General features: G+C 28.5%; 114 protein-coding genes and 2 pseudogenes (1 of these 116 running past the window's edge). 91 read left to right on the top strand and 25 right to left on the bottom strand.

Annotated features, from left to right (window positions below; translation table 11 throughout):
- From I2A66_RS10005 to I2A66_RS09990, 4 genes are all read left to right on the top strand, one after another.
- Nucleotides 1-483, top strand: partial view of a PTS transporter subunit EIIC gene (locus tag I2A66_RS10005; RefSeq protein ID WP_147516400.1) — the 3' portion only. 954 nt of this gene lie to the left of the window's left edge; the window shows 483 of its 1,437 coding nt (coding positions 955-1,437); its start codon lies beyond the left edge, outside the window; its stop codon occupies nt 481-483.
- 1 nt (nt 484) lies between these two features.
- Entirely contained in the window at nt 485-1,810 is a 1,326-nt protein-coding gene (locus I2A66_RS10000) for a family 4 glycosyl hydrolase (protein WP_147516401.1), read from the top strand.
- A 124-nt stretch (nt 1,811-1,934) separates the two neighbouring features.
- Nucleotides 1,935-3,230, top strand: coding sequence for a glycoside hydrolase family 16 protein (locus I2A66_RS09995; RefSeq protein WP_243113330.1), 1,296 nt, complete (start codon nt 1,935-1,937; stop codon nt 3,228-3,230).
- A gap of 66 nt (nt 3,231-3,296) precedes the next feature.
- Nucleotides 3,297-3,938, top strand: a complete 642-nt coding sequence (locus tag I2A66_RS09990; RefSeq protein ID WP_195251552.1) for a hypothetical protein — start codon at nt 3,297-3,299, stop codon at nt 3,936-3,938.
- A gap of 85 nt (nt 3,939-4,023) precedes the next feature.
- On the opposite strand, the gene I2A66_RS09985 is transcribed toward I2A66_RS09990, so the two are convergent.
- Nucleotides 4,024-5,019 carry an asparaginase gene (locus I2A66_RS09985; RefSeq protein WP_122639256.1) on the bottom strand — a complete coding sequence of 332 codons (996 nt, stop codon included), beginning with the start codon at nt 5,017-5,019 and terminating at the stop codon, nt 4,024-4,026.
- Between the two features lie 785 nt (nt 5,020-5,804).
- Here I2A66_RS09985 and I2A66_RS09980 point away from each other — a divergent pair.
- The 3 genes from I2A66_RS09980 (at nt 5,805) to I2A66_RS09970 (ending at nt 8,960) form a co-directional block, all read left to right on the top strand.
- Complete coding sequence (locus tag I2A66_RS09980) at nt 5,805-6,956, top strand: cysteine desulfurase family protein (protein ID WP_147516402.1); 1,152 nt, start codon at nt 5,805-5,807, stop codon at nt 6,954-6,956.
- 89 nt (nt 6,957-7,045) lie between these two features.
- Nucleotides 7,046-8,218: a tRNA uracil 4-sulfurtransferase ThiI gene (gene thiI, locus I2A66_RS09975; RefSeq protein WP_122639254.1), complete on the top strand. Its 1,173-nt coding sequence runs from the start codon at nt 7,046-7,048 to the stop codon at nt 8,216-8,218.
- Nucleotides 8,219-8,345: 127 nt separating this feature from the next.
- Nucleotides 8,346-8,960: a DUF975 family protein gene (locus I2A66_RS09970; RefSeq protein ID WP_164488997.1), complete on the top strand. Its 615-nt coding sequence runs from the start codon at nt 8,346-8,348 to the stop codon at nt 8,958-8,960.
- Nucleotides 8,961-8,982: 22 nt separating this feature from the next.
- Here the strand turns inward: I2A66_RS09970 and pflA are convergent, their stop codons facing one another.
- Together pflA and pflB are read right to left on the bottom strand one after the other, a co-directional pair.
- Nucleotides 8,983-9,726 (bottom strand): pyruvate formate-lyase-activating protein, encoded by a 744-nt coding sequence (pflA, locus tag I2A66_RS09965; RefSeq protein ID WP_122639252.1) that lies wholly within the window; start codon nt 9,724-9,726, stop codon nt 8,983-8,985.
- A gap of 448 nt (nt 9,727-10,174) precedes the next feature.
- A complete protein-coding gene (gene pflB / locus I2A66_RS09960; protein WP_195251594.1) occupies nt 10,175-12,406 on the bottom strand; it encodes a formate C-acetyltransferase in 2,232 nt (743 codons plus the stop codon).
- A gap of 374 nt (nt 12,407-12,780) precedes the next feature.
- On the opposite strand from pflB, the gene I2A66_RS09955 reads away from it, so the two are divergent.
- From I2A66_RS09955 to spoVAE, 11 genes are all read left to right on the top strand, one after another.
- Nucleotides 12,781-13,746: a calcium/sodium antiporter gene (locus I2A66_RS09955; protein WP_122639251.1), complete on the top strand. Its 966-nt coding sequence runs from the start codon at nt 12,781-12,783 to the stop codon at nt 13,744-13,746.
- 160 nt (nt 13,747-13,906) lie between these two features.
- Nucleotides 13,907-15,535, top strand: a complete 1,629-nt coding sequence (locus tag I2A66_RS09950) for a DEAD/DEAH box helicase (protein ID WP_122639250.1) — start codon at nt 13,907-13,909, stop codon at nt 15,533-15,535.
- A 147-nt stretch (nt 15,536-15,682) separates the two neighbouring features.
- Nucleotides 15,683-17,674 carry a molybdopterin-dependent oxidoreductase gene (locus tag I2A66_RS09945; protein ID WP_195251551.1) on the top strand — a complete coding sequence of 664 codons (1,992 nt, stop codon included), beginning with the start codon at nt 15,683-15,685 and terminating at the stop codon, nt 17,672-17,674.
- A gap of 102 nt (nt 17,675-17,776) precedes the next feature.
- Nucleotides 17,777-18,112: an anti-sigma F factor antagonist gene (spoIIAA, locus tag I2A66_RS09940; protein WP_122639248.1), complete on the top strand. Its 336-nt coding sequence runs from the start codon at nt 17,777-17,779 to the stop codon at nt 18,110-18,112.
- Between the two features lie 13 nt (nt 18,113-18,125).
- Nucleotides 18,126-18,554 (top strand): anti-sigma F factor, encoded by a 429-nt coding sequence (gene spoIIAB, locus I2A66_RS09935; RefSeq protein WP_122639247.1) that lies wholly within the window; start codon nt 18,126-18,128, stop codon nt 18,552-18,554.
- 26 nt (nt 18,555-18,580) lie between these two features.
- Entirely contained in the window at nt 18,581-19,348 is a 768-nt protein-coding gene (locus tag I2A66_RS09930; RefSeq protein WP_122639246.1) for a SigF/SigG family RNA polymerase sporulation sigma factor, read from the top strand.
- 139 nt (nt 19,349-19,487) lie between these two features.
- Nucleotides 19,488-20,078, top strand: coding sequence for a stage V sporulation protein AA (locus I2A66_RS09925; protein WP_122639245.1), 591 nt, complete (start codon nt 19,488-19,490; stop codon nt 20,076-20,078).
- Between the two features lies 1 nt (nt 20,079).
- Nucleotides 20,080-20,487, top strand: coding sequence for a stage V sporulation protein AB (locus I2A66_RS09920; RefSeq protein ID WP_147516404.1), 408 nt, complete (start codon nt 20,080-20,082; stop codon nt 20,485-20,487).
- A 13-nt stretch (nt 20,488-20,500) separates the two neighbouring features.
- On the top strand, nt 20,501-20,947 hold the full coding sequence (gene spoVAC, locus I2A66_RS09915) for a stage V sporulation protein AC (RefSeq protein WP_122639243.1): 447 nt from the start codon (nt 20,501-20,503) through the stop codon (nt 20,945-20,947).
- Nucleotides 20,948-20,973: 26 nt separating this feature from the next.
- Nucleotides 20,974-21,987: a stage V sporulation protein AD gene (spoVAD, locus tag I2A66_RS09910; RefSeq protein WP_122639242.1), complete on the top strand. Its 1,014-nt coding sequence runs from the start codon at nt 20,974-20,976 to the stop codon at nt 21,985-21,987.
- Nucleotides 21,988-21,999: 12 nt separating this feature from the next.
- The gene (gene spoVAE, locus I2A66_RS09905; protein ID WP_122639241.1) at nt 22,000-22,362 is read left to right on the top strand and encodes a stage V sporulation protein AE; all 363 of its coding nucleotides are present in this window, start codon (nt 22,000-22,002) and stop codon (nt 22,360-22,362) included.
- 87 nt (nt 22,363-22,449) lie between these two features.
- On the opposite strand, the gene I2A66_RS09900 is transcribed toward spoVAE, so the two are convergent.
- On the bottom strand, nt 22,450-25,146 hold the full coding sequence (locus tag I2A66_RS09900) for a transglycosylase domain-containing protein (protein ID WP_147516406.1): 2,697 nt from the start codon (nt 25,144-25,146) through the stop codon (nt 22,450-22,452).
- A gap of 244 nt (nt 25,147-25,390) precedes the next feature.
- Here I2A66_RS09900 and yunB point away from each other — a divergent pair, with 244 nt between their 5' ends.
- Nucleotides 25,391-26,071 (top strand): sporulation protein YunB, encoded by a 681-nt coding sequence (yunB, locus tag I2A66_RS09895; RefSeq protein WP_147516407.1) that lies wholly within the window; start codon nt 25,391-25,393, stop codon nt 26,069-26,071.
- Nucleotides 26,072-26,140: 69 nt separating this feature from the next.
- Here the strand turns inward: yunB and I2A66_RS09890 are convergent, their stop codons facing one another.
- Nucleotides 26,141-27,133: a SpoIVB peptidase S55 domain-containing protein gene (locus tag I2A66_RS09890; protein WP_195251549.1), complete on the bottom strand. Its 993-nt coding sequence runs from the start codon at nt 27,131-27,133 to the stop codon at nt 26,141-26,143.
- A gap of 202 nt (nt 27,134-27,335) precedes the next feature.
- Nucleotides 27,336-27,875: a hypothetical protein gene (locus I2A66_RS09885; protein WP_122639237.1), complete on the bottom strand. Its 540-nt coding sequence runs from the start codon at nt 27,873-27,875 to the stop codon at nt 27,336-27,338.
- A gap of 157 nt (nt 27,876-28,032) precedes the next feature.
- Here I2A66_RS09885 and I2A66_RS09880 point away from each other — a divergent pair, with 157 nt between their 5' ends.
- Nucleotides 28,033-28,869 (top strand): N-acetylmuramoyl-L-alanine amidase family protein, encoded by an 837-nt coding sequence (locus I2A66_RS09880; RefSeq protein ID WP_147516409.1) that lies wholly within the window; start codon nt 28,033-28,035, stop codon nt 28,867-28,869.
- 15 nt (nt 28,870-28,884) lie between these two features.
- A complete protein-coding gene (locus tag I2A66_RS09875; protein ID WP_122639235.1) occupies nt 28,885-29,598 on the top strand; it encodes a zinc dependent phospholipase C family protein in 714 nt (237 codons plus the stop codon).
- Nucleotides 29,599-29,699: 101 nt separating this feature from the next.
- Here the strand turns inward: I2A66_RS09875 and I2A66_RS09870 are convergent, their stop codons facing one another.
- A complete protein-coding gene (locus I2A66_RS09870; protein ID WP_195251547.1) occupies nt 29,700-31,028 on the bottom strand; it encodes an FAD-dependent oxidoreductase in 1,329 nt (442 codons plus the stop codon).
- A gap of 282 nt (nt 31,029-31,310) precedes the next feature.
- On the opposite strand from I2A66_RS09870, the gene I2A66_RS09865 reads away from it, so the two are divergent.
- The gene (locus I2A66_RS09865; RefSeq protein ID WP_147516410.1) at nt 31,311-32,861 is read left to right on the top strand and encodes an ABC-F family ATP-binding cassette domain-containing protein; all 1,551 of its coding nucleotides are present in this window, start codon (nt 31,311-31,313) and stop codon (nt 32,859-32,861) included.
- 451 nt (nt 32,862-33,312) lie between these two features.
- Complete coding sequence (locus tag I2A66_RS09860; RefSeq protein WP_195251545.1) at nt 33,313-33,894, top strand: manganese efflux pump MntP; 582 nt, start codon at nt 33,313-33,315, stop codon at nt 33,892-33,894.
- Between the two features lie 199 nt (nt 33,895-34,093).
- Here I2A66_RS09860 and rpsD read toward each other — a convergent pair whose 3' ends face one another.
- Entirely contained in the window at nt 34,094-34,690 is a 597-nt protein-coding gene (gene rpsD, locus I2A66_RS09855) for a 30S ribosomal protein S4 (protein WP_122639231.1), read from the bottom strand.
- Nucleotides 34,691-35,196: 506 nt separating this feature from the next.
- On the opposite strand from rpsD, the gene I2A66_RS09850 reads away from it, so the two are divergent.
- Entirely contained in the window at nt 35,197-35,835 is a 639-nt protein-coding gene (locus I2A66_RS09850) for a TIGR01906 family membrane protein (RefSeq protein WP_122639230.1), read from the top strand.
- A gap of 109 nt (nt 35,836-35,944) precedes the next feature.
- Here the strand turns inward: I2A66_RS09850 and I2A66_RS09845 are convergent, their stop codons facing one another.
- A complete protein-coding gene (locus tag I2A66_RS09845) occupies nt 35,945-36,208 on the bottom strand; it encodes a cysteine-rich small domain-containing protein (protein ID WP_147516412.1) in 264 nt (87 codons plus the stop codon).
- Between the two features lie 162 nt (nt 36,209-36,370).
- Between I2A66_RS09845 and hflX the strand changes: the two genes are divergently transcribed.
- The 12 genes from hflX (at nt 36,371) to I2A66_RS09785 (ending at nt 46,985) form a co-directional block, all read left to right on the top strand.
- Entirely contained in the window at nt 36,371-37,654 is a 1,284-nt protein-coding gene (gene hflX / locus I2A66_RS09840) for a GTPase HflX (RefSeq protein WP_122639228.1), read from the top strand.
- 9 nt (nt 37,655-37,663) lie between these two features.
- On the top strand, nt 37,664-38,323 hold the full coding sequence (locus I2A66_RS09835; RefSeq protein WP_147516413.1) for a HEAT repeat domain-containing protein: 660 nt from the start codon (nt 37,664-37,666) through the stop codon (nt 38,321-38,323).
- A 60-nt stretch (nt 38,324-38,383) separates the two neighbouring features.
- On the top strand, nt 38,384-38,833 hold the full coding sequence (locus tag I2A66_RS09830; RefSeq protein WP_147516414.1) for an NUDIX hydrolase: 450 nt from the start codon (nt 38,384-38,386) through the stop codon (nt 38,831-38,833).
- 70 nt (nt 38,834-38,903) lie between these two features.
- Nucleotides 38,904-39,548, top strand: a complete 645-nt coding sequence (locus tag I2A66_RS09825) for a YigZ family protein (RefSeq protein ID WP_122639225.1) — start codon at nt 38,904-38,906, stop codon at nt 39,546-39,548.
- A gap of 155 nt (nt 39,549-39,703) precedes the next feature.
- Nucleotides 39,704-40,195 (top strand): LytTR family DNA-binding domain-containing protein, encoded by a 492-nt coding sequence (locus tag I2A66_RS09820; RefSeq protein WP_195251543.1) that lies wholly within the window; start codon nt 39,704-39,706, stop codon nt 40,193-40,195.
- Nucleotides 40,196-40,206: 11 nt separating this feature from the next.
- A complete protein-coding gene (locus I2A66_RS09815; protein WP_195251541.1) occupies nt 40,207-41,220 on the top strand; it encodes a DUF3021 domain-containing protein in 1,014 nt (337 codons plus the stop codon).
- Between the two features lie 214 nt (nt 41,221-41,434).
- Nucleotides 41,435-42,145 carry an N-acetylmannosamine-6-phosphate 2-epimerase gene (locus I2A66_RS09810; protein ID WP_122639222.1) on the top strand — a complete coding sequence of 237 codons (711 nt, stop codon included), beginning with the start codon at nt 41,435-41,437 and terminating at the stop codon, nt 42,143-42,145.
- 47 nt (nt 42,146-42,192) lie between these two features.
- Entirely contained in the window at nt 42,193-43,098 is a 906-nt protein-coding gene (locus I2A66_RS09805) for an N-acetylneuraminate lyase (protein WP_122639386.1), read from the top strand.
- A 99-nt stretch (nt 43,099-43,197) separates the two neighbouring features.
- Nucleotides 43,198-44,694 carry a sodium:solute symporter gene (locus tag I2A66_RS09800; protein WP_122639221.1) on the top strand — a complete coding sequence of 499 codons (1,497 nt, stop codon included), beginning with the start codon at nt 43,198-43,200 and terminating at the stop codon, nt 44,692-44,694.
- A gap of 11 nt (nt 44,695-44,705) precedes the next feature.
- Complete coding sequence (locus I2A66_RS09795) at nt 44,706-45,161, top strand: YhcH/YjgK/YiaL family protein (RefSeq protein ID WP_122639220.1); 456 nt, start codon at nt 44,706-44,708, stop codon at nt 45,159-45,161.
- Between the two features lie 76 nt (nt 45,162-45,237).
- Nucleotides 45,238-46,152: an ROK family protein gene (locus I2A66_RS09790; RefSeq protein WP_147516417.1), complete on the top strand. Its 915-nt coding sequence runs from the start codon at nt 45,238-45,240 to the stop codon at nt 46,150-46,152.
- 17 nt (nt 46,153-46,169) lie between these two features.
- Nucleotides 46,170-46,985 carry a MurR/RpiR family transcriptional regulator gene (locus tag I2A66_RS09785; protein ID WP_122639218.1) on the top strand — a complete coding sequence of 272 codons (816 nt, stop codon included), beginning with the start codon at nt 46,170-46,172 and terminating at the stop codon, nt 46,983-46,985.
- A gap of 576 nt (nt 46,986-47,561) precedes the next feature.
- Here the strand turns inward: I2A66_RS09785 and nagB are convergent.
- From nagB to I2A66_RS09770, 3 genes are read right to left on the bottom strand one after another with little or no spacing between them, the layout of a single operon-like run.
- Entirely contained in the window at nt 47,562-48,332 is a 771-nt protein-coding gene (gene nagB / locus I2A66_RS09780; RefSeq protein ID WP_147516418.1) for a glucosamine-6-phosphate deaminase, read from the bottom strand.
- 39 nt (nt 48,333-48,371) lie between these two features.
- Nucleotides 48,372-49,511: an N-acetylglucosamine-6-phosphate deacetylase gene (nagA, locus tag I2A66_RS09775; RefSeq protein ID WP_122639216.1), complete on the bottom strand. Its 1,140-nt coding sequence runs from the start codon at nt 49,509-49,511 to the stop codon at nt 48,372-48,374.
- 17 nt (nt 49,512-49,528) lie between these two features.
- On the bottom strand, nt 49,529-50,266 hold the full coding sequence (locus I2A66_RS09770; protein WP_195251539.1) for a GntR family transcriptional regulator: 738 nt from the start codon (nt 50,264-50,266) through the stop codon (nt 49,529-49,531).
- A gap of 243 nt (nt 50,267-50,509) precedes the next feature.
- On the opposite strand from I2A66_RS09770, the gene I2A66_RS09765 reads away from it, so the two are divergent.
- Nucleotides 50,510-51,571: a helix-turn-helix domain-containing protein gene (locus I2A66_RS09765; protein WP_195251537.1), complete on the top strand. Its 1,062-nt coding sequence runs from the start codon at nt 50,510-50,512 to the stop codon at nt 51,569-51,571.
- 12 nt (nt 51,572-51,583) lie between these two features.
- On the top strand, nt 51,584-53,263 hold the full coding sequence (locus tag I2A66_RS09760) for a MutS-related protein (protein WP_147516421.1): 1,680 nt from the start codon (nt 51,584-51,586) through the stop codon (nt 53,261-53,263).
- A 65-nt stretch (nt 53,264-53,328) separates the two neighbouring features.
- On the opposite strand, the gene I2A66_RS09755 is transcribed toward I2A66_RS09760, so the two are convergent.
- Together I2A66_RS09755 and I2A66_RS09750 are read right to left on the bottom strand one after the other, a co-directional pair.
- Nucleotides 53,329-53,703 carry a sulfite exporter TauE/SafE family protein gene (locus I2A66_RS09755; RefSeq protein WP_122639212.1) on the bottom strand — a complete coding sequence of 125 codons (375 nt, stop codon included), beginning with the start codon at nt 53,701-53,703 and terminating at the stop codon, nt 53,329-53,331.
- 1 nt (nt 53,704) lies between these two features.
- The gene (locus I2A66_RS09750) at nt 53,705-54,082 is read right to left on the bottom strand and encodes a sulfite exporter TauE/SafE family protein (protein ID WP_330566181.1); all 378 of its coding nucleotides are present in this window, start codon (nt 54,080-54,082) and stop codon (nt 53,705-53,707) included.
- A gap of 170 nt (nt 54,083-54,252) precedes the next feature.
- Between I2A66_RS09750 and nadE the strand changes: the two genes are divergently transcribed.
- Nucleotides 54,253-55,023, top strand: a complete 771-nt coding sequence (gene nadE / locus I2A66_RS09745) for an NAD(+) synthase (protein WP_122639210.1) — start codon at nt 54,253-54,255, stop codon at nt 55,021-55,023.
- A gap of 117 nt (nt 55,024-55,140) precedes the next feature.
- Entirely contained in the window at nt 55,141-55,863 is a 723-nt protein-coding gene (locus I2A66_RS09740; RefSeq protein ID WP_122639209.1) for a YebC/PmpR family DNA-binding transcriptional regulator, read from the top strand.
- A gap of 435 nt (nt 55,864-56,298) precedes the next feature.
- On the opposite strand, the gene I2A66_RS17875 is transcribed toward I2A66_RS09740, so the two are convergent.
- Complete coding sequence (locus tag I2A66_RS17875) at nt 56,299-56,466, bottom strand: 4Fe-4S binding protein (RefSeq protein ID WP_442970891.1); 168 nt, start codon at nt 56,464-56,466, stop codon at nt 56,299-56,301.
- 96 nt (nt 56,467-56,562) lie between these two features.
- On the opposite strand from I2A66_RS17875, the gene I2A66_RS09730 reads away from it, so the two are divergent.
- A complete protein-coding gene (locus I2A66_RS09730; RefSeq protein ID WP_147516422.1) occupies nt 56,563-56,994 on the top strand; it encodes a MarR family transcriptional regulator in 432 nt (143 codons plus the stop codon).
- On the opposite strand, the pseudogene I2A66_RS17780 reads toward I2A66_RS09730, so the two are convergent.
- A pseudogene (locus tag I2A66_RS17780) lies at nt 56,973-57,330 on the bottom strand (VOC family protein); the annotation flags it as partial. The gene I2A66_RS09730 and the pseudogene I2A66_RS17780 overlap by 22 nt on opposite strands.
- A gap of 87 nt (nt 57,331-57,417) precedes the next feature.
- On the bottom strand, nt 57,418-58,092 hold the full coding sequence (locus I2A66_RS09725; protein WP_195251535.1) for a transmembrane-type terpene cyclase: 675 nt from the start codon (nt 58,090-58,092) through the stop codon (nt 57,418-57,420).
- A gap of 125 nt (nt 58,093-58,217) precedes the next feature.
- Between I2A66_RS09725 and I2A66_RS09720 the strand changes: the two genes are divergently transcribed.
- Together I2A66_RS09720 and I2A66_RS09715 are read left to right on the top strand one after the other, a co-directional pair.
- Entirely contained in the window at nt 58,218-58,763 is a 546-nt protein-coding gene (locus I2A66_RS09720; protein ID WP_164488996.1) for a TetR/AcrR family transcriptional regulator, read from the top strand.
- 311 nt (nt 58,764-59,074) lie between these two features.
- On the top strand, nt 59,075-59,275 hold the full coding sequence (locus tag I2A66_RS09715; RefSeq protein ID WP_122639205.1) for a cold-shock protein: 201 nt from the start codon (nt 59,075-59,077) through the stop codon (nt 59,273-59,275).
- A 298-nt stretch (nt 59,276-59,573) separates the two neighbouring features.
- On the opposite strand, the gene I2A66_RS09710 is transcribed toward I2A66_RS09715, so the two are convergent.
- Entirely contained in the window at nt 59,574-60,512 is a 939-nt protein-coding gene (locus I2A66_RS09710; RefSeq protein WP_195251533.1) for a polysaccharide deacetylase family protein, read from the bottom strand.
- A gap of 190 nt (nt 60,513-60,702) precedes the next feature.
- Nucleotides 60,703-61,359 carry a YczE/YyaS/YitT family protein gene (locus I2A66_RS09705; protein WP_195251531.1) on the bottom strand — a complete coding sequence of 219 codons (657 nt, stop codon included), beginning with the start codon at nt 61,357-61,359 and terminating at the stop codon, nt 60,703-60,705.
- Between the two features lie 176 nt (nt 61,360-61,535).
- Here I2A66_RS09705 and I2A66_RS09700 point away from each other — a divergent pair, with 176 nt between their 5' ends.
- Complete coding sequence (locus I2A66_RS09700) at nt 61,536-61,988, top strand: hypothetical protein (protein ID WP_122639202.1); 453 nt, start codon at nt 61,536-61,538, stop codon at nt 61,986-61,988.
- A 69-nt stretch (nt 61,989-62,057) separates the two neighbouring features.
- Here the strand turns inward: I2A66_RS09700 and I2A66_RS09695 are convergent, their stop codons facing one another.
- Together I2A66_RS09695 and I2A66_RS09690 are read right to left on the bottom strand one after the other, a co-directional pair.
- A complete protein-coding gene (locus I2A66_RS09695) occupies nt 62,058-62,381 on the bottom strand; it encodes a DUF1540 domain-containing protein (protein ID WP_122639201.1) in 324 nt (107 codons plus the stop codon).
- Nucleotides 62,382-62,541: 160 nt separating this feature from the next.
- Nucleotides 62,542-62,865, bottom strand: a complete 324-nt coding sequence (locus I2A66_RS09690; protein WP_122639200.1) for a hypothetical protein — start codon at nt 62,863-62,865, stop codon at nt 62,542-62,544.
- Between the two features lie 160 nt (nt 62,866-63,025).
- Between I2A66_RS09690 and I2A66_RS09685 the strand changes: the two genes are divergently transcribed.
- From I2A66_RS09685 to I2A66_RS09465, 45 genes and pseudogenes are all read left to right on the top strand, one after another.
- Nucleotides 63,026-63,631, top strand: a complete 606-nt coding sequence (locus I2A66_RS09685) for a BofC C-terminal domain-containing protein (RefSeq protein WP_122639199.1) — start codon at nt 63,026-63,028, stop codon at nt 63,629-63,631.
- Nucleotides 63,632-63,754: 123 nt separating this feature from the next.
- The gene (ruvC, locus tag I2A66_RS09680; protein ID WP_122639198.1) at nt 63,755-64,264 is read left to right on the top strand and encodes a crossover junction endodeoxyribonuclease RuvC; all 510 of its coding nucleotides are present in this window, start codon (nt 63,755-63,757) and stop codon (nt 64,262-64,264) included.
- Complete coding sequence (gene ruvA / locus I2A66_RS09675; protein ID WP_122639197.1) at nt 64,257-64,859, top strand: Holliday junction branch migration protein RuvA; 603 nt, start codon at nt 64,257-64,259, stop codon at nt 64,857-64,859. The genes ruvC and ruvA overlap by 8 nt, the downstream gene beginning before the upstream one ends.
- A 386-nt stretch (nt 64,860-65,245) precedes the next feature.
- A complete protein-coding gene (gene ruvB / locus I2A66_RS09670) occupies nt 65,246-66,256 on the top strand; it encodes a Holliday junction branch migration DNA helicase RuvB (RefSeq protein ID WP_122639196.1) in 1,011 nt (336 codons plus the stop codon).
- Between the two features lie 88 nt (nt 66,257-66,344).
- Nucleotides 66,345-67,370 (top strand): tRNA preQ1(34) S-adenosylmethionine ribosyltransferase-isomerase QueA, encoded by a 1,026-nt coding sequence (gene queA / locus I2A66_RS09665; RefSeq protein ID WP_122639195.1) that lies wholly within the window; start codon nt 66,345-66,347, stop codon nt 67,368-67,370.
- A gap of 9 nt (nt 67,371-67,379) precedes the next feature.
- Complete coding sequence (locus I2A66_RS09660; RefSeq protein WP_122639194.1) at nt 67,380-67,838, top strand: phosphate-starvation-inducible PsiE family protein; 459 nt, start codon at nt 67,380-67,382, stop codon at nt 67,836-67,838.
- 42 nt (nt 67,839-67,880) lie between these two features.
- Nucleotides 67,881-69,002 carry a tRNA guanosine(34) transglycosylase Tgt gene (gene tgt, locus I2A66_RS09655; protein ID WP_147516426.1) on the top strand — a complete coding sequence of 374 codons (1,122 nt, stop codon included), beginning with the start codon at nt 67,881-67,883 and terminating at the stop codon, nt 69,000-69,002.
- Between the two features lie 56 nt (nt 69,003-69,058).
- On the top strand, nt 69,059-69,337 hold the full coding sequence (yajC, locus tag I2A66_RS09650; RefSeq protein WP_122639192.1) for a preprotein translocase subunit YajC: 279 nt from the start codon (nt 69,059-69,061) through the stop codon (nt 69,335-69,337).
- Nucleotides 69,338-69,395: 58 nt separating this feature from the next.
- A complete protein-coding gene (locus I2A66_RS09645; RefSeq protein WP_122639191.1) occupies nt 69,396-69,758 on the top strand; it encodes a TIGR04086 family membrane protein in 363 nt (120 codons plus the stop codon).
- A gap of 66 nt (nt 69,759-69,824) precedes the next feature.
- Nucleotides 69,825-69,968 carry a six-cysteine ranthipeptide SCIFF gene (gene scfA, locus I2A66_RS09640; protein WP_094368636.1) on the top strand — a complete coding sequence of 48 codons (144 nt, stop codon included), beginning with the start codon at nt 69,825-69,827 and terminating at the stop codon, nt 69,966-69,968.
- A 367-nt stretch (nt 69,969-70,335) separates the two neighbouring features.
- Nucleotides 70,336-71,709 carry a thioether cross-link-forming SCIFF peptide maturase gene (gene scfB, locus I2A66_RS09635; RefSeq protein ID WP_122639190.1) on the top strand — a complete coding sequence of 458 codons (1,374 nt, stop codon included), beginning with the start codon at nt 70,336-70,338 and terminating at the stop codon, nt 71,707-71,709.
- Between the two features lie 6 nt (nt 71,710-71,715).
- Entirely contained in the window at nt 71,716-72,216 is a 501-nt protein-coding gene (locus I2A66_RS09630) for a gamma carbonic anhydrase family protein (RefSeq protein WP_122639189.1), read from the top strand.
- Between the two features lie 342 nt (nt 72,217-72,558).
- Nucleotides 72,559-74,223, top strand: coding sequence for an ABC1 kinase family protein (locus I2A66_RS09625; RefSeq protein WP_147516427.1), 1,665 nt, complete (start codon nt 72,559-72,561; stop codon nt 74,221-74,223).
- A gap of 11 nt (nt 74,224-74,234) precedes the next feature.
- The gene (gene recJ / locus I2A66_RS09620; RefSeq protein WP_195251530.1) at nt 74,235-76,715 is read left to right on the top strand and encodes a single-stranded-DNA-specific exonuclease RecJ; all 2,481 of its coding nucleotides are present in this window, start codon (nt 74,235-74,237) and stop codon (nt 76,713-76,715) included.
- A 13-nt stretch (nt 76,716-76,728) separates the two neighbouring features.
- Nucleotides 76,729-77,241 carry an adenine phosphoribosyltransferase gene (locus I2A66_RS09615; RefSeq protein ID WP_195251529.1) on the top strand — a complete coding sequence of 171 codons (513 nt, stop codon included), beginning with the start codon at nt 76,729-76,731 and terminating at the stop codon, nt 77,239-77,241.
- Nucleotides 77,242-77,315: 74 nt separating this feature from the next.
- Nucleotides 77,316-79,529, top strand: coding sequence for a RelA/SpoT family protein (locus tag I2A66_RS09610; RefSeq protein WP_122639185.1), 2,214 nt, complete (start codon nt 77,316-77,318; stop codon nt 79,527-79,529).
- A gap of 11 nt (nt 79,530-79,540) precedes the next feature.
- Nucleotides 79,541-79,990 (top strand): D-aminoacyl-tRNA deacylase, encoded by a 450-nt coding sequence (dtd, locus tag I2A66_RS09605; protein ID WP_122639184.1) that lies wholly within the window; start codon nt 79,541-79,543, stop codon nt 79,988-79,990.
- Between the two features lie 14 nt (nt 79,991-80,004).
- On the top strand, nt 80,005-80,622 hold the full coding sequence (locus I2A66_RS09600; RefSeq protein WP_147516430.1) for an MBL fold metallo-hydrolase: 618 nt from the start codon (nt 80,005-80,007) through the stop codon (nt 80,620-80,622).
- 159 nt (nt 80,623-80,781) lie between these two features.
- A complete protein-coding gene (gene hemZ, locus I2A66_RS09595) occupies nt 80,782-82,254 on the top strand; it encodes a coproporphyrinogen dehydrogenase HemZ (RefSeq protein ID WP_195251528.1) in 1,473 nt (490 codons plus the stop codon).
- Entirely contained in the window at nt 82,244-83,506 is a 1,263-nt protein-coding gene (gene hisS / locus I2A66_RS09590) for a histidine--tRNA ligase (RefSeq protein WP_195251527.1), read from the top strand. The genes hemZ and hisS overlap by 11 nt, the downstream gene beginning before the upstream one ends.
- 348 nt (nt 83,507-83,854) lie before the next feature.
- Nucleotides 83,855-85,639, top strand: coding sequence for an aspartate--tRNA ligase (gene aspS / locus I2A66_RS09585; protein ID WP_195251526.1), 1,785 nt, complete (start codon nt 83,855-83,857; stop codon nt 85,637-85,639).
- A 296-nt stretch (nt 85,640-85,935) separates the two neighbouring features.
- Nucleotides 85,936-87,027: pseudogene (wecB, locus tag I2A66_RS09580) on the top strand (non-hydrolyzing UDP-N-acetylglucosamine 2-epimerase).
- Between the two features lie 156 nt (nt 87,028-87,183).
- Nucleotides 87,184-87,897 carry a LytR/AlgR family response regulator transcription factor gene (locus I2A66_RS09575; RefSeq protein WP_122639179.1) on the top strand — a complete coding sequence of 238 codons (714 nt, stop codon included), beginning with the start codon at nt 87,184-87,186 and terminating at the stop codon, nt 87,895-87,897.
- Between the two features lie 108 nt (nt 87,898-88,005).
- A complete protein-coding gene (locus I2A66_RS09570; RefSeq protein ID WP_147516434.1) occupies nt 88,006-88,506 on the top strand; it encodes a hypothetical protein in 501 nt (166 codons plus the stop codon).
- A gap of 279 nt (nt 88,507-88,785) precedes the next feature.
- Nucleotides 88,786-89,436, top strand: a complete 651-nt coding sequence (locus I2A66_RS09565) for a class I SAM-dependent methyltransferase (RefSeq protein ID WP_147516435.1) — start codon at nt 88,786-88,788, stop codon at nt 89,434-89,436.
- Nucleotides 89,437-89,559: 123 nt separating this feature from the next.
- Nucleotides 89,560-91,110: a nitrite/sulfite reductase gene (locus I2A66_RS09560; protein ID WP_147516436.1), complete on the top strand. Its 1,551-nt coding sequence runs from the start codon at nt 89,560-89,562 to the stop codon at nt 91,108-91,110.
- Nucleotides 91,111-91,300: 190 nt separating this feature from the next.
- Nucleotides 91,301-91,765 (top strand): hypothetical protein, encoded by a 465-nt coding sequence (locus I2A66_RS09555; RefSeq protein WP_122639175.1) that lies wholly within the window; start codon nt 91,301-91,303, stop codon nt 91,763-91,765.
- Between the two features lie 12 nt (nt 91,766-91,777).
- Nucleotides 91,778-92,431 carry an accessory gene regulator ArgB-like protein gene (locus tag I2A66_RS09550; protein ID WP_122639174.1) on the top strand — a complete coding sequence of 218 codons (654 nt, stop codon included), beginning with the start codon at nt 91,778-91,780 and terminating at the stop codon, nt 92,429-92,431.
- A 48-nt stretch (nt 92,432-92,479) separates the two neighbouring features.
- Nucleotides 92,480-92,599: a cyclic lactone autoinducer peptide gene (locus tag I2A66_RS09545; protein ID WP_122639173.1), complete on the top strand. Its 120-nt coding sequence runs from the start codon at nt 92,480-92,482 to the stop codon at nt 92,597-92,599.
- A gap of 79 nt (nt 92,600-92,678) precedes the next feature.
- Entirely contained in the window at nt 92,679-94,391 is a 1,713-nt protein-coding gene (locus tag I2A66_RS09540) for a bifunctional diguanylate cyclase/phosphohydrolase (protein ID WP_195251520.1), read from the top strand.
- A 97-nt stretch (nt 94,392-94,488) separates the two neighbouring features.
- Nucleotides 94,489-94,821: a DUF2325 domain-containing protein gene (locus tag I2A66_RS09535; RefSeq protein WP_122639171.1), complete on the top strand. Its 333-nt coding sequence runs from the start codon at nt 94,489-94,491 to the stop codon at nt 94,819-94,821.
- A gap of 131 nt (nt 94,822-94,952) precedes the next feature.
- Complete coding sequence (locus I2A66_RS09530; RefSeq protein ID WP_147516438.1) at nt 94,953-95,243, top strand: metal-sensitive transcriptional regulator; 291 nt, start codon at nt 94,953-94,955, stop codon at nt 95,241-95,243.
- 10 nt (nt 95,244-95,253) lie between these two features.
- On the top strand, nt 95,254-95,691 hold the full coding sequence (locus I2A66_RS09525; protein WP_147516439.1) for a SoxR reducing system RseC family protein: 438 nt from the start codon (nt 95,254-95,256) through the stop codon (nt 95,689-95,691).
- Nucleotides 95,692-95,989: 298 nt separating this feature from the next.
- The gene (locus I2A66_RS09520; protein WP_122639168.1) at nt 95,990-98,767 is read left to right on the top strand and encodes a sigma 54-interacting transcriptional regulator; all 2,778 of its coding nucleotides are present in this window, start codon (nt 95,990-95,992) and stop codon (nt 98,765-98,767) included.
- Nucleotides 98,768-98,855: 88 nt separating this feature from the next.
- Nucleotides 98,856-99,275, top strand: coding sequence for a PTS sugar transporter subunit IIA (locus I2A66_RS09515; RefSeq protein WP_122639167.1), 420 nt, complete (start codon nt 98,856-98,858; stop codon nt 99,273-99,275).
- A 33-nt stretch (nt 99,276-99,308) separates the two neighbouring features.
- Entirely contained in the window at nt 99,309-99,782 is a 474-nt protein-coding gene (locus tag I2A66_RS09510; protein WP_122639166.1) for a PTS sugar transporter subunit IIB, read from the top strand.
- A gap of 22 nt (nt 99,783-99,804) precedes the next feature.
- Nucleotides 99,805-100,575: a PTS mannose/fructose/sorbose/N-acetylgalactosamine transporter subunit IIC gene (locus tag I2A66_RS09505; protein ID WP_122639165.1), complete on the top strand. Its 771-nt coding sequence runs from the start codon at nt 99,805-99,807 to the stop codon at nt 100,573-100,575.
- The gene (locus tag I2A66_RS09500) at nt 100,559-101,410 is read left to right on the top strand and encodes a PTS system mannose/fructose/sorbose family transporter subunit IID (RefSeq protein ID WP_122639164.1); all 852 of its coding nucleotides are present in this window, start codon (nt 100,559-100,561) and stop codon (nt 101,408-101,410) included. Before I2A66_RS09505 ends, I2A66_RS09500 begins: the two co-directional genes overlap by 17 nt.
- A gap of 10 nt (nt 101,411-101,420) precedes the next feature.
- The gene (locus I2A66_RS09495) at nt 101,421-102,491 is read left to right on the top strand and encodes an SIS domain-containing protein (protein ID WP_147516441.1); all 1,071 of its coding nucleotides are present in this window, start codon (nt 101,421-101,423) and stop codon (nt 102,489-102,491) included.
- Nucleotides 102,492-102,518: 27 nt separating this feature from the next.
- Nucleotides 102,519-103,529 carry an SIS domain-containing protein gene (locus I2A66_RS09490; protein ID WP_147516442.1) on the top strand — a complete coding sequence of 337 codons (1,011 nt, stop codon included), beginning with the start codon at nt 102,519-102,521 and terminating at the stop codon, nt 103,527-103,529.
- A gap of 150 nt (nt 103,530-103,679) precedes the next feature.
- Nucleotides 103,680-104,102, top strand: coding sequence for a hypothetical protein (locus I2A66_RS09485; protein WP_147516443.1), 423 nt, complete (start codon nt 103,680-103,682; stop codon nt 104,100-104,102).
- 283 nt (nt 104,103-104,385) lie between these two features.
- On the top strand, nt 104,386-105,975 hold the full coding sequence (locus I2A66_RS09480) for an ATP-binding protein (RefSeq protein WP_147516444.1): 1,590 nt from the start codon (nt 104,386-104,388) through the stop codon (nt 105,973-105,975).
- Nucleotides 105,976-106,002: 27 nt separating this feature from the next.
- Nucleotides 106,003-106,689 carry a response regulator gene (locus I2A66_RS09475; RefSeq protein ID WP_147516445.1) on the top strand — a complete coding sequence of 229 codons (687 nt, stop codon included), beginning with the start codon at nt 106,003-106,005 and terminating at the stop codon, nt 106,687-106,689.
- 379 nt (nt 106,690-107,068) lie between these two features.
- A complete protein-coding gene (locus I2A66_RS09470) occupies nt 107,069-108,268 on the top strand; it encodes an NAD(P)-dependent malic enzyme (RefSeq protein WP_122639158.1) in 1,200 nt (399 codons plus the stop codon).
- A gap of 12 nt (nt 108,269-108,280) precedes the next feature.
- Nucleotides 108,281-109,588, top strand: coding sequence for a 2-hydroxycarboxylate transporter family protein (locus I2A66_RS09465; protein WP_195251519.1), 1,308 nt, complete (start codon nt 108,281-108,283; stop codon nt 109,586-109,588).
- Between the two features lie 145 nt (nt 109,589-109,733).
- Here the strand turns inward: I2A66_RS09465 and I2A66_RS09460 are convergent, their stop codons facing one another.
- Together I2A66_RS09460 and I2A66_RS09455 are read right to left on the bottom strand one after the other, a co-directional pair.
- On the bottom strand, nt 109,734-110,231 hold the full coding sequence (locus tag I2A66_RS09460; protein ID WP_122639156.1) for a threonine/serine exporter family protein: 498 nt from the start codon (nt 110,229-110,231) through the stop codon (nt 109,734-109,736).
- Nucleotides 110,231-111,019: a threonine/serine exporter family protein gene (locus tag I2A66_RS09455; protein WP_122639155.1), complete on the bottom strand. Its 789-nt coding sequence runs from the start codon at nt 111,017-111,019 to the stop codon at nt 110,231-110,233. Before I2A66_RS09455 ends, I2A66_RS09460 begins: the two co-directional genes overlap by 1 nt.
- 220 nt (nt 111,020-111,239) lie before the next feature.
- On the opposite strand from I2A66_RS09455, the gene I2A66_RS09450 reads away from it, so the two are divergent.
- Nucleotides 111,240-112,613, top strand: coding sequence for a hypothetical protein (locus I2A66_RS09450; RefSeq protein ID WP_147516447.1), 1,374 nt, complete (start codon nt 111,240-111,242; stop codon nt 112,611-112,613).
- Nucleotides 112,614-112,848: 235 nt separating this feature from the next.
- Nucleotides 112,849-113,361: an SH3 domain-containing protein gene (locus I2A66_RS09445; protein ID WP_122639153.1), complete on the top strand. Its 513-nt coding sequence runs from the start codon at nt 112,849-112,851 to the stop codon at nt 113,359-113,361.
- Between the two features lie 101 nt (nt 113,362-113,462).
- Here I2A66_RS09445 and rbr read toward each other — a convergent pair whose 3' ends face one another.
- Together rbr and pdaA are read right to left on the bottom strand one after the other, a co-directional pair.
- Nucleotides 113,463-114,002 (bottom strand): rubrerythrin, encoded by a 540-nt coding sequence (gene rbr / locus I2A66_RS09440; RefSeq protein ID WP_122639152.1) that lies wholly within the window; start codon nt 114,000-114,002, stop codon nt 113,463-113,465.
- Between the two features lie 136 nt (nt 114,003-114,138).
- Nucleotides 114,139-115,014: a delta-lactam-biosynthetic de-N-acetylase gene (gene pdaA / locus I2A66_RS09435; protein ID WP_122639151.1), complete on the bottom strand. Its 876-nt coding sequence runs from the start codon at nt 115,012-115,014 to the stop codon at nt 114,139-114,141.
- Between the last annotated feature and the right edge of the window lie 329 nt (nt 115,015-115,343).

The following is a 115,343-nucleotide window of genomic DNA, read 5'->3' as shown; positions in this document are numbered from 1 at the left end:
CTTGGTTTTGCATTTGGATTTAATATTATAGATTTAGTTTTAAACTGGAATATGGGTAATAATGTAATTTATATTATACCCGTTGGTGTAGCATTTTTCTTCTTATATTACTTTACATTTAAAACAATCATTCTTAAAAAAGATATAAAAACTCCAGGAAGAAGTGAAGCTATATCTGAAGATATTGATGAAGAATCATTAAAACTATCACACTCAAATTATGGATATATGGCAAAAAAATTATTACAAAATGTTGGTGGAGCAGAAAATATAATAAATGCAGAAAATTGCGTAACAAGAATGCGTTTAGAAATAAAAGATATAAATTTAATAAATGAAAATAATATAAAAAATACAGGAGCAAAAGGTGTAGTAAAGGTAAGTAAAAATAATATACAAATCATAATAGGTACAGAAGTAGTTCATGTTATGAAGGCATTTAATGAACTATTAAGTGAATCAGTAAGTGAGGGAGTGAGATAATATGGGAAATAAAATTGTAATAGTAGGTGGAGGATCTACACATACACCAGGTATAGTGGAGGTACTTAGAAATAGATCAAAAGATTTAAAATTAGAAGAATTAGTACTATATGATACAAATGAAGAAAGAAACAATCTTATTGGAGAATTTACAAAAATTTATTATAGAGATAATAAATCAGATGTTAAAGTTTCTTACACTACAGATATAAGAGAAGCTTTTAAAGATGCTAATTTTTTATATGTTCAAATAAGACCGGGTCTTAATAATCAAAGAGAAATTGATGAAAAGATATGTTTAAAACATAATGTTGTAGGACAAGAAACATGTGGTTTAGGAGGATTCTCTTTTGCATTAAGAGTTATACCTGAAATTTTAAAAATAGTAGAAGTAGCTCAAGAAGTTTGTCCTGATGCTTGGATATTAAATTATACGAATCCAGAAGCAATAATTTCAGAAGCAATATATAAGAAATTCCCTAAGGCTAAGTGCTTATGCATATGTGATATGCCAATAAGCATAGAAGAAACATTAGCAGATTATTTGAATATTCCTTATAAGGATTTAACTTTTAAATACTTTGGTTTAAATCATTTTGGATGGTGGACTAATATTTATGATAAGAACGGAAATGATTTATTACCAGGAATAAGAGAAAAAGTACAATCAGGAGAACTAAAGGGATTAATTCAAACAAACGAAGAAATTATAGGAGATGACTATTGGACTAAGACATTTCAAAATGTAATTAAAGCATTTAAAATGTATCCTCAGTATTTCCCTAATTGTTATTTACAATATTATTATTTTGCAGATGAAATGGTTGAATCAGATAATATCGAATTTACGAGAGGGTCTTATGTATTAAGCACTAGAGAAATTACAGTATTTGAAGAGTGTAAAAAAGTTATAGAATTAGGTACAGCTAAAGATTCAAAATTATTAGGTGGAGTTCATGGAAATTATATAGTAGATATAACTAATGCTATAATACATGATACAAAAGAAAGATTTATAGTAAATATAAAAAATAATGGGGCAATTAATAACTTTAATAGTGATGCAGTAGTAGAAGTACCTTGCTACGTTGGAGCAACAGGAGCAGAACCTGTGACTGTTGGAAATATACCGACATTCCATAAGAGTATGATGGAAATGCAAAAAGGATATGAAAAGTTAACTGTTGAAACAGCACTTACTGGATCTTATGATACTGCTATGGAAGCTATTTTACTTAATAAGACAATACCTTCTTACAGAGTAGGAAAAGCTGTTTTAGATGATTTAATGAAAGCTAACAAAGATTATTGGCCTACACTTAAATAAATAAATTATTAATACATATAAACACTCAGATTCTTGTGAATAGGGGTGTTTATATGTATATATTATAAATATTTAGCATGATTAATAATTGAGGGAAGATTACTATTAAAAAGGAGACTATATTATGTTAAAAATTTTAAAACGAAGTTTAGTAAGCTTAATGACATTATTGACGATTGTATCAACTTTATTTACTTCATTAGTCTATGCAGAAGATCAACCACCTAATCCGACAACAAAAGATGGATATACACTAGATTTTTCAGATGAATTTGATGGTCCAGAGTTGGATAAGACAAAGTGGACAGATTACTATTTACCTAACTGGGCAGAAAATCCAGAAAATGCAAAAGCAAATTATAGATTTGAAGATGGTTCCTTAATAGAGTATATAACAGAAGATCAAAAACCATGGAGTCCTGAACATGATGGAAAAGTTCGTTCATCAGCTATAATGTCATTCGATAAAAATTGGATTCATAATTTTAGTGGTACAACTGAAAATCAAGATAGAGATCCTTGGATAGGATATGCTACTACTTATGGATACTTTGAAATTCGTGCAAAGTTTGCTGACTGTGGAGGTGGGGGTCATCAAGCTTGGTGGATGGTAGGAATGCAAAATGATACTGATGATTGGTTTAATTCAAAAGAAACTGGGGAAATAGATATTATAGAATCATTTTTTAGCAAACCGGATACTTGGAGGATTGCAGCATATGGATGGAATGATCCAAACTTTCAAACAAGTTGGATGATTTCTGAAGAATCTGTACCATCAGGAGATCCAACATCAGAATATCATATATATGCATTAGATTGGTCACCAGGAAGCTTAAAATTCTACTATGATAATGAACTATATAAAGTAATAGATCAATCTCCTAATTATCCTATGGGAACAATATTAAACATATATACAGATGCAGGTTCAGGAGAACATAATGATGTTTGGCCAAAACAATGGGCAATAGATTACTTCCGTGTTTGGAAAAAAGACGGAGGATATGAAGAACCTCTATATCATATAAAAAATAGAGAAACAGGAAAATATTTATACATAGAAGAAGATAAAAATGAAGTTTTATATGGAGATATTAATGAATTTGATACAAATGGGGTATGGAAAAAAGAAGCTGCGGGTGAATATGTTCGCTTAAAAAATGAAAAAACTGAAGAATATTTACATATAGAAAATCAGACAAGTTTTTTAGAACATGGTAAAGTACTTCCGACATATTATAGTGCTCAATGGAAAATGGAAAAAGAAGGTAATTACTTAAGGTTTAATAATAGATGGAAAAATAACATGTATATTCATACTGAGGATGAAAACGGTTTAGTTCAGTATGGGAATGTACCGAACAGTTATTGGAGCAGTCAATGGGAGCTAATCCCTGCAAATTTAGATATTAAATAGATATATTTATTGCAAAAGGATCTAGAACTTTCTAGGTTCTTTTGCAAAAGAGAAAGGGAATATGCTATGAAGATTTTAAATATATTGATATTTTGTATTATTATTTCAACTTTTGCAGGTTGCTCGGAGAATGGGAATATTACTAATGCAGATAGTAGTAGTTTACATAATATAAATTTAAATGAAGAAGAAAAAAAACAATTAGAAAGAGAAAGTCAAATACTATGGACTGTACTAGATAAAGATGGAAATGACAAAGAGATGCTACAAAGTAATAATGAGGATGTAAATAAGATAATAGATATTATAGAAAAACATTGCTTAACTGTAGATAATAGAGACTTTAAGGATTTAGATGTAGAAGACGAATATGATTTATATAGTTATAATTTTATTAAGAAATTAGAAAATGAAAATTATAAAGAATTAGTAAATAATATGTATAAAGATAATAAATTAGTATTGAATCATAAAAATTTAATATGGTATCGTAATTATTTTAATGAAGACATGACTACTTGTAAAGTAACTATTGAACCAGAATTTGTAATTGATAAGGCTAATAAAGATTATCTTGATAAAAATAAAATGAATTTAGACGAAGTTTATCAAGAGAAAAGAGTATATTATGTAGAAAAGTTAGAAAATGAATGGAAAATTGTTAATATAGAAAAAGGTGCTTTGACGAAAAGAAATCAGGCAGGATAAAGCAAAGTCCACTTTTACATAAATAGAAAATATTATGTGAAAGTGGACTTTAAATTTTATTATATTAAAAAATAATTTATTAATTTTAATAGTATATACCTTTTTCAAAGTAATCTTTTATTTCTTCTAAATTATTTGTTTTTCCTAAAGCTAAAATTAATTTTAGTCTTGCTTTGTGACCTGGTAAATCACCACCAAATATACAACCTAGGTTTCTTAAGTCTCTACCTGAACCAAGGTATCCGTAACTATCAAATACTCTACCAGAATTACATCTTGACACTATAACAACTGGAATATTGTTTTCTCTAGCATATTTGACACCCTCATACATTTTTGGAGGTATGTTTCCTCTACCCATAGCTTCGATGACTATACCTTTATATCCATTATCTACAGCTAATTTTAAAAATGTTTCATCCATTCCAACTGCAGACTTGAATAAAGCAACTTTATTTTCTACCTTATCAGTGTCAATTATAGTTCTATTTGTTATTTTCTTATATAAAAGAAATTCATTACAGTCTATAACTCCTAGTGGTCCGCCAGTTACTGATTGGAAGGTATTTAAAGCTAGAGTATCAGTCTTAGTAGCTTCAGAAGCAGCTATAACCTCATTGTTTAAAACAATAAGAACTCCTTTTTTACGGGCACTATCTGATATAGCAGTACAAACTGCACCAGATAAGTTACTTGGACCATCATATCCAAGTTCAGAGCTACTTCTCATAGCCCCTGTAACTATTACAGGCTTTTCATTATCTATAGTTAAATCTAAGAAATAAGCAGTTTCTTCTAAACTATCAGTACCATGAGTTATTACTACACCACAAATATCTTCTCTTTCTAAAAGATTATTTACGTAGTGTTTTAATTCCATCATTCTTTCTGGTGTCATATGAGGTCCTGGTATTTCATCAAAATTTAAAACTTCAACATTAGCAACTTTATCAATATTTGTTACCATAGACATTATTTGTTCACCAGATAAAGTAGGTATTGCTGCACCGACTTTTTCGTCAACTGTCATAGATATAGTACCTCCAGTGAAGACTATAGCTACTTTCTTCTTATTAGTCATAATATCCCACCTCTTAATTAAAAATTTATTTTATACTAAATATAAATTATATCAAAAAGAATAAAACTAATCTATGTTATGGAATGATAAATAAAATCCTTTAATGTAAAAAAATGCAAAAAAAAAGAGCTGGGGAAGCTCTTCTTTTTTGTTTAAGATGATTTCCGTTATCATCTTAAACTAATGGATATAAAGTATATCCGTTCAAAAGGGGTATTGGGAATAGAGATTTTAATTAAGGTTATCAGGGGGATAACCATGTATTAATAATAACAATATTCGACAAGAAAATCAATAGTTTTTACAAAAAAATTGTCATAAATATGTTAAATCTATGTTAAATTTGAAAAAATCAAAGTAAGCTTATATTTATTAAAAAAATATAAAAAAATAACCTACTTCTTTTCCGATCTGAAGTAGGTGTCAAATGAATATAAAAGTATTCATTTAAAAGGGGTATTGGGAATAGAGATTTTACTAAGGTTATCAGGGGGATAACCATGTATTAATAATAACAATCTTCGACAATAAAATCAATAGTTTTACAAAAAAACTTTAAAAACTTTTCGACAAATTGAAAGCTAAGAAAAATATTAAAAAACTAGGCTTTTAATGGTATAATAAGAAGATATGAATAAATCCAATAAAAATAGATATTAGCTTAAAAACATTGGAATACTAACAATGAGAAAATTTTATTTAACCTGATAATTAATTTATGAAATTGTCAAAACTAAATAAAAGGCTAAAGGTAATATATTAATGAAAGAAAGTTGGTGTATTATATGGAAATATATTTAGATAACAGTGCTACAACTAAACCATATAAAGAAGTTGTAGATAAAATGGTTTATGCCCTTACTACTGATTATGCAAATCCGTCTTCATTACATAGAAAAGGTATAGAAGTAGAGAAAAATATAAAAGCAATAAGACAAGATATCGCTAGAACTATAGGTGCAAAGGATAAGGAAATATACTTTACATCAGGTGGTACAGAATCTAATAACGCTATAATAAGAGGAGTTGCTAATTTATATAAAAAGAGAAAGAACCATATAATATCAACAGAAATTGAACATCCATCTGTTTTAAATACTTTAAAAGATTTAGAAGAAGATGGGTTTGAAGTTACATATTTAAAGGTTGATAAAGAAGGAAAAATAAATATAGATGATTTAAAAAATGCTATAAAGTCAAGTACAATATTAATAACTATAATGCATGTAAATAATGAAATAGGAAGTATACAGCCAATAGAAGCTATAGGGAAGTACTTAAAATCATTAAGTGATAAAATTTATTTACATGTTGATGCAGTTCAATCTTATTCTAAGATAAACTTTAAGCCATCTAGATATAATATAGATTTTATGAGCGTTAGTGGTCATAAATTACATGGTCCTAAAGGAATAGGATTTATGTATATTAAAGAAAGTAATAGACTAAAACCAATACTTACAGGTGGAGGACAAGAAATAGGAATAAGATCAGGTACAGAGAATGTTCCTGGTATATATGGAATAGGTGAAGCTGTAAGAATTTTAAATAAGGACCTAAATCAAACAATAGATAAAATTAAAGAACTTAAAAATTTATTAAAAGAAGAAATTATAAAAAATATAGATGACATAAAAGTAAACTCTCCTGAAGATGGAGTTTGTCATATATTAAATATATCCTTTAAAGATGTAAGAGGAGAAGTTTTACTTCATTATTTAGAGCAAAAAGGTGTTTATGTATCAACAGGTTCAGCATGTTCATCTAAGAAAAAAGGAAGTCATGTATTAAATGCAATAGGACTTACTGCAAATGAAATAGAAGGTGCAATAAGATTTAGTTTATCAGACTTAAATACAAAAGATGAAATATTAGAAGTTGTAAATATATTAAAAGAATCGGTAAGTGATTTAAGAATGATTATAAGAAGACGATAATTATTAATAAATTTGAATTATTAATTATAAATAAAGAAAACCTATAATAATAGGTGAAGACATAAAAATTTATCTAAGAGGTGACAAATTTGTATAATATACTAATAGTTAAGTACGGAGAAATAGGTGTAAAAGGAAAAAATAGATACCTATTCGAAAATAAGCTTGTTAAAAATGTAAAGAATATGCTTAAGCCACTAGGGAAATTTGATGTATATAAGGAATACGGAAGAATATACGTTAATTTAGAAGATTATGATTATGAAGAAGTAGCAGAAGAAGTAAGAAAAGTTTTTGGAATTGTTGGAGTTTGTCCTGCTATAAGAGCTGAAAAAGATTACGATAAATTAAAAGAATTAGCACTTCAAGTTCTAGAAGAAAAGATAGAATCAGGAGCAAAGACTTTTAAAGTAGAATCAAAAAGAGGAGATAAAGATTTTAAATTTACTTCTCAAGAAATGAGTATAGATATAGCAGGATACTTAGTATCAAAAGTTCATGATAGAATAGGTGTAGATATAAGAAATCCAGAGACTAAGATAATATGTGAATATAGACAAAATCATGTAATGGTATATAGTGATACAGTGCCAGGATATGGTGGATTACCATTAGGTACTAATGGTAGAGCAATGTCACTTTTATCAGGTGGTATAGATTCTCCAGTTGCATCTTGGATGGTTGCAAAGAGAGGTATGGAAATAGAAGCAATACACTTCCATACATATCCGTTTACTAGTGAAAAATCACAAGAGAAGGTAAGAGATTTAGCAAGAATATTATCTAAATACTGTGGAAGGCTTAGACTTCACAAAGTAAATATACTAGAAATACAAAAAGCTATTGGTATGAATTGTAATGATGAAGAAATGACAATCATATCAAGAAGATTTATGATGCAAATAGCACAAAGAGTAGCAGAGAGTAGAAGATGTGATGCTTTAGTTACAGGTGAAAGTATAGGACAAGTTGCTTCTCAAACAATACAAGGTTTAACTTGTACTAATGCTTCAGTAACTATGCCAGTATTTAGACCATTAATAGCAATGGACAAAACTGAAATAATAGATATAGCTCAAAAAATAGGTACATTTGAAACATCTATATTACCAGAAGAAGATTGTTGTAGTGTATTTGCTCCTAAAAAGCCAGTTACTAAGCCTAGACTTGAAAGAATAGAGAAGTCAGAGTCGAAATTAGATGTAGAAAAATTAATACAAGATGCTATAGATAATATAGAAGTAGAAGATATAGAATTTTAATAAAAAAGGGTTTTTAGCTTTATAGCTAAAGGCTCTTTTTGCCATTTAAGGATATTGATATTTTGTAACGAAAGCAATTTAAAATACATATAATACTAATGTAAAAAAATTAAAGGGGATGTCTTATATGACAAGAAAGGAATTAAAATTTAGAGCAAAACAACAATTAAAAGGTAATTGGTGGACTGCAATAGGAGTAATATTAATCATTGCTATTATTGAAGGTTTATTAGGATTCTTAGGTACTAAATATGAGGAAAGTGTATGGTATCCAACAATAATCGGAATAGTAACATTTTTAATTGTAACACCATTAGTTTTAGGTAAAACTATATTCTTTTTAAAATTATCTAAATCTGAAGAGGGAAGATGTTCAGATGTATTTTTAGGATATAAGAATTATTTGAAGGTAATTGGAGTATCAATTTTAAGTGAAATAATTATATGTATAGGATTTATTGTATTTATAATACCAGGAATTATTTTATCTCTTATGTATTCACAAGTTTATTATATATTAGCTGAAAACCCTGATATAGGCATAGTAGAATGTCTAAAGAAAAGTAGAGTGATGATGCAAGGTCAAAAATGGAATTACTTTGTATTGATGTTAAGCTTTATATTATGGGGAATATTAACAGCTATTACAGCTGGAATAGCTGGTTTATATGTAATACCATATTACGAAGCTACATTTACTAATTTCTATTTAGATATAAATGATAAAAAGGAATTAGCATAATATATAAAAATAAAAGATCAGCTTATGCTGATCTTTTATTAAATATTTCTACATCGTATTTAGACATTATATCTATTGCTCTATCTATATCTTCTTGAGTTCCGTCCTCAATTTCTTTTAATTCATAATCTAAGCCCATGTTCTCCCATTTATGAACACCCATAGTATGATATGGAAGTATTTCAAATCTATCTACGTTATTTAAAGTGCTTACAAATTGAGCTAACTTTTCTAAGTTTTCAACATCATCAGTTACACCAGGTACTAATACGTGTCTTATCCAAACTGGTATATTCATATCGCTTAAATGTTTAGCTAATTTTAATGTTTTTTCAATTCCAACACCAGTTAAAGCTTTAGACTTTTCTTCAACCATATGCTTTATATCTAGAAGTACTAAGTCTGTATTTTCAAGAACTGGAGCTATAGTATCTATATTTACAAAACCTGAAGTGTCTAAGCATGTATGGATTTTGTTCTTTTTAGCTTTAGCAAATAATTCTGCTAAGAACTCTGGTTGTAATGTAGCTTCTCCGCCAGATACAGTTATACCTCCACCAGATGCTCTCATATATGAAGAATATTTAAGTGCTTGTGATATTATTTGATCTGTTGTATATTCAGTTCCGCTTTTAGTATCCCATGTATCTCTATTATGGCAGTATTTACATCTTAATGGGCATCCTTGCATAAATACTATAAATCTTATTCCTGGACCATCTACTGTACCAAATGTTTCTATTGAATGAACTCTTCCTTTTATCATCTTATTCACCTCATAAGTATATATTTAATCTTAATATTTTTATAATTTGTTAGGTTATAGCTTTATTTATTATTGAATACATATAAATTTAATAGTTGGTTACAATATATTGTATACAAAGTAACTATAAATAAATTATATGATATTTATTAAACAAAGTCTATAAATTATCTTAAATTTATTGTATTGTATTATATTACATTAATACCCATAAAAAGGTACCTAAAACTATTTTTATTATATTTTATAAGAATTTACAGAATATTATAAATTGGAATATAAGTAATAGAGTATATATATATAAAAAGAGTACAGGTGGATGAATCCTGTACTCTTTTAAGACGTAAGTTTTAAATATTATTGGATGATTGTAATATTTAAATTTTAGTTTTTTATTTAAAAATTAGTATAGTTTATTTAAATTAGTATAGTTATTTGATGTTATAAATTAAGCCATTTTTCCGTGGAATGTTCTGTTTATAACGTCTAATTGTTGTTCTCTAGTTAATTTTATGAAGTTAACAGCGTATCCTGAAACTCTTATTGTTAATTGTGGATACTCTTCTGGATGTTCCATAGCATCTTCTAAAGTAGCTCTATCAAATACGTTAACGTTTAAGTGATGAGCTCCATCTGCAAAGTATCCGTCCATCATTGCTGATAGGTTAGTTATTCTTTCATTCATATCTTTTCCTAAAGCACCTGGTACTATAGAGAAAGTATTAGATATACCGTCTTGAGAATGCTCGTATGGTAATTTAGCAACTGATGCTAATGAAGCTAAAGCTCCGTTAGTATCTCTTCCGTGCATTGGGTTAGCTCCTGGAGCAAATGGTTCACCAGCTCTTCTTCCGTCAGGAGTGTTACCAGTCTTCTTACCGTAAACAACGTTTGAAGTTATAGTAAGAACAGATTGAGTATGAACAGAATCTCTGTAAGTTTTGTTCTTTCTTATTTTGTTCATCATAGATTCAACTAAGTATACAGCTATTTCATCAGCTCTATCATCGTTGTTTCCGTATTTTGGATAGTCTCCTTCTATTTCGAAGTCAACAGCTATTCCTTGCTCGTTTCTTATAGTTTTAACTTTAGCATATTTTATAGCTGATAATGAGTCAGCACAAACTGAAAGTCCTGCTATACCACAAGCCATAGTTCTGAATACATCTCTATCATGTAAAGCCATTTCTAATGCTTCATAAGAGTACTTATCATGCATGTAGTGGATTACGTTTAATGTATTTACATAAAGGTTAGCTAACCAATCAGTGAATGGTTCGAATCTAGTCATAACTTCATCATAGTCTAAGTATTCAGAAGTTATTGGTTCAAATCTTGGTCCAACTTGAACTAATGATTTTTCATCAACTCCACCGTTTATTGCGTATAATAATGTCTTAGCTAAGTTAACTCTAGCTCCGAAGAACTGCATTTGCTTACCTATTCTCATTGCAGATACACAACAAGCTATACCGTAGTCATCTCCCCAGTATGGTCTCATTAAATCATCGTTTTCGTATTGAACTGAACTTGTATCTATAGATACTTTAGAACAGAAGTCTTTAAATCCTTGAGGGAATTTAGTTGACCATAATACTGTTAAGTTTGGTTCTGGAGATGGTCCAAGAGTGTAAAGAGTATTTAAAACTCTGAATGAGTTCTTAGTTACTAATGGTCTACCATCAACACCTATACCACCGATTGATTCAGTTACCCAAGTTGGATCTCCTGAGAATAAATCGTTGTAATCTGGAGTTCTTAAGAACTTAACCATTCTTAATTTCATTACGAAGTGGTCCATTAATTCTTGAACTTCTTCTTCAGTTATAGTTCCGTTAGCTAAATCTCTTTCGAAGTATATATCTAAGAAAGTAGAAGTTCTACCTATAGACATAGCAGCTCCGTTTTGATCTTTTATAGCAGCTAAGTAAGCGAAGTATAACCATTGAACAGCTTCTTTAGAGTTAGTAGCAGGTCCAGATATATCAAATCCGTAAGAATTTGCCATTCTCTTTAAAGCTTCTAAAGCTCTTATTTGTTCAGATATTTCTTCTCTTAATCTTATAGTATGCTCATCCATGCAAGAAACTTCTAAAGAATCTTTTTGAGCCATTTTATCTTCTATTAATCTATCAACACCGTAAAGTGCAACTCTTCTGTAGTCTCCTATGATTCTACCTCTTCCGTAAGCATCTGGAAGTCCTGTTATTATACCAGATCTTCTTGCAGCTCTCATTTCAGAAGTGTAAGCATCGAATACACCTTGGTTGTGAGTTTTTCTGTATTTAGTGAATATTTCGCTTATTTCTGGATCGCATTCGAATCCGTAAGCCTTACAAGAAGTTTCAACCATTCTTATACCACCATAAGGCATAACAGCTCTTTTTAAAGGTGCGTCAGTTTGGAATCCAACAACTGTTTCTAATTCTTTATCTAAGTATCCTGGAGCGTAAGCATCTATTCCAGAAACTGTTTTAGTATCAACATCTAGAGTTCCGCCATTGTCTCTTTCTTGTTTGAAAAGAACCATAGCTTTTTCCCATAATTTTTTAGTGTTTTCTGTAGCTCCAGCTAAGAAAGAATCATCTCCCTCATATGGAGTGTAGTTATCTTGGATGAACCCTCTAACATCTATTTCTTTAGTCCATCTACCAGTTTTAAAGCCTTCCCATGCATTCATTGTCATAGTGAAATCCTCCTTGTTTAAGATCAGGTATAATTTTGAACTTAAAATAAGTTTTATTATATAAATTTTATCTAGCTAGATTTATTTTTAACAATTAGATAATACCATATATTTAGTATTTTGTATACAAAATTTATAAGTAATTTTGTATTTATATTTAATTAAAAAGTATAAGGTCTATACCTGTATTTTTTATTATTAATTTCTATGTTATATAGATACCCCTATTTTTTGGTATTAAACAAAAAATATTATAATATTTAGAAAATATAAAAAAATTTTTTGAAAATACATTAACTATATAAATATTAATTTGGCATATATTGGACAAAACTGAATAACTATTAAATATGAGGGGAGGGGATTTTGTGTTAATAACAATAGTTCTATTTTTAATAGGATTTGTATTAATAACTAAAGGTGCAGATATTTTTATAAATTGTACAGTAGAAATAGGGAAGAAAACTCATATATCAGAACTTGTATTAGGAGCTACTATAGTTAGTTTTGCGACAACACTTCCAGAGCTTACAGTATCATTATGTGCTTCTATAAATAATCAAACTACTATGAGTCTAGGAAATGCAGTTGGATCTATAATATGTAACACAGGTTTAATATTAGGACTAGTTGCGCTTATAAGTCCATTTAAAGTTGAAAGAAAAATGTTTATATCAAAATCTACATTATTATTAATTTCAATTTTAGCATTAATTATATCTGGTCTAGATGGAGGTATAAGTGGAATAGATTCTATAGTACTTTTAGCAATCTTAGCTATATTTATGTATAACAACTATAAGAGTGTTGTATCTAGACCGGTAAGAAGTGATAATATCAGTAGTTCATCAGCTAACGCAAATGGATTTAAAAAAGGAGAATTAGCCAAAACAATAATATTGTTCTTACTAGGATTAGCTATGATGGTAATAGGATCAAGATTATTAGTAGATAATGGATCAGATATAGCTAAGATGATAGGCATACCAGAAGGGATTATAAGTTTAACTATAATAGCTCTTGGAACATCTTTACCAGAATTGGTATCATCACTAACAGCAATAAAAAAGAAACATCATGCTATTTCTGTTGGTAATGTACTTGGAGCTAATATACTTAATATAACATCAGTTATATCTTTATCATCAGTGGTAAATGATATACCTATATTATCTCAAAACTCATCAATAGATTATCCTTTTATGATAGCTTTAGTTTTAATGCTTATACTTCCTACAATTAAAAATAACAAAATATATAGGTTACAAGGATTGATGTTATTACTAATTTATGGATCATATATAGTTACTTTATACTTCATGTACATGGCATAATTTAAATTAATAAAAGTAAAATATTACATATTTAAATTATAAGGTTCCTCAAATTGTACATAATACATATATAAAGAGGTAAAATACTAATTGCATATTAACTGAAATAAATATATAATGGATAGGTTAATATAAATTGATTACGGAAAGGAAACAATATATGAATATAACTAAATTTGAAGATTTACCAATTAGCGACAGTATAAAAAGAGCAATAGCAGATATGGGGTTTGAGGAGCCATCACCAATACAATCACAATCAATACCTGTAATATTATCAGGGAAAGATGTTATAGGGCAAGCGCAAACTGGAACGGGAAAAACAGCTGCGTTTAGTATACCTGTATTAGAAACTGTTGATCCTGAAGATAAAAGCTTACAAGCAGTAGTGCTTTGTCCAACAAGAGAACTTGCAATTCAGGTATCGAAAGAAATAAAAAAATTATCTAAGTACATGCACGGAATAAAATCATTACCAGTTTATGGTGGACAACCAATAGATAGACAAATAAAATCATTAAAAGGTGGAGTACAAATAGTAATAGGAACTCCAGGACGTGTAATAGATCATATAAACAGAAAAACATTAAAAATGGACAATGTTAAAATGCTTATATTAGATGAAGCTGATGAAATGTTAGATATGGGATTCAGAGAAGATATAGAAATGATATTAAATAAAACTCCTGAAAATAGACAAACTACTTTCTTCTCAGCTACTATGCCAAAGGGAATATTAGATTTAACTAGAAAATATCAAAATGACCCAGAACATATAAGAATAGTAAGAAAAGAAATAACTGTACCAAATATATCTCAATACTATATAGAAACTAGAAACTCTAATAAATTAGAAGTTTTATGTAGATTAATAGATGTATATAACCCTAAATTATCAGTTGTATTTACTAATACAAAAAGAGGTGCTGATGAATTAGTAAGTGAGTTACAAGCTAGAGGATACTTTGCAGATGCTCTACATGGGGACTTAAAGCAAACTCAAAGAGATATAGTAATGGATAAGTTTAGACAAGGAACTATAGATATATTAGTTGCTACAGACGTTGCAGCTAGAGGTATAGATGTAGATGATGTTGAAGCGGTATTTAACTATGATTTACCACAAGATGAAGAATACTATGTACACAGAATAGGTAGAACTGGTCGTGCTGGTAGAACAGGAGTATCTTTCAGTTTCGTATTTGGAAAAGAAATGAGAAAAATGAGAGATATAGAAAGATATACTAAAGCTAAATTAGTTAAGCATAGTATACCATCTGTAGCAGATGTTGAAGAAAAGAAAGTAAGTGCATTCTTCCATAAAGTTAAAGGTGTAATGGATGAAGGTAACTTAACTAAGCAATTACAATGGTTAGAAGGATTCTGTAATGAGTCTGAAGTTGAAATAATAGATGTAGCAGCAGCTTTAGTTAAATTAGCTTTAGGTGATGAAGAAAAACAAGAAATAATAGAAGAACCATCAAGAGATAGAAATAGAGATAGAAGAGACCGTAAAGGTGGAGACACTGGTGCTAAAGAAGGTATGGTTAGACTATTTATAAATGTTGGTAGAAGCCAAAGAGTTCAAGCTAAAGATATATTAGGTGCTATAGCTGGTGAAGCTGGAATATCTGGTAAATTAATAGGAACTATAGATATATATGATAAATATACTTTCGTTGAAGTACCAAAGCAAAATGTTAAAAAGGTATTAGAAAGCGTTAAAGATATAAAAATAAAAGGAAATAAAGTTAATATAGAAAAAGCAAACTCTAGAAGAAAGAAGTAATTTTTTAGAGTTAGTATTTAAGAGGTGTAAATATAAATTATATTTACGCCTTTTTTATTAATAACACTGAAAATTTGTATTTAAGAAAGAATATAAAATAAAAATAATGTATACTTAAAACTAAAATGATATGACAGGAGGTTTTGCATGAAGGTTTTTAGTACAGGTTGTACATTAGATTGTTTTGATGCTTGTAGAATGAATGTTTATGTGGATGAAGGAAAAGTTGTTAAAATAGAAGGTGATAAAAATCATCCTTTTACTAAAGGGTTTATTTGTAATAAAGGGAGAGCTCATTTAGATAGATTAAATCATCCAAATAGAATTTATAATCCGCTATTAAAAGTGGATGGAAACTGGAAGGAAATTAGCTTTGAAGAAGCTATAAAAATAATGTCTGACAAGTTAAATTTTTATAAGGATAATTATGGATCAAAATCAGTTTTATATTATGAGCAGTATGGAAATGGATCACTATTAAAATCAATTGGTGATATATTTTTTAATTTTTATGGTGGAGTTACTAAGCAAAAGGGAGGACCCTGTTGGAGTGCAGGTATTAAAGCTCAAGAGTATGATTTTGGAAATGTTAAAAGCCATAGTCTTGAAGATATGAAAAATAGCAAGAATATATTTATATGGGGAAAAAATCCTGCGTATACAACTATTCATACTATGCAAATATTACAACAAGCTAAATCAAATGGGAGTAGGGTAATTGTTATAGATCCAATTAAAACGCATACAGCCAATATAGCTGATTATCATATTCAATTAAATCCAGGAACTGATGGAGCATTAGCTATGGCTATTGCTAAAATTATCATAGAAGATAATCTTGTGGATAAAGATTATATAGATTCATGTGTATTAGGTTATGAAGAGTATAAATCATATTTAAATACACTAGAATTAAATTACTTATCCACAGAATGCGGGGTAGATTTAGATATTATAAATGAGTTAGCTAAAATCTATAGTGAAAAATATAGCTCTATTTGGTTAGGATATGGACTTCAAAAATATAAAAATGGAGGAAATACAATTAGAGCAATTGATGCATTGGGAGCCATTACAGGACAAATTGGACATATAGGTGGAGGTATTAATTATGCTAACAAATTATATCCAAGTGTATTAAAAACTGATCCATACGATAGTAACAGTTATGCACAAAATAGAGAGGTATATGTGCACAATTTGAGTGAATTTATTGACAATTCATATAGAGATATGGTGGATAATGTGAATAACGCTTTCATAAAGATGGCTGTAATTGTAAAAAGTAATTTGCTAAATCAGTTGCCTAATCTAAATAAATTAGAAAAGTCATTTGAGTCTATTGATTTCAAGGTTTGTTTTGATATATTTATGACTGATACAGCTCAAAAATGCGATTTATTTATTCCTTGTTCAAGTACTCTTGAAAGTGAAGATTTACTGTTTAGCTCTATGTGTAATCCTTATATAACTTACAATGAAAAGGTGATAGAACCAAGTAATAAACTTATGGATGAGTATTATTTCTTTAGAGAATTAGCTAAATATATGAATATAAAAGAGTATCCACAAGTATCTAAAAAGGAGTATTTAAATAAAGTTATAGAACCTCTAAAATCTGTGGATAAAGAAATAAATCTTGATAGAATAAAAAATGATTATATAACTGTATATAAGGATATTCCATGGAAAGATAAGAAGTTTGATACTATATCAGGAAAATATGAATTATATTCAGAAAAGATACAAGATTTGGGGTTAACACCTATTCCAACATATATTCCGCCAGAAAATTTAGAGGGTAAGAAATTACGATTAATAACAACTCACCATAAAGATACTTTATTTAGTCAACATTATATGGATAAAAAAGGAATTTCTAAGGCATATATTAATAAAAATATGGCAATAATTAGGAATATAGCCGATGATGAGATTGTTTGCCTTCAATCCAGGAATGGTAAAATTAATGTACAAATAAAAATTAATGACAATATAGGTGATAATACTATTTTAATGTATGTAGGTTGGTGGAAAAAACATGGCAACCCTAATTTTGTTACAAATATCGGTGTATCAGATTTAGGAGGACAAGTAACATATAATGAAACTTTAGTAGACATAATAAAACAAAACTAGTTAAAATTCATTGAAGGATAAAAAATTAATCTAATAGAATTGATTATCATTGGAGTTTTGATTATTTACTTTAAGATGAATTTTAATTAGGGGGGACAAATAATGGTAAAATATTCTTTGAATAATAAAAACTTGCTAGTTAAATTTGAGATGACAGAATTAGATCATCATATAGCAGGTGCTATAAGAGAAGAAATTGATGATATTTTAATGACAAGATCAGTTAAAAATATAGTTTTTGATTTTGAAAATATTAACTTCATGGATTCTTCAGGAATAGGTGTGATAATAGGTAGATATAAAAAAATATCAAGTGAAAAAGGTACTGTATCAGTTATAAACATAAGTCCTAGAGTAAAAAAGGTTTTTGATTTATCAGGAATGAACAAAATTATAAAAGTTTGCAGTACATATGAAGAAGCATTAAGTTCTTTGTAAGGGGGAAATGTTTATGAGTAATATTATGGAAGTTAAGTTTTCTGCTAAATCTGAAAATGAAAGTTTAGCTAGAGTTATAGCAGCATCTTTTGCAGCAAAGTTAGATCCTACTTTAGACGAAATAGCGGACATAAAGACAGCTGTATCAGAAGCTGTAACAAATGCTATCATACATGGTTATGATGAAGATGAGTCCAAGTTTGTATATTTAAAATGTAAATTAGAAGGCAATAAGATAGAGATTATAGTTGAAGATAAAGGGAATGGAATAGAAGATGTAGATTTGGCTATGCAACCGTTATATACGTCAAAGCCAGAGCTTGAGAGATCAGGAATGGGATTTTCTGTTATGGAAAGCTTTATGGATGATGTAAAGGTAAGTTCTATAAAAAATGAAGGTACAAAAGTTATTATGCTAAAAAATATAAACTTACCTAAATAAAATCCAAAAAGAATAGAGGTTTTATTATGGGGATAACTGCAAATAAAGAAGAAAAAAAGAAATTACTCAGCCATGAAGAGACGTTAGATTTAATAAAAAAGGTTCAAAATGAAAATGATGAAGAAGCCAAAGAAATTTTAATAAAAAATAATTTAGGATTAGTTAGAAGTGTAATATCTAAGTTTTCTAATATAGGATATGATAGAGATGATTTATTCCAATTAGGCTCAATAGGCCTTATTAAATCTATATATAAATTTGATCCTAAATTTAATGTGAAATTTTCTACATATGCTGTTCCAATGATATTAGGAGAGATAAAAAGATATCTAAGAGATGACGGGATGGTTAAAGTTTCTAGATCATTAAAGCAAACAGCTATAAAAGCAAAATCACAAAAAGAAATTTTAACTAAAAAATTAGGAAGAGAGCCTACTGTAGATGAAATAGCTAAGGAACTAGATGTTGAAAAAGAAGATTTAGTAATGGCTATGGAAGCAAACTTTTCAGTTGAATATTTACATGGAGTAATTCATGAAGAAGAAGGATCTCCAATATGTTTAATTGATAAAATAAGCTTAAAGGGTGAGAATGAAGAAGAGAAGTTAATTGATAATTTACTTCTTAAGCAAGTTCTTAATAAGCTAGAAAAAAGAGAGAGACAAATTATTGTTCTTAGATATTTTGAAGATAAAACACAAAGTGAAATAGGAGATATATTAAATATATCTCAAGTTCAAGTTTCTAGAATAGAGAAAAAAGTACTGTCGAAATTAAAATCTTATATTAGTTAATAAAAATTAATATTAAATACAAAAATAAACCTTTTAATAGTTATTTATGATTAGTGCAATACTAATAATTAGCTATATAAAAATAAGGTTTATTTTTTTTTATATAACAAATAATAGAAATAAAGGGAGGGTGCAAACTATGGATTATATTTACTTAATACCTAAAAAGTTAAAACCTTTTCATTCAAATACAAAGAATATATATATTAAAGATATTTATGAAGTTTATCCTAAAAATAAAGATGCAACAATAAATGAGATATGTATAAGAGAGTATAAAGATAATGACTTAAAATATGATGTTATACATTTAGGTGAAATTATAGAAAGGATAAATGAAAATCTACCAATGGTAAGTATAAACTTTTTGAAATGTGATGATATAGTTATCTTTTTTGACAAATTTAAAAAAGATAGAACTAAATACATAAGAGTAGTAATAGTATCAATAATAGTATTTATGGGGTCTATTATGGGAATTATGAATTTTCATGCAGATGTAAATATGTATTCATCTCAATATAAAATGGTAGAAGTATTAACTAAAGATGCTAAAAAATATTTGCCATACTTTCAAATTCCATACTCAATAGGAATTGGTATAGGTGTGGCTATGTTTTTTAATAAATTTATTCCCAATTATTCAAAATACGAGCCTAGTCCTATGGAGTTGAAGATGGTTTCTTTGAACAAGGAAATAGAAAATCAATTAAGAGGTAAGGAAGAATAATGTGAAATTTTTTTTAGTGGTTTATGGAATATCATCGGGAATAATCGTTGGAGCTGGAGTAATATCAATACTTATTTTAATAGGTATTGTACCTAGAATGTCTCATGTTACAAATACAAAACAGTTTATAAGCGTATATGAAAATTTATTAGTAATAGGTACATTCATAGGTAGCATACTATCACTTCATAATTTAGGAATACATCAAGGTAGGGTAATAACTATAATTTCAGGATTATCTTATGGTGTATTTTTAGGTTTTTTAAGTTCTGGATTAACTGAGGTAATATATTATATTCCCGTTATATCAAGACGCTTAAAACTACCAAAGAATTATTTAAAATATGTAGTAATATCCTTGATGATAGGCAAAGTAATAGGATCTCTTTTAGGATGGGCAATAATATAAGGAGGTAGTAATTATGGGAAAAAAAGATGATTATAATAAATATGTCGATGAGATAAGTCCTAAACCTACGTATATAAAAAATTATATTCTTGCATTTATAATAGGTGGATTAATTTGTATGGTAGGACAAGGAATTAATGATTTTTTTAGTAATGTTGTAAATTTGGACAAACTAGCTGCATCTTCAGCAACATCGATAACATTAGTCTTTCTAGGATCTTTTCTTACTGGTCTAGGTGTTTATGATTTACTTGGAAAGAGGGCAGGAGCCGGGTCAATTATACCTATAACTGGATTTGCAAACTCTATAGTATCTCCAGCTATGGAATTTAAGAGAGAGGGATATGTATTAGGTGTTGGAGCAAATATGTTTAAAATTGCAGGCCCTGTATTAGTTTATGGAATAGGTTCTTCTATATTATTTGGATTTGTTTATTATTTAGTTAAAATGTTTATTTAATTTATTCAGTGGTAAGGAGTGAGACAATGAAGAATAAAAGAATTGGAAAGAGAACAGTAGAATTGCAACATAAACCAGCTATAATTAGTACCGCATCAATAGTTGGACCTAAAGAAGCTAAAGGTCCACTTAGAGATTATTTTGATAAAATTTTAGATGATGATTTAGATGGTGAAAAAACTTGGGAATTAGCAGAATGCAAGATGATGAAAGACACTATAGAATTAGCTGTAAAAAAATCAGATAAAGGTATGAAGGAAATAAATTATCTTATAGGTGGAGATTTAATTAATCAGATATGGCCATTTTCTTTTGCAGCAAGAGATTTAGACGTACCTTTTATTGGAGTTTATGGAGCATGTTCTACTATGGCTCAAAGTATGTGTCTTGGAGCTATGTTAATAGATGGAGGTTTTGCTCAAAATATATTAGCAGGAACTTGTAGTCATTACTGTACAGCTGAAAGACAATTTAGATATCCATTAGAGTTAGGAACTCAAAAACCTATGACTGCTCAATGGACAGTTACTGGAGCTGGATGTGTACTATTATCTGATCATGGTGATGCTCCTAAGATTAAATATGTAACAATAGGTAAAATTATAGATAAGGGAATAAAAGATGGAAATAATATGGGCGCAGCTATGGCTCCAGCAGCTGTAGATACAATATTAGCATATTTTAATGATACAAATGATGATCCAAATAGTTTTGATTTAATTGCAACAGGTGATTTAGGAACAGTAGGTAAGACTATAACTTTAGACTTACTAAAAGATAAAAACCTAGATATATCAAAAGTATATACAGATTGTGGATTAGAAATATTTAATTTAAAAGAACAAGATGTTCACTGTGGAGGAAGTGGATGTGGATGTTCAGCAGCAGTATTTTCTGGATATATCTATGATAAGTTAAAAAAGAAAGAATTCAATAAAGTAATGCTAGTATCAACTGGAGCTATGTTATCACCAAATAGTACATTGCAAAAGCAAACTATACCTTGTATAGCAAATGCAGTTGTAATAGTTAATGAATAGGAGGTGATTTTCTTGATAATGGATTATATTAAGGTATTCCTTGTTGGAGGAACAATTTGTTTAATAGCTCAGATAATGATGGACTATTTTAAAATGCAGACACCTTATGTAATGGTAACTTATGTAACTAGTGGAGTTATATTAACATTCTTAGGTATATATGAACCTATAGTTGATTTTGGAGGTGCTGGAGCTACAGTTCCTTTAATAGGATTTGGTTATTCATTGGCAAAAGGTGTTATAAAAGGCATAGGAGAAAATGGACTTTTAGGAGTCTTTACAGGTGGAACAATAGCTACTGCAGGTGGTATAGCTGCTGCTATCTTCTTTGGTTATAGTATGGCTGTAATTTTTAATCCAAAGGCTAAGCCATAAAATTTAAATTATATTTAAATAATCAAAAAGCGATAAACTAAATTTAGTCTATCGCTTTTATCATTATATCTAATATTTATAAGTTTTCTATTGAGCTGGAGGTATAGGTTCTGTTCCACCGTTATCAGTAGCACCATTACCAGTGCCGTTGTTTGTACCAGCGTCAGTACCGCCAGTAGTACCATTACCAGCACCATTATTTGTTCCATTATCAGTAGTACCATTACCAGTACCAGTACCGTTGTTTGCACCAGTATCTGTATTAGTATCAGATGGAGGTGTAGTTGTTCCACCTTCATTATCTGGAGGATCAGAAGTTGTGTCATCAGTATTATCTGGTTCTTCTTCTACATATTCATCTTGTGTATTTGTCTGAGTTTGGTAAGAGCTTACTCTTCTAGGAGAAGTTCCATTTATAAATGCAGCTCTTGCACCACCTGAAGATGTTCCTCCATCTATTAAGTTTATATTTGAGAAATAGATGTTAGAAGGTACTGTAAAGCTTGCTTTTGTAAGCCCAGAATGAACTTTCTTCATAACTGCAGACCATAATCTAGCAGCTGTACCACTACTTCCATCAACACCTCTACGTGCTATTGTTTCACCAGTATTAGGGTCTTTTGTACCAGCATCATCACCTATATAAGTTGATGCAACGTAATATGGAGTATATCCGACAAACCAAGCATCTAACTTACCGTTAGTAGTACCTGTTTTACCAGCAACCTCGATACCTCCACCGATAGCAGCTGAACCACCGATACCTTCAGTTATAACAGATTTTAGCATATCAGTTATAACGTAAGCCACATCCTCAGATACAACTTTGTGTTCATCTGGAGTAGCTTTTACTAATAATTGTCCATCGTAAGTTGTTATAGTTGTAAATATAGTTGGCTCTATATATACACCGCTATTAGCAAGTGTACCATATGCAGAAGCCATCTCTAGTGGAGATACACCGTATGTCATACCACCTAATGTTAAGGCAGGGAAACGTCTATCTCCTTCATTTATATCACCAGTTTTACTATCTTTTAAAGTTGTAATTCCAAAGTTCTTTAAATAATCAAGCATTATATCTACACATTCTTCGTAACTATCGCCTAGCATTTCAGCTGTTTTAATAGCGATTGTATTTGAAGAATAAGCAAGAGCTTTACGAAGTGTCATATATCCGCTTCCTGCAGTTGTAGTAGCTGGATTCCATTTGTTATTTTGGCTAAATTTATATCCACCTCTAGCATCACTTAGTGAGTCTGCTTGGGTAATTTCTAAAGTATCTATAGCTGGAGTATAAACTGATAGTGGTTTTATAGTAGAACCAGGTTGCTGAGCGGTTGTAGCTCTATTAAGAGTTTTTCTTCCTTTTATGTTTCTACCACCAACTAAAGCTTTAATTTGTCCAGTTTTATAGTCTAATATAACCATTGCAGATTGAGGTTGAGGTATACCATTTATATATTTTGTTCCAGGGAAGTTATTAGTATTTTCATATTCGCCTTCTAATATATCTTGCATACTAGAATCTATAGTAGTGTATATGTTTAAACCACCATTACGGAATAAGTTATCAGCTTCATCCCAAGTATGTCCTTGATTCATTAAAGCGCTAATAACCTCAGACTCTATAAGGTCTTGTACTGATGTAACTACAGTATCCTCTGTTTTAGGTAAACAAATTTTTATTTCTTCTGCTACAGCCTTATCATGTTCTTCTTGTGTTATGTATCCTAACTCTAACATTTTAGCTAAAACAACTTCTTGTCTTTGTTTAGCCTTAGAATTATTAACAGCTTTTCTAACTATTAACGTACCTTTCTTTAACTGAGTATGTGTATCTGTATCAATAAGTTTCCAGTCATAATAAAGCTTATCTATAATGTTAAAGTCAACATCAGTTGGATCATCCCAATTATCATCTGTAGTATTTGTATAGAATAATAATCTATTTTCTAAATCTTCTTTAGTTTCACTTCCATTTAGCTTGTCTGGAATATAAGCAGAGTACGCAGATGGATTTTTAGTAGAACCTGCAAGTAAAGCTGATTCTGCTAAACTTAATTCACTGGCATCTTTACTAAAGTAACCATGAGCACCTGCTTGTGCTCCAATAAGCCCTCTTCCAACGAAGAAGTTATTTAAATAAGCTTCTAATATTTCGTCTTTAGATAAAGTTTTACTCATTTCATATGCATAATAAATATCTTTTACCTTACGAGGTAAAGTTTGTTCTGAAGATGTTAGTAGCATTTTTGAAACCTGCATTGGTATTGTACTACCACCTTGTGTTTTTCCTAATAAAGTTTTAACAGCAGATCTGAAAAGCCCCTTTATGTCTACACCGCTATGCTCATAGAAACGTTCATCTTCTATAGCAACTATAGCATTTTTTAAGTGATCAGACATATCATCTAGTGATACTGGTTCTTTTTTATTTGTGCTTGGAGCATTTGATAAAAGTGATCCATCAGCATAATAAATTTTTGTTGTTTGATAAGTTTTCTCATCTAAAAGAGCTTTTGTAACTGGCTCTACATTTCTCAGAGAAGAGAATACTAATCCAGTTCCTGCCGCTGCACCAACTACTAACAAGGCTAAAATAAATACACCTGTTAACCTAAAAAATCTAAATTTATCTTTTTTATTATTTGATTTTCTAGACTTTGATCTGCTACTACTATCATTTTGAGTAGAGTTAGTAGTAGTCTTAGTAGGGTTATTAGAGGAACTAACCTTTTTTCTTCTTATTTTATTTTGATCTTCATTATTGCCATTGCTCATAAGTTAAACCTCCTTACTTAATGCAATATTATAACATATATAGCGATGTTTTTGTAAAATATACATAAAAATGAATATAGTGTAACTTATATTACTTTTTATATGTCTACTTACAGTATATAAGTTAATTACTTAACTTTCTACCTACATATAAATTATATTATTATTTTTTACTAATATTATAATTTTTATGTTAAGGTCAAATATTGATTAAAAAGGCATAAACTATTATGGGGGTGATTAATTGAATAAATATAAAAAGACAGGAATAATATTTTTATTACTATTTATACTTTCTTTTTTTATAGGAAGTTTTTTATACATAGATAGAACATTACGACCAACAATTACAGTACTTGCTGAAACAAAAGCACTTGAGATTGCAAATAAGTCTATAAATAAATCAGTATCAGAAGTTGTAAAAGGACAAATAAATTATACTGATTTAGTAAACGTTCAAATGGATTCTGAAGGGAAAATAACCATGCTACAAGCTAATACTGTATTAATGAATTCGTTGGCATCAGATATAGCACTAGAAATACAAGATGAATTAAAAAAGATTAAATCTACAAGTTCATATATTCCTATTGGAACAGCTTTAGGAAGCCCTATACTAGCAAAATATGGTCCACAAATAAAAGTATCAATTGAGCCAATAGGAACAGTATCTGTAGATTTTAAAACCAAATTTGAATCATCTGGAATAAATCAAACTAGACATACTATTTATATAGAAGCAAATACGAAGGTAAAAGTTGTAATTCCACTGACAACTTCAACTCAAGAAGTTAATGTACAAATACCTGTATGTGAAACTATAATAGTAGGGGATGTTCCACAAAGTTATGTAAATATACCTGAAACAGGAGTGCAAAGCGTGGTACCAAATTTAAATAATACAACAAACAATAAAAATAATTAAAAAATATAAGGGATGTTTAAATTTTAATTTTTACATCCCTTATAAATAGAAGATATATATAATGCGTATTTAATTATTCATCATCCATCCAATAAAAACACCATAACCTATAGATGGATCATTTTCAACTGCGTGAGATACAGCACCGATTATTTTATTTCCTTGTACTATAGGAGTACCACTCATTCCTTGAACAATACCTCCTGTTAATCCTAGTAAATCTTTATCAACAATACGTATTTTAAATGTTTTAGGGCTAGGAGTTCTTTGGTTTTCGATTCCAATTATTTCTATATTATATTTTTGACAAACATTAAATTGATTTTGTAAAATTATTTGAGCTTTTCCTAACTTAACTTCATCTAGAGAGGCTACTTTATATTTTTTTAATTTTGAAGTATCTAAATTATCTATACTCCCTTTTATTCCGTAGTTATCATTTTTTGTAAAATGTCCAACGGTAAAGTCACGTCTTGCATTTATACAACCAACGCTACCTTTACAAGACTTTTGAATTGTAATATCAGTTGTAGTAGATATTGAGCCATCTTTTATAGCTATCCTTTTTGAGTTACCTACATTTATAGGATGACCAACAGCTGCAAATTCTTTATTATTACAATCAATATAGGTTAAAGTAGCAAATCCGGAAATTAAATTGTTGAAGTTAATTTTTTCTAAAATTTCTTTATTACATTTAATACTTAGAGTGTTTCCTCCTCTATTTACTAAAATAGAAACATCACTATCTTTTGGTAGAGAATAAAGTATAGATGAAAATTCACCATAATTACTTATAGGTTTATCTTGTAATTTTAAGATTGCATCACCAATTTGTAATGGACAATTTTCAACTTCATTTCTTACTATAATAGTTTTTAATTCTGCATCAATTTGTAACACGTTGCCCATTGGAACTAAATACTCTGTATCTAATTTATCGGCATTTTGTGCATAAATAAAACTATTTGGCAAAGAATATAAGCAAAATAATAAACATGAAAAAATTATAATTTTTGACTTAATCTTTAAATTTTTTATATTGAAATTTTTATTAATCATAAAACACCTTCTTTCTGAGCAACTTTGATGATTAATGGTGCTTTAATATTATAGTGCACATTAATTAAGTTTTAATCCTTGGAAAAGAGATTCAATAAAACCGTACTTTTCAAAAAAAAACAAAGGATATTTATAAATAAAGCATTTTCAATTAGTGTAATAAAAAAAGAAATAAAACACTTTAAATTTTTTGAAAGTGTATTTATTTCTTTTTTATTTTTCTTCTAGTAACTTTCTTTATTCGAGTTTTATTTTTTTTTGAAGCTCGTGTAATAGCTACGTCTGGAATAGGAGGAACAAATACCTCGTCTGAACTATCAGGATTACAACTTTTAACTGAGGAGACTAAGGCAAGCTCATCTGATAACACTGCTAAAAAAGTAGATAATATATTCAAATCATTAACATTTAATTCCTCAGCTAAAGCAACTGCTAGAGTAGAGGCTAGAACTATGTAATCTAAATATCCAAAACAACAAAGCTTTGAATCACTGCTATCATCATTATTACTATTACCGTTATTATTATTAAAGCCATTAGAATTATTACTAGTATTACTAGAACTATTTGAATTAGAGTTAGAACTACCATTATTACCATCATTAGAGTTAGAATTATTTTCGTTTGTTTGATTATTACAAGTACTACTAGTTTGACTTGTAGATGTATTATTAGAGTTACTTCTTTTGATTATTTTTTTTTTATAGCATCTATTATTAGACGAAGATACATTTTTAGGCATACTTTTAATCTCACCACCTAAATTTACGATATATAAATATATATGCATTAAATAGCAAATATAAATGAAAAACTAAGTAAAAATAAAATTTAAATAATCTGGGGAGAATAAACTAGAAAATAACTTTATACAAATTTAAAAGTGAAAGGAGAATAAAATGAAAAAATATAGAGTGATAATAATGGCAATAATAGCTATGGGAATAATTCTTATAGGTACATCAGACCCATTAAATAGTCTTTACAAAGCAACAGGGTTAATAAGTAAGGGAATAGATAACGATAAAGATAAAAATAGAGAACAAAAGGTCGAGGATAAAAAACCTACATCAGAAAAAGATGATGAAAATAGTATAAAAGATAATTCAAAATATTTAATATGTATAGATCCCGGACATCAAGAAAAAGGTGATCCAAACTTAGAACCAGTAGGGCCAGGTTCAGGATATCAAAAAGCAAGAGTTTCATCTGGTACAGAAGGCGTAGCAACTAAAAAGCCAGAATATGTTCTAAATTTAGAAGCATCTACAGTTTTAAAACATATATTAGAAGGTAAAGGCTATAATATCATAATGACTAGAGAAAGCCATGATGTAAATATTAGTAATAGTGAGAGAGCAATTTTTGCAAATGATAAAAATGCAAATTTGGTAGTTAGAATTCATGCTGATAGTATAGACAATTCATCTAAAACAGGAGCATCAATATTAATTCCAGAGGAAGGTGGAAGATACACATCCTCTATATATGAAGAGAGTAATAAGTGTGCGGAATTAATTAGGAGCAGTATGAAAAATTCAGGAATACAAATAAATGGAGTTTTTCAACGTGGTGACTTAACTGGATTTAATTGGTCTAAAGTACCAGCAGTATTAGTTGAAATGGGCTTTATGAGTAATTATAATGAAGACCAAATGATGTCTAATCCTGACTATCAAAGAAAATTAATGCAAAGTATTGCAGATGGAGTAGATGAATATTTTAAGACTAAATGACGTTAGGTGATATAAATGAAGGATACTTTAGAAAGTGTATATGCAACTGCATTAACTAATACTTTTAAAGTTGTGGCTCCTATAAAAAGGACTATAATTAAAACAGATTGTGAAGTGCATATATTTATACAAAAGAATGCATTAAATATATTAAAAGTAAACGGATATGAAGAAGAATACGAATTTTTTAAAAAATATGAGGCACAAATAAATCAAGGATTAGTATGGGCAGATCAGGATTTTAAATGTTATCACCATTTTTATAATCCTAAATTACAAAAAGGAAAGTTTGGATATGATGATAATGCAATGTCAGTAACTTTAAGTTATTACAATAGAGCGTTAAAATATATAAGTTTAGGGAACTATGAAAGAGCTATGTTCTATCTTGGAGCGGCATGTCATATAGTACAAGATTTAACTATACCACAACATGCCAAGGGAAAGTTATTGGATAATCATAGACAATTTGAAGTATATGTAAAAGCGAACTACAAAAAAATGAGAAGATTTAGAACTGAGGATAAACCTATATTATTAAACTCAATAGAAGAATATGTGGATCATAATTCAAACTTAGGACTAGACCTAGATTATATGTATAGAGATATAAATGATTTAACAACAAAGTTTTATCTAATAGCAACAAAGGCGATTACAGTATCGCAAAGAAGTACAGCGGGATGCCTACTAATGTTTTATGATGATGTATTTTACTACTTAAATTAATGTAAAATAAAAAATCCTGATATATGCAACATTCTTGCAGTTGCATATCAGGATTTTTTTATTTATATACTAGCTAATAACAGATACTAGCTAACGATTTTTTATAAAGCCATAAGAGCAGCAGTATTTAATAAACTCCATGGTTTATTAAAATGAGGCTGGAAGAAGAAGTCAGTCATAGCTAGCTCTTCAACAGTCATTTCGTTTTGAATAACAACAGATAAAGTATTCATAAATTGAGTTAAATCTATCTTAGAAATAATTTGACCACCAACTACTTTTCTAGTGTCTTTATCGTATACTAATTTTAATTTAGCTTCTTCAAATGTAGGCATAAATTCAGGTCTGTAATTATCAACTGCAGTAACTGAAGCAACATTTAAAGATGTAGTGCTTTTAGCAACTTCTTCAGTAAGTCCAGTTGAAGCAATACATAAGTCATAAATTTTTATTCCAGAAGTACCCTGAGTACCCATGTATTTTAAAGTTGGTTTAACTAGATTTTTAGCAACTAAAGTACCCATTCTAACTGCATTAGTAGCTAAAGGTATATATCTATTTTCATTAGCTGGATTGTATCTAACAACACAGCAATCTCCTGCAGCAAACACATCTTCTTTGCTAGTTCTCATATATTCATCTATTATTATAGCTCCATTAGATAGTGTATCTAGTTTTCCTTTTACTAATTTAGTATTAGGTGCAAAACCTATACATAATACAACTAAATCAGCTTCAAATTCACCTTTATCTGTTACAACTTTAGAAACTTTATCAGTACCTTCAAATTTTTGAACTTTTTGTCCAAGAACTAAATTAACGCCTCTTTTAGTGAATTCTTCTTGAGCTATATCTGTAAATTCTTTATCTAGATATTTGGCCATTATTCTGTTTTCAGCATCTATAAGAGTAACATTTTTATTTCTCATTTCGAAGGCTTCAGCAAGTTCAACTCCTATATAACCAGCACCTATAACTACAACATTTTTAGCATTTTTAGATTTTTCTATTATAGTTTTAGCATGATCATAGTTTTTACAAAGAAGTATATTTTCTAAATTGCCACCCTCAAATTTAGGCACTATAGGCCAAGAACCTAAAGTTAGAACTAATTTATCATAACTATCTTCTATGATTTCATTAGTAACTAAATTTTTAACTGATAGTTTTTTATTATCAAAATCTATATCTAAAACTTCATGTTTCATATTTGTAACTATACCTTGAGAAGCTAAGTTATCTGGAGAGTTATAAAATAATTTTTCCGGTTCAGTAACAACATTTTCAACACTTAAAGCTATACCACAAGATAAGAATGATATATTATCATTTTTTTCATAAATAGTTATTTGACTATCTGGATAAAGTTCTTTCATATTTACAACAGCAGCAGTTCCTGCATGAGTACATCCTACAACTACAATTTTCATAATTACTACCTCCATATGGGTTTTAAAATTTATAAATAATTTGTTTAAAATCTAATTGACAAAATATTAACATTATATTTATACCACATTCGTTAAATTTAAAACAAAAAAATAGAAATTTAATTAATTATATTTTATATGACTAGTTTTTGTTAATTAATATCTCTTGATTCATTAAATTTTTATAAAATTACATATGGATATTTCATACACTTGATTTAAGATAAAAAAGAATATATTATAATATAGAATGAAAAATAACTATTAATGAAGAGGTGGACAATGCTAGTAGTAGAAAACGTAAGTCATGGTTTCGGAGCTAGAACTATACTAGAGAATGTTTCTTTCAGATTAAAAAAAGGTGAACATATTGCTTTAGTTGGGGCAAATGGAGAAGGGAAATCAAGCTTTTTAAATATAATAACAAAAAAATTAATGCCTGATGCAGGTAATATAAAGTGGTCTTCTAGAGCCACTGTTGGTTACTTAGATCAACATTCAGTTCTTGAAAAAGGTAACTCTATAAGAGATATACTAAGAAATGCTTTTAAGCCTATGTTTGATTTAGAACAAGAAATGATAGGTATGTATGATAAAATGGGAGAAGCTGATGAAGATCAAATGACTAAGCTTCTTGAAGATACAGCTGAAATACAAACAATACTTGAAAATAGTGGTTTCTATATGATAGACGCAAAAATCCAAGAAGTTGCAAATGGTTTAGGTCTTGGAGATATAGGATTAGATAGAGACGTAACAGATCTAAGTGGAGGTCAAAGAACAAAAGTACTTTTAACTAAGTTACTACTTGAAAATCCTACTATATTAATCCTAGACGAGCCTACTAACTATTTAGATGAAGAGCATATAGTATGGTTAACTAGATATTTACAAGAATACGAAAATAGTTTTATATTAGTATCTCATGATATACCATTTATAAATGATACATGTAATGTAATTTACCACTTAGAAAATGGGGAGTTAAATAGATACAAAGGTAACTATGATGAATTCGTAAGATTAAATGAAATAAAGAAACGTCAAGAAGAAAGTGCATACGAAAGACAAGTTGAAGAAAGAAAGAAACTTGAAGATTTCGTTGCTAGAAATAAAGCAAGAGTTGCTACTCGTGGTATGGCAAACAGTAGACAAAAGATTCTTGACAAGATGGAAATATTAGAAAGACCAAAAGAAAAAATAAAGCCTACATTCCAATTTAGAGAAGCTAGAGCGGCTAGTAGATATATATTCAAAACTAAAGACTTAGTATTAGGATATAATGAACCATTAACTAAGCCTCTTAATTTTGAACTAGAAAGAAATAAAAAAGTTGCATTAAAAGGTATGAATGGTATAGGTAAGTCTACATTATTAAAGACTTTACTTGGAATAATAAAGCCTTTTGATGGAGAAGTTGAGTTAGGAGATTACTTAGAAGTAGGATACTTTGAACAAGAAAGTTCTAAGGATAACTACAATACTCCAATGGATGATGTTTGGGCAGAATTCCCAGGTCTTACAAACTTTGAAGTTAGACAAGCACTTTCTAAGTGTGGTTTATCAAATGAACATATAACAAGTCAAGTTAGAGTTTTAAGTGGGGGAGAAGCTGCTAAAGTTAGGTTATGTAAGATAATGTTAAAAGACATAAACTTATTAGTACTAGACGAACCTACAAATCACTTAGATGTTGAAGCTAAGGATGAGTTAAAGAAAGCTATAAGAGAATTTAAAGGAACTGTAGTACTTGTATCACATGAACCTGAATTCTATATGGATATAGTTGATGATGTATGGAATATAGAGGATTTTACTACTAAGATTGTTTAGTTAAGTGGCTTCGGGGCGGTGAGTATTGCATTTATAATCTATGAAAGACAAAAGGTGTCTTGCGAATAGATTATAAATTGCAATATCTCATCGACCCTTCGCCGAGTTTTACTAAATGTACTTTGTATTAAAACTCTTTGGGTGGAAGTTAGAAATAAATAAAAACTAGATATAAATATTTATTTGTATGTTGCATTAAATTGTGGTTTAATATAATATAATATAGATAGATAAGGGAGTAGTTGGCACACTTTTATTATTTAGTGTGTAGTAAGGTCAACATACTGATGGTTTTACCATCTGGCTTTATTTTGAATAATGAGACTTATCTACAGATATGGGTTATACTATATCTGTAGATAAGTCTTTTTTTATGCTAGATAGGTTGGCATATTATATAAATGAATTTTGTATTATTACAATAGATATTATTTTTTAAGGAGAAAGATTTATGAGTTTAATTGAACTTTTTGTATTAGCGGTTGGGCTGTCGATGGATGCTTTTGCAGTTTCTGTTTGTAAGGGGCTTTCAATGAGAAGAATTACTTTAAAAAATTCGGGTATAGTAGGGCTTTATTTTGGAGGATTCCAGGCAGGAATGCCTTTAATAGGGTATTTCTTAGGATTACAATTTAAAGATTATATAATGAGCGTGGATCATTGGATTGCATTCATACTTTTAGGATACTTAGGTTTAAAAATGATACAAGAAGCTTTAAGTAAAGATGATGATGATATAGAAGCAGTTCAAAGTGAAAAAGAAATGTTAAGCTTTAAAAATATGAGTGTATTAGCAATAGCTACTAGTATAGATGCATTAGCAGTCGGTATAACACTTGCATTTTTACAAGTAGACATAGCACCAGCAGTAACATTTATAGGAATAGTAACATTTATACTATCAATGATAGGTGTAAAAATAGGAAATGTATTCGGAATAAAATATAAATCAAAAGCAGAATTAGCAGGTGGAATAATATTAATAGGTATGGGGGTGAAAATACTATTAGAACACATAGGAATAATAGGATAATCTTATATTTATTTTATTCTCAACCAAAAAAGTAGTGTGGTATTTTATAGTATACGAGTAAACCAGCGAGTATGTGGTAAATATAAATTTCATTCCATTTGCAAGACGTACTTTATCTTGCATGGAATGAAATTTATATTCCCACAATACTCGCCAGTTACACGAACATACTAAATTACCACACTTTTTTTAACTTTTTTTATAATTTTGAGTAGTATTCAACAACTAATATGTCATTGATCTCAATTGGTACTTCATTTCTTTCAGGTATTTTAACTAAAGTACCTGAGAATGAATCTACATCTTTACTTAAATAAGCATATTGGCTAAGGGCATTACTTAAGAAACTTTCCTTAAACATAACATTATTTTGAGACTTAGCTCTAAGTGATATAACTTGTCCTACAGAAACACCATAAGAAGGTATATCAACCTTTTTACCATCAACTAAAATATGTCCATGAACAACCATTTGACGAGCTTGTCTTATAGAACTAGCTAATCCTAATCTATAAACTAAGTTATCTAATCTACACTCAAGCATTTGAATAAGTGCTGTACCAGTAGATTCATTAGATTTAGTAGCTTTTTTTACATAGTTTGAAAATTGCTTTTCTAATACACCGTAATAAGCTTTTAATCTTTGTTTTTCTAATAACTGAGTTCCGTAAGGTGAAAGCTTTTTATCAGCTCTAGAAGTTCCTTTTGTAGCTCTATCCATTGCTTTTGGATGACCACATACATTTAGTCCTAATCTCCTACATTGTTTAAATCTAGGTCCCATCATTTTTGCCATAATTATCTCTCCTTAAAAATTAAAATTGCCGCGATAATTTTTAAAGCCAAGGTTATTATAACATAAATAAATATTTAATGCAAATGAAATTCATTATCAAAAAAGAGACCACGTAGTTAACATGGTCTCTTAAGAAGAAGTTAGTGTAATTTACACATAATAAATTAGTGTAAAGATTTTTATGGCTATATAAACAATTAATAACTTTAACAAAATAGAATATTAAAATTTGTGTAAGGGGATATGCTATATAAAATATAATAGAGAATATATTGGTTAAAATATATTATCGAACGTACACGTGTTAAAGATTATTTAATTGTTATTATCTCTCCAAATCCCTTGGTGATATATTGAGCCTGTAATTAATATAACATAAAAAAAGATATAATGCAAATGAAATTCATTATCAAAAATAAAAAAATTAAATTAATATAAAAAAGTAAAAATATGTATAAAAATCCATTACAATATAAATTAAGACTGATAATAAGGTAGGGTTAGTTATGAAAAAAGCAATGAATATAATATTTTGTATATTTTTTAGTTTATTGATAATAGGGTGTAGTATAAGAATAGTTGTTGCGTTTAAAGAATTATATTACTTTGATATAAACTATTTAAATATAGATGAAATGAATAATTTAACAAAAGAAGAGATAAAACTTAATTATGATTATATGATAGATTATAATTTAAATAAAATATCAGGTGATTTTGAGTTACCTACAATAAAATCTTCAAGGGAAGGAAAAATACACTTTGAAGAAGTGAAAGAAATATTTTTAAATGTAAATAAGTTATTAATACTTTCATTTATAATAACTTTAATAGGAATAGTTTATAATTTAAAAAATAAGAAAATAGACTTTTTAAATATAACATCCAAGTTAGTAATAATATTACCTATATTGGTTTCAATACCTATGTTAATAAATTTTGATAAAACATTTGTAATTTTTCATGAAATAATGTTTGATAATGATTACTGGATATTTGATCCTTTAAAAGATCCTGTTATAAACATTTTGCCACAAGAATTTTTTTATCATGCAGGATTAATGATAGTTGTATTTGTTATATTAAGTAGTATTGTATTACATCTTATATATAAGGCACTAAAGTCAAATATTAAGTATACATAATCAATAGAAACATATTACAAAAATAAAAGGAATATAAATAATTAATATAATATAATCAAAATGAAGTAGTATTATGTGTTTTGAAATTAATTTCAAAACACATAATTTACTAATCTTTCTTAGCTGCAATTTTCATTATATCCTTATATCGACTCATTATATAGTCGTAGTTTTTAGGATTATGTGGCAATAAGCACTTAGAACAATCTTTAAATCCTTTTTCGTTATACCTAAAATTACCACCACAATCCTCACCTAAAGCATATAATGGGCAATAACAGAATAGGCAGTTAAACTCTTCTGGTTTATTTGTCTTATGACAAGGGAAAAACTCACAAGTGTTATGGTTAAAAAATTTATAATTTTCGCTCATAATATACCTCCAGATTTTAAATGTCTATATTCATACATAAATCATAAAATTTAATCGCAACATAATTATACTAAAGTTTTAGAATAATATACTAAAAAATAGCAACAATGGTATAATAATAAAGAAATTTAATTCATAATCACATATTAAAGAGGTGTTTACATGCAAGAAAAAAAAGAAAGAGCTTTACTTGTAGGACTTAATATAACGTCGACTGCAAGAAGAATAGATGATATAGACATAAACGAATCAATGGAAGAGTTAAAAGAGCTTACAAAAGCAGCTGGAGCTGAGGTTGTAGGAAGTATAACTCAAAATAGGCAATCAAGAGATGCAGCATACTATATAGGAAAAGGGAAGGTTGAAGAACTAAGAGCATATTGCGAATCTTTAGGAGCTACAATGGTAATTTTTAATGATGAATTATCAGGGGCTCATATAAGAAATATAGAAGAGATAGTTGGGATAAAAGTTATAGATAGAACAACATTAATACTAGATATATTTGCACAAAGAGCTTTAAGTAAAGAAGGTAAACTTCAAGTTGAGCTTGCTCAGTTAAAATATAGATTACCTAGACTTTATGGTATGGGTGGAGAAATGAGTAGAACTGGTGCAGGAATTGGAACTAGAGGACCAGGTGAACAAAAGCTAGAAGTTGATAAAAGACATATATTAAATAAGGCAGCAGATATAAGAAGAGAACTTAGAGAAGTTAAGAAAAATAGAGAAACTCAAAGAGTTCAACGTCTTAAGTCAAATATACCAATTGTTGCACTTGTTGGATATACCAATGCAGGTAAGTCAACTCTACTAAATGAATTAATAAAAACACATAAAGACTATGACATTGAAAAAGAAGTTATGGCAAAAGATATGCTATTCGCAACACTAGATGTTACATTAAGAAAAGCATTACTACCTAATAAAAAAGAGTTTTTAGTTGTAGATACTGTTGGATTTGTTAGTAAGCTTCCTCATGACTTAGTAGAGGCATTTAAAGCTACTTTAGAAGAGGTTCAATATGCAGATTTAATTTTACATGTAATAGATGCTACAAATAGTAGTTATGAACTTCAAAAGAAAACTACTGAATCAGTACTTAAAGAACTAGGGGCTGATGATAAGCATACTATACTTGTTTATAATAAAATAGATAGATTAGATTTAGATATTTATCCTAAAAACACAGATGATGTAATATATATATCTGCTAAAAAAGGAATAAATATGGAAAAATTATTATATATGATAGAAGATGCATTAATGAAAAATACTTATCCTGTAAGTCTTCTATTACCATATGATAAAGGACATATATTTAGTAAGATAAAGGATAAATATAATGTAGAAAACTTTGAATATGGGGAAACTGGGATAACACTTGATGTAAATTTAGAAGAAGAAGATTATAATATATATAAAGACTATATATTAGAGAAGTAGGTAATAATAATGAATATAAGTTGGGATAATATAGACCAATTGGAAGATTATTTTATAACCTATCTTCTTTATAAAGAATCTAAAACAGTATCTCAAATTAGTAAAATTAGAAGTATCTCAACAACTGAAGTCAATGATCATCTAATAAAGGCAAAGCTAGAAATTAAAGCTATGCTTAAAGATGAGCTAGAATCATCTAAAGATATTTTAGATAAGTTTCTAGAGTATAACAAAGAGAAAAGGCTTAGTTTTATGGAAAGCTTAAATGCAGAAAAGATGATAGACTTTAAGAGAAGACTTTATAAGAGGATACTTATAGAAAGAAATGCTGAAGATTTGATGATTCTTATTTGGGCAACAGGTGAATTAAAGGATGATAGATTTTTAAAATTACTACATCCACTAACAAACCATAGGCATTCAGATGTAAGAAGAATAACTTATTCAGCGCTTCGAAAAATTGAATCACCTAAAAGTAGAGAAGTTCTACAAAGAGGATTATATGATACAAATGCGCAGACTAGACAATATTGTGCAAAGGCACTATCAAAAATAGGAAATGAAACAAGTTTAAAAATGCTAAGACAGTTAAAAAACAAAAAACAATTTGAAAAAGACTATGTACTTAGGGCCTATGATGAAGCAATTGATACATTAGAAAATAGATAGTAATTTAATGTATCAAATTAGAACCAAAAAATAGTTAAAATAACTAGGAGGGGTTTAAAAATGATAGTAAGACGTTGTGCAGGTGGAGTTGTATTTTACGCTAATAAAGTCCTTTTATTAAAAAACGATAGAGATGAGTGGACATTACCAAAAGGTAAAATTCATGATGAAGAGCTAGCTTGGGAAAGTGCAGTTAATAGAGTAAAAGAAGAAACAGGAGTTGAAGCTACAACACTACAAGTTGCAGGTGATACTATGTATGAATTTTTCTCAAGAAGTAGACAAAAAGAAGTAACAAATGCAGTAACTTGGTATGTAATGGAAGCCCAAAATACGTATTATAAAATTGATGGTGAATTCAAGGATGGTGGATTTTATAAAGTAAAAGAAGCCTTAAATATGTTAACTCATAGCAAAGAAAGATCTTTAGTTGATATATCATACAAAAAATATAAAGAAATAAAGAAAAACAGTTGTGACGGAACTAATGTTGCCTTAAACTATAAATAAATATAAATAAAAAAGAAAGGGTTAATGCCCTTTCTTTTTTCAATAATTTAAATACACACAGGAGGATTTAATGAGTAGCTATAAGACATTACATGACTTTGGTAGTGATGAAATTATAATAGAAAAATCAACTTTTATAGGATATGCAAAGCCTGTAAAGACGGAAGAAGAAGCTATTGAATTTATAAATGAAATAAAGAAAAAACATAAAGATGCAAGACACAATGTATGGGCATATACAGTAGGTCCTACTATGAATATACAAAGATATAGTGATGATGGAGAACCACAAGGAACAGCTGGAATACCTACACTAGAAGTTATAAAAAAAGAAGATTTAAGAGATGTTGCAGTTGTTGTAACTAGATATTTTGGCGGTATAAAACTAGGTGCAGGCGGTCTTGTTAGAGCTTATACTAAAGGAGCTAAAATAGGTCTTGATGCAGCAAAGATAATAGAAAAGGTAATGTATAAAGAAGTTAAGATAAAGATTGATTATAATCAATTAGGTAAAATTCAAAATGAATTAATGAATCTTGGTTATTTTGTAAAAGATACTCTTTATACTGATGACGTTGAAATTATAGTTTATTCTAAGTTAGAAGCTGTTGAAAACTTAACTTCTAGAATTACAGATATAACTAGTGCCACAGCTAAAATAGAGTTAGGTGAAGAATTTTATTTATCTGAACAAGATGGTCAAATAATATTATAAATTTTTATATAATTGTATGTTAAAAAATGCTTAGTATTTTAGTACTGAGCATTTTTTATTTATTGAACATAAATTAGAGTTTAAGTACAAGAAATGATTTTATAATATGATTTATGCCACTTAAAAGCTAGAATTGACCACATATATAATAATTGTTGAAGCATAACTTAAATGAAGTTATATTATGGGAGGAGGTAAATAGTAAAATGAAAGTATATGTAGAAATAGATGAAAAATATGAAGAAACAGAAGTAATTATTAAGTCAAATCAAATGACAGATGAAATTAGTAGATTATTTTATAAACTATCAGATGTGGAAGATACTGTAATTACTGGGATACAAGGTGAACGTGCAGCTCTTTTAGAACCAAAAGATATTGTTAGATTTTATAGTAGTAACCAGCGTGTTTATGCACAAACAGTAGATAGTGAATATATTGTAAAGTTTCGATTATATGAACTGGAGGAGCGTTTAGAATCAAATTCATTTGTTAGAATTTCTAATACAGATATTATTAACTTAAAGAAAGTAATAGACATAGATTTAAGTTTTAAAGGAAGTATTTGTATAAAACTCAAAGGCAATATTGAATGTTTTGTTTCTAGAAGATATCTTTCAGGCATAAAAAAAATTTTGGGATTGTAGGAGATAAGTATATGAAGAAAAGGTTATGTATTAAAGGTATTTTAGGATTTGTATTTGGAGTATTTTTATCTTATACAATGTCAATTATAATATCTATATGTTTAAGTACAGGAGAATTTTATCCAGCTGATACTGCACTTGTTTATAGAACTGGAAGTGTCTTAAAGGCAATTGTTATCCAATATTTTGGAATAGGTATAATTGGAAGTATTATGGGTATTAGCTCAATAATATTTGAAAAGGATGAATGGAGTATATTATTTCAAACTATATTGCATTTTATAATTTCTTCTATTTGTATAGCTATTTATTTATTACTTGCTCATACAAATATGGTAGGTATATCACATGTATTACTGTATATAGGTATATTATTAGTAGTATATATTGTGATATGGATATATCGTATTATTAGTTGCTATACAAAAATAAGAAAGATAAAGAAAAAATTATTAATTAAAAATGATAAAATATCAAAAGTTGATAAGAAAAATTTATTTATAATAAGAGGATTTGTTGTATTAATTTTAGGGATTTTAGTATTTATTACTTTTAACTTATGTATTGAAAAACTGAGAATGAATTCAGTAAAAACAAGTAATTTATCAAAAATTACAGTTGATGGAATTTCAATAGGAGAGGATGTATCTTTAGTAGATTTTGAAAACTATACGCAAACTAATGAGAATAATTCAGACTATAAGTATAATTTTGATGAATTAAATTTAGATGTTGATAATCAAAATAAAGTTTCTTACATATTTACTAGGTTTGATGAAAATAAAACAAATATTAAGATAAATGACATAAATAAAGTTAAGTCAATTGATGATATAACACAAATATTAGGCAGCAACTATTATGAGAAATATTATGATAAAGAACAACAATTAAAGAAACATATTTATTATGATAGGATAAATAATGTAACTGCCGAATTTATTTATATAGATTTTGGAGATGATAATTCTGATAATAATAAAAAACTATGTTGGATTGAAATATTCAAACCGTATTACAAATAAGTGATACGGTTTATTTTTATTTAAAATTAATTTTAACTGGAATAATATACTTCAAAACATGTTTTTTATTTCAAAAAAAATATATAAATTAAACTAAAATCAGTAAAAAATCAAAAAAAGTGAAAGTACTTTCTAAAAATTAAAAAATATTGAAAATGATTTCCTGAGGATATATAATGAACTCATAAGAAATAATTAATGAAGGAGAGAGAGTATGAGTGATAATCTAGAACAATTAAAAAATAATTTAATTGTATCTTGTCAAGCATTACCACATGAACCTCTACATTCTTCTTTTATAATGGGGCGAATGGCTAGAGCAGCTAAGGAAGGTGGAGCAGTTGGGATTCGTGCTAACACAAAAGAGGATATAGAAGAGATACAAAAAAATGTGGACCTTCCTATAATAGGGATAGTAAAAAGAGATTATGAAAATTGTGACGTATATATAACTCCTACAATGAAAGAGATTGATGAACTTATGGAAGTTAAACCTGAGATAATTGCACTTGATGCAACTAGCAGTTTAAGACCAAATGGAGTTACACTTGATGAATTTTATAAAGAGATAAGAAAGAAATATCCAAATCAAAAACTAATGGCAGATTGCTCTACTGTTGAAGAAGCAATACATGCTGATAAACTAGGATTTGATTTTATAGGTACAACATTAGTTGGATATACAAAACAAAGTAAAGATAGTAAAATAGAGGAAAACGATTTTGAAATACTTAGAGAAATAATATCTAAGGTTTCAAATAAGGTAATTGCAGAAGGAAATATAGATACACCAGAGAAAGCTAAAAGAGTTTTAGAACTTGGAAGCTATAGTGTAGTGGTAGGTTCTATAATTACAAGACCTCAAAATATTACTAAAAGATTTTCAGATGCAATTGGTGAATTAATAATTAGTATAGGTAATTAATTTTAAATTAATATAAAAATTAAACAAAAGGGAGAATTGATAATATGATGAATAACGCAGATATGAGAGGAATATTTAGTGCACTTTTAGTTTCTTATAATGAAGATGGAAGTATAAATGAAAAAGGACTTCGTGAAATAATAAGACACAACATAGATAATATGAAAGTTGATGGATTATATGTAGGTGGAAGTACTGGTGAAAACTTTATGCTTGGTACTGAAGAAAAGAAAAGAGTATTTGAGATAGCAAAAGATGAAGCTAAAGACCAAATAAAGTTAATAGCTCAAGTTGGTTCTATAAATGTATATGAATCAATAGAATTAGCAAAATTTGCTACAGATTTAGGATATGATGCTATATCAGCAGTTACACCTTTCTACTATAAATTCTCATTTAATGAAATAAAAGATTATTACAACACAATAATAGATAGCGTAGATAATAGATTAATAATATACTCTATACCATTCTTAACAGGAGTAGATATGAGTGTAGAACAATTTGGTGAGTTATTTGAAAATGAAAAAATAATAGGTGTTAAGTTTACAGCAGCTGACTTCTATTTATTAGAAAGATTAAGAAAGGCTTATCCAAATCATTTAATTTATGCAGGATTTGATGAAATGATGTTACCAGCTACAGTACTTGGAGTAGATGGTGCTATAGGTTCTACTTTCAATGTAAATGGTATAAGAGCTAGACAAATATTTGATTTAGCAAGAGAAGGTAAAATTTCAGAAGCTAGAGAAATACAACATGTAACTAATGATTTAATAACTGCAATACTTTCAAATGGATTGTATGCAACACTAAAAGAATTATTAAAATTAAGCGGTGTAGATGCTGGATATTGCCGTAAGCCAATGGCTTTAACTACAGAAGCACAAGTAAAAGAAGCTAAAAATATATTTGATAAATATGTAAAAGAAGTAGATATAGTTAACGCTTAATCTGATTTAAAGAGAAAAGTATTAACTTAAAACTTAATAATACTTTTCTCTTAAAATATATTAAAGAATCTAAAATAAATTTGTAGGGGGAAGTAAAATATGGGATTCACTACAATAGACTTTATTATACTAGTGGCGTATTTAGCGGCGGTATTATTTGCAGGATTACATTTTTCTAAGAAAGACATGGAAGGGAAAGAGTTCTTTAAAGGTGATGGAACTATTCCTTGGTGGGTAACAAGTGTATCGATATTTGCGACATTATTAAGTCCTATATCATTTTTATCATTAGCAGGAAACTCTTATGGTGGAACATGGATATTATGGTTTGCTCAATTAGGTATGTTAATAGCAATACCTTTAACTATAAAATTCTTCTTACCAATATACAGTAAATTAAATATAGATACAGCTTATCATTATTTAGAATTAAGATTCGGAAGTAAAGCACTTAGAGTACTTGGAGCATTAATGTTTATAGTATATCAAATAGGTAGAATGTCTATAATAATGTATTTACCATCAATGGTACTTGCTAATTTAACAGGAATAAATGTAAACTTATTAATAATAGTAATGGGTGTTATAGCAATAATATATTCATATACAGGTGGATTAAAGTCAGTTTTATGGACAGACTTTATTCAAGGAAGTGTACTTTTAGTTGGTGTTACATTTGCTCTTATTTATCTATTAGCTAATATAGATGGTGGAGCAGGAGCAGTGCTTGAAACATTAAGACAAGGTAAGTTTATAGGAGCAGAAGAGGTTATATTCGATGCTAACATATTAAAAACAAGTGTATTTTTAATAGTAGTAGGTGCAGGATTTAATACTTGTTCTTCTTATATATCAAGTCAAGATATAGTTCAACGTTTTACTACAACTACAGATACAAAACAATTAAATAAAATGATGTTAACTAATGGTGCTTTATCAATATTCATAGCAACAGTGTTCTATCTTATAGGAACTGGATTATACGTGTTCTATGGACAAAACCCAGTTTTAGCTCAAACAGCTCAACAGGATCAAATATTTGCATCATATATAGCATATCAGTTACCAGTTGGTGTAACAGGTATATTACTTGCTGCAATTTATGCTGCATCTCAATCTACTTTATCAACTGGACTTAACTCAGTAGCTACAAGTTGGACATTAGATATACAAGAACGTTTAAGTAAAAAACAAATGAGCTTTAAACAACAAACAAGAATCGCTCAATACGTTTCACTTTTAGTAGGTGTAGTTGCAATAGTTGTATCTATGGTACTTGCAAATGGGGAAATAAAATCGGCATATGAATGGTTCAATGGATTTATGGGATTAGTACTAGGAGTGCTAGCTGGAACATTCGTATTAGGGGTATTTACAAAGGTTGCAAACTCAACAGGAGCATTTGCTGCATTTATAGTATCATCAATAGCTATGATAGTTATAAAATATACTATGCCAGAAGTTTCTATATGGTCTTACTCAATAATATCAATAGGAATATCTTTAATAGTAGGAATTCCTGTAAGTTATGCATCTAGAAAAATAAAAAATGATGTTAGTGTACCTGATAAAGATACAGTAATTTATGAATCATAGGAGGGATATGTATGATATTTGGTAATATAAAAAATTTACATGAATATGATTATTTACAATCTGATATAAAAAGATGTTTTGAATATGCAAATTCTAATGATTTATTAAATTACGATAAAGGAAGTCATGAAATAGATGGAGAAAACCTTTTTGTAAACATAGTAGAATATGAAACTACAGATTTTGAAAATAGATTTTGGGAAGCTCATAAAAATTATTTAGATTTACATCTTATGTTAGACGGAGAAGAACAAATAGATGTAAACTTTATAGATAATATGGAGCAAAAAGAATTCGTTGAAAAGGATGATTTTTTACCACTAGAAGGTGAAAAGAATGGTCATGTAGTACTTAATAAAGATGATTTCTTAATTTGCTATCCAAATGATGCTCATAGAACGGCGGTAAAGGTTAAAGAGCCTAAAAAAATAAAAAAAGCTATATTCAAGATAATTATTTCTAAATAAATAAAATGAGTATAAAAAGGGAGTGCATAAAGTTTTGATGCACTCCCTAAAATCATATATGAAAAAGGAGTATTTTATGAAAAAGTATATATGCATAGATGTAGGTGGCACTTCAATAAAATATGGATTATTAAATGAAGATTTAAATTTTGTAACTACAGATGAAATGAATACAGAAGCTCAAAAGGGAGGGCAAAATATACTAAATAAAATTATAGAAATTGTAAATAAATACAATAGTTTTTATGATGATATAGATGGAGTTTGTATATCTACAGCAGGAATGGTTGATTGTGAAAAAGGAGAAATTATTTATGCTTCACCTATAATTCCTAACTATACAGGAATGAAGATTAAAGAAACTATAGAGAATAAGTTTAATATAAAATGTGAGGTAGAAAATGATGTAAACTGTGCAGCTCTTGCAGAACATTTTGCAGGAGGAGCAAAGGGAAGTAAAATAAGTGTATGCTTAACCATTGGAACTGGAATAGGTGGAGCAATTATAATTAATAATGAAGTTTATCATGGAGCATTTGGTAGTGGTGGAGAAGTAGGATATATGAATATGATGGGATCTACATTCCAAGAACTAGGTGCAAGTAGTGTTTTAGTGAAAAAAGTAGCTGAATTAAAAAATGTAAGTCATGAAACTATTAATGGCAAGTATATTTTTGAAAAAGCAAAAGAAGGAGATTTAGACTGTATAAACGCTATAGATGAGATGATTGAAGTATTAGGACAAGGAATAGCTAATATTTGTTATATAATAAATCCAGAAGTAGTAGTACTTGGTGGAGGAATAATGGGGCAAAAAGAATATTTATATGATAAAATAAGAGATAGTATAGATAGAAATTTAATTCCTTTTATAGCAAAGAAAACGAAATTAGAGTTTGCTGTAAATCAAAATAAAGCGGGGATGTTAGGTGCTTATTTTAATTTTATAAATATGCAAAAAAGAAAAGTTAAAGATGTAGTACCTTACTAAAGGAGAGGAAATCATTTATGAAGGAGTATCAAAAAAGCATAATACCTCATGTAGAATCATTATATGATAGCTTTACGCCATCTGAAAAGACTATTGCAGATTTTTTTATACGAAATACTGAAGAGGTTGATGTTTCATCAAAAAATTTATCCAAGAAGTTGTTTGTATCAGAAGCATCTATATCTAGGTTTGCAAAAAAGTGTGGATTTGATGGATATAGAGAATTTATTTTTGTATATAAGCAAAGTTTTGAGAAAAGTACTCCTAATATAACTACTAGTTACACTAAACAGGTTTTAAATACTTATGAAGAGCTTTTAAATAAAAGTTACACGTTAATAGATGAAAAACAGATGCAAAGAATTGTAGATATGATTTCTAATAAGAAAAGGATATATATTTATGGTCGAGGTAGTTCGGGTCTTGTTGCACAAGAGATGAAGTTAAGACTTATGAGATTAGGGGTAAATGTAGAAGCCATATCAGATAGTCATATAATGAAGATGAATTCTGTTTTAATGGATAATGAGTGTTTAGTAATAGGAATTAGTATTAGTGGTAATACGAAAGAGGTTATTAACTCTTTAAAAGAAGCACATAGAAGAGGTTCTAGTATAGTTTTAATAACTTCAAAGCAAGATGAAGAAATGGATAAATATTGTGATGAAATATTATATGTTGCAGTTAAGGAACATTTAGAGAATGGAAAGGCTATTTCACCTCAGTTTCCAGTTTTAGTTATAGTTGATATTTTTTATGCTCACTTCCTTCAAAGTGATAGGCTTAGAAAAGAGGAGCTTCATAGTAACACTCTTCATGCTCTTTATGAATAATTTAGTATAAATATAGATTTATAAGTATATATATTAAAATTTGAATTATAATTTTAATATATCAAATTAAAGGTGGTGAATTTTTATGGACATTGCATTAGATATATTTGTAATTATTGCAGATTTTGTTTTAACTTTATTTGCAGGTGATGATGTTCAAAAAGTTTCAAGATTTTTTAAGAGACAATGTTAATTTGATATAATAATTTAAAATTAGATTTTAATAAATAACTATATTTTAGAATTTAAAATATAATAAATTCTAAGGTATAGTTATTTTTATGCTATAAAGTTAAGTAAAGGATGTTAGAATATAATGATTTAATTTATTTAGTTAATAAGTCAAAAATAGAAAGTAAATATATAATTCATTTTGGAATATAGTGATAATATATTGGATGGTCTTAATAAGAAGTGCCTAGTTTATATTCTGTGATCATATGAAGTATAAGTATAGTTAACGTGAAACATAAATATACTTAAATAATGAATTAAAAATAACTATACCTTAGAATTAAGATAGTTTAAATTCTTAGGTACAGTTATTTCTTATATGATAAAATTATTTAATTTTTATTATTTTACTTTTTCATAATCATTAACAGACTCATAGTCATCTTCATTTAAAAGACTAGCAGCTTCTTTATCAAGTATCATTATAACATCATGATGAAGTAGTAATATAGAAGAAGGAACTTGTGGAGTTACTTGACCATGAACAGTATCATATATAGCCTTTGCTTTATTTTTTCCACTAGCTAAAAGTAATATCTTTTTACTTTTAAATATAGAACCTATTCCCATAGTAACAGCTTTTGTAGGAACTTCGTCTAAGCTATTAAAAAATCTAGCATTAGCTTCTCTTGTAGACTCATCTAAAGTTACAACATGAGTACCTTTATTAAAGTTTATAGTAGGCTCATTAAATCCTATATGAGCATTGTTTCCTATACCTAAAACTTGTATATCAATACCACCACTATTATTTATACTTTCATCATAAGAGATACATTCATTTTCAATATCACTTGCAAGTCCATCTGGTATATGAATATTTTCTCTAGGTATATTTACATGGTTAAAAAAGTTTTCATCCATAAAATAATGGTAGCTTTGATTATTATCAACCGGAAGTTTATAATATTCATCTAAGTTGAAAGTTTTTACTTTTGCAAAATCTATTAAACCTTCTTCGTACATTTTTATTAAGTTTTTATACATACCCACAGGAGTACTACCTGTAGCAAGACCTAGTATAGAATTAGGTTTTAATATAATTTGACTCCCTACTATTTGTGCTGCTTTTTTGCTTAATGATTCATAATTTTCACAAACTATTATTCTCATATTAAAATACCTCCCAATTTTGATAATTTATAAATATATTTATTGATTTAAATTATTAAAAATTATTTCCCCTTGTGAAATGCTCATATAGCAATTCATTTCTTCATCAAATAGAGCTATATCAGCATCTTTATTTATTTCTAAGCTTCCTTTTTTATCATCAATATTTATTGATTTAGCAGGATTAAGAGAAGCTAGATTAATTGCTTCATATATAGATATATCTGTATTCTTCATAAAGTTATAAACACCTTTATTCAAAGTTAAGACACTTCCTGCTAAATTACCAGAAGCAAGTCTTGCTGCATTATCTTTTACAAAAACATCTTGGCCACCTAAATCATACTTACCATCTGCCATACATCCAGCTCTCATAGAATCTGTAACTAAAACTAATTTATCTTTTCCTTTATTATCAATAACAAATTGATATAAATCAGGATTAACATGTATATTGTCACAAATCATCTCACAGTAAACATCAGTCGTAAGAGCTGCTCCAACTACACCCATCTCTCTATGATTTAAAGGAGTCATAGCATTAAATAAATGAGTTATATTAGAGGCACCATGAGATATAGAAGATTTAGCTTCATTATAAGTTGCATTAGTGTGAGCTAGAGATAAAACAATATCCGTTTTCTCTTTAACTTCTTTTGTAAAATTAAAATCTAAATCTATTTCAGGTGAATAAGAAATTACCTTAATAACATCTGTATAATTTTCTATAAAAGAGAAACTTGGAGATTGAATATATTTATTATTTTGAGCACCTTTATATTTATTATTTATAAAAGGTCCTTCAAGATGGGCACCAACTACCTGAGCACCATTATATTTTCTATTCATAAGTTTTCTTATGTTATCTAAAGCACTATAAATATCATCTTTATCCATAGTCATGGTAGTTGGTAAAAATGAAGTAACTCCTGTTTTCTTTATACTTTCTCCTATAATTTGAACAGCCCTATCATCTTTATCCATAGTATCGAAATTATTGCTACCATGAATATGAATATCTATAAGACCAGGAGAAACATAAAGACCATTTGCATCTATAATTTCTATATCTTTATCAACTTCATCACAAAAATCTACTATTTTTTCATCAAATAAAAGTATTTTGTCTTCTATAACTTTATCTTTTGTTATTATTTTTCCATTAATGATTGCTTTCATAATATTCCCCCTAATTTTTAATATTCATTAAGTATAATTTCGTATTGATGCTTACTTGTTATAAATAAAGAACTAGTATATTCTAGAACCTCATCTTTATCAGTAAAAACAACCCTGTCAATTTTTAATCCAAGAGTGGATAAGTCTACATTTAAAAGCTTTGATTCAGATTTATTTAACATAATAGGATTTATTACCTGTCTAGCTTGTTGAGTTTTATGCATGTACTTTTCTCTATATAGTTTATATAAAGAATTTTCCTCTACAAGAGACTTACTTAAGCCTGGACACATATACTTTGGAATATATATTTTTTCAAGTATAGTAGGCTCATCATCAACAAATCTGATTCTCTCTATTTGAAAAACTAAAAGGTTATCATCTTTTAGCTTTAAGTATTCATTAACTTTATTGCTAGGTTTTGATAATTCAAATTTTAAAATTTCATTTCTTACATTAAGATTATTATACTTTGCTATTTCTGTAAAACCTTGCATTCTTTCATAAGTAAGCTTTTGCTTCTTATAAGAAACAAAGGTGCCTTTGCCTTGGCGTCTTTCTAAAATTCCTTCGTTTACTAAATGCATAATTGCTTTATTAACAGTCATTCTGCTTATATCTTGAATTTTGCAAATATCCCTTTCAGACATTAAGTAATGTCCTTCTTGCAGTTCTTTATTATTAATCATTTCCTTTATTATTTCTGATAACTGAATATATAGAGGTATTTGCGAGTTTTTATCTACTAATTTCATATTTACCACCTTTATGGTATATACCAAATGGTATATACCAATTTTATAATTTAATTATATGATTAAAGTACTTAAAAATCAAGTTTATAAAAGAATATTTACATAAATTTATCTAAACTTGAATAAGAGTTAACAAAAATAAACTATTTATTAACTTAGCCTCCATTGTTAGAGGAATTTTATAAATGTATAATTTAAATACAAGCAAAGAAATATATTTAAGATATTAAAAAGGAGAAATTTATGGAATTATCTATTGGTGAGGTTATATATAAATTAAGAAAAGAAAGAGGAGTCACACAAGAAGTATTAGCAAAAGCTGTAGGTGTTTCAGTTGCGGCAGTTTCTAAATGGGAAAGTAAAAATTCCTATCCAGATATAACTATACTTCCTTCTATTGCTAGATACTTTAATACTACAATAGATAAACTTTTAAGTTATGAAATTGAAATCTCTAATGAAGAAGTTATGAATATAATGAAAGAATGTGCAAGTTTATTTGAAAAAAATAGTCCTGAGAATGCAATGAAAGTTTGTGAATCTTATATAAGACAATATCCAAACAGTATGTTTTTAAAATTTAGAGCAGGTTCTTTATATATGATGTCTATACCTAGTGCATCTAGTGAAGATGAAGCTGAAAATATGTTAAATAGAGCGATAGAATTGTTAGAAGTATCATCTCAAAGTGAAGAATTAGAAATTATCGAAACATCTAAATATATTTTAAGTTCACTATATACAATGAAAAATGAATTTGAAAAAGCTGAAGAAGTAATATTAAGTTTACCTAAAGTAAGTATGGATAGAGATGATATGTTAATTGGACTATACATTAATCAAGATAGAGTAGATGATGCAAAAGAAATTTTAAAGAATTTAACGTATAAAAGAGTAAATAGTGTATTAACTTGTTTAAATTATTACACAACTATATACTTAAAAGAAGATATATCTAAAGCAAAAGAAATTTTAGACATACAAGATAAAGTTATAAAAGTTTTTGGTTTAGATGATATATGTGGAATAGGTAATAACATGACAGCTTCTCATATACATGCTAAAGATAAGAACATGGAAAAGACATTAGAAGCTATTGAAAACATAATAGAAAGTGCAGGAGGGGATTATAATTTAGATAATCATATTTTATTTGATGGAGTAAAATTATTTGAGGGAATACATTCAAAAGAGTATATAGTTTTAAATCTAAAAAAACTTTTAGATGAAAGTATATATGATTTTATAAGAAATGAAGATAAGTACAAAGAAATACTAAGTAAGATAGACGAATTTGGTAAATAAAAGGGGAAATAAATGAAAGAAATTATAGAAGTCTTAATTGGCTTAACATGTGTGTTCTTTATTGGATTTTTAATATCACTATATAATAGCGTAAGGAAAAATAAAAAAATAAAAAAGAAAATAATTGAAAATTACGGTAAAAAAATAGATATAGATGAAGTTGATTTGAAATTTGAAAGTGTATCAAGTTATCACAAGAATAAAGTTAATGATAATATAGAAAGTAAAGATTATAACACAATTGATGATATAACATGGAATGATCTTAATATGAATGATGTATTTAAAAAAATAAATAATACACAAAGTACTGCTGGAGAAGAAGTTCTTTATGACATATTAAGAAGTTCAATTCATAATGAAGAAATTTTAAATAAGAGAGAAATATTAATATCATACTTTGTAAATAATCCAGATGATAGATTTAATATTCAATATACATTATCAAAATTAGGATACAGTAAAGAGTTATACACTTCTAATTGTTTATTCAATAATGGATATGATAACAAGAATAAATTATTAAGATATCAATTATTAGGAAAGTTACCCTTTGCTAGTTTGATTTTAATAATTATTAATCCTTATTTTATCTTCTTAACAATAGGATTTATTTGTTTAAATATTTATATTTCAATTAATGAAGGTAGAAAAAATTATAATACAGAAGGATTTACATATTTGATAAAGGTTTCTAATATTGCTATAAAAATTAAAAATCTAAATATAAAATTTGTAGATGAAAATTTAAATAATATAAACGAAGATTTAAAGAAGATTAAAAGAATAAGAAGAAAAAATATTGGAACAGATCCAAATTCTTTAGTTTCAGAATTAAATGTTTTTAGTGAATATACTAAGATGTTATTTTTATCAGAGCTTATAACTTATGAAAAAGTTAAGAAAAATATTGGTAAGAATAGAGAGTATCTTAAAAATATATTTGAATATGTAGGTACAATAGATGCATTAATTGGGGTTGCATCTTTTAGAGAAAGTTTAGATTATTTTACAATACCAAATTTGACTAAAAGAAAAAACTATATAGAATTTGAAGAAATGTATCATCCATTAATTCAAAATCCTGTAACTAATAGTGGAAGTTTTGAAAAAAGTGCATTGATAACTGGGTCAAATGCATCTGGAAAATCAACATTTATAAAATCAGTAGCCATAAATGCAATTCTTGCTCAAAGTATAAATATTTGTTGTGCAAAAGAATACAATGGGTCTTATTTTAAGATATATACATCAATGGCACTTAAGGATGATGTATTAAGTAAGGAGAGTTACTATATAGTAGAAATAAAATCATTAAAAAGAATCTTAGATTCAATAGATTATAATATACCTACCTTATGTTTTGTTGATGAGATTTTAAGAGGAACTAATACAATAGAGCGTATAGCATCTTCAAGTGAGGTTCTTAGTAGTTTAAGTGAAAATAACTGTACATGTTTTGCAGCAACTCATGATATAGAGCTTACCTATTTATTAGAGGATAAGTTTGATAATTATCATTTTGAAGAAAATATAACTGATAATGATATTAAATTTGATTATAAGTTATATAGTGGAAGAGCTCAAAGTAGGAATGCTATAAAGTTATTAGGATTTATGGGATATAGTGAGGATATAGTAAGTCGAGCTAAGGAAAGAGCAGAGATGTTTGTAGCAACAGGAATATGGTAACTATATTATTTTTATACTAAAAGGTGTATAAACTTATATTTATACACCTTTTAGTTTTGTTAAACTTATTTTTTACAACCTTTTTTAGGTTCTTTAATTCCTTTATAAACTTCATAAGCTCCTACTAAAAGCAAAAATCCACCAAATATTTTTCTTAGAATTTCAGAACTTAGATAATTAGCTAAAAAGGAACCAAATACAGCACCAATAACTCCAAAAACAGCTATAGGAGCTACTAAGCTAAATTCAACTTTTTTATTTTTTATATGTATTATAAGAGCAAAAATAGTCATAGGAATAGATGATAGTAAATTAACACTTTGTGCAATCTTGGGATTTATAGATGCAAATAAAACTAAAGCAGGTATTAAAATAGTTCCACCGCCCATACCCATACCACCTATAATTCCAGCGAAAAATCCGATTATACCAATTAACATACTAGAACACCATCCTTAAGGCTGCGATTATCATAACAATTCCAAAAGAAATTCGAAGAAATTTACCCGTAACCTTACATAATAATTTTGCACCAATAATACCACCTATAATACTTCCTATAGCTGCTTGTATAGTTAATTTTATATCGTAAGTACCTTTTGAAATATAAATTATAGAACTTGTAGTTGATAAAAATATTATTATAGCAAGAGCTGTTGCATGAGATTTATGTTCTTCAACTTTTAAGAAGTTATTTAAAATAGGAACTAAAAGAGTACCTCCTCCAGAACCAAAAACACCATTTATAAAACCAGTAAATAAACCGATTACTGTATTTTTTATATTAAAGTTAAAATATTTACTCTTTATAATTATCACCTTCCTTAAAATCTAGTTTGTACATAATTATTGAATTATATTTATATTGAAGTGGTAAAACTTAATATATAAATCTTTTTATAAAATAAATTGGAATACTAGATTATGGAAATCATTAAAAATTATGTGCTATAATTATTTCAGATGAAAAATAGGGAGGAATAATAACAATGGACGCAAGTTTAAAAACAGATATAGAGTTAAAAATAGAAAAAACTGTACAATGGCTTAGAGATAAAGTTGAAGAAGCTAATTGTAAAGGTTTAGCTGTAGGGGTTTCTGGAGGAATAGATTCTGCAGTTGTTTCTTATCTTATAAAAAAGGCTTTTCCAGATAATTCAATAGGGGTAATAATGGAGATAAAAAGTAATCCTCAAGATAAAAAAGATGCTTTAAAAGTTATAAATGGATGCGGGATAAAACATATTGAGCTTGATTTAACTGATGAGCAAGAATGTATATTAAACAAAGTAATGGGTCAACTAAAAGAAGTTGGGGTATACAATGAAAATAATCAAACAATATCAGATGCAAACTTAAGAGCTAGAGTTAGAATGAGTACTCTTTATACTGTAGCAAATAATTTAAACTATTTAGTTGTAGGAACTGATAATGCAGCTGAAGTTTATACAGGATACTTCACAAAATACGGAGATGGTGGAGTTGATTTAGTACCTATAGCAAATATAACTAAAGCAGAAGTTTATGAATGGGCAAAAGTATTAGGTGTTCATGAAGATATAATAAACAAAGCGCCATCAGCAGGACTTTGGGATGGACAAACTGATGAAAAAGAAATGGGAACTACATATAAAATGATAGATGCAGTTGTAGAAGGAAGATTAGATGAAGTTCCACAAAAAGACTTAGAGGTAATAGAAAGATTACATAGAATAAGTGCACATAAGAGAGCGGTTGCACCTGCACCACCTAAGTTCTAATTTACTAAAATAATTATTTGTGATAAAATTTATAGGTAAATTACAATTAAACTATTAAATTATACGGAATACATTAAGCTATATTTAATATATTCTATAAAATAAAGGAGTGGCATTATGGGACGTATAGGAAACATAATCAACAGAAAAGGTAAACAAGACGCTAAAAGAGCGAAGATATTCACTAAGCATGCTAGAGCAATAGCTGTTGCAGCTAAAGAAGGTGGACCAGATCCAGAATACAATGCAGCACTTAAAACTGCTATAGAAAAAGCTAAAGCTGATAACATGCCTAATGATAACTTAGAAAGAGCTATAGCAAAAGGAGCAGGCGGTGGAGCTAACGAAAACTTCGAAACTATAGTTTATGAAGGATATGGACCAGGAGGAGTTGCAGTTATAGTTGAAACTTTAACTGATAACAAAAACAGAACAGCTGGTAACGTAAGATACTACTTCGATAAGAACGGTGGTAACTTAGGAACAAGTGGATGTGTATCATTCATGTTCGATAACAAAGGACAAATATTAATAGAAGCTAACGATGATGTTACTGAAGATGAATTAATGGAAATAGCTTTAGAAGCTGGAGCGGAAGATTTCATAGCTGAAGAAGATGGATATGAAGTTGTAACTGCACCAGAAGATTTTGCAGCAGTTAGAGATGAATTAGCAGCTAAAGGATATGAATTCATATCTGCACAAGTTAAGTTAATACCTCAAACTACTACAGAATTAACTGATGAAACTCAATTAAAGAACATGAACAAGTTAGTTGATATGTTAGAAGATGATGACGATGTTCAAAATGTTTACCATAACTGGGAAATAGCTGAGTAATTTATAAAGATCAGTCATACCAATGGTTTGAAGGCGATATAATTGATGAATGATTGTGAAAATTACAATTGTTATGACAAATATTTGATATTTCGTATGAAAATATAATGAAATACATTTAGAGTGTTAAGATAAACAAAAACACCTCTAATTATGATGTATAGAGAAATCTATATTAAATAATTAGAGGTGTTTTTTGCGTATAGATAATGTTTATAAAGAATATATTTACGAAATTAAAATTAGAAATTATACGAATAGAACAATTAAGGGATATAAAAATAACCTAAATAAATTTTTTACTTATTGCTATAAAGAAGAATATTGATTAAATATTGCTAAAAAAGTTGAGTTTTTAAGGTAAAAAACTATAATAAGATATGTTATCGTGTACATAATAAGCTTCTTTATTTTTTTGTATTTATAAATCGTTTTTTAAAAAAAGAGCTTTTTGGGGCATTTAGCAACACAATGTGTGCAACGAACACAAATATTATGATCAATACTCCAATTTTTATCTTTTCTAGAAACAGTTATTGCGTTAACCGGACATGTTTTTTCGCATAAAGTACAATGAGTACATTTATTGCGGTTATATGATATTTGTCCTCTAGATTCAAATAATTTTCTTAATACCTTAAGTTGTGCTATTTTTCTTTTGAAATTTGAATATAAATAGATAAAGAAATCATATCTGAAATGGATGTTTTATTTGCAAAAGCTGAAGAAAGAAAAAATTTAGTTAACGAGAAAATTTTGAATCAAATAATTAAGAGAAATTGTGCTTTAAAGGATATTTCAATTACAGAATTTCATGTAATCTCATGTATTGGAAATGAAAAAGAAGTTAATGGAATTAAAATTTCTGAGAAAATAGGAATGACTAGAAGTGGTGTTTCTAAAGTTGTATCAAGTTTAATAAAAAAAGAACTTATTACATCCTATAAAGATGATGTAAATAAAAAGAAAATTTTCTATAAATTAACACCTTTAGGTGAAACGATTAATGAAATACACAATGATAAGCATGAAGAAAGAGATAGAGAACTTATCAATAGAGTTAATAAATATACTAAACAAGAGAAAGATATAATACTAAAGTTTATAATCGGAATTATTTCTATCCAATAATTATATGGGTTTGATATAAAGTATATTCCAATTTCTTTATTTTCATAGCATATACAATCCATATCTTTACGTAGATTATATGCCCTTCAAAAACTTCTACTCATAATGCTATATGGAATTCATTATCTCCTAAGTTATACGGTCTGTCCCAATCTCTAAGCCATATCAATTCTAATTCATGAGTGGTTTCACCATCTCCTAAATATACTAATATAAAACTTCCACCTTCGGCTACTTTTTTATTAGTTTCTTTTAATCCTAATGCTTTTTCATAAAATTCAAGACTCTTTCAAGATTTAACACATTAAAATTGTTATGACAAAATTTAAATTTCATTTGTATATCATCCAAATTTCTTCTTATTTTTAGATTATATATATCAATTAGTCAATGAAAATAAACATATTATATCTATAGGGACATTTATCCATTCTTATTCATTGCTAAAATAGGTATAAATTTATCTGATAATTTTTTAGATTTACTTAAAAGAGAAATGTAGATGATATCAAATACGGAACAAAAAATACCACAAACTAAAACAAGTGTATTATACTCTAATATTCCAAATAAAATAGTCGGAGCTAATGTTCCAATCCACTTAGCATAAGCTAGTACTAAAGATTGTCCATTCATATTTCCCCTTTTTATATACATATCTATAAACATTACTGACATAAGTAAATTTTGTAAAAAGGCAGAGTATTTTGCTCCCATTATAAATCCAAATTCTTTTATGAATACGTACTGTAAAGCAAAGCAACATATTATAACTAACATAGTCCATGCAGGGAAATACTTTTGATTTATTGATTTAGGAAACTCATTTTTACCATATTTAAAATAAGTAAATAATATAATTATATCTAGAATTACCCATGATGCATTAAAATATGCCTGAATTAAATTTAGACCCTCTAAAGGACCATGAGCAGCTAGAAATATATCCGAAAAACTATAAATAGCTTCCCATGCAAGGTTTAGCCCTAATGCGAATAAAGGCATTGCATATGTCTTTTCTTTAAAGCCTAATCTAATACATTCCTCATAAACAATAATCCAACCTATACCACTCAAAACAGTTAAAAATGTTTCCATTAAGTTCTACCTCCATAAATAACCAAAATATTGACATGTGTCTAAGTTATGCTATGATTATAAAAACAACATTTACACATGTCAATATTATTGAGATAAGTTAGACATTTAAGGAGGTTATGTCTATGTATAAAGGGAAGAATCCAACAGCATTGCAATCACAGGAAATGATTATTAAAGGGATGCTTTCTATAATGGAAACTAAATCATTTGAATCAATAACGATAAAAAGTATATGTGAATATGCGCTTGTATCACGACAAACATTTTATTCACTTTTTGATTCTAAAGAGGAGGTACTGGAACTTCATTTTGATAAAATGTTTAAATTATTTATAGAAAGATTCACTAGTAAAAATATTAATACGATAAGTGATATATGTTTTGAATTTATGACATATATCGAGGGCGATAAAGATTTTATTGAATTACTTGTCAATAATAATTTAACATATATAATGACAGTGAAATTTGAGCAATATCTTATTAAAATAGGACGGATATTAAATGATGATAATAAATATATGCATGAATATGCGATGGCATTTATGGCTGGTGCTTTAGTTGAAATTATAGCTAGATATATAAGAAATGGAGAGAATATAGAACCAGAGAATCTTGCATTTCTTATAGAAAAGATATTAAAGGGTGAATATTTTATAATTCGCTAGGATTATTTATTACTATTAACTCCTCCTTAAAATACATTTAAAATATTATAGTAAAAGTTATGATTTTTGAACAATATAAAAAGTGTCACTACTGTACCGTATAGATACTCTAGTAAGTGTTCAAAAAACGTAGGTATATTACAATACCGTCAAAACAAATTGCCAAATATAAAACTGAACAAAAATAAATAAAAATATAAAAATGTAAAAAACACTATCTATTATTTTTTAACTATGCTATAATAATATTTGTAGAGATACACAAATAATTTAAAAGAGACCTAGAAATAGGTTCACAGGAGTAATTTTTAATGAATAATGGAATAGTAAAATGGTTTAACAATGAAAAAGGATTTGGTTTCATATCAGTAGAAGGTGGAGATGATGTATTCGTACATTTTTCAGCTATACAAACTGATGGGTTTAAATCATTAGAAGAAGGTCAACAAGTAAACTTTAATATAGTTAAAGGTGCTAGAGGTCCTCAAGCAGAGAATGTAACTATATTATAATATATATATATGTTCGTGAAAAAGACACATTGCGTGTCTTTTTTTATGTTTAAATTTACAAAGGAGTTATAACTTAATTAAATATTATAACTTTTCAATTTATTTATTCTAGCTAGTCTAGGTAGGTCTATTAAAAATATAGGTTATTATGATAAAAATTTGTATGAAGAATTAAAGTGTAGAATATAAAAATAAAAAATTTAAATATGAAAAAAATAGATAATGACTTATATTTGAATGTTCATCGTTGTGCAAAAGTCATTATCTATTTCTTATTTTAAATACGATATTGTAAAAATTAAACTAATGTTTTGAATTCATATCCGTTATCTTTAAAGTATTTTATTATTTGTGGTAAAGCTTTTGCAGTTTCTTCTTTTCCGTAAGTATCATGCATTAATAAAACTACCATTTCTTTACCTTCAGAAGTTTTTATAGCTTCTTGAGTTAATTCATCAGCATTTTTTCTTCTACCTTCAGCATCTTTATTTAGAGCGTTCCAATCAATAGAAGCCATATTGTTTTCATCTAAATAAGCATCTAATGGATCCATACCTCTCCAAGACATATGTCCACCTGGGCATCTTATAACTCTTGTTGAGAAGTACTTACCAAGAGTATCTTTTAATAATTCGTCCGTTTTAGCAAAATCAGCTTTAAAAGCGTCTAAATCTAATGTTTTATTTGGATAAAGAGTTTTATAATCATGGCTGTATGAATGATTAGCTATAGCATGTCCATTAGCAAGCTCTTCTTTTAATAATTCTTTAGCTTTATCTCCACCACGTTCAATATTTTGACCAGTAACAAAGAAAGTAGCATGAACATCATTTTCTTTTAATATTCTTAAAACTTCAGGCGTAACAGTTGTAGATGTTCCATCATCAAATGTTAAAAATACAACTTTTTCTCCGTTATTAGAGTAGTCATATGAATTTAACTTTTCTTCAACCTTTTTAGCATCATATGAATACTTCTTAGCATCATTGTTACAGCCAACTATATATTTTTTCTTTTCTTCTTCTTCCTTACGTTTCTTTTCAGCTAAGGCCTTAGCTTCTTCTTCTTTACGTTTTTCCTCTAGTTTTATAGCTTGTTGTTCTTGGATGAATTTTGTAGCTGCAGAAACGACTTTAACTCCTCCAAACACAATGGTAAGTGCAACTAATAAAGTCAGAATACGATTAGGCCTTATAGATCTTTTCTTTTTTTGAGAAAAAATATTTTTATTATTCATAATAATTACCCCCTCAATATTAATTTGTCGAATATTTATACTTATATTATATATCTTGTAGATGGGATGGTCTATTGTAGAAATACTTACAATTTTGTAACTAACTTCTATATAAAGAAATACTATATTAAATGAAAATAAAAAATGAGTATCAAAAATTTAGATACCCATTTCTTTTATTTCAATTTATTTAATTATTTGCGAAGATTACATTTGATTTACTTAATTTATTAAAGTATTTTTTAGTATAAGTAAATAGAAATTGCATCATAGGTCCTATTGTAAATATGATTATGATACTTCCAACACCAACAGGTCCTCCTAAAAGTAAAGCTATAATAAGACCACTAGTTTCAGATACTATTTTTCCAGTCATTAAAGATAATTTAAATTTAGACTTAATCGCCAGCATAAAATAATCTAAAGGGGTATTAGGTAACTCAGAAACTAGGTATATAGAAATACCTAAAGATATAATCGGTAATGAAATTAAGAATAATATAAACTCCATTGAAGATGTGCTTACATTAATTCCGTTAAATACCACAAATCCTAAATCTACAAACACACCTAAAACTAAAGATGTTATTAGTGGAGTTATTTTAGGGAATTCTTTATTTAAAATACCACTAATAATTAAGTTTAGTATAGCAACTATATTCATACAAGTTCCAACTGATAAATTCAGGTGATAGCTTACCCCTATATTAACAGCATCCCAAGGTCCTGCACCAAAGTTAGATATAGCATTTAGTGCTATACCAAGTCCCATTATACAAAGACCAACTACATAAAATAAAACTCTAAATATGTTTTCTTTCTTTTTAAAGTTAAATTTATTAATCATAATATTATTCCTTTCTATTTATAATATAGATTTAATAATTTATATCCTAACATTGGATATGGATATAATCAAGTGTTTGGGTTACTAAGCATTTGCTTAGAAAATCATTTGATGTTGTTTAAGAAAATTTGTTGATATACAATTATATTGATATAAATATAAAGGGGGAAGTAGAGATGTATCTTTGCATTGATGATGATTTGCCAGGATGGTTAAAATTTGATTTAAAAAGAGAAGAAGGGATATGTAAATGTAAGAAAAATTTTAATATAATTCATGAAGAAATGTTAAAAACAAAGCTTAAAAGAGATGAGGAATATGAGAAATTAAATACATTTATATTTGAAGATGCTACTTATTATGTAAAATGTAGTGAGTGTGGGAAATTGTATAAGATACATATAAAATATGAAGGAAGTAAAAAAGATGATATAACGTCTATAGAAAGTATAAAAGAGATAACTCCAGAGTACATAAATCTTAATGTTAAAAGTAAAGAAAAAGAAGATGCAATTTATAATATGGGATATAAGGATTTGATAGTTGAAGTATTTAAAAGTATAGATAATGATGATAGAAAAGAAGTTCAATATAATGTAACTAATAATCAATTTATGATGCAAGTTTAAATAATTCTAAATACTAAAAGAGCAACCTTAAATTATTAAATTTAAAGTTGCTTTTTTATATATTTAGAATTATTTACATTTAAAGCTTGAACAATATGTTTCAGAGTATAAATTAGCTCTACCAACATTTGAAGTTACTGCTATATCATTTAAAGCACATATATTTCCTGCATTATAAGCACAAGTTTTAACATTACATCCAATTATGTTGCAAGGTCCATCGTTATTAGTGTTATTAGTTAATGTACTATATGTAGATTGATCTAAAAATGAGCTACAGCAAGTATGATTACTTGTACGAGCTTTCTTTCCATTTACAGAAATTTTATTTGCATAACATATACCACTGTCGTTATGAGAACAGTTAATTACATTACATCCAATTCTAGCCATTATATTACCTCCTAACAATTATTACTCATTAAGAAGTATTGCCAAATTAATAAAAAATATATCATTAAAAAGTAAAATAGCTATCCTATATTTTGTCTAAGTAAAAATTTGTAAACAAAATTATAGGTAGCTAATATAAAATAAGTTTAAATAGAATTAGTTAATTATCGTACTGAAATAGCTTATTGAAGATATCTTCGTCCATTAAAGCTTTTGCGACTAACTTAGATGAAGATGGATATGATTTTAGAAGTGGTAAAATTTCAAATAATTCATCTTCGTAACTTGAAAAAGTCAATATTTCATTATTTAAAACCTTTTTAGAAAAACTATCCGTAAAATCTTTTATTTTTAAGAAATCTTCAAGTGTAAGCTCACAAAAAACAGATGCTTTATGTTGAGGTTGTTTTAAAAATAATATATTTTGTTTAAACTCTAAAAACTCAATTTTATTATAAATTGTTTTTATATATGGTGAGTCCAAGAAACCACCTCCTTAAAAATTAAACTCTAGATGATACCTTATAATATGCATAATTAATTTAAATGGAAACAAAAATATTTATATAGTATTACTAATTTTTCCTTTTATGTATAAAAAAGTATCATGTGGACAAAATTCTTAATAAAAGGAGGTATGATAAATGTTCGAAGAAAAAAAATCGTTTCCTTGGAAAATACCAGCTTTAGTTTTAGTCTGCGTATTGGTATTAAGCAGTGGAATTTATATAGGTGTAAAATCAAGAAAAGCTAACACATCACCAACTAGCCAATTAACAACTAAAGAATCAAATGGTACAGAGAAAACAACTGAAGCTTTTGGATTAAATAAAAACTGTGAAATATGGGTACAGACAGTTTCTAATGATAGTGATTCAAAGTCATCACCTGTTATGATTGGAACAGTTCCAGATGAATTACTAGACAAATCTGAATCTGAAATAATATCATACTTTGAAGATAAGTATCCAAATAGAGAGGTTGAAAGTATAAGCAAATATGAAATAGTCTTAAAAGAAGGACAAGATGTATCATATGATGTAACTAAAGCCAATAAATATTCAGTTGAAAGTAATAGTGGATATGTAGGAATTTATAAGTATGATAAAGATGGTAAGAAATCTTTAGTAGAAGAAACTGAGATAGATGTAGATGCATTACCAAGAACAGTACAAGATGAATTACAACAAGGTATAGTAGTTAACTCACAAGATGAAGCATATACAAAACTAGAGGATATGAGCAGTTAAATATAAATAGATATTCTTATAGGAGGAGATTTTTGATATCCAAACTAAAGAATATCTATTTTTTTATGATATAATATAAGAACATCAGTTTTAATGAGAGAGATTAGGAGATAATATTTAATCATGATAATACTAGGAATAGATCCAGGTATAGCAATAGTAGGTTATGGAATAATAGAATATAAAAATAATAAGTTCAGAGTTATAGACTATGGTGCTGTAACAACTCCTGCTGGCATGGATATGCTAAAAAGGTTAGAACTTGTTTATAAAGGAATTGATATTCTTATAAAGAAGTACAATATAGATGAAGTTGGAATAGAAGAACTATTTTTCAATAAAAACGTAAAAACAGCAATTACAGTAGCTCAGGCAAGAGGAGTCACTATGCTTGCTTGTGCACATAATGGAAAGCCAGTATACGAATATACACCTCTTCAAGTAAAACAAGGGGTTGTAGGTTATGGTAGAGCTCAAAAGGCTCAGGTACAACAAATGGTAACATCATTTTTAAATTTAAAAGCAGTACCTAAGCCAGATGACGTAGCAGATGCATTAGCAGTTGCAATATGTCATGCTCATGCAAATAGACTAGAAAAAACGCTAAAAAACATAGGGGGCAAGTATGTATAGTTATATAAAAGGAACAATAGAAGAACTTTACTTAGATCATATAGTAATAGATAATAATAATATTGGATATAGAATAAACGTATCATCAAACACATTAAAGGATTTACAATTAGGAAATATGGCTAAAATATATACTAAGTTAATTGTAAGAGAAGATGATATGAGCTTATGTGGTTTTTCTACAAAAGAAGAGCTAGAAATGTTTGAACTATTAACATCTGTATCAAAAATAGGACCTAAAGTAGGTCTTGGAATATTATCCTTCGCATCTCCACGACAACTAGGTGCTTATATAGTAAGTGAGGACATAGCAAAAATGTCAAAAGCACCAGGTGTTGGGAAAAAAACAGCGGAAAGAATAATCTTAGAATTAAAAGATAAAATAGATAAACAAAACATAGAGTTTGAACCAACATTATTATCTCAAGCGCCAATAGCAGTATCACAAGATGAAGCAGTAGATGCTTTAGTAGCACTTGGATACTCATCTCAAGAAGCAAAAGAAGCAGTAGAAAAATGCAAAAAAAGTGGTCTAAATACGGAAGATATAATAAAGAAATCTTTATCATATCTAATGAGTCAAAGCTTAAGATAATAGATTAAAATTATTAAAGGTAAAAAAGCACCTTCGGTAAAACCATAAAATAAATAATTGAATAGTCTAAATATAATTATTTGTATATACTTTGAAAATAAAAATTTGAGGTCAAAACAGAGGCCCAACGGCCAGAATAAAAAGCAAAAACAAAGAAAAAACCCACACAAAACAAAAATTGATAATTAATCAGTAAATTAATAACTAATACAATTATTATAAATTTGTAGTAAGGGGACCTCAAAATTTATCTCGGTACTTATGGGGTAGATAGGGGAAAGAGAAAAATGTAAGTCATTTGCAAGACGCTTTTTGTCTTGCATGCCTTATATTTTACTCGTCCCCTATCTACCCCAGGTTACCCGAAAAAAAGAAAGGGGAAAACAATGTTTGAAGATGAAGATAGGATAATAACATCATCGATGCAACACGAAGATGTTGATATAGAAAATAGTTTAAGACCAAAATCATTATCAGATTATCTAGGTCAAGAAAAAGCAAAAGAACAGCTATCTATATTCATAGAAGCAGCAAAAAGTAGAAACGAACCCTTAGACCACGTATTATTATACGGACCACCAGGGCTTGGAAAAACTACTTTATCAAGCATAATTGCTAACGAAATGGGTGTTAGCTTAAGAATAACTTCAGGACCAGCCATTGAAAGAGCAGGAGACCTAGCAGCAATACTTACAAACTTAAATGAAAATGACGTACTATTTATAGATGAAATACACCGTATAAATAGAAGTGTAGAAGAAGTTTTATATCCAGCTATGGAAGATTATTGTTTGGATATAATTATAGGTAAAGGTCCTTCAGCAAGAAGTATAAGACTTGATTTACCTAAATTTACACTAATCGGTGCTACAACAAGAGCTGGTATGCTTACAAATCCACTAAGAGATAGATTTGGAGTAATATGCAAGCTTGACTACTATACTGTAGACGAATTAGCTCAAATTGTTATGAGATCAGCTGAAATATTAGGTGCTGAGATACAAATTGGTGGAGCTACAGAAATAGCAAGGCGTTCAAGAGGAACACCAAGAATTGCAAATAGATTGTTAAAAAGAGTTAGAGACTATGCTCAAGTAAGAGCAGATGGAAATATAACTGATGAGGTTGCTCACAAAGCTTTAGAACTTTTAGGAGTAGATAGTTTAGGTCTAGATTATGTGGATGAAAAGCTACTTAGAACGATAATTGAAAAGTTTAGAGGAGGACCAGTTGGTTTAGATACACTAGCTGCATCTATTGGTGAAGATAGAAATACAATAGAAGATGTTTATGAGCCGTACTTACTTCAATTAGGATTTATAAATAGAGGTCCTAGAGGAAGAATAGCTATGCCTTTAGCTTATGAGCATCTTAATATAGAAATGCCTAAGAAGTAATTTTATCAAAGAATGCAAATATCATAGAAAAAAGTTAAATTCTTTGATATTATAAATAGTATAATTTTTGAAAGGAAGTTTATTAACATTGAAGACAAGCGACTTTTATTTTGATTTACCAGACGAGTTAATTGCTCAAGTTCCAATATTAGATAGATCAAGTTCTAAGCTAATGGTACTAGATAAAGAAACTGGTAAAATAGAGCATAAGATATTTAAAAATGTAATAGACTATTTAAATCCAGGAGATTGTTTAGTATTAAATGATACTAGAGTTATACCTGCAAGATTAATAGGCGAAAAGGTTGATACTGGAGGAAAAATAGAATTTTTATTACTAAAGAGACATGAAGATGATACATGGGAATCTTTAGTTAAACCAGGAAAGAGAGCTAAAGTAGGAACTAAGTTTTCTTTTGGAAATGGAAAATTAATAGGAGAAGTTGTTGGTTTAGGTCCAGAAGGTTCTAGAATAGTAAAATTCCATTATGAAGGAATTTTCGAAGAAGTTTTAGATGAATTAGGAAATATGCCTCTTCCACCATATATAACAGAAAGATTAGAAGAAAGAGAAAGATACCAAACTGTTTATTCTAAACATAATGGATCTGCAGCTGCACCAACAGCAGGACTTCACTTTACAGAAGAGTTATTACAAAAGATAAAAGATAAGGGTGTTGATATTGCCTTTGTAACATTACATGTAGGATTAGGTACATTTAGACCAGTTAAGGTTGATGATGTATTAGAACATGAAATGCATTCGGAATATTATGTGGTAACTAAAGAAGCAGCTGACAAAATAAATAAAGCTAAAGAAAATGGTAATAACGTTATTTGTGTAGGAACTACAAGTTCAAGAACTGTAGAATCAGTTGCAACTGATGATAACAGGGTTAAAGAAGGTAGTGGATGGACTAGTATATTTATATACCCAGGTTATAAATTTAAAGTAGTTGATAAGCTTATAACTAATTTCCATTTACCTGAGTCTACACTTATAATGTTAGTCAGTGCATTAGCTGGAAAAGAAAACGTACTTAATGCATATAATGTAGCAGTACAAGAAAAGTATAGATTTTTCAGTTTTGGAGATGCAATGATAATTAAATAGGGGGACAAAATGAAAAATAGTATAGATAAAAGCAATTTATCTCTTAGAATAGCATATGTATTTGAATCTATTCTTGCCATGGTTTGTTTGCTTGCAATATTTTTAGGAACAATTGACGTATTAAGAATGATTTGGGATGCTTATATAGTTAACTTCCAAACGCCAGTTGATTACACTGAACTAAACAGTTTATTGGGGCAAATATTACTTCTAGTCATAGGAGTAGAGTTAGTAGTAATGCTATCTCTTCACTTACCAGGTGCATTATTAGAAGTTCTTTTATATGCTATAGCAAGAAAATTACTTTTATTACCAAAAACTGCAGGTATGGGAGATTTACTATTAGGTATAATTTCTATAGCAGGACTATTTGCTATTAGAAAATACTTATTAACAAATGATAATAGCACAATGAATGTGACAAGTATACATTACGATGAAGAAGAGGAACATGACGTAAAAGAATAATAAAGTACCTCTTATTCAAAGACTGAAATAAGGAGAGACAAAATGAGCGCAATAAGATACGAACTTATAAAAACTTGTAAGCAAAGTGGAGCAAGACTTGGTAGACTTCATACTCCACATGGTGTAATAGAAACACCAATATTTATGCCTGTTGGAACTCAAGCAACAGTAAAATCAATGACACCAGAAGAATTAAAAGAAATAGGATCTCAAATAATATTAAGTAATACTTATCACTTATATATGAGACCAGGACATGAGTTAATAAAAGAAGCAGGTGGACTTCATAAGTTTATGAACTGGGATAAGCCAATACTTACAGATAGTGGTGGATTCCAAGTATTTAGTTTAGGGCCACTTAGAAAAATAACTGAAGAAGGTGTTCACTTTAGATCTCATTTAGATGGTTCAAAACATTTTATAAGTCCAGAAAAAGCTATGGAAATACAAAATGCTTTAGGATCAGATATAATGATGGCATTTGATGAATGTGCACCATATCCAGCTGATAGAGATTACGTAAAGAAATCTTTAGAAAGAACTACTAGATGGCTACACAGATGTAAAGAAGCTCATAAAAATACAGAAAACCAAGCATTATTTGGTATAATCCAAGGTGGTATGTATAAAGACCTAAGAGAGCAATCAGCTAAAGAAGTATTAGCTGTTGATTTACCTGGGTATGCAATAGGAGGTCTTTCAGTTGGAGAACCTAAGCATTTAATGTATGAAGTATTAGAATATACTACACCTTTAATGCCAGTTGATAAACCAAGATACCTAATGGGTGTTGGTTCACCTGATGACTTAATTGAAGGAGTTATAAGAGGAGTAGATATGTTTGACTGCGTACTTCCAACTCGTATAGCAAGAAATGGTACTGCTATGACTAGTCAAGGTAAGGTTGTTGTTAGAAATGCAAAATATGCAAAAGACTTGACTCCACTTGATCCAGAGTGTGATTGTTACTGCTGTAAAAACTATACTAGAGCTTATATAAGACACTTAGTTAAGGCTAATGAAATACTAGCATCTAGACTTATAACTACACATAACTTACACTTCTTATTAAAATTAATGGAACAAGTAAGACAGGCAATAAGAGAAGACAGATTATTAGATTTTAGAGCGGAATTTTTCGAAAAATACGGGTATGAATTATAATCATTTTAATATATAATATTTATTATATTAGAATTTAATAAAGGAGATGAACTAATATGCAACAATGGATAACTGTGATAATAATGTACATAGCAATATTTGCTGTATTCTATTTCCTATTTATAAGACCTCAAAAGAAGAAAGAAAACAAATTAAAAGAAATGAGAAATAACTTAGCAGTAGGAGATAAAGTTACTACTATAGGTGGTATAATAGCAAATGTTGCTAAAGTTGAAGAAGATTCAGTAATACTAGAGATAGGACCAAATAGAACTAAAGTACCATTTGAAAAATGGGCTATAGGAACTGTTGAGCCAAAAAAAGAGCAAGCTTAATAATTTGTAATTTTTAAACCTTTCCTTGAATATATATTTTTCGAGGGGAGGTTTTTTTATGGAAAAAACAAATCATGTTTTAAAAGGTTTAGGATATTCTTACATATTAACTCTAATAGTACTTTTACTATATAATTTAGTTCTAACATTTACAACTGTATCAGGGAATACAATTGCAATGGTAACTGCATTTATAACAACTGCATCAGCTGCATTTGGAGGCTTTTATACTTCTCAACATATAAAGGAAAAAGGACTTATATATGGGTTAATAGTAGGTTTAATGTACATAGTGTGTCTTATAATGATAGTTTATCTAGCTCAAGAGAATTTTACTTTTGATATTGACATGCTATATAAGACAGTATTTACTACACTAGCTGGTGGAATAGGTGGCGTTTTAGGTGTTAACTTCAAATAAATTCCACAAAAGGAATAAATTGTGATATAATCTAAAAAGATTTATAACAATAGGAGGTAATTTAAGATGGAAAAGAAACATGTAAAAACTTTATCTCAAGCTACATTAAAAAACAGTGCTGCTAAAGGTGGATGTGGAGAATGTCAAACATCTTGTCAATCAGCTTGTAAAACTTCTTGTACAGTAGCTAACCAAGAGTGCGAAAGATAGTAGAGTAATTATTATTGGACGTAGGCCGCGGGGATGCCATGAACGTGAATTTACCACTCAATCAAGCCAAAGTGCGGCTTGAAAATGAGTTGTAAATTTCACATTTCATGTCACCCCGCTAGGGCGTTCGACCAATTATAAATTTTACTTTTATGAATAAGAAGAGAAGAGTGGAGTTATCAATATTTGATAACTCTTTTTCATTATTGATTAGCTTTTGTAGAAGATATATAATAGGTATTGGTGTTTAGTAACATTAGAGGGAAAATGTGTTGATATATAGATTGAAATGGTTTTGATAATTGAGTGTTGATATTTTACATATAAATTAAAAAGACTAGTATTATTTTTTAGGAGGAGTTTGTGTATGAGTATGATACATAAGTTTTCAATGAACGGATATAATATCGTTCTTGATGTAAATGGTGGAGCAGTTCATGTTTTAGATGATGTTGCTTACAGAGTGTTAGATTTTTATAAAGATAAGTCTAGAGAAGAGATAGTTGAAGCTTTAAAGGATGAATATAGTGCTGAGCAAGTTTTAGAGTCTTGCGATGAAATTGCTAACTTAGAAGAAGAAGGTCTTTTATATACTGAGGAAGTATACAGTACTCATCCTAGCTTTGTTGATAGAAAGAAAGTTGTTAAAGCTATGTGCTTACATGTTGCTCATGATTGTAACTTAAAGTGTAAATACTGCTTTGCAGCTCAAGGTGATTTCGGTGGAGCTAAGGAAATGATGAGCTTTGAGGTTGGTAAAAAGGCAATAGATTACTTAATAGCTAACTCAGGTAATAGAAGAAACTTAGAGATAGATTTCTTCGGTGGAGAGCCTTTAATGAACTTTGATGTAGTTAAGCAATTAGTTGATTACGGAAGAAGCGTTGAAAAGGAACATGGAAAAAATATAAGATTTACTATAACTACTAATGGTATTTTATTAGATGATGAAAAAATAAAATATATAAATGAAAACATGCATAATGCAGTTTTAAGTTTAGATGGTAGAAAATCTGTAAATGATAATATGAGACCTACTTTAAACGATAAAGGAAGTCATGATGTAATATTACCTAAATTTAAAAAGCTTGTAGATGAAAGACCAAAGGATAAGTACTACTATATAAGAGGTACTTTCACTAGAGAAAACTTAGATTTTTCTGAGGATGTTATGTACTTTGCAGAACAAGGATTCAAGTTAACTTCAATAGAACCTGTTGTTGGTGATGAATCTAATCCATATGCTTTAAGAGAAGAAGATTTACCAAAGGTATTTGAAGAGTATGAAAAGTTAGCTGTTGAGTACGCTGATATGCAAGTTAAAGGTGATGATTTTAAATTCTTCCACTTTATAGTTGATTTAAATCAAGGTCCTTGTGTAATAAAGAGAATAACAGGATGTGGAGCAGGTAATGAGTACTTAGCTATAACTCCAAACGGAGATATATTCCCATGTCACCAATTTGTTGGAAATGATGAGTATAAATTAGCTAATATAATGGATGAAGAAGTAGTTCTTCCACTAGATATAACTAATAAGTTTAGAAATGCTCATGTTTACAGCAAAGAAGAATGTATGAATTGCTGGAATAAGTTCTATTGTTCTGGTGGATGTCATGCAAATGCTATGAACTTCAATGGTGATGTTATGAAGCCATATGAACTTGGATGTGAAATGCAAAAGAAACGTACTGAGTGTTCTATAATGATACAAGCAAAGAAAATGTTAGAAGGGAAGTAATAACCCATGATAAAAGCATTCAATGGAATTGAACCTAATATTGATGAGTCTGTTTTTGTAGCAGGAAGTGCTGATATAATAGGAGATGTTACAATAAGTAAAAATGCGAGTATATGGTACAATGCTGTTATTAGAGGTGATGAACAACCGATAACTATTGGAGAAAATACAAATATCCAAGATGGTTCAGTTGTTCATACTGGATATAATGAACCTACACGAATTGGAAACAATGTTACAGTAGGCCACAAAGCATTAGTTCATGGATGTAAAATTGGAGATAATACTTTAATTGGTATGGGAGCTATAGTTTTAGATGGTGCTGAAGTTGGTGAATTTACTTTACTTGGTGCAGGAAGTTTAGTTCCTCCAGGTAAGAAAATTCCATCTGGTGTACTTGCTATGGGTTCTCCTGCTAAAGTTATTAGAGAACTTTCTGATGAAGAAAAAGAAAATTTAATACAATCATCAAAAAATTATGTAGAAACTGCTAAAAAGCATAAATAAAATTACATGGCTATCTAGAGTTGGGATATGTTCGTACCAAGTCGGGCTGGCGGAATATATATTTTTTAGTCATGCAGCTGGAGTGATGCTGCGAATGACTAAAAAATATACATTTCCATCTTGCCCTGGGTATGAACATATTAACTCATAGATAGCTTTTTTAATTTTATTTTAATTTTTTTATCATTTTTATTGTGGGTAAAATGAGGTAAAAATATATAAAATGTGGGAATAATAGAAATTATTGATTAAAATAAATTGTGTATTTATTAATAGTAGTATATAAATAATGTATAGAGGTTAGAGATTTGTATAGAACGGGTAATCTTAGGAGTGATGGTCATGAAGGTGAGTTATAAGAATATAAAACGATATAAGGAAATTTTACATATACTTATAAAATATGGGTTTAGTTTTGCTGTTGAGAAGCTTAATATGGAGCAGGTTGCTTATAGAATTCCTATGACTAAGCCAAGTGAAGAAATAATTAATATGACTACTGGGGAGCGAATACGAAAGGCTTTTGAAGAATTAGGTCCTACTTATGTTAAGCTTGGGCAAATTTTAAGTACTAGAAGTGATATATTTGACCAAGATGTTATAGATGAGTTGAGCAAACTTAGAGATAATGTTGAGATGTTTAGTACTGATATAGCTAAGGAGATTTTTATATCAGATACAGGTCTTAAGATAGAGGATGTATTTAAGGAGTTTAATTATACTCCTATAGCAGCGGCATCTATTGGACAGGCTTATGAAGGAAAATTATACTCTGGTGAAGAGGTAATTGTAAAAATACAAAGGCCTAATATAGAACAAACTATAAAATCTGATTTGGAAATACTTCAAAGTGGAGCGAGTATATTAAATGATATAGTAAAAGATAATGAAACAAACTTTGAAAAAATATTAGAAGAATTTAAAATTCAATTACTTAGAGAGCTAGATTATAATTTTGAAGCTATAAATGCTATAAAGTTTTATGATATATTCAAAGATAGCGATGAGGTTTATATACCTAAGATATATAGTGAGTACACAACTAAAAGAGTTTTAGTTATGGAAAAAATTATAGGTATAAAATTAAGTGATATAAGTACAATAAAAAGTTTTGGATGGGATACTAAGAAAATAAGCGATATAGGCGTTAGATCATTGTTTAAGCAAGTTTTTGAATATGGATTTTTCCATGCAGACCCTCATCCAGGTAATATATTTGTATTAGGTAATAACTGCATATCTTATATTGATTTTGGTATGATTGGTCTTATTGATAAAAAAACATTAAACTCTTTAAACTCAATAGTTTTAGCTGTTGTGAATAGAAATGTTGATAAGATTTTATTTTTATTTGAAGAAATGGGGATTATAAAGTCCGCGGTAGATAAGGATTCAATTAGATTAGACTTACTTTATTTACTTCATTATTATTATGATATACCTTTAGAGAAGATAAGTTTATCTGAAATACTTAATGAAGTATTTAGATTCTTTAGAAAATATAATATAAGTATGCCCTCAGAGTTTTCTATATTGGCAAAAACAGTTATAACTTTAGAAGGTACAGCAAGAGAGCTTAATCCTAATTTTACAGTTGAGGTAATTGGAAAAGAATTTATAAGTTATTATTATAAACATATATTAAATCCTAAAGAAATTTTAAGTAGCTCAAAAAATATTATGGAAGAAGCTTATATGGATTTAAAGCATATTCCAAAACAATTAAGAGTTATACTTAAAAACATAGAAAGAAATAATACTAAAATTCACATAGATGATATAAAAGCTCCAAAGTTAGAAGAACAGTTAAATGATTTGACTACTAATATTTCGTTAAGTTTAGTATTAGCATCATTAGTAGTTGGGTCATCTCTTATAATAGCATCTCCTAATATAGAGCAAAATATATGGGTTAGATATCTTGCAATAGCAGGTTTTATTGTTTCATTTATAGTAGGGTTAACTTTAGTAATAACTTTATTTAAGACAAAGTATAAGCGAAAGTAGAGGTGAGAAATTTGATATTTAATAAAAAATGGACATTAAAGCATAAAGGGAAAATAGAAAAAGATGAATTAAGTGAAAAAATAAAAATTTCTCCGGAAATTAGTCAAATATTAAAGAATAGAGGTATAGAAGACGAAAAAGATTCAGAAATATTTATGAATCCTTCTTTAGATTACTTAAGAGATCCTTTTTTAATGAAAGATATGAAAAAATCTGTAGAAAGAATTCAAAAAGCTATAGAAAATAAAGAAAATATATTTATTTATGGAGATTATGATGTAGATGGAGTTTCATCAACTTCTATTCTTTATTTATATTTTGATTCTATAAATTATCCAGTAAGCTATTATATACCAAATAGATTAGAAGAAGGATATGGGATAAATGAGGAAGCTATAAGAAAAATTCATGAACAAGGTTGTAACTTAATAATAAGTGTAGACTGTGGTATAACATCAGTTAAAGAAGTTGATATTGCAAATGAACTTGGTATTGATGTTATAATAACTGATCACCATGAATGCCAAAGTGAAATTCCTAAAGCTTATGCAGTTATAAATCCAAAGCAAGAAGATTGTCATTATCCATTTGACATGCTTTGTGGTTGTGGGGTTGCATTTAAATTAATACAAGCTTTAACACCTCCAGACGTATTTAAAGAAAGTATGTATGATTATCTAGAGATAACAACTTTAGCAACTATTTGTGATATAGTTCCTTTAGTAGATGAAAATAGAATAATAGTAAAAAATGGTTTAAAACTAATGAAAGAGGGGAAAAATCTAGGATTAAGAGAACTTATAAAAATATGTGGAGTTGATACTGAAAAAATAGGATCATCACATATAGGATTCTCTATAGGTCCAAGAATAAATGCCTCTGGAAGATTAGGATACTCATATTTAGGAGTTCAATTATTTACAACAAAAAGTGAATATGAAGCTAATGAAATAGCTAGAACATTAGAAGAAAAGAATAATGAAAGACAAATGATAGAAGCTAAAATGTATCATGAAGCTGAAGAAATAATAAAATCTAATGAAAGATATGAAAATGATAAGGTTTTAGTAATTGCAAATGAACACTGGCAGCATGGAATCATAGGAATAGTAGCATCTAAGCTTACGGAAAAATATTATAAGCCAACTATACTTTTAACTATTGAAGATGGTAGGGCTTCAGGATCAGCAAGATCTATAAAAGGATTTAGCATATTTGATGCACTTATGAGCTGTAAAGATTTATTAGAAAAGTTTGGTGGTCATGAACAAGCAGCAGGTCTTTCTTTAGATGCTAGTAATGTAGATACATTAAGAGATGAAGTTAATAAAATTGCAGATTATAACTTAACTTTTGAAGATATGATTGAAAATATAAAAGTTGAATTTGAATTAGAAGAAGATAAAGTGAGTTTAGATTTAGTAGACGAATTACATAAATTAGAACCATTTGGTTTAAGTAATCCAAGCCCTAGATTTATAATGAGGAATTTAGTTTTAGATGATATATTTACTTTAGGTAAGAACAAGCAACATTTAAAATTAAATGTATATAATGAAAATACATATGAGTGTATAGGATTTAATATGGCTCATTTAAAAGCGAACTTTAACCCTGGAGACAAAGTAGATTTACTATTCCAATTAGATGAAAATAACTATATGGGTAATAGAACTGTTCAGCTTTTACTTAAAGATATGAGGCTTAGTCACCCTAAAAATGCTATGAAAGATAAACTTTCTTTAAAATTATTTTCAAAAATAGTTCCAAATAGTCAAAATAACTTGTATACTATTAATTCTGGTGATGAAAACTTAATAAGCACAAATATAAATGGGCAACATATAATGGATGGTAGCGAAGATATAAATATATTTGATTACTTAGTAGAAGATACATTAGTTATAGCAAATACTGTAAATGGTTTTTACAGGGCTATATCAGATATGTCTCTTTTAGAAGAAGAATTTGACATCAATTATCGTGAAAATACTATAAATACAGCCAAATTACAACTTATATTTTCACCAAATATTGATAAAATAGATGTAAAAAGATATAATAATATTGTTCTTTATGATTATTTATATGACAGTAAGGAATATTCGTATCTAAATGAAAATAAAAATGAATGTTGTCATGTAATTAAATATTACAATGAAACAGACCAATTATATTTAAAAAATATTATAAATAATATCATTCCAGAAAGAGAAGAGTTTATAGTAGTATATAAGTTAGCTCTAGTAAATAAGTCTTTCGAATTAGACATGTTAGACATTAGAAAAACATTTAATATAATGCCAATTAAGTTATTTACAATTTTAAATGTTTTTAAAGAATTATCATTATTAGATTTTAGTTTAGACTATGACAGCAATATAATGTCTATAAACTTATTAGAAAAGCCAAACAAAAAATTAAATCTAGATGAAAGTATTATACTTAAAAATCTTAAAGATTTAAGAGCAGAATATTTAAAGAGCTATTAGGAGGTATTCCAAAATGGATTTAAAAAAAGTAGTAAGAGAAATTGAAGATTTTCCAATCCCAGGTATAAGTTTCAAAGATATAACAACGTTATTACAAGATGGAAGGGCGTTTAAGTATTCAATAGACGCTATAATAGAAGATTTAAAAGATAAAAATGTAGATGTAATAGTTGGACCGGAAGCAAGAGGATTTTTAATGGGAACACCAGTTGCATACGGATTAGGAATAGGGTTTGTTCCAGTTAGAAAACCAGGAAAGTTACCAGCTGAAGTTGAAAGCTATGATTATGGTTTAGAATACGGAAAAGATATTTTAGAAATACATAAAGATGCTATAAAGCCAGGTCAAAGAGTAGCAATAGTTGATGATTTATTAGCTACAGGAGGTACTATGGAAGCTGCAGCTAAACTTATAGAACGTTTAGGTGGAGAAGTAGTATCAATGCAATTTTTAATCGAATTAGAAGATTTAAATGGTAAAGAATTACTATCTAAATACCATATAAATTCTTTAATAAAATACTAAGACTTTTACAATAGTTGGTACATCACCAACTATTTTAATATATATTAAATTTCGTACTTAAAATAGGTGGTATTATGCATGACAAAGAACTACAAGAATTAGTGGAACAAATAAAAAGTTATGCTCCAAGTGCAAATGTGGAGCTAGTAGAAAAAGCGTATTACTTTGGGAAAAAAGCTCACGAAGGGCAATTTAGAAAATCTGGGGAACCTTACTTTATACATCCAATAGCAGTAGCAAATATTTTGGCTTCAATGGAATTAGATATAGAAACAATAGCAGCGGGACTTTTACATGATGTAGTAGAAGATACTGAATATACTTATGAAGATATTGAAAGAGAATTTAGTAAAGAAGTTGCAGATTTAGTTGATGGAGTAACAAAATTAGGACAAATAAAATATCAATCTAAAGAAGAAACACAAGCAGAAAACTTAAGAAAAATGTTTCTAGCTATGGCAAAAGATATAAGAGTAATTCTTATAAAACTTGCTGATAGATTACATAACATGAGAACACTAAAATTTATGTCTCCAGAAAAAGCAAAATCTAAGGCTAAGGAAACATTAGAAATTTACGGTGGAATAGCTCATAGATTAGGGATATCTAAAATAAAGTGGGAGTTAGAAGACTTAGCTTTAAGATATATAGATCCAGATGGATACTATGATTTAGTTGAAAAAGTAGCAACAAAAAGAAGTCAAAGAGAAGCTTATATAGAGCAAATAGTTGAATTATTAGACAAAAAGTTTGCAGAAGTACATATACATTGTGATGTGTATGGAAGACCAAAACATTTCTATAGTATTTATAGAAAGATGAGCAATAAACATAAGAGCTTTGAAGAAATATTTGATTTAACAGCAGTTAGAATAATAGTTGATACTGTAAAGGATTGTTATGCTGTTCTTGGAATGGTGCATACATTATGGAAGCCAATGCCAGGGCGTTTTAAAGATTATATAGCAATGCCTAAGCCTAATATGTATCAATCTCTTCATACAACTGTTATAGGACCTAATGGAGAACCTGTAGAAATACAAATAAGAACTATGGAAATGCATAGAATAGCAGAGTATGGTATTGCAGCTCACTGGAAATATAAAGAGGGTAAAACTAACTTAAAAGAAAGTAACGTAGAAGAAAAACTTCAATGGTTAAGACAAATGATGGAGTGGGAAAAAGATTTAAAAGACCCACACGAATTTTTGGATGCATTAAAAGAAGATGTATTTAATAGCCAAGTTTATGTATTTACTCCAAAAGGAGATGTAGTAGAAATGCCTGCAGGAGCTACTCCAATTGACTTTGCATACAGGGTTCACACAAATGTAGGTAATAAGTGTGTAGGGGCTAAAATAGATGGAAGAATAGTACCGATAGACTATCAACTTCAAAATGGTAATATAGTAGAAATATTAACTTCTTCAAATTCAAATGGACCAAGTAGAGACTGGTTAAGCATTGTCAAAACTCCAAATGCGAAAAGTAGAATTAGACAATGGTTTAAGAAAGAAAGAAGAGAAGAGAATATTGAAAGAGGTTCTGAACTTTTAGAGAAGGAATTTAAAAAGTACAGTTTACCATTAAAAGATCCAGCACTTGAGAAATATATGATTCAAATAGCAAAAAAATTAAATCAACCAAGCGTAGAAGATTTAATAGCTACTATTGGATATGGTGGAATAATGGTATCTCAAGTTGTTCCTAAAATAAGAGATTATTATATAAAAGAAATTAAGAAACAACAAAAAGATGCTAGTAAGCTAAAAGAAGAAGAATTCGAAAAACATAATTTAAGTGATGCAGAATATAAAAAGAAAAGAAAGAAAAATAATTGCCAAGGCGTAATAGTTGAAGGCTTAGATAATATATTAATTAGATTTGCTAAGTGTTGTAATCCACTTCCAGGAGATGAAATCATAGGATATATAACTAAAGGAAGAGGTGTTGCAATTCACAGAAAAGACTGTTTAAATGCTCAACAAGAAAGCGAATTATTTAAAAATAGATTAATAAATGTATCATGGGCTAATGCTGAAAGTGGAAAATTTGAAGGTGAAGTTCAAATTAAAGCAGCTGACAGAAGAGGTATTATAAATGATATAACTCATACTGTAGCAGTAGAAAAAATAGGGCTAAATGGTATAAATGCTAGAAAAAGTAAAGATGAAGTTGTTAATATAAACTTATTAATAGAAGTTAATAATATAAAAGACTTAGATGCATTAATGAAGAAGATAAAAGCAATTCCAGGTGTTGAGGAAGTATATAGAGTGCATAATTAGGAGGAAGTTAAATGAGAGCAGTAGTACAAAAAGTAACTTCGTCTAAAGTAACTGTAGATGGAGAAATAACTGGTGAAATAGGTCAAGGATTATTAGTATTATTAGGTGTAACTCATGAAGATACATCTAAAGATGTAGACTATATGATAGACAAAACTTTAAACTTAAGAATTTTTGAAGATGAAGAAGGTAAAATGAACTTATCTTTAAAAGATATAGGTGGAGAATTACTAGTAGTTTCTCAATTTACTTTATATGGCGATTGTAGAAAAGGAAGAAGACCAAGTTTCTCAACAGCTGCGAAACCAGAAGCTGCTAATGAGCTATATGAAGAATATGTAGCTAAAGCAAGAGCTGAAGGTATAAAAGTGGGAACTGGAAAGTTCAGATCACATATGATGGTTGACCTAACTAATGATGGACCAGTAACTATGTTATTAGATTCAACTAAAACTTTCTAGGGGGCGATTTGAATATGATAATAGAAACAATTGAAGATAGATTTATGGGTGAAAACACATACTTATTAGGTGATGAAAAAACTAAAAAATGTGTAATAATAGACCCAGGAGCAAGTCTTGTAGATATATTAGCAGCAGTAAAGTTAAGAAATCTTACTGTTGAATATATAGTATTAACTCATGGACATGCAGACCATATAGGAAATGTTAAAAAGTTAAAAGCAGAAACAAATGCAAAAATAGTAGCTCATGAAAATGAAAGAGAGCTTTTAATAGACAGAAAGAACAATCTAAGCGTTAGATTCCCATGTGGACCACAAGAATTTGATGCGGATATATATGTTAAGGACAAGGAAAGATTAGAAGTAGGTGAACTTAGACTTACATTTATTCATACACCAGGACATACACCAGGTGGGATGTGTATAAAAGTAGGAAATCATATGTTTACAGGAGACACACTATTCGCAGGAAGCATCGGAAGAACTGATTTTTATGGTGGAGACTTTAAACAAATGACTAAGTCACTAAATAAACTAGCTAATCAAGACGGAAATATTACTATATATCCAGGTCATGGGCCTACATCAACTATTGAAAGAGAAAAACTTACTAATCCTTACATGAATTAGTTTATCTAACCGGTGGGGGCTAGGGGAATATAAGTTTTGACCCATACAAGACAAAAACCGTCTTGCTAATGGGTGCAAAACTTACATTTCCCCTGCCCCTCACCTAGATATAAGGATGAATAGTTTTGGGGAAGAGGCGTAGATAAGGAGACGGTATTTATGTTAAATGTGATTTTAAAAGGTCATGATTTTAAATATGAAGTTGCTGAATTAATAAAGTTATTTACTACTCAGTTTAATTTTGTTGATAATAAGCAAGTAGGTATGACTTTAGAAAATAGTGTTGTTTATTATAATGATAAAGTATTTTCTAAAACTGTATATCTTGAAAATTATCAAGTTATTTATGACTCTTTAGACCATAGAAGTATAGAAGGTTTATCAGAACAAGAAGTTAAAAAAGTGACTAAAGAAACTATAAAAAGAAGCATGTATAATGTTTTAATGAAGAAGTTTAAGTCTTATGTTCCTTGGGGAATACTTACAGGTATAAGACCTGTTAAGATAGTTCACACTCTTCTTGATAAAAACTTAAGTGATGAAGAAATAAGAGAAAATTTAAAAACTAATTATTTAATTAGTGATGAAAAAATAGATTTAGCCTTAAGTATTGCTAAAAGAGAAAGAAAGTTTATTTACCCTATAGATAAAAATAAGATTTCTTTATACGTAAGTATTCCATTTTGTCCAACAAGATGTTACTACTGTTCATTCCCTGCAAATCCTTTAAAGCAATTTGGACATTTAAAGAAAAATTACCTTGAAAAGTTAATAATAGAGATAAAGGGACTTGCTAAACTTTTAGAAGAAACAAATAAGGAAATAGAAACTTTATATATAGGTGGAGGTACTCCTACAACTCTAGATGCCGAGGAAATGGATATCTTAATTAAGGCTTTATATAAAGAATTAGATTTAAGTAAAATAAAAGAATTTACAGTAGAAGCTGGTAGACCAGATACTATAAATAGAGAAATTTTAGAATGCTTAAAGAAAAACAATGTTACTAGAATCAGTATAAACCCTCAAACTATGAATCAAGAAACTTTAGATAAAATAGGTCGTGGTCATAGTGTTGAAGAAATAAAAGAAGCATTTAATTTAGCTAGAAAAATAGGATTTGATAACATAAATATGGATTTAATCCTAGGTCTTGAAGGCGAAAATGTTGAGATGGTAAGAAATACTTTAGAAGAAATCAAAAAACTATCTCCAGAAAGTTTAACTGTTCATACTTTAGCAATAAAAAGAGCCTCTAAGTTAAAAGAAAAAATGGACGAGTATGTACTTACTCAATATGAAGAAATGGTTAAGATGATTGATTTATCAATGGAATATGCAAAAGAAATGAATCTTAATCCATACTATATGTACCGTCAAAAGCAAATGCTTGGTAACTTAGAAAACATAGGATATGCTAAAGAAGGATATGAATGCATATACAATATGCAAATAATGGAAGAAAAACAAAGTAACTATGCATTAGGCGCTGGTTCTATTTCAAAGTTTGTATATGTTGATGAAGATAGAATTGAAAGAGTAGAAAACGTGAAAAACGTTGAACAATACATAGATAGAGTAGAAGAAATGATATATAGAAAGAAAGAGGAGGTCTACAAGAATGCTAACTAAAGCACCTAGAGGGACTAAGGACATAACTCCAAAAGAATCATACAAGTGGAATTATGTAGAAAATAAATTTAGAGAAATATGTGGATTATACGGATATGAAGAAATGAGAACTCCTATATTCGAGCATACAGAATTATTCAAAAGAAGTGTTGGAGACACTACTGACATAGTTCAAAAAGAGATGTACTCATTTACAGATAAAGGTGAAAGAGACATAACTTTAAAGCCAGAAGGAACAGCAGGTGTTATAAGAGCATTTATAGAAAATAAATTATACTCAGATGCTCAACCAACAAAGTTATTCTATATAACACCATGTTTTAGATATGAAAGACCACAAGCTGGTAGACAAAGACAATTCCACCAATTCGGAGTTGAAGCAATAGGAAGTGACAATCCATCTTTAGATGCAGAAGTAATAGCACTTGCTATACAGTTCTTCAATGAAGTTGGACTTAAGGACTTAGCAGTAAGTATAAATTCTGTTGGATGTCCAACATGTAGAGCAAAATACAATGAATTATTAAAATCATACTTAGATGCAAAATCAGATGTATTATGTGCTACTTGTTTAGAAAGAAAAGACAAAAACCCAATGAGAGTTATAGATTGTAAGAACCCAACTTGTAAAGAAAACTTACAAGATGTACCTTTCATGGTTGATCATTTATGTGAAGATTGTAAAGATCACTTTGGAAAATTACAAACTTACTTAACAGAAATGGATGTAAACTTTGTAGTTGATAAAACTATAGTTAGAGGACTTGATTACTACAAGAAAACTGCATTTGAAATAATATCTAACGATATCGGATCTCAAAGTACAGTTTGCGGTGGAGGAAGATACGACGGACTAGTAGAGCAAATAGGTGGACCAAAAGGAACAAGTGGAATAGGATTTGGATTAGGGGTTGAAAGACTACTACTTACTATGGAAAACAACAACATAGAAATAGAAAACCCACAATCTACAGACATATACATAGTAACAATAGGAAACGAAGCAAAAACTAAAAGTTTCAGGTTACTAAAAGAATTAAGATACAACTACATAAGTGCAGATAGTGACCACTTAGACAGAAGTGTAAAAGCACAATTTAAATACTCAGACAAAATAAACTCAAGATTCACAATAGTAATAGGTGACGATGAACTAGCAAACGATAGTGCAACACTTAAAAACATGCAAACATCAGAACAAACAACAGTAAAACTAAGTGAATTAGTAGAAGAATTAAAAAATAGATTATAATTGAATAAATTGAAAATAAACCGTATACTAAATAAAGTAAACAAATAACAACCATAACAACAAAAACAAAACATAACATAACAAAAAAAGTATAAAAACGAAAGTAGTACAACAAAGACTAGCTAAACCCTAGCTACCCCCAAAATACTACCGACGCAAAATACGAAAATATAACTTAGGGTTTTGTAATCTAGTTCAGTACCTGGCGAAGGGGGTGTGAAGTCGTAAACGTAGTACCCATTCGCAAGGCGCTTTTCCCTTGCATGGGTCAAGTTACGACTCACGCCCCCAAGCCTTCGGCTGAATAAGATTAAAAAACCATTTATATCAAGAATTAAAGGAGGCCTCATGGAGACTTTAAACGGATTAAAGAGAACTCACTATTGTGGAGATTTAAGAGCCACAAACATAGGTGAAGAAGTTGTACTTATGGGATGGGTACAAAAGAAAAGAAACTTAGGTGGACTAGTATTCGTAGACCTAAGAGACAGAAGTGGATTATGCCAAATAATATTCGATACAGATGTTAACGCTGAGGCATTTTCAAAAGCAGAAAAACTAGGATCAGAATATGTAATAGCAGTAACAGGAAAAGTAAGTGAAAGATCTTCAAAGAACCCTAACTTACCAACTGGAGATATAGAAATAGTTGCAACAAGCTTAAAAGTACTTAACAAATCAGAAACTCCTCCAATCTACATAAAAGATGACGACAATGTTTCTGAAGAATTAAGATTAAAATATAGATACTTAGACTTAAGAAAGCCATCTATGCAACAAAAGTTAATGACTAGAAGTAAAATAGCTAACATAGTTAGAAATTACTTAAGTTCAAATAACTTCTTTGAAATAGAAACTCCTTTCTTAATAAAGCCAACTCCAGAAGGAGCTAGAGACTACTTAGTACCAAGTAGAGTTAACCCAGGTAAATTCTACGCATTACCACAATCACCACAATTATTCAAACAATTATTAATGGTAAGTGGTATGGATAGATACTTCCAAATAGTTAAGTGTTTCAGAGATGAAGACTTAAGAGCTGATAGACAACCTGAATTCACTCAAATAGACTGTGAAATGAGTTTTGTTGATCAAGAAGATGTTATGGCTATAATGGAAAAAATGGTACAAGTATTATTCAAAGAAATAGTAAATGTAGATGTACAGTTACCACTTCCAGTAATGACTTATGCAGAAGCTATGGAAAGATACGGATCTGACAAGCCAGATACTAGATTTGGATATGAATTAACTAATATATCTGACTTAGTTGAAAACTGTGGATTTGGGGTATTTGCTAACGCTACAAAGCCAGGATTCAGTGTTAGAGGTATAAATGTTGAAGGTAAGGCAGAAGAGTTCTCTAAGAAGCAAATAGGTAAATTAGAAGACCATGCTAAGACTTACAAAGCAAAAGGACTTGCTTGGATGAAAGTTGGAGCTAACAGAGAAGTTACTTCTCCAATAGCTAAATTCTTCTCAGAAGAAGAATTAACTTCAATACTTGATAGAATGAATGCTAAAGAAGGCGACTTATTATTATTCGTTGCTGATAAAAATAGCGTAGTATTCGATGCTTTAGGTCAAGTTAGACTAGAAGTAGCTAGAAGATTAGATTTATTAAATAATGATGAATACAAAATGTTATGGGTAACTGAATTCCCATTATTCGAACAAGATGAAGAAACTGGAAGATTCATAGCAATGCATCACCCATTTACATCACCAATGGACGAAGATTTAGATAAATTAGACTCTGATGATAAAGCATCTTTAAGAGCTAAAGCTTACGATATAGTAATCAATGGTTACGAAGTAGGTGGAGGAAGTGTAAGAATATTCAACCCAGATGTTCAAAGAAAGATGTTTGCTGCACTTGGAATGGATGAAGAAGAATCTGGGGAGAAGTTTGGATTCTTATTAGATGCATTCAAGTATGGAACTCCTCCTCATGCAGGTATAGCATTTGGTCTTGATAGACTTACAATGATACTTACTGGAACTACTAACATAAAAGATGTTATAGCATTCCCTAAGAATCAAAGTGCTGTTTGTCCTATGACTAATGCTCCATCTCCAGCAGAAAAAGAGCAATTACATGAACTTAACATAGAAGTTAACATAGAAGAGTAAAAAAAGAGCCTACCAAAAGCGTAGCTTTGAAGTTTGCCGGCAGGTGAGTAGCTAATGTATAATTTTATATCCATGCAACAAAAAGACGTTGCAAATGGATAATAAAATTATACATTACGCACATACTTGTCTGAACTCAAAAGTGCCGCTTTTAGGGCTCTTTTTTTATTGGGAAGAAAAATAAAAAATATAAATTAATGTAAATTAATAGAGTTTATTATTGTTTTGCATATATATTAAATAGGAGGAAATTCATATAATAATTCTTCTTAGGAGAGGATTTTTTGATTAGGGTTATGACTGTTTTTGGAACTCGACCTGAGGCTATTAAGATGGCTCCTATTGTTAAGGAGTTGGAAAGTAGAAGCGAGATAGAGAGTATAGTTTGTGTGACTGCTCAGCATAGAGAGATGCTAGATCAAGTTTTGACAACTTTTAATATAAAACCAGATTATGATTTGGATATAATGAGAAATAAGCAAAGCTTGGTAGAGATTAGTATAAGAGCTTTGGAAGGATTATATAAAATAATTAATATAGTTAAGCCCAATATAGTTTTAGTACATGGTGATACTACAACTACTTTGGTTGGAAGTCTTGCTGCTTTTTATAATAAAGTTTCTTTAGGACATGTTGAAGCGGGCCTTAGAACTTATGATAAGTATTCACCATACCCAGAAGAAATAAATAGACAAGTTACGTCTGTAATAGCAGATATGCACTTTGCACCAACTAATACAGCAAGAGATAATTTATTAAGAGAAAATAAAGATTTAAAAAATATATTTGTCACTGGAAATACTGCTATAGACGCTTTAAAAACAACAATTGATAAAAATTATACTCATCCATTACTAGACAGTATGAAAAATGATAGGATAATTTTACTTACAGCTCATAGAAGAGAGAATTTAGGTGAACCGATGAAACATATTTTTAGAGCGATAAATAAAATAACTAAAAAAATTGATGATGTTCAAGTTATTTATCCTATTCATCTAAATCCTTATGTTCAAGATATTGCAAAAGAAATTTTAGGTGATAATAAAAAGGTGCATTTGATAAAACCACTAGACGTAATAGATTTTCATAATTTTTTAAATAAATCATATATGATTATGACTGATAGTGGTTGAATTCAAGAGGAAGCACCTTCATTAGGAAAACCAGTTTTAGTACTTAGAGATACTACAGAAAGACCAGAAGGTGTTAACGTAGGAACTCTTAGATTAACAGGAACCAAGGAAGAAGATATATATTATTTAGCAAATATGTTACTTAGTGATAAAAATGAATATGAAAAGATGTCAAAAGCTAGTAACCCATATGGAGATGGATTTGCTAGTAAGTATATAGTTGATGTTATAATTAATAGATTTTTAAATTAAAGATAGGGTATACCTTAAAATATATAATATTTTTAGGTGTACTTTATTTTTTTTTGTTATAAACATAAAAAAACATTGAATATTTGACACTAAGTAATGTAAATTATAATATGACTATATAAAATAAATTGGATAAACATAAAAAAGAGGGAATTTATGATGGTAAAGATAGGTGTTTGTGACGATATTTCATTGCAAAGAAATTTCACTGTAGAGATGATAAAAAGATATTTGAATAGTAGAAACATTGAATTTAGCATATATGAATTTTCGTCAGGTGAAGATCTAATAGAAAACTATCCAGATGGATTAGATATATTATTTTTGGATATTTTAATGGATGATATTACTGGTATGGATGCATCTAAAAAAATAAGAGAATTTGACGATAATGTAGAGATACTATTTGTAACATCAACTGTAGATTATGTTCATGAAGGATATGAAGTTAGGGCTTATAGATATATTATGAAGCCTATAAGTTATGAAACTATAGAAAAGCATTTAAAAGAATGTGTTGATAATATAATTAAAAGGAAAAATAATCATATAATTATAACTACTAAAAATAATTTAGTTAAAGTTGATTTAGATTCTATATTATATATAGAAACCTGTAAGCGAGAATTGATTATTCATGAAAAAGATAAATCGCATAGAGTGAAAATGTCTATGAAAAATATGGAGAAAATATTAAATGGAAAAAATTTTTTTAGATGTCATACTAGTTTTATTGTAAATTTGATGAAAGTTGATTCATTAAATAAAAATACTATATATATACAAGATAAAGAAGTTCCTATAAGTAAATATGCTATAAAAGAATTTAAAGTTAGTTTAGCTAATTGTTTAGGAGCAATTGTATGTTAAATGTATAAATGTGTCTAAGTTTGCACAGTTAACGACCAGTTATGCTAAAAATCTTGAATGTAAATAAATAAAATGTTATTTTAAAACAAAGATTTTTAGGAGGCTAGTATGTTAAGTGTAAGATATAAAGATACTATTGTAAGTGTAATTGCTATTGTGAGTATGGGTATATTTATTAATAAGATAGATCAATCGATAGTATTTTTAACTTGCTATCTTCCACTAAATATTTTAGTTGGCTTAAAGAATAAAGAATGTATAGAAATACACTTTGTAAAATCTATATTTATTTTTTTGGTCACTATTTTATCTTCTGAAATTATAGATATAGAATTTTATAAAGAGTTAATAATATTTTACTCTTTAATTAGTATGGTTGGAATAAATATACTTGCCCCTATTTATAAAAGATATAATAGCCCTAATAATTTAAGAACCATAAAAAACAAACTTATGATAGTTATGTCTTTTATATATTTGCTACTTGTATTATTTAGCTTAAATTCAAATAAATTAATACAATATATATTTTCTATAAGCAATCCTATATTAATTGTATATATAGCTTTAATAATAGAAATTATAAAGGAAAATATAATAATAGACTAAAAAGACAGCTTTTGCTGTCTTTAATTTTTATCATATAAAAAATTTTACCAAAATTTATACAAAAAATTATAAAATATAAGGTATTAAATTGTAGATATATAAAGATGTATATAAAAGTATTGATATAAGTAAATTTAATGATAGAAATAGGTAAATTGACAAAAATAATAGGCGATGGTACTCTTTTATTGAAAGTAACATTTAACATAAAACCATGAAGGTGAAGCATATGTATATATGCCTAAATTCATGGTTTTTAGTATATAAAAAGGGGGATTTATGCGAGATTATACCGACTATAGGGGAAGTGTATTTGATAATGAAAAAAAGTTATGGAATAAGGGAACAACATCAAAATTAGAGTTTAATTATGATGAGCTTGAAGACTATAAAAGAGAGATTTTAAAGAATCTTATATTAAAAAATGTTAATAAAAAGAATAAAATTAAAATATTAGATATTGAGACTGGAAATGGATTTTTTGCAACTATTATGGCAGAAGAAGGTCATGATGTAACTGCTATTGATTCTAGTTCAAAAACAATAAGTTCAATTAATAGCAATAATTTAAGTAAGAATAAAGTTAAAATTAACTTTAAAACAATGCATAAAAGCTCACTTGATTTTAAGGATAAAAGCTTTGATCTTATAATTTCTAGTAATATAGTATGGAAACTACAAAGTCCTGAAATTTCATTTAGAGAATGGAGAAGAGTTTTAAAAGATGATGGAGTTTTAGTTTATTTTGATTCAAATTGGTCAACAGAAGAAAATATTGAAGGTAGACCGTTATTGGATAAGGAAATTTTAAGAAAAAGTGGATTTTCAGATGTAAGTATTGAGCAAAATTTATATAAATTATTATGGCATGAAGATGGAGTTCTGCCTTATAAACCTAAATCAATATTTATGGTAGTAGCAAAAAAATAATTGAAAAAATTAATAGTATGCATAAGAATTTTCAATGTACCATTCTGTTCTAATTTAGATAATATTGGAAGAATATATGATATAATTTTTAAATAAATACAGAAGAATGCAAGGGAGAAATTTATGGAAACTTTAAAAAGCATGCTATTAAAAGAAATACCTAGTTTTAGAAAATTAGGTCACAAATTTGAGAACAAAGAGATATCAGCACTAGAATTTAAAGCAACATCAGGTGGGATGGGAGTTTATGCTCATCGTGGAGGAGAAGAGTTCATGATAAGACTTAGAATCCCATCAGGAATAATGAATATAGATCAATTAAAATTAGTTTATGAATTAGCTAAAAAATATAATTTAGAAAGTGTACACACTACTACTCGTCAAGCAATACAATTACATGGTTTAAGTATAGATGGTGTATGTGACATAATGGAAGAAGCTTTAGAAAATGATATGTACACAAGAGGTGGAGGCGGAAACTTCCCAAGAAACGTTTCAATATCACCATTATCAGGTGTAGATAAAGAAGAAGCTTTTGATGTTACTCAATATGCACAAGCTGTAAATAATCATTTTATGAGTAAAATAACTACTTATAAACTTCCAAGAAAGTTAAAAGTATCTTTTTCAAGCAGTAATAGAGATAATGGAAATGCTAAAATTGCAGATTTAGGATTTATAGCAGTTAAAAAAGATGATAAAGAATTCTTTAAAGTATATTTAACAGGTGGACTTGGAAAAAATGCTGCTAAAGCAATTGAGTTCGATGAATTAATAGAAACAAAGGATATATTATATTATGTAGAAGCTATAACTAATTTATTTATGGCTGAAGGTGATTATGGAAATAAAAATAAAGCTCGTACTAGATACATAACAGCTAGAATGGGTGAAGGAGCAGCTTTAGAGTGTTACAAAAAACATTTAGCTGATGTTAAAGAAAATGAAAATTTAGATGTAGTTATTGAGCAGAAGTCATATAACAAGTCTGGAGTAAAAATAGAATTAAATCATAATAGATTAATAGAGCAAAAGCAAGAAGGATTATATACTGTGTACTTCCACCCAATTGGAGGAATCTTAAAATTAGATACATTTAAAATTATATTAGATAATATACAAGGTGTAGAAGATGTAGAAATAAGGTTATCAATGACTGAGGGAATGTACATAAGAAACTTAAATGGAGAAGAAGCAAAATCTTTATTAGAGTTAACTCAAAACCTTGGAGGAGAAACTAAGTTAGAACAAAGTGCTGCTTGTATAGGGGTTCCTACTTGTCAAATAGGTATAGCAGAAAGTCAAAACTTATTAAATGAAATATTAGACTACTTCAATGAAAAAGAATTCAATAAAGATATACTACCTTCACTTCGTATATCAGGATGTAATAACTCTTGTGGTACTCATCAGATAGGTGCACTTGGATTTGCTGGAAAGAAAAAAAGAGTTAATGATGTTGTTACAGAAGCATTTGAACTTCATATGGACGGTGGATTAGATAGAGATAATGCTGAGTTTGGTAAAGTTCGTGGAGATATTTGTAGAGAAGATATTCCTAAATTCTTATATGAATTAGCAGTAGAAATAGATAATTCTGGTGTTAGTTATGAAGAGTTTGTTAACAATAAATCAGATGTTGTGGACTTAATAGTTGGAAAATACTTAGTATAAAATAATAAATTAAATAGAATAAACGATATAGTATATAAATTTACTATATCGTTTATTTTTTTATAAATAGTAAGTATAATTCATATTATACGAACGAATTAAAAAATATTACATAAAATGATAATATTTTCGTTACATATTATGGTAATGATGGTATAATTATCATAGAAAAAATAAAGGAAGTGAAGCAATGTTAGAGTCATCTTTGGCATATGTAGTAATAAGAAGTATTCCAGAAAGTATAATAATAATGCTATCTAGTTTTATATTATTAGATTTAAAATTAGATGTAAAAAAAATATTAAAACTTGGTTGCTTTTTAGGTGTTGTAGTATCACTTATAAGAAAATTACCAATATCTTTTGGAGTACATACGTTACTATCTATGATAATATTAGGATTAATATTGTTTAAAATAACTAAAAGAAAATTTGTGGAAGTAATTATAGTACCTTGTGATATATGGATATCTTTAGCTCTAAGCGAAGGGATATATTATTTAATTGCTACTGGCATATTAAAAATAGATGCTAGCATACTTACAGATTACAAAACTGTTCAAGGTGCAATATCAACTTTACCATCAATAGGAGTATTATTAATAATAGTATTAATGATAAAGTCTATGAAGAAAAAAATGATGAAAAGTTTTTAAAAGGAGAGTTTAATGGGGGCAATTGAAAATGTTTCCTTAAAACTTGCAAAAGGGTTGGGAAATAAGCTAAATAAGAGTGATGAAGAGGTAGAAGTTTTAAATTATGGTTTATTTTTTATAATACATACATTTAGTGCAATTTTAATAACATTTATATTCGGAATTATATTTAACGTATTAATAGAGATAATGTCAATATCTATTACAGCATCATTATTAAAACGATATTGTGGAGGAACTCATTCAAGTACTCCTAATAGATGTATATTATCTGGACTTATATTATCTTTATTAATATCATTTATATCTAAATATATGGCTATTAATATTAGTGATATAAATTTAATAATACTTGAATTAGTATCACTGGTATTTTCAATATATTTTATTTATTTAAAATGCCCAGTTGGGTCAAAAAATAAACCATTAAAAAAAGAAAGTACTAGAAATAAGTTAAGAAAAAAGGCATTTAAGTTAATGTGCATATATGTATCATCTATTATATGTATGTTACTAATATATAAAATAAATCAGGTATACATAGTTAAATTAATTATAATATCTATGACAATGGGAATTATGCTTCAAATATTTGCGATGTCAAAAATAGGAGATTTTACTATTAACTTACTTGAAAAACTTTTTAATTTAATTAATATTAAGTAATAAATATTTTTAATATTTATATAAAATATTACACAAGGGGGGACATATATGAATTCATTATTTGATTCAATAGCTGGATTTATATCAAATTTAGCATCAAGTGCATCAACATATTGTATGTTTGTATTCTTTGAACCAGAAGTGCCAAAATCTCTAAGAGAAGAATAATAAAATAAAAACCATAAGGTGTTTATTTCCTTATGGTTTTTATTAAGTAAAATGATATAATATATTCAGGTGAAAATACATGGAAAAAGACAAAAGAATATCAGAACAAAATAAACGGCACGAATATGATAATAAAAGATACGAGAATGTTTTTAAATTAGTTATAATTTTGAAAATAATTTATATAACACTATCTTTAATAGCACTTTTAACTAAGTTAGCCGCAATGAAGTTTGATGTAAGTAATAATATACTTTTAGTAACTGTAGGCGGCGGAATAATATCAATTATGCTAAATTATTATTTATCTTGGTCTGCAAATTATACTAAGGATAGAGTTTATGATAAACCTACTATAAAAGACTATATCGAAAGTATAGCACTTATAGTCATATTTGCACTAGTAGTTGGAAATACTGGTGGAGGAAGTAGTGACTATAAGATATTAAGTATTTTAGCTGTAATAATAGGAGCAATACAATTTGGTCAAAAATATAGTATAGGAATATCTTTAGTATATTCGCTTATCTTATTTATAATAGATATATTTATAAATATATTATCAGAAACCTCGATAGAGTTCTATTTTGAAAGAGATTTAGTTTTAGCTGCAGTTTTATTTATAATTGCAATAGTTCTTGGAATGTATGTAGATATTGAAAGACAGTATTTTAAAGAGCTAAAAATTGTTGCAAATATGGATGAACTAACTGGAATGTATAATCATAGATATTTCCAAGATTCGTTAAGTTTAGCAATTGAAAAAAGTGATGAAATGAGGACTGAAGTATCTTTATTATTTATGGATATAGATTATTTTAAACATTATAATGATACACATGGGCATCAAGCCGGAGATTCCCTGCTTATGCAAGTTGGGGATTTGTTAAAAAGGTGTACAAGGCATGGTGATATTGTAGCTAGATATGGTGGAGAAGAATTTGCAGTAATTCTTCCAAATACAGATCAAAAACAAGCTATTAAAGTAGCTGAAAGAATAAGAGAAACTATTGAAATAAAGTATTTTAAGGGTCAAGATGAACAACCAAATAAAAATTTAACTATGTCTATAGGTGTATCAACATATCCAACTATAGCAAATAGCAAATATGACCTTATAAATACAGCTGACCATGCTTTATATAGAGCAAAAGCATTTAATAGAAACAGAGTTGAATATTATCATTTCGTATTAGAGGATTTATACAATTCTAATATAGATAAAGAAATATTAGACAATATAAATAAATTTATACGAATGATTAATCAAAAAGATAAATATACTTATGGTCATGTAGAAAGAGTTGTTAGAAGGTGTAGAGAATTTGGAGTATATTTAAAACTAAGCCCAAAAGAACAACTTGATTTACAAATAGGAGCATACTTACATGATATAGGTAAGTTTAATATATCCAAATATATATTAAATAAAAGAGATAATCTAAATATAGAAGAATTAGAATTATTTAAAGAACATTGTATAAATGGAGAACAACTTATAAATGATGTGGAGTGCTTAAAACCATATTCATATATGGTAAAATATCATCATGAAAGATATGATGGTAAAGGGTATCCATATGGATTAAAGGAAGAAGAAATACCTTACTTAGCTCGTATAATTGCTGTTGTTGATGGTTTTGATTCAATTATATCAAAACATCAATATATAAATAAAAAGGTAATAGAAGAAGCGAAGTCAAAAATAAAATCCAATTCAGGAAAAGCTTACGATCCAAATTTAGTAACTTCATTTATGGAAATGTTAGAAAAAGGTACGCATAGTATATAAAAACCTTTGAGTAAAATATTGCTTTAAGGTTTTTTTTATACTATAATTAATAATGAGAATTATTATTAATTAAATGAGATACGAAGGGGGAATTAAAGTGAATTTAGTTGTTGTAGGTGGAAATGAAAAAATGAAGAAAGATTACATATCACTGGCTAAGCAAAAGGGGTATAAAGCTAAGGTATTTTTAAATATGTCACCAAAGGTAAAGAAATGTGTAGGAGAGCCTGACGCAATAGTTATATTTACATCAGCAGTATCCCATAAAATGGTAATATCAGTAGAAGAACAAGCTAGAAAGAAAAACATACCTATAATAAGGCATAGAAATAATAGTAAAGTAGCATTTACAGAATGTTTAAATTTAGTTGATGAATGTACAGGTAATTGTAAGAATTGTAAAATAAAAAGCTCGAAAAGAGGAAATTAAAATATGACTATTAAAACAAATAGGAAGTAAATCTAATTGAGGATTACTTCCTATTTATTTTTTTATAAAAATAAATAACAATTATATAATATGATATAATAAAATATATCACTTAATAAGGAGTGGGCAAAATGGAAAAGAAATTAGCTCAAGGTAATGACAAAGAAGCTCTTATAAAAAGGTTAAAAAGAATAGAAGGACAAGTAAAGGGAGTTCAAAAAATGGTAGAAGATGAAAGATACTGTGTAGATATATTAGTACAAGTATCAGCAATAAGATCTGCCATAAATAAAGTAGGATCAATAATATTAGAAAATCACATAAAAGGCTGTGTAACAAACAGTTTAAAGAATGACGATACAGAATTAACAGAGGAAACAATACAAGAGCTTATGGACACAATAAGCAAGTTTACAAAATAGGGGGAAAATTATGAACCAACAGGGGTATGTAATTGAGATTGTAGACAAAAAAACTGCAAAGATGAAAATGCAAAGACATTCAGCATGTGCAGCATGTGGAAAATGTCAGACTTTATCTTCAGAATCAAAAGAAATACTAGTAGAAGTAGATAATGCTATAGGTGCAAAAAAAGGAGACCATGTAGAAGTAAACATGGAAAATGTAAATGTACTAAAAGCAACAGCACTAGCATATATAGTGCCACTAATTTTTCTAATGATAGGAACAATGGGGAGTTACTTCATATTAGAAAAATTAAACGCACTGCAAGGAATGACATTAGAGGTAGTAAGTGGAATAATAGGAATAGCTTTAATGTTAATTTCTTATGTAATCTTAAAAAGAAATGACAATAAATTCAGAGAAAGCAAAAAATTCATACCGACAATAGTAAGGATATTAGATTAAAGCTAATGTATTGGTATAATTAAATTTTATTAAAAATAAATCTTAGAAATAATATACTTATATAACAAAAGGATTGGTGTTTGGAAATTTTAATCAAATATCAATCCTTTTATTATAACTGAATGTACTTTTATAGGCTTAAAATAAATATTAGTTTCAACTTAAAAATTATCAGTTAAACTATTTAACTGATATTCATGATATAAAAAGTATGATAAGATTATATATGAAATTTGGTAACAAAAGTAAGTTAAGGGTAAAGAATTTTAATATAGACTTGTTACTAGGGGGGACAATTATGCTAAAGGATAATATATTAAAATACTTAGGTGAAAAAACTGAAAGCTATATTCAAGATCAACAAAATGAAGTATATACAGCTCAATACATATCAGAAATATTTGGTGTAAAAAGAAATACTATAAGTCATTATATAAATCAAATGATTGATGAAGATAAAGTTATAAAGATAAATACAAGACCTGTTTATTTCTTTCATAAAAGTGTATTCGAGAAAAAATTCTTTAGAGTATCGAGGAATAACTTTTCCAGCATAGAAGAATTATTTGATGAGCATACAGATAAAGAGAAAACTGATGATACTTTCAAGGAATTAATTGGATATAATGGTAGTTTAATTGAATCCATAGATAAAATAAAAACATCTGTGCTTTATCCAACTAAAAATGGCCTACCAATTATGTTAAGCGGACCAACTGGTGTAGGAAAGAGTTTTACAGCAGACCTTATTTATAAATATAGTATCGAGCAGGGTGTAATAAAAAAGGATGCACCATTTATAATATTTAACTGTGCTCAGTATTATAATAACCCAGAATTACTGTCAAGTAATCTATTTGGTTATGTAAAAGGTGCATTTACAGGTGCAGACAAAAACCAACCAGGGATGATTGAAGCTGCAAATGGAGGAATATTATTTTTAGATGAAGTACACAGATTAAATAGTGAAGGTCAAGAAAAGTTATTTACTTTTATGGACAAAGGTTTAGTAAGACGTATGGGGGAGTCGGATGGATGGCACAAATCTGATGTTCGATTAATTTTTGCAACAACAGAGTCACTTTCTGAAAACTTCTTAGAAACGTTTTTACGAAGGGTGCCTATAACTATAAACATACCAGGGTTAAATGATCGAGATATATTAGAAAAGTTGCAGTTTGTATATACCTTTTTAATTAATGAATCAAAAACATTAAGTAAGAATATTCTCATATCTCAAAGAGCATTAGAAGCATTGGCATCTCATACATATAAAGGTAATGTAGGAGAATTAAAAAATACAATTAAGTATATATGTGCGTTGTCTTATTCTAAAAATATTGACTCAGATAAGATAATAATAAAATTAAAGGATTTACCGGAAAGTTTTTTAAAAGAGGCATCAAGCATAAAAGAATCTAAAATACAAAAGAGAAGTGATATTTTAATAACACCAACATCAAATTATAATGAATTATTATTTGATGATATTAATTCAACGAAGGATATTAAAAGTGTTTATAAAAAAATTTTTTATTTATATAAAACTTATCAAGATGATAGGGATAGAGAAAGATTTGAAAAAAATATATTTTTAGAAATTAACTCTTTTATAGATAGACTTATATTTGATAAATCAAAAGATAATAAAAATGTAATGCTGCAATTCATTATTTCATCATTACAAGATGTTCTTAAATACATAGAAAATAGCTATAATATCAGACTAAATGGTAACTGTATTTACACTATAGCATACTTCCTGTATTTAAAAGGATGTGAAAATATCAGGTTTAGTAAGCATGAAGATAAATTAAGAGATAATCTTTACCACTATATTTTGGAAAATAATGAAGAAGAATTTAAGTTAGTATCTAAGTTATCTAGCTTAATAGATAGTAAAATGGATGTTAACTTATTCAAAGAAGATGAGATTTTTCTTTCATTTTATTTGAAAAGTTTAAAAATTTTCCAAGATAAAAAAACTATAAAGTCAGTAATACTAGCTCATGGATATTCAACTGCAAGCAGTATTAGTAGTGTTGTCAATAGAATACTAGAAAGTAATATATATGAACCATTTGATATGCCTATAGATATTTCAGTAAAAGAAATTGGTGAGAGACTTATTGAATATATACACAGAAATGATATATCTAAAGGACTTATAATTTTAGTTGATATGGGTTCATTAAAGGATATTTATAATCAAATAAAAGATCATATTAATTATCCAATAGCGATAGTTAATAATGTATCTACTCAAATGGCCTTATTTATAGGAGGATTACTAAATAAAGACTTATACATAGAAGAGGTAATTGAAAAAGTTAAAAATCACAATGAAACAGAATATAAAATAATTTATCCAGAAAAGGCAAAAGAAAAAGCTATAATAACTTCATGTATTACAGGTATAGGAACAGCTAAACAAATACAAAAGTTATTAGAAAAGAGTATTCCAAAAGAATTAGGTATAAATATTATAGCTAATGATTATGGCAGATTAAAAAGAGATGGTACTAAAGATGCATTGTTCCAACTATATGATGTCATAGCAATAATAAGTACATTAGACCCAGAAGTTGGTGATGTAAATTATATATCATTAGATGATCTGATTTCGGGGCGTGGAGAAGAAAAAATGCACAAAATATTTAACTCAGTAGCTGATGAAGATACTATTATCGCCATAAATAATAACTTAGTACGTAATTTATCTCTAGAAAGTATAGTTAGTTCAGTAACTATATTAGATAGTAATAAAATTTTAGAAAATGTTGAAATGTGCTTGAATGAATTAGAATTACTTATTGGAAGGCGAATACCTAATGATAAAAAAGTTACATTATACATACATATAAGCTGTCTTATAGAAAGATTAATACGTAAGGTTCCTATAGAAAATTATAATAACTTAGATACATTTGTACAGTGTCAAGAAAACATGATAAATAATATTAAAAAAGCTTTTAGTGGGATAGAAGAAACGTATAATGTCAAAATCAATGTTGAAGAGATTGGTTATGTGTATGATATTATAACGGCTCCAACAGAGGCTTTGAAAGAATTTTAGAAAAAAATAAAAAAGCATGCCACTAATTTGGCATGCTTTTTGCTTTATATTAAGTTGAGATGATAAAAAGGAAAGGGGGTAAATCACAATGGTAAAAATATTACTTGCTTCTCATGGAGATTTAGCATATGGGATTCAGAGCTCTATGAGAATAATAATGGGAGAGCAAAAAAATATATCTACACTATGTGCTTATAAAGATGAAGATTTTGATTTAAAAAAGGAAGTAGAAAATATATTTAAGGACTTAAAAGACGAAGATCAGTTAATTGTTGTAACAGATATTTTTGGAGGAAGTATTAATAATGAATTTATGACTTATATAGAAAGGGAAAATTTTCACTTAGTATGTGGACTTAATTTACCTTTAGTAATGGAATTAATACTTATTCAAGATGATTGTAACATAGGTGAAAATATCCAAAATGCTTTAGATAATTCAAAGCAAACTATTAAGTATTGTAATAGTGTTATAAAATCATTAGCTTTAGATGATGATGGATTTTAAATTGATTATAAAAATATAATAGGGGGAAATAAGATGATTAAATTATTAAGAGTTGATCATAGATTACTACATGGACAAGTAGCATTTTCTTGGACTCAATTTTTAGGAGTTGACTGCATACTAATTGCAAATGACGGACTAATGCACGATGAATTACGCAAAACAACAATAAAGCTAGCTAAGCCTCAAGGTGTAAAAGTTGTTATGAAAAATATACAAGACTCTATAGATGCTATAAACAGTGGAGTTACTGATAAATATAAGCTATTTGTAGTCGTAGAATCAATAGAAGATGCGAATAGATTAGTTAAAGGAACAGATAAGTTTGATGTTATTAACCTTGGAGGTATAAAAGCAAGGGAAGGAACAAAAAATATATCTAAAGCAATAAATATTACTCAGGAAGAAGAAGAGACTTTAAAAGAATTAATAAATTCTGGAGTTACAGTAGAAATAAGACAAATACCAAATGACCAAAAGATATTAGCAGAAAATGTATTAAATTAATTACTTAAAGGGGAGCTATGTTATGGTAACAGCTATATTACTTGGATTAGTAGCGATGATTGCTAATGCAGAATATTTATTAGGTACATCTCTATTATCAAGACCAATTGTTACTGGAGTATTAACAGGTCTTGTATTAGGAGATTTACAATCGGGGATAGTACTGGGTGCAACATTAGAACTTGCATTTATAGGAGCATTCTCGGTTGGAGCAGTAATACCACCAGAAATAATTTCTGGAGCAATTTTAGGCACAGCATTTGCTATTACTACAGGGCAAGGACCTGAAGTAGCATTAGCACTAGGTGTCCCAATAGCAGCATTAGCATTAGTAATAAAAAATGCTTGTATGATTTTTATACTTCCAATGTTTGTACATAAAGCAGATAAATATGCAGAAAAAGGAAATTGTTCTGGAGTTGAAAGAATGCATTTATTAGGAGGATTCTTTGGAGTTAACTTACCTATAGGACTAATAGTATTTTTCTCATATTTACTAGGTTCATCAGCAATTGAAAAAATATTAAATATAATACCTGAATTCATACAAAATGGATTAGCTATAGCTACAGGATTATTACCAGCACTAGGATTTGCGCTACTAGTTAAAATGATAATAAATAAAAAGGTTGCAGTATTCTATTTCTTAGGATTTGCATTATCAGTATATTTAGGCATACCAATAACAGGAATTGCAATATTTGGTACAATACTAGCGATTATTTTAGTTGGTTTAAATAATCAAAATAAAGTTGCTGTAGTAGGAGGTAATGACGATGACGACGACTTCTAAAGAAAATAAAAATATAACCATTCAAGATGATAGTACAACGATAACTAAAAAAGATTTAATGAAAGTATTTTGGAGATCATTTACTATGGAGTGGTCATGGAATTATGAAAGACAGGCTAATATGTCTTATGCATATGGTATGATGCCTATAATTAAAAAGTTGTACAAGACTGACGAAGAAAGAGCAGATGCATTAAAACGACACTTAGAATTTTTTAATACAACTCCTCATATATCAACATTAATACTGGGTATATCAACAGCAATGGAAGAAAGTAATTCAAAATCAGATAATTTTGATACTTCATCAATAAACAATGTAAAGGTAGGTCTTATGGGACCACTAGCTGGAATAGGTGACTCATTCTTTTGGGGGACACTTAGGGTTATTGCAACAGGTATAGGTACATCTCTAGCATTACAAGGAAACATATTAGGACCAATACTATTTTTATTAGTATTTAATATACCACATATACTAGTTAGGTATTTTGCTATGATGTGGGGATATAAGTTAGGTGCAGGAGTACTGGACAAAATACAAAAGTCTGGATTAATGGAATCTCTAACATATGGAGCAGCAATACTAGGATTAATGGTAATTGGAGGAATGACAGCAGAAATGGTAACTGTAAATATACCATTAACCATAGGTAGTGGAGATAGTGCAATGGCATTAGCAGACATATTAAATGGTATTATTCCAGGAATAATGTCTATAGGATTTACAGGATTTATTTATATGCTATTAGGTAAAAACTTTAAGACAACAACTATACTAATGATAATAGCTATAATAGGAATATTAGGTGCATTTTTCGGATTCCTAGCATAGGGGGATAACTATGAAAGAAACGATGTTTACTTATATAAATGAAGAATATAAGACAAATAAAAGTATATTATCTAACAGAAAGAAAAATCTAAAAGAGTTCATTAATTTAGCTAAAGATAAAAATTATGATGAATGGGTAGTTTTAGCTACTGGATCTTCTATCAATGCAATAGAGTGTGCTAAATACTATGTAGAAAATATATTAGAAATTAATATTGAAATGAAAATGCCTTCTGTATTTAGTAATTATGGTAAAGGTATAAATGAAAATGCCTTATATTTAGGAGTTACTCAAGGTGGTAGTAGCTATTCTACAATAGAGGCCTTAAAAACTGCAAGCAAAACAAATGCCGATATTATTTCTCTTACAGCTAATTTAAATAGTTCAGTATGTGATATTAGTAAAGTTGTCGTAGATATCGGTTGTGGTGAAGAAAAAGTTGGATATGTAACAAAAGGGTTTAGTGCAACGGTTCTTACATTTATGCTTATGGGATTAGAACTGGCATATGAGAGTGATAAAATTAATGAACAAACTTATATGGATGAACTAAGAAAGATAGAACAAGCTATAGAACATACTGATAATGTAATAGAAAAAACTTTGAATTGGTATGAAGAGAATAAAGAAGAACTAATTAGTGCAAAGCAAATAGCATGTATAGGATATGGTCCAGGATATGGAGTTACAAGAGAAGCTGATACTAAGATAACAGAAACTGTTAGAATACCGATGAATGGGCATGAACTAGAAGAATATATGCATGGTCCATATTTATCACTATCAAATAAACATCACATAATATTTATAGAGACTGAAGGAAAATTAGAAGATAGGCAACAAGCGCTAAGGTTATATCTGAATGAATACACAGATCATATTTATAAAATAACATATAAAAATTATAAAGAAGATAGACATGACTTAGCGCTAGATATAAGTGTTGATGAATTAATAAGTCCACTACTATTTGTAATACCTATTCAAATATTGTCTTATTTTCTTGCAGAAGATAAGGGTAATAAATTAAGTCAAAAAATCTTTGAAGATTTTGATGATAAATTAAAAAGTAAAATATAAAATACATAAACTTAGGGGGATTTAATAATGTTAAAATTCAATGAACAAGAGTACAGAACAAGTATGAAATTAATATGTGAAGCAAGAGTAGATGCAGAAAGAGCAGCAGATGAATTAAGTAAAAGGGGATATAAAAATATATTCTTTACAGCAGTTGGTGGAAGTTTAGCACCAATGATGGCTATAGGTGAAATGGCAAAGCAAACAACTACATTACCAGTATTTGTAGAACAAGCAGCTGAACTATTATTAAGAGGTCATAAAAGTTTAGGTAAAGATTCTATAGTTGTAACAATGTCTAAATCAGGAGACACTAAGGAAACTGTTGAAATTGCTAAATGGTGTAAAGAACAAGGTATAACAGTAGTTTGTCTTACAAAAAATCCAGAATCTCCATTAGCAGAGTGTAGTGAATACTTAATTCCTATGAGACATGAGAATGGTGTTGAGTATGAATATATGTTATTATACTGGTTCTTCTTTAGATTATTAAATAATAATGGTGACTTTGAAGAATATAGTGAATTTGCAGATCAACTTGAAAAATTACCAGAAAATCTAATAAAAGCTAAGGCGAAATTTGATCCTATTGCAGCTGATATAGCTAAGAAGTACTATCAAGAACCATATATGATGTGGATTGGTGGAGGAGAAACATGGGGAGAAACTTATTTATTCTCTATGTGTTTATTAGAAGAAATGCAATGGCTAAGAACTAAATCAGTAACTTCAGCAGAATTTTTCCATGGAACATTAGAATTAGTTGAAGACGATGTTTGTGTATTCTTAGTTAAGGGAGAAGGCAAATGCCGTGAAATAGACAATAGAGTTGAAAGATTTGTTGAAAAATATACTAATAAATTTACTGTAATAGATAGTAAAGATTATGAGTTAGAAGGTATAGATGATAAATTCCGTTGGATATTAGCACCAACTATAATATCAACACTTTTAGTTGACCGCTTAGCTTTCCACTTTGAAGATAATACAGGTCACTCTTTAGATATACGTCGTTACTACCGTCAATTTGCTTATTAATTATTAACATAATAGAAGGATTAGCATTTGTGAGTTTTATCCAAATGCTAATCCTTTTTTATATAACCTTAAAATTTTTCCAAAATTTAAGGTTAAATTAAGGTTATTGGAAAACATAAGAGTAAACCAAAATTAAAGGAGGAATTTTTAATGTATAGCAAAGGAAAAATAATAACAGTAACAGTGGTTGCTCTTGTAGTTCTAGCAATAGGAATAGTAAAAGAAGGCCTTAATAAAGGAGATTTAGAAGAAGCGAATGCAGCTTCTACTAAAGAAACTTATGTATCAGCTCAGACTACTAGTACAACAGAAACTAGTGCAGTAGACCCTGAAAAACATGGGTGTAGAAGAGGTAAGGGACCATATGAAGAAACATTACAACAACTACAAGAATCTGGTGTACTAACTGTAGATGATGTTAAAAAGATAGAAGAGTATAATAAATCTGAAAGAGATGCAAGATTAAAAGAAATGGTAAATGAAAATATAAACAATATGGTAAAACAAAATGTAATAACATCTGCTAAAGGAGAAAAACTTAAAGAAGCTTTGTTAAAAGGTATTGATAAGTAGGGGTGGCGTGTAGTTTTTGAGGCTCGAGCACCGGGTGGATTTGATATATTAATTTCTGACATGCAGCGAAGTGATGCTGCGAATGTCAGGAAATTAATATATTCACATCCACCTTTTTTGTGCTGAGTTAAAAACTACCGTAGCTACTTATCAAAATTTTTTAGGGGGATGAAAATTAATAAAAAAAATTAATAAAAATAGGGAAAGACATTAAATAAAATGGATATAGAAATATGGTAGTGGTATTATTTATGTAGATTAAAGATTTTTTAAGGAGTTTTTTATGAGAAAGATGTCTTTGCAAGGTAAGATTACCTTTGGGAATATTGTTGTTGTGTTTGCTGTTTTGGTTATTACCTTGGGCATTACTATGAGGTTTAGTACTGATATTTTTGTTGATAAGATTGAGAATAATATTGTTAATGTAGGGCAGATGCTTTCTAGAAATCCTTTGGTTATTAATAGTTTAGAAAGTGGTACTTCTAGTGATAATTTTACAAACTACCTAGATGATATTATCTCTCGTATTGATGATGTTGATATTATTGTTGTGGCTAATAATGATGGGACTAGGATTTACCATCCTAGTAAGGAGAATATAGGTAAGAGATTTGTAGGTGGAGATGAGAGTTCCGTTATTATGAGTGGAGAAAGCTATCTTTCTGAAGCGACAGGTACTTTGGGAAATCAAAAACGATACTTCACTCCTGTTTTGGATAAAGATAATAATCAGATTGGTTTTATAATGGTAAGTACTCTTACTGAAAGTATTAATAAAGTTATTAGTGATATTCTGAAGAACTATATTATCGTTGGAAGTATTATTTTTAGCTTAGGTATAGTAATATCATTAATCATTTCAAAAGGTATAAAAAGAACTTTACTTGGATATGAGCCAGAGCAGTTTACTAAATTATATCTTCAAAGACAAGAAGTATTATCTTCGCTAGAAGAAGGTATTATTGCAATTGATGATGAAGGTAAAATAATTGTTTTTAATGATGCAGCTCTTAATATGTTAAATATAAAAGAAGATAATGTTGAAGGTAAATTTATAAAAGATGTGTTTCCACAAACTAATTTATTAGATGTTATAGAAAGTAAAAAAGGTCAGTATAGTCAGCATATGACAATAGAAGATGTTAAAATAATCACTGATAGAATACCTATAATAGAAAACAATAAGGCTATAGGAGCAGTTTGTATATTTAGAAATAAAACAGAAGTTACAAAGTTAGCAGAGGAGTTAACTGGAGTTAATCAAATAATAGATGCATTAAGAGCAAATACTCATGAGTTTATGAATAAACTACATGTTATATTAGGTCTTTTACAGATAAATAAGGTAGATGAAGCAAAGTCATATATAAGCAATATAAATGAAGTTCAAAGAGAATCAACTAGTAATATAATTAGCAAAATAAAAGATCCAACAATAGCTGCATTACTTATTGGAAAGGTAAGTAGAGCTAAAGAAATTGGTATAAAACTTAATATATATCCAAATAGTTACTTAGAGAATAACAATAAATACTTAAGTAGAAATGATTTAATAACAGTTTTAGGTAACTTAATAGAAAACTCAATTGATAGTATAAATGAAAAAGATGATGATTTTAAAGAAATAAGTCTTTTAGTATATAATGATAATGAAAACTTAATAATAAATGTACACGATACGGGAAAAGGAATAAAAGAAGAAAATATAGAAAAAATCTATCAAAAAGGATTTTCAACAAAAGGAAGTAGCAGGGGAACAGGACTATATTTAATTAAAAATATAGTAGAAACACATAATGGAGAAATTGACATAGAAAGTGAAGAAAATGAAGGAAGTTGCTTTACAATAAGAATCAGTAATAAGCATAATTAAATATTTAAAAATACATGAGGTAAAATTATGATAAAAGTACTTATAGTAGAAGATGATCCTATGGTTGCCAAAATAGATAAAACATACATAGAACAATTACAAGAATTTAAAGTAAGTAAAATCTGCAATAATGGAAAAGAAGCATTAGAAATTTTAAATAAAGAAAAGATAGACTTAATAATACTAGACGTATACATGCCTAAACTAAATGGAATAGAAGTTTTAAGAGAAATAAGGAAAAACAACATACAAACAGATGTAATCATGGTAACAGCAGCAAAAGAAACCGAATCACTAAAAGAAATATTAAGTCTAGGAATATTAGATTACTTAGTAAAGCCATTTGAATACGACAGATTCATAAATGCATTAAAAAAATTCTTAAAAAAATATCAACTAATAAATGAAAATCAAACATTTAGTCAAAGAGACATAGATTCATTAATAAACACTAAAACAAATAAAACAATCATCAAAAAAGGACTAAATGAAAAAACACTAGAGAAAATAAGAGAATACATGAGAAAAAATATAAATACCAAAAGCACAAGCGAAGAAATAGCAGAACACGTAGGCCTATCAAGAGTAACAGTAAGAAGATACATGAACTACATGGTAGAAACAAACGAAATAACAAGTGAAATAGACTACTCAACGGGAGGAAGACCAAGCATAAAATACAAAATAACATGCAACTCAAATAGTTCAATCTAGTTACTATAATAAATTACTTTACAGAGATAAGTATTATATAAATTAATGATATATAAATAATATGTAAACGAAAAATAAATGCCTACGGCAAAGTAAAAAATCTAAAAGATAAAACCAAAACCTACTCGAACATACCACCGCCCTTCAATATATTCGAAGTACATTGCAATGAAGTGGTGGAGAATGTGAATTGGACTGACATTTGCAGCGCCATTTGCTGCATGGAAGCCAATCACATCTCCCCACCCATTGCCGTATTTCGAATAGTCCTATGAACAATACTTACTAAAGGGTTTATATATTTTCAAAATATATACTTAGGAGAACGTTTTTTGTACTATATAACCATAAAGAAAAACAAATCATAGGGAGGAATAAAATGGATTACAATAAATTAGCATTAGAAATGCATGAAAATAATAAAGGAAAAATAAGTGTCACATCAAAAGTAAAAGTAGAAACAAGAGAAGACTTAAGTACAGCATACACACCAGGAGTAGCAGAACCATGTAGAAGGATACACCAAAATAAAGAAGACGTATATAAATACACAGCAAAAGGGAACTTAGTAGCAGTAGTATCAGATGGAACTGCAGTACTAGGGTTAGGAGATATAGGACCACAAGCAGCAATGCCAGTAATGGAAGGAAAATCAATACTATTCAAAGAGTTTGCAAATGTAGATGCATTTCCAATATGTTTAGATACAAAAGATGTAGATGAAATAGTAAAAACAGTAAAATATATAGCACCAACATTTGGAGGAATAAACCTAGAAGATATAGGAGCACCTAGATGTTTTGAAATAGAAAGAAGATTAAAAGAAGAACTAGATATACCAGTATTCCATGATGACCAACATGGAACAGCGATAGTAGTTGCAGCAGGATTATTAAACGCATTAAAATTAGTAGGAAAAAATATGGAAGATGCTAATGTTGTAATAAATGGAGCAGGCTCAGCTGGAATATCTATAGCTAAATTACTTTTACAATTTAATGTAGGAAATATAGTACTTGTAAATAGAGAAGGTGCAGTAGCTGTAGGTGAAGAGTGGATGAATGATGCTCAAGCAGATATGGCTAAAATAACTAACAAGTATAATGAAAAAGGAAGCTTAAAAGAAGTAATAAAAAATAAAGATGTATTCATAGGAGTATCAGGACCAAACTGTGTTACAGCAGAAATGATATCTACAATGAATAAAGATTCTATAGTATTTGCAATGGCAAATCCAACTCCAGAAATAATGCCTAATGAAGCTAAAAAAGGTGGAGCTAGAGTAATAGCAACAGGAAGATCAGATTTCCCTAACCAAATAAACAATGTATTAGTATTCCCAGGAATATTTAGAGGAGCACTAGATGTTTGTGCAACTGATATCACAGAAGAAATGAAGGTTGCAGCAGCAAGAGCAATAGCAAGTATAATAGATGAAAGTGAATTAAATGAAGAATATATAATACCAGGTGCATTTGATAAAAGAGTAGCTGAAATAGTTGCAAAAGAAGTTGGAAATATAGCAATAAAACAAGGTATATCAAAGTTATACAAAGAATCTCAAATTGAGTTAGTATAAGAGGTGATATAAATGCAAGGGGCTATTGGAAATAATAATGATGTAGTTAAGAAACAGGGGATAGAAATATACGGAATGAGTTTATTGTCATTTGCTTTAGTATCCTTAGTGGTATTGATAGCAACATTTACAGATAACCTACCAAGTGGCATGGTAGGAGCTTTAGCAATAATGATAGTTTTAGGTGGAGCATTTAATGAAATTGGGAATAGAACTCCAATTGTAAAAACTTATCTTGGAGGAGGCGCTATAGTTTGTATATTTGCATCGGCAGCAATGGTTACCTTTAATATAATGCCAACTTCAGTAGTTGAAAATGTTGATTTTTTTATGAATGATGTAGGTTTTTTAAACTTTTATATAGCAGCACTTATAACAGGTAGTATACTTGGAATGAATAGACAACTTTTAATAAAAGCATCAGTAAGATTTTTACCAGTTGCAATTTGTGCAATAACTTTTGCTTTAATACTAGTTGGTATAGTTGGAAGTGTAGTAGGATATGGATTTAAAGAAGCTATAATGTTTGTAGCAATTCCTATGATGGGAGGAGGAATGGGAGCAGGAGTAATTCCTTTATCTAATATGTACTCTCAAGCTCTAGGAACAGAAACTTCTCAACTTCTTTCAGTAATGATACCAGCATCTACTTTAGGAAATGTAATGGCTATAATAGGTGCAGGCATAATTGCGAAAATAGGAACAGTAAAGCCAAGTTGGTCTGGAAATGGCAAGCTTATGAAAAATGATTCTAGTGATTTAGATGAAAAGAAAAGTAATAAGTTAAATTTAAAAATGTTAGGAATAGGTCTATTATTATCTATTACATATTTGACACTTGGAACTTTAATTGGGAAGCTAGTTCCAGGTATACATGCTTATGCATGGATGATAATAGCAGTCGCATTTAGTAAGATAATAGGAATTATACCTGAAAACTTAGAACAAAGTGCAAATCAATGGGGACAATTTGTAATGACTAATTTGACTAGTGCTTTATTAGTAGGTATAGGAATTTCAATGATAGATTTAAATGCAGTTGTGAATGCAATAAGTCCACTTTATTTATTATTAGTCTTTGTTGTTGTTTCAGGAGTAGCAGTTGGAGCTGGTGTAGGTGGAAAGTTAGTAGGATTTTATCCTATAGAGTCTTCTATAACAGCTGGTCTTTGTACGACTAATATGGGTGGAACAGGTGATGTTGCTGTTTTATCTGCTTCTAATAGAATGGAGCTAATTCCTTTTGCTCAGATTGCTACTCGTATATGTGGGGCACTTATACTAATAGTTGCAAGCGTTCTTCTTAAGGTCTTGATGTAGTCGGGTCCGCCAGAAAAATAAAAAATTCCAGGTCATGCAGATAAAAAAACTCTGCAAATGATCTGGAATTTTTAATTTTTTCTGGCTAGGCCCAGATACTATGCAGGATTAAGGGGTGGGGAGATAAAATAAAAAAGATATTAACTTAGTTAATATCTTTTTTTATATGTGAACTTATTGGTTTTAGTTTTCTTATTAGTCTTCTTCTGTTTAGTATATTGTAAGTGTTGACTATTGAAGTTACTACTAGTATTCCTAGTGCTATTGATGCACTTATTGATAGTGTGTCTACTCCTTTTGATAGTCCTAGTTCGAATTCTTTTTGGACCATGTATAGCATTGTGTTGTATATTCCAAGCCCTGGTGCTAGTGGTAGTATTCCTGGTATGATGAATACTGTGGCAGGGTTTTTTAGTTTTCTTGCTAGTATTTCTCCACATAGTGCTACGAAGCTTGCTGCAAAGAATGTTGCGAATACTTCGTTTTCACTAAATCTAAATAGGAATATATAAAATAACCAGCCAATTCCTCCTGTTATTCCTGATGGAAGTAAGGATATTTTTGGTGCGTTGAAAAATACTCCAAAACCTACAGTTGCTAAAAATGCAAAGGTGAAGTTTAAGTAAAGTGGTATATTTAACATTATAAAGCACCTCCCATTCTAAACCACATTTCAAGTACAAACCCAACTCCAGCAGCGATTGAGATAAAAATTATTGTTGCATCGAAGAATCGTACAACTCCAGACATTAAATCTCCGGCTATTAAGTCACGTACACCCTTTATAAATGGAACCCCAGGTAGTAGTGGCATTATTGAGCCAACAATAAGCATTTTAGGAGTTGTTAAAAATCCTAATTCTGTAAGCATTACACCTGATGCTGCCATTAGTATTGATGAAATTAAACAACAAAATGTTGGTATGTAACTTATTTTTATTAATTGGTCATATACAATAGCTGCTACTATTGAAACCAAAAATGTTAATACAAAATCAAATGTAGTGTTTCCACCTACTAAGTAAGCAAATGAAGCAGATCCTAATCCTGTAAATACGTATATAAGCCAAGTTGGATATGCATTGAAACTTGCTATTTCCTTTAATCTAGCCATAGAGTCTTCTATAGTCATATCTGTGTTTTTTACAAAATCTCTTGAAAAATCATTTATAAGTGCTATTCTTCCTAAATTTATTGCTCTACGATTGATAGTTTTCATGAAAGAATACCCATCAAATCTATCATCTGAAATAATTATAACTGTAGGAGTAATAAATACATTAATATGATTAAACCCCCTAGATTTACAAATCCTTTTTAGTGTATCTTCAACACGATAAGTTTCAGCTCCATTGGATAGCATTAATTCTCCTATAAATAAAGCTAATCTAAGCATATTTTTTTTATAATGCGGTTCATCTACTCTTAGCATAAAACACCTCCCGTAAGACTTTTATGATAGAAGAATATTATATCAAATATTTAAGTAAAATAGGTGTTCTATATGTAAAAATAATTAGGTTATATTAAATAAAAAACTTTTACCTACTTATATGTAGTTTTTACATAAAAGTAAAATTATATGAAGGTAACATACTAAATTAAAAGCCATATAATACTACTATATAAAAATATAAGGGGGACAATAGAAAATGGTATTAACAGGAGCGCATTATATTTATCTTTTCTTCATGCTATTAATTTTAGTCATAATGATAATGAAGAAAGATGTCATTGTACCATGTATAGTAGGTATATTCTGCTTGGCACTATATTACACTCACAGTATACCTCAATCAACAAATGCAATATTCAATTCTCTTATTGTTTCATTAAATGAACTAGGTCCAATTATTCTAATCATCGCAGTAATGGTTGCATTATCTAAAGCACTAGAAGATAACAATGCAATTTACTATATGATAAAACCTTTTTCGAGAGTTATAAAAAATCCTACAACAGCTTTTTTCATAATAGGGATAGTAATGTGTACACTATCATGGTTTTTCTGGCCAACACCAGCAGTTGCATTGGTTGGAGCAATATTCTTACCAGTAGCAATGGAAGTAGGACTTCCTGCAATTGGTGTAGCTATGGCACTTAACTTATTTGGCCATGGTCTTGCTTTATCAACAGACTTTGTTATTCAAGGAGCACCACAAATAACTGGTTCAGCAGCAGGCATTGAAGCAAGTCAAGTTATAAGTGAAGGTATGCCACTATTTTGGGTAATGGCAGTAGTTACAATAGGGGCAGCATTTTATTTCTTAAGAAGAGATATTAAGAAAGGCATATTTAAAGATGAACTAAGTAAAGTTGAACATTCTCAAGTTAAGACTTTTAATAAAAAAGCAAAAATAGCAACTTTTCTAGTATTAATTGGTTTTATACTTGATTTAATTGCAATGTTTAAACTTAATTTAAAAGGTGGAGATGCTACAGCCTTACTAGGAGGAACAGCATTTATTTTAATTATGATTATAAATGCAATGAATCATAAAAAGAATTTCTTTGATTCAGTTTGCCAAAATATTATAGATGGATTTGTATTTGGTATAAAAATATTCGGTGCAATAATACCAATAGCAGCATTCTTCTATATGGGTGAAGTAGCACCATTAACATCTGTATTAGGTGAAGTACTACCAGCTACATCTCAAGGTTTACTTTCAGATATGGGTCTAGCACTAGCTGATGCTGTACCACTTAATAAATTTGCAGTAGCAAGTATACAAACAGTAGTAGGAGCAATAACTGGCCTTGATGGTTCTGGATTTTCTGGTATATCTTTAGTAGGTTCACTTGCATCAGTATTTGCAACAGCAGTAAATGCAAGTGTTGGAGCACTTTGTGCATTAGGTCAAATAGCAGGTATATGGGTTGGTGGAGGATGTTTAGTTCCTTGGGGATTAATATCAGCTGCAGCAATCTGTGGAGTTAATCCGGTTGATTTGGCTAAGAAAAACTTTAAACCAGTAATGATTGGATTTATTGTTACTACCATTGTCGCGGTATTTATTATTTAGATAGAGAATTTATTTATATAACCTTGGTCTTGAGTATAGAAAATTAATTATTTAGATACTCAGTTTAATATGTACTGAAAGGACTAAATAATTAATTTTCAACTCTATTTACATATAAATAATAAACATTTATAGATATATGGAAACTTAAGGTAAAAATTGGAAAATTCGAAATGTTGATAAAATTCTATTAATTATCTATAATAAAACGATAGGGGAGAAATTAGGAGGGCTCATGAAAAATAAGAAATTGAAATTCTTGCTAAGTGCTGGTGCAGTTACATCTAGTATATCATTTACTAATATATCTGAAAGCATAGAAGAAGAATCGACTAAATATGCGGTGACAACAACAAATCTAAACTTTAGAAAAGTTCCAAGTTCAAAGGGCAAGGTTATTTATACAATAAAGAAAGATACAAAGGTAGAGATAATTTCTTATTATGGAAAATGGGTAAAAATAAAGTATAACAATACTACTGGATATTCTAGTAAGGATTATTTAAAAGTTTTAAGTAACATTAGTTCTAATAAATTAGATAATATGGAAGAGAATGAGCGGGTTGGATTTGTAACAGGATTAATGTTAAATGTAAGAAGTGGGCCAGGAACAACTTATCAAAAGATAGGTATAATAAATAGAAATACACAAGTTATAGTTTTAGGAAGTCAAGATGGATGGAACAAGATAAAATTATCAGATGGAACGATAGGTTGGTCAAGTGCAGATTACATAGAAATAAAGTAATAAAAAAGTCATATATTTATATGACTTTTTTATTTAAGTAAATTATATTAATTTAATACTTACTGATAACTTATAAAATATAGTTATATAAAAATAGTATTTTATTTATAATTTTCAGCTTTTACTTCAAAGAAAGATTGTGGATGGTCACATACTGGACATACATTTGGAGCTTTTTTACCAATATGTATATGTCCGCAGTTTTGGCATTTCCAAACAACGATGTCATCTTTTTCGAATATTACACCATTTTCTAAGTTCTCAAGTAACTTAAGATATCTTTCTTCATGTTCTTTTTCTATTTCTCCAACTGCTTTAAATAAGTAAGCTATTTTAGTAAAACCTTCTTCCTCAGCTTCCTTAGCAAAAGTAGCATACATATCTGTCCATTCATAATTTTCACCAGCTGCAGCATCTTTTAAATTTTCAGCTGTAGAAGGCATACCATCATGTAAAAGTTTGAACCATATTTTAGCATGTTCCTTTTCATTATTAGCAGTTTCTTCAAATATTGCTGCTATTTGATTATATCCTTCTTTTTTTGCCTTTGAAGCATAGTAAGTATATTTATTTCTTGCTTGAGATTCTCCAGCAAATGCTGTAAGTAAATTTTTTTCAGTTTTAGATCCTTTTAACTCCATATTTAGTGTACCCCCAAAAAATAAGATTTTATAAAATGATGAAAACTATTATCATCCACATATTAATCTTATGCTAAGAATAAGAGGTATAGCACAAAAAATATTTATGTATATAATAAAATAATTTAAGGAAAATTTATTTTATTAATTGGAAATCATAACCTAAATCTTTAGCAGAATCTATAACATCACCTAATATTTCAGTATTAGTTTTAGATACTGCATGTAAAAGTAATATAGAGCCATCATGAAGGTTGTCTAATATTTTTTTCTTTGCATATTTTAATTCCGGTTGTTTTTCAGGATCCCAATCGTCATATGCAAAACTCCAAAAAACTGTTTTGTATCCTAAGTCTTTTGTCATAGATAAGCTTTTCTCAGAGTAGCATCCCATAGGTGGTCTGAATAACTTATTCATTTTAGCGCCTATAAGTTTTTCATACTTAGTTTCTACATCTGATATTTCTTCATTAAACTCATTTTCATTAGATGTTAATGTTGGCATAGATGGATGAGTTGCACTGTGATTTCCTACAATATGTCCTTCCAAAACCATTCGTTTTATGAGATCAGGATTTTTATCTATATAAGATGATGTAACAAAGAAGACTGCTTGTACATTTTTCTCTTTTAAGATGTCTAATATTTTTGTAGTATATCCATTTTCATATCCTTCATCAAAAGTTAAATATAAAGTTTTACTTTTTCTATTTGAGTCTAAGTTATAAATTGCATCATAAGTTGATAATTCGTAGTTTAGGTCTGGGTTTATGTCAGGTGTTGTGTGTGTAGTATTTGGAATGTAGAACCAATTTGTTATTTCGTTGTCTAAATTATTTGATTTATTACTTTGAGATGATGAACTTGGTGTATTTTGATTTTTTGAATTACTATCTATATTTGAAACCTCACTAGATGAATTTTCATTTGAATTATTATTATTAAAGGAACAACCCGTAGCACAAAGTATAGTAAGTGCAAATAATGAAAAATAAATTAATAATTTACGCATAAATTTATACCTCCTTACACATAATAGTGTCGTTAATAAAATTTATTAACAAAAATCAAATAACTTAAACTTAAAAAGAGTGTAAAATATAGATATTTAAAAGGACATATTAATAAGTATATAAGTTTTTTGGGTCAAAAAGTAAAACAATAAATAAAAAAGTTAAAAAAATATATAAAAAAGTATTGCAATCAATAAAAATAGATGTTATAGTAATACTTGTCCGAAATAGAAACGGGCGAAAAACAAAACGAACTTTGAAAATTAAACAGTAGGTTAATTTATATAACTAATTCTTATTTAAGAATTAAAACACAAACAACCAAGCC

Source organism: Romboutsia sp. 1001713B170207_170306_H8, from assembly GCF_015550495.1.
Taxonomy (GTDB): Bacteria; Bacillota; Clostridia; order Peptostreptococcales; family Peptostreptococcaceae; genus Romboutsia_E.
The sequence above is the reverse complement of the archived record's forward strand: the minus strand, read 5'-3'. Positions and strand labels throughout refer to the sequence as shown.

Coding starts and splice junctions, on each gene's coding strand:
- I2A66_RS10000 (WP_147516401.1), top strand. CDS start 485: ATGGGAAATAAAATTGTAATAGTAGGTGGAGGATCTACACATACACCA.
- I2A66_RS09995 (WP_243113330.1), top strand. CDS start 1,935: ATGTTAAAAATTTTAAAACGAAGTTTAGTAAGCTTAATGACATTATTG.
- I2A66_RS09990 (WP_195251552.1), top strand. CDS start 3,297: ATGAAGATTTTAAATATATTGATATTTTGTATTATTATTTCAACTTTT.
- I2A66_RS09985 (WP_122639256.1), bottom strand. CDS start 5,019: ATGACTAATAAGAAGAAAGTAGCTATAGTCTTCACTGGAGGTACTATA.
- I2A66_RS09980 (WP_147516402.1), top strand. CDS start 5,805: ATGGAAATATATTTAGATAACAGTGCTACAACTAAACCATATAAAGAA.
- I2A66_RS09970 (WP_164488997.1), top strand. CDS start 8,346: ATGACAAGAAAGGAATTAAAATTTAGAGCAAAACAACAATTAAAAGGT.
- pflA (WP_122639252.1), bottom strand. CDS start 9,726: ATGATAAAAGGAAGAGTTCATTCAATAGAAACATTTGGTACAGTAGAT.
- pflB (WP_195251594.1), bottom strand. CDS start 12,406: ATGAATGCATGGGAAGGCTTTAAAACTGGTAGATGGACTAAAGAAATA.
- I2A66_RS09950 (WP_122639250.1), top strand. CDS start 13,907: ATGAATATAACTAAATTTGAAGATTTACCAATTAGCGACAGTATAAAA.
- I2A66_RS09945 (WP_195251551.1), top strand. CDS start 15,683: ATGAAGGTTTTTAGTACAGGTTGTACATTAGATTGTTTTGATGCTTGT.
- spoIIAA (WP_122639248.1), top strand. CDS start 17,777: ATGGTAAAATATTCTTTGAATAATAAAAACTTGCTAGTTAAATTTGAG.
- spoIIAB (WP_122639247.1), top strand. CDS start 18,126: ATGAGTAATATTATGGAAGTTAAGTTTTCTGCTAAATCTGAAAATGAA.
- I2A66_RS09930 (WP_122639246.1), top strand. CDS start 18,581: ATGGGGATAACTGCAAATAAAGAAGAAAAAAAGAAATTACTCAGCCAT.
- I2A66_RS09925 (WP_122639245.1), top strand. CDS start 19,488: ATGGATTATATTTACTTAATACCTAAAAAGTTAAAACCTTTTCATTCA.
- spoVAC (WP_122639243.1), top strand. CDS start 20,501: ATGGGAAAAAAAGATGATTATAATAAATATGTCGATGAGATAAGTCCT.
- spoVAD (WP_122639242.1), top strand. CDS start 20,974: ATGAAGAATAAAAGAATTGGAAAGAGAACAGTAGAATTGCAACATAAA.
- I2A66_RS09900 (WP_147516406.1), bottom strand. CDS start 25,146: ATGAGCAATGGCAATAATGAAGATCAAAATAAAATAAGAAGAAAAAAG.
- I2A66_RS09890 (WP_195251549.1), bottom strand. CDS start 27,133: ATGATTAATAAAAATTTCAATATAAAAAATTTAAAGATTAAGTCAAAA.
- I2A66_RS09885 (WP_122639237.1), bottom strand. CDS start 27,875: ATGCCTAAAAATGTATCTTCGTCTAATAATAGATGCTATAAAAAAAAA.
- I2A66_RS09880 (WP_147516409.1), top strand. CDS start 28,033: ATGAAAAAATATAGAGTGATAATAATGGCAATAATAGCTATGGGAATA.
- I2A66_RS09875 (WP_122639235.1), top strand. CDS start 28,885: ATGAAGGATACTTTAGAAAGTGTATATGCAACTGCATTAACTAATACT.
- I2A66_RS09870 (WP_195251547.1), bottom strand. CDS start 31,028: ATGAAAATTGTAGTTGTAGGATGTACTCATGCAGGAACTGCTGCTGTT.
- I2A66_RS09865 (WP_147516410.1), top strand. CDS start 31,311: ATGCTAGTAGTAGAAAACGTAAGTCATGGTTTCGGAGCTAGAACTATA.
- I2A66_RS09860 (WP_195251545.1), top strand. CDS start 33,313: ATGAGTTTAATTGAACTTTTTGTATTAGCGGTTGGGCTGTCGATGGAT.
- rpsD (WP_122639231.1), bottom strand. CDS start 34,690: ATGGCAAAAATGATGGGACCTAGATTTAAACAATGTAGGAGATTAGGA.
- I2A66_RS09850 (WP_122639230.1), top strand. CDS start 35,197: ATGAAAAAAGCAATGAATATAATATTTTGTATATTTTTTAGTTTATTG.
- I2A66_RS09845 (WP_147516412.1), bottom strand. CDS start 36,208: ATGAGCGAAAATTATAAATTTTTTAACCATAACACTTGTGAGTTTTTC.
- hflX (WP_122639228.1), top strand. CDS start 36,371: ATGCAAGAAAAAAAAGAAAGAGCTTTACTTGTAGGACTTAATATAACG.
- I2A66_RS09835 (WP_147516413.1), top strand. CDS start 37,664: ATGAATATAAGTTGGGATAATATAGACCAATTGGAAGATTATTTTATA.
- I2A66_RS09830 (WP_147516414.1), top strand. CDS start 38,384: ATGATAGTAAGACGTTGTGCAGGTGGAGTTGTATTTTACGCTAATAAA.
- I2A66_RS09825 (WP_122639225.1), top strand. CDS start 38,904: ATGAGTAGCTATAAGACATTACATGACTTTGGTAGTGATGAAATTATA.
- I2A66_RS09815 (WP_195251541.1), top strand. CDS start 40,207: ATGAAGAAAAGGTTATGTATTAAAGGTATTTTAGGATTTGTATTTGGA.
- I2A66_RS09810 (WP_122639222.1), top strand. CDS start 41,435: ATGAGTGATAATCTAGAACAATTAAAAAATAATTTAATTGTATCTTGT.
- I2A66_RS09805 (WP_122639386.1), top strand. CDS start 42,193: ATGAATAACGCAGATATGAGAGGAATATTTAGTGCACTTTTAGTTTCT.
- I2A66_RS09800 (WP_122639221.1), top strand. CDS start 43,198: ATGGGATTCACTACAATAGACTTTATTATACTAGTGGCGTATTTAGCG.
- I2A66_RS09795 (WP_122639220.1), top strand. CDS start 44,706: ATGATATTTGGTAATATAAAAAATTTACATGAATATGATTATTTACAA.
- I2A66_RS09790 (WP_147516417.1), top strand. CDS start 45,238: ATGAAAAAGTATATATGCATAGATGTAGGTGGCACTTCAATAAAATAT.
- I2A66_RS09785 (WP_122639218.1), top strand. CDS start 46,170: ATGAAGGAGTATCAAAAAAGCATAATACCTCATGTAGAATCATTATAT.
- nagB (WP_147516418.1), bottom strand. CDS start 48,332: ATGAGAATAATAGTTTGTGAAAATTATGAATCATTAAGCAAAAAAGCA.
- nagA (WP_122639216.1), bottom strand. CDS start 49,511: ATGAAAGCAATCATTAATGGAAAAATAATAACAAAAGATAAAGTTATA.
- I2A66_RS09770 (WP_195251539.1), bottom strand. CDS start 50,266: ATGAAATTAGTAGATAAAAACTCGCAAATACCTCTATATATTCAGTTA.
- I2A66_RS09765 (WP_195251537.1), top strand. CDS start 50,510: ATGGAATTATCTATTGGTGAGGTTATATATAAATTAAGAAAAGAAAGA.
- I2A66_RS09760 (WP_147516421.1), top strand. CDS start 51,584: ATGAAAGAAATTATAGAAGTCTTAATTGGCTTAACATGTGTGTTCTTT.
- I2A66_RS09755 (WP_122639212.1), bottom strand. CDS start 53,703: ATGTTAATTGGTATAATCGGATTTTTCGCTGGAATTATAGGTGGTATG.
- nadE (WP_122639210.1), top strand. CDS start 54,253: ATGGACGCAAGTTTAAAAACAGATATAGAGTTAAAAATAGAAAAAACT.
- I2A66_RS09740 (WP_122639209.1), top strand. CDS start 55,141: ATGGGACGTATAGGAAACATAATCAACAGAAAAGGTAAACAAGACGCT.
- I2A66_RS09730 (WP_147516422.1), top strand. CDS start 56,563: ATGGATGTTTTATTTGCAAAAGCTGAAGAAAGAAAAAATTTAGTTAAC.
- I2A66_RS09725 (WP_195251535.1), bottom strand. CDS start 58,092: ATGGAAACATTTTTAACTGTTTTGAGTGGTATAGGTTGGATTATTGTT.
- I2A66_RS09720 (WP_164488996.1), top strand. CDS start 58,218: ATGTATAAAGGGAAGAATCCAACAGCATTGCAATCACAGGAAATGATT.
- I2A66_RS09715 (WP_122639205.1), top strand. CDS start 59,075: ATGAATAATGGAATAGTAAAATGGTTTAACAATGAAAAAGGATTTGGT.
- I2A66_RS09710 (WP_195251533.1), bottom strand. CDS start 60,512: ATGAATAATAAAAATATTTTTTCTCAAAAAAAGAAAAGATCTATAAGG.
- I2A66_RS09705 (WP_195251531.1), bottom strand. CDS start 61,359: ATGATTAATAAATTTAACTTTAAAAAGAAAGAAAACATATTTAGAGTT.
- I2A66_RS09700 (WP_122639202.1), top strand. CDS start 61,536: ATGTATCTTTGCATTGATGATGATTTGCCAGGATGGTTAAAATTTGAT.
- I2A66_RS09695 (WP_122639201.1), bottom strand. CDS start 62,381: ATGGCTAGAATTGGATGTAATGTAATTAACTGTTCTCATAACGACAGT.
- I2A66_RS09685 (WP_122639199.1), top strand. CDS start 63,026: ATGTTCGAAGAAAAAAAATCGTTTCCTTGGAAAATACCAGCTTTAGTT.
- ruvC (WP_122639198.1), top strand. CDS start 63,755: ATGATAATACTAGGAATAGATCCAGGTATAGCAATAGTAGGTTATGGA.
- ruvA (WP_122639197.1), top strand. CDS start 64,257: ATGTATAGTTATATAAAAGGAACAATAGAAGAACTTTACTTAGATCAT.
- ruvB (WP_122639196.1), top strand. CDS start 65,246: ATGTTTGAAGATGAAGATAGGATAATAACATCATCGATGCAACACGAA.
- I2A66_RS09660 (WP_122639194.1), top strand. CDS start 67,380: ATGAAAAATAGTATAGATAAAAGCAATTTATCTCTTAGAATAGCATAT.
- tgt (WP_147516426.1), top strand. CDS start 67,881: ATGAGCGCAATAAGATACGAACTTATAAAAACTTGTAAGCAAAGTGGA.
- yajC (WP_122639192.1), top strand. CDS start 69,059: ATGCAACAATGGATAACTGTGATAATAATGTACATAGCAATATTTGCT.
- I2A66_RS09645 (WP_122639191.1), top strand. CDS start 69,396: ATGGAAAAAACAAATCATGTTTTAAAAGGTTTAGGATATTCTTACATA.
- scfA (WP_094368636.1), top strand. CDS start 69,825: ATGGAAAAGAAACATGTAAAAACTTTATCTCAAGCTACATTAAAAAAC.
- scfB (WP_122639190.1), top strand. CDS start 70,336: ATGAGTATGATACATAAGTTTTCAATGAACGGATATAATATCGTTCTT.
- I2A66_RS09630 (WP_122639189.1), top strand. CDS start 71,716: ATGATAAAAGCATTCAATGGAATTGAACCTAATATTGATGAGTCTGTT.
- I2A66_RS09625 (WP_147516427.1), top strand. CDS start 72,559: ATGAAGGTGAGTTATAAGAATATAAAACGATATAAGGAAATTTTACAT.
- I2A66_RS09615 (WP_195251529.1), top strand. CDS start 76,729: ATGGATTTAAAAAAAGTAGTAAGAGAAATTGAAGATTTTCCAATCCCA.
- I2A66_RS09610 (WP_122639185.1), top strand. CDS start 77,316: ATGCATGACAAAGAACTACAAGAATTAGTGGAACAAATAAAAAGTTAT.
- dtd (WP_122639184.1), top strand. CDS start 79,541: ATGAGAGCAGTAGTACAAAAAGTAACTTCGTCTAAAGTAACTGTAGAT.
- I2A66_RS09600 (WP_147516430.1), top strand. CDS start 80,005: ATGATAATAGAAACAATTGAAGATAGATTTATGGGTGAAAACACATAC.
- hemZ (WP_195251528.1), top strand. CDS start 80,782: ATGTTAAATGTGATTTTAAAAGGTCATGATTTTAAATATGAAGTTGCT.
- hisS (WP_195251527.1), top strand. CDS start 82,244: ATGCTAACTAAAGCACCTAGAGGGACTAAGGACATAACTCCAAAAGAA.
- aspS (WP_195251526.1), top strand. CDS start 83,855: ATGGAGACTTTAAACGGATTAAAGAGAACTCACTATTGTGGAGATTTA.
- I2A66_RS09575 (WP_122639179.1), top strand. CDS start 87,184: ATGATGGTAAAGATAGGTGTTTGTGACGATATTTCATTGCAAAGAAAT.
- I2A66_RS09570 (WP_147516434.1), top strand. CDS start 88,006: ATGTTAAGTGTAAGATATAAAGATACTATTGTAAGTGTAATTGCTATT.
- I2A66_RS09565 (WP_147516435.1), top strand. CDS start 88,786: ATGCGAGATTATACCGACTATAGGGGAAGTGTATTTGATAATGAAAAA.
- I2A66_RS09560 (WP_147516436.1), top strand. CDS start 89,560: ATGGAAACTTTAAAAAGCATGCTATTAAAAGAAATACCTAGTTTTAGA.
- I2A66_RS09555 (WP_122639175.1), top strand. CDS start 91,301: ATGTTAGAGTCATCTTTGGCATATGTAGTAATAAGAAGTATTCCAGAA.
- I2A66_RS09550 (WP_122639174.1), top strand. CDS start 91,778: ATGGGGGCAATTGAAAATGTTTCCTTAAAACTTGCAAAAGGGTTGGGA.
- I2A66_RS09545 (WP_122639173.1), top strand. CDS start 92,480: ATGAATTCATTATTTGATTCAATAGCTGGATTTATATCAAATTTAGCA.
- I2A66_RS09540 (WP_195251520.1), top strand. CDS start 92,679: ATGGAAAAAGACAAAAGAATATCAGAACAAAATAAACGGCACGAATAT.
- I2A66_RS09530 (WP_147516438.1), top strand. CDS start 94,953: ATGGAAAAGAAATTAGCTCAAGGTAATGACAAAGAAGCTCTTATAAAA.
- I2A66_RS09525 (WP_147516439.1), top strand. CDS start 95,254: ATGAACCAACAGGGGTATGTAATTGAGATTGTAGACAAAAAAACTGCA.
- I2A66_RS09520 (WP_122639168.1), top strand. CDS start 95,990: ATGCTAAAGGATAATATATTAAAATACTTAGGTGAAAAAACTGAAAGC.
- I2A66_RS09515 (WP_122639167.1), top strand. CDS start 98,856: ATGGTAAAAATATTACTTGCTTCTCATGGAGATTTAGCATATGGGATT.
- I2A66_RS09510 (WP_122639166.1), top strand. CDS start 99,309: ATGATTAAATTATTAAGAGTTGATCATAGATTACTACATGGACAAGTA.
- I2A66_RS09505 (WP_122639165.1), top strand. CDS start 99,805: ATGGTAACAGCTATATTACTTGGATTAGTAGCGATGATTGCTAATGCA.
- I2A66_RS09500 (WP_122639164.1), top strand. CDS start 100,559: ATGACGACGACTTCTAAAGAAAATAAAAATATAACCATTCAAGATGAT.
- I2A66_RS09495 (WP_147516441.1), top strand. CDS start 101,421: ATGAAAGAAACGATGTTTACTTATATAAATGAAGAATATAAGACAAAT.
- I2A66_RS09490 (WP_147516442.1), top strand. CDS start 102,519: ATGTTAAAATTCAATGAACAAGAGTACAGAACAAGTATGAAATTAATA.
- I2A66_RS09485 (WP_147516443.1), top strand. CDS start 103,680: ATGTATAGCAAAGGAAAAATAATAACAGTAACAGTGGTTGCTCTTGTA.
- I2A66_RS09480 (WP_147516444.1), top strand. CDS start 104,386: ATGAGAAAGATGTCTTTGCAAGGTAAGATTACCTTTGGGAATATTGTT.
- I2A66_RS09475 (WP_147516445.1), top strand. CDS start 106,003: ATGATAAAAGTACTTATAGTAGAAGATGATCCTATGGTTGCCAAAATA.
- I2A66_RS09470 (WP_122639158.1), top strand. CDS start 107,069: ATGGATTACAATAAATTAGCATTAGAAATGCATGAAAATAATAAAGGA.
- I2A66_RS09465 (WP_195251519.1), top strand. CDS start 108,281: ATGCAAGGGGCTATTGGAAATAATAATGATGTAGTTAAGAAACAGGGG.
- I2A66_RS09460 (WP_122639156.1), bottom strand. CDS start 110,231: ATGTTAAATATACCACTTTACTTAAACTTCACCTTTGCATTTTTAGCA.
- I2A66_RS09455 (WP_122639155.1), bottom strand. CDS start 111,019: ATGCTAAGAGTAGATGAACCGCATTATAAAAAAAATATGCTTAGATTA.
- I2A66_RS09450 (WP_147516447.1), top strand. CDS start 111,240: ATGGTATTAACAGGAGCGCATTATATTTATCTTTTCTTCATGCTATTA.
- I2A66_RS09445 (WP_122639153.1), top strand. CDS start 112,849: ATGAAAAATAAGAAATTGAAATTCTTGCTAAGTGCTGGTGCAGTTACA.
- rbr (WP_122639152.1), bottom strand. CDS start 114,002: ATGGAGTTAAAAGGATCTAAAACTGAAAAAAATTTACTTACAGCATTT.
- pdaA (WP_122639151.1), bottom strand. CDS start 115,014: ATGCGTAAATTATTAATTTATTTTTCATTATTTGCACTTACTATACTT.